This window comes from Pseudomonas azotoformans (assembly GCF_001579805.1).
Taxonomy (GTDB): Bacteria; Pseudomonadota; Gammaproteobacteria; order Pseudomonadales; family Pseudomonadaceae; genus Aquipseudomonas; species Aquipseudomonas azotoformans_A.
The window spans coordinates 5,597,969-5,709,033 of sequence record NZ_CP014546.1; the positions used below are offsets into that span (position 1 = coordinate 5,597,969).

The window sequence follows — 111,065 nt, forward strand, 5'->3', positions numbered from 1 at the left end:
CCGCACGTTTTCGTCCGGAAGACTGGGGCATGAAACGCTCCGGCACCAACGAGGACTACATGTTCCTCAACCTGGGCCCGAACCACCCTTCGGCTCACGGTGCCTTCCGCATCATCCTGCAACTGGACGGCGAAGAAATCGTCGACTGCGTGCCCGACATCGGCTACCACCACCGTGGTGCCGAGAAGATGGCCGAACGTCAGTCGTGGCACAGCTTCATCCCGTACACCGACCGTATCGATTACCTCGGCGGCGTGATGAACAACCTGCCGTACGTGCTCTCGGTCGAGAAGCTGGCCGGTATCAAGGTGCCGGACCGCGTCGACACCATCCGCATCATGATGGCCGAGTTCTTCCGCATCACCAGCCACCTGCTGTTCCTGGGTACCTATATCCAGGACGTCGGCGCCATGACCCCGGTGTTCTTCACCTTCACCGACCGTCAGCGCGCCTACAAGGTCATCGAAGCCATCACTGGTTTCCGCCTGCACCCGGCCTGGTACCGCATCGGCGGCGTGGCCCACGACCTGCCCAATGGCTGGGAGCGCCTGGTCAAGGAATTCATCGACTGGATGCCCAAGCGTCTCGACGAGTACCAAAAGGCTGCGCTGGATAACAGCATCCTCAAGGGTCGAACCATCGGCGTCGCCCAGTACAACACCAAAGAGGCCCTGGAATGGGGCGTCACCGGTGCTGGCCTGCGGTCCACCGGTTGCGATTTCGACCTGCGTAAGGCACGCCCGTACTCCGGCTACGAGAACTTCGAATTCGAAGTCCCGCTGGCCGCCAATGGCGATGCCTACGACCGTTGCATCGTGCGTGTCGAAGAAATGCGCCAGAGCCTGAAGATCATCGAGCAATGCATGCGCAACATGCCGGCAGGCCCGTACAAGGCGGATCACCCGCTGACCACGCCGCCGCCGAAAGAGCGCACGCTGCAGCACATCGAAACCCTGATCACGCACTTCCTGCAAGTTTCGTGGGGCCCGGTCATGCCGGCCAACGAATCCTTCCAGATGATTGAAGCGACCAAGGGTATCAACAGTTATTACCTGACGAGCGATGGCGGCACCATGAGCTACCGCACCCGGATCCGTACCCCAAGCTTTGCCCACTTGCAGCAGATCCCTTCGGTGATCAAAGGCGAGATGGTCGCGGACTTGATTGCGTACCTGGGTAGTATCGATTTCGTTATGGCCGACGTGGACCGCTAAGCATGAACAGCACGCTTATCCAGACAGACCGTTTCACCCTGAGTGAAACCGAGCGCTCGGCCATCGAGCACGAGCTGCATCACTACGAAGACCCGCGCGCGGCGTCGATCGAAGCCTTGAAGATCGTCCAGAAGGAACGTGGCTGGGTGCCGGACGGCGCCCTCTACGCCATCGGCGAGATCCTCGGCATCCCTGCCAGCGACGTTGAAGGCGTGGCCACGTTCTACAGCCAGATCTTCCGCCAGCCGGTGGGCCGCCACATCATTCGCGTGTGCGACAGCATGGTCTGCTACATCGGCGGCCACGAATCGGTGGTTGACGCGATCCAGACCAAACTGGGCATCGGCCTCGGCCAGACCACCCCTGACGGCCGCTTCACGCTGCTGCCGGTGTGCTGCCTGGGCAACTGCGACAAGGCGCCGGCGTTGATGATCGACGACGACACATTCGGTGACGTGCAGGCAACTGGCGTGACCCAATTGCTCGAGGGCTACCCATGACGCTTACATCTTTCGGCCCGGCCAACCTGATCAAGCGTTCGCCTGAGACCCACCCGCTGACCTGGCGCCTGCGTGACGATGCCGAGCCGGTGTGGCTCGACGAGTACCAGGCCAAGAACGGTTACGCGGCGGCGCGCAAAGCCTTTGCTGACATGGCCCAAGACGATATCGTCCAGACCGTGAAAGACGCAGGCCTTAAAGGTCGCGGCGGTGCAGGCTTCCCCACGGGCGTTAAGTGGGGCCTGATGCCCAAGGACGAATCCATCAACATCCGCTACCTGCTGTGCAACGCGGATGAAATGGAGCCGAACACCTGGAAAGACCGCATGCTGATGGAGCAACTGCCCCATCTGCTGATCGAAGGCATGCTGATCAGTGCCCGTGCGCTGAAAACCTACCGTGGCTACATCTTCCTGCGTGGCGAGTACACCACCGCTGCCAAGCACCTCAACCGTGCCGTGGAAGAAGCCAAGGCGGCTGGCCTGCTGGGTAAGAACATCCTGGGTTCCGGCTTTGACTTCGAACTGTTCGTGCACACCGGCGCCGGGCGTTACATCTGCGGTGAAGAAACCGCACTGATCAACTCCCTCGAAGGCCGCCGCGCCAACCCGCGTTCCAAACCGCCCTTCCCTGCCGCCGTCGGCGTGTGGGGCAAGCCGACTTGCGTGAACAACGTCGAGACCCTGTGCAACGTACCGGCGATCATCGCCGACGGCGTGGACTGGTACAAATCGTTGGCCCGTGAAGGCAGCGAAGACATGGGCACCAAGCTCATGGGCTTCTCCGGCAAGGTCAAGAACCCTGGCCTGTGGGAACTGCCGTTCGGCGTGACCGCCCGCGAGCTGTTCGAGGACTACGCCGGCGGCATGCGCGACGGCTACACCTTGAAGGCCTGGCAGCCAGGTGGTGCCGGTACTGGCTTCCTGCTCCCTGAGCACCTCGACGCACAGATGTATGCCGGCGGCATCGGCAAGGTCGGCACCCGGATGGGTACGGGCCTGGCGATGGCGGTGGACAACACGGTGAACATGGTCTCGCTGCTGCGCAACATGGAGCAGTTCTTTGCCCGTGAATCCTGCGGCTTCTGCACCCCATGCCGCGACGGTCTGCCGTGGAGCGTGAAGCTGCTGATGGCCCTGGAAAATGGCGAAGGCCGCGAGGGTGATATCGAAACCCTGCTCGGCCTGGTCGGTTTCCTCGGCCCTGGCAAGACCTTCTGTGCTCACGCACCGGGCGCCGTGGAGCCATTGGGCAGTGCCATCAAATACTTCCGCTCGGAGTTCGAAGCCGGCATCGCGCCTACCAGCGCCGCCGTCCCGCCTCTGGCAAGGCCGATCGTAGTCGGCGCGTAACGCTTTAAAAGGCGAAGGGTCCGTGCCCTTCGCATTCTCATGGGCTGACGCCGTAAAGGCTGTGTTGATGCCCATGAATAACAAGATTCCATTAGCCACGCCCGCTGACAACGGGCCAACGAAGAACTTTGAACCATGGCCACTATCCACGTAGACGGCAAAGCGCTCGAAGTCGATGGGGCAGACAACCTGTTACAGGCATGTCTCTCACTAGGCCTCGACATCCCGTATTTCTGCTGGCACCCCGCGCTTGGTAGCGTCGGTGCCTGTCGCCAGTGCGCGGTCAAGCAATACACCGACGAGAACGACACCCGTGGTCGTATCGTCATGTCCTGCATGACCCCAGCCACCGACAACACCTGGATCTCCATCGACGATGAAGAATCCAAGGCGTTCCGCGCCAGTGTCGTTGAATGGCTGATGACCAACCACCCCCACGACTGCCCGGTCTGTGAGGAAGGCGGTCACTGCCACCTGCAAGACATGACGGTGATGACCGGCCACAACGAGCGCCGTTATCGCTTCACCAAGCGTACCCACCAGAACCAGGACCTCGGCCCGTTCATTTCCCACGAAATGAACCGCTGCATCGCCTGCTACCGTTGCGTGCGCTTCTATAAAGACTACGCCGGCGGCACCGACCTCGGTGTGTTCGGCGCCCACGACAACGTGTACTTCGGTCGCGTTGAAGACGGCGTGCTCGAAAGCGAGTTCTCCGGCAACCTCACCGAGGTCTGCCCGACCGGTGTGTTCACCGACAAGACCCACTCCGAGCGCTACAACCGTAAGTGGGACATGCAGTTCGCCCCGAGCATCTGCCATGGCTGCTCCAGCGGTTGCAACATCTCCCCGGGTGAGCGCTACGGTGAACTGCGTCGCATCGAAAACCGCTTCAACGGTTCGGTCAACCAGTACTTCCTGTGCGACCGTGGCCGTTTCGGCTATGGCTACGTCAACCGCGAAGACCGCCCGCGCCAGCCGTTGCTGGCCAACGGCGGCAAGCTGAGCCTGGACGACGCGCTGGATAAAGCCGCCGACCTGCTACGCGGCCGCAACATCGTCGGTATCGGTTCGCCGCGCGCCAGCCTCGAAAGCAACTTCGCGTTGCGTGAACTGGTCGGTGCCGAGCACTTCTACAGCGGTATCGAAGCCGCTGAGCTGGAGCGCATCCGCCTGGTCCTGCAAGTGCTGAACGACAGCCCGCTGCCGGTTCCGAACATGCGCGACATCGAAGACCACGACGCCATCTTCGTCCTCGGTGAAGACCTGACCCAGACCGCCGCGCGCATCGCCCTGTCCCTGCGCCAGTCGGTCAAAGGCAAGGCCGAAGACATGGCCGACGCCATGCGCGTACAGCCGTGGCTCGACGCCGCCGTGAAAAACATCGGCCAGCACGCGCTGAACCCGCTGTTTATTGCAAGCATCGCTGAAACCAAGCTCGACGACATCGCCGAAGAATGTGTGCACGCAGCCCCAGACGACCTGGCCCGTATCGGTTTCGCCGTGGCCCACGCCCTCGACGCCAGCGCACCGGCCGTCGAAGGCCTGGACACTGAAGCCGTTGAACTGGCTCAGCGTATCGCCGACGCCCTGCTGGCCGCCAAGCGTCCACTGATCATCGCCGGCACCTCGTTGGGTTCCAAGGCGTTGATCGAAGCCGCTGCCAACATCGCCAAGGCCTTGAAACTGCGTGACAAGAACGGTTCCATCAGCCTGGTCGTGCCTGAAGCCAACAGCCTTGGCCTGGCCATGCTCGGTGGCGAGTCCCTGGACGCGGCCCTGCAAGCCGTGACCGACGGCAAAGCCGACGCCATCGTGGTGCTGGAAAACGACCTGTACACCCGCACCGATGCCGCCAAGGTCGACGCTGCGCTCAACGCCACCAAGGTGCTGATCGTTGCCGACCACCAGAAGACCGCCACCAGCGAGCGCGCCGACCTGGTCCTGCCAGCCGCCACCTTTGCCGAAGGCGACGGTACCCTGGTCAGCCAGGAAGGCCGCGCCCAGCGCTTCTTCCAGGTGTTCGATCCGAAGTACATGGACGCCAGCATCCTGGTTCACGAAGGCTGGCGCTGGCTGCATGCCCTGCGCGCCACCCTGCTGAACCAGCCGATCGACTGGACCCAACTCGACCACGTCACCGCCGCCACCGCCGCGAGCGCGCCGCAACTGGCACGGATCGTCGACGCTGCACCGTCCGCCGCGTTCCGCATCAAGGGCATGAAACTGGCCCGTGAACCGCTGCGTTATTCCGGTCGTACGGCCATGCGCGCCAACATCAGCGTGCACGAACCGCGCACTCCACAAGACCAGGACACCGCGTTTGCCTTCTCCATGGAAGGTTACTCGGGCTCCGCCGAACCGCGCCAACAGGTGCCGTTCGCCTGGTCGCCGGGCTGGAACTCGCCGCAGGCCTGGAACAAGTTCCAGGACGAAGTCGGTGGTCACATCCGTGCTGGCGACCCGGGCACCCGCCTGATCGAAAGCACCGGTGATTCGCTGAACTGGTTCTCTGCCGTACCGCGTCCGTTCAACCCGGCCCAGGGTACTTGGCAGGTCGTGCCGTTCTTCCACCTGTTCGGCAGCGAAGAGAACTCTTCCAAAGCCGCGCCGGTTCAAGAGCGCATCCCAGCCGCCTACGTTGCCCTGGCCAAGTCCGAAGCCGACCGCCTGGGCGTCAACGACGGTGCCTTGCTCAGCCTGAACGTGGCCGGCCAGACCCTGCGTCTGCCGCTGCGCATCAACGACGAGCTGGGCGCTGGCCTGGTTGCACTGCCGAAAGGTTTCGCCGGCATTCCAGCGGCGATCTTTGGCAAAACCGTTGACGGTCTGCAGGAGGCAGCGCAATGACTTGGTTCACGCCGGAAGTAATTGACGTGATCATTTCGGTGGTCAAGGCCATCGTGATCCTGTTGGCCGTGGTCGTCGCGGGCGCCCTACTCAGCTTCGTCGAACGTCGCCTGCTGGGCTGGTGGCAGGACCGTTACGGTCCGAACCGCGTTGGCCCGTTCGGTATGTTCCAGATCGCCGCCGACATGCTGAAAATGTTCTTCAAGGAAGACTGGACCCCGCCGTTTGCCGACAAGGTGATCTTCACCCTGGCACCGGTCGTGGCCATGAGCGCCTTGCTGATCGCCTTCGCGATCATCCCGATCACCCCGACCTGGGGCGTGGCGGACCTGAACATCGGCTTGCTGTTCTTCTTCGCCATGGCCGGTCTGTCGGTCTACGCGGTGCTGTTCGCCGGTTGGTCGAGCAACAACAAGTTCGCCCTCTTGGGCAGCTTGCGGGCTTCGGCCCAGACCGTGTCCTACGAAGTGTTCATGGGCCTCGCGCTGATGGGCATCGTGGTGCAGGTCGGCTCGTTCAACATGCGTGACATCGTCGAGTACCAGGCGCAGAACCTGTGGTTCATCATTCCGCAGTTCTTCGGCTTCTGTACTTTCTTCATTGCTGGCGTCGCCGTGACTCACCGTCACCCGTTCGACCAGCCGGAAGCGGAACAGGAACTGGCCGACGGTTACCACATTGAATACGCCGGCATGAAATGGGGCATGTTCTTCGTCGGTGAGTACATCGGCATCATCTTGATCTCGGCCCTGCTGGTCACGCTGTTCTTCGGCGGCTGGCACGGTCCGTTCGGCATCCTGCCGCAGTTGGCGTTCTTCTGGTTCTTCCTGAAGACCGCGTTCTTCATCATGTTGTTTATCCTGCTGCGCGCGTCCATTCCGCGTCCACGATACGACCAGGTGATGGATTTCAGCTGGCGCTTCTGCCTGCCACTGACCCTGATCAATTTGCTGGTGACGGCTGCCGTTGTGTTGTTGAACACGCCAGCCGGCGCGGTTCAGTGAGGATTTGACCCATGTTCAAATATATTGGCGACATCGTTAAGGGTACCGGTACCCAGTTGCGAAGCCTGGTGATGGTTTTCGGCCATGGCTTTCGCAAACGCGACACCCTGCAATACCCGGAAGAAGCGGTGTACCTGCCGCCGCGTTATCGCGGCCGTATCGTGCTGACCCGCGACCCCGATGGCGAAGAGCGTTGCGTAGCCTGCAACCTGTGCGCCGTGGCGTGCCCGGTGGGTTGCATCTCCCTGCAGAAAGCTGAAACCGAAGACGGTCGCTGGTACCCGGACTTCTTCCGAATCAACTTCTCGCGCTGCATTTTCTGCGGCCTCTGCGAGGAAGCTTGCCCGACCACCGCGATCCAGCTCACGCCGGATTTCGAGATGGCCGAGTTCAAACGTCAGGACCTGGTGTACGAGAAAGAAGATCTTTTGATCTCTGGTCCCGGTAAAAACCCTGATTACAACTTCTATCGTGTTGCAGGTATGGCCGTTGCCGGTAAGCCGAAAGGCGCCGCACAAAACGAAGCCGAGCCGATCAACGTGAAGAGCTTGCTGCCTTAAGGAAGAAAGATGGAATTCGCTTTCTATTTCGCGTCCGGTATTGCAGTGGTGTCCACGCTTCGCGTGATCACCAACACCAATCCTGTGCACGCCCTGCTCTACCTGATCATTTCGTTGATCGCCGTGGCCATGACCTTCTTCGCACTCGGCGCCCCGTTCGCCGGCGTGCTGGAAGTGATCGCCTATGCGGGCGCCATCATGGTGCTGTTCGTGTTTGTGGTGATGATGCTCAACCTGGGGCCGGCTTCGGTCGCCCAGGAGCGCGTCTGGCTCAAGCCCGGCATCTGGCTCGGCCCGGTCATCCTGGCAGCGCTGCTGCTGGGTGAACTGCTGTATGTGCTGTTCGCTCACCAGAGCGGTCAGGCCATCGGCCACACCACCGTAGACGCGAAGGCCGTGGGTATCAGCCTGTTCGGCCCGTACCTGCTGGTGGTCGAACTGGCTTCGATGCTGCTGCTCGCTGCAGCCATCACCGCCTTCCACTTGGGCCGCAACGAAGCCAAGGAGCAATGACGATGCCTGCTATCCCTTTGGAGCATGGTCTGGCGGTCGCCGGCATCCTGTTCTGCCTTGGCCTGGTCGGCCTGATGGTTCGCCGTAATATTCTGTTCGTGTTGATGAGCCTGGAAATCATGATGAACGCCGCTGCACTGGCGTTCATCGTTGCAGGTGCACGTTGGGGCCAGCCGGATGGACAAGTCATGTTCATCCTGGTGATCAGCCTGGCAGCCGCCGAGGCCAGTATCGGCCTGGCGATCCTGCTGCAACTGTATCGTCGCTTCCACACGCTTGATATCGACGCTGCCAGTGAGATGCGCGGATGAACATGATCTTTCTGACTTTCGTATTTCCCCTGATCGGTTTCCTGCTGCTGTCGTTCTCTCGCGGACGCTGGTCGGAAAACCTCTCGGCCCTGGTGGGTGTGGGCTCCATTGGCCTCTCGGCCATCGTGACCGCCTACGTCATCTGGCAATTCAACGTGGCCCCGCCGGAAGGCGGTCACTACACCCTCGTGCTGTGGCAGTGGATGTCGGTGGAGGGCTTCAAGCCCAACTTCGCCCTCTACGTCGACGGCCTGTCGATCACCATGCTTGGCGTGGTGGTGGGTGTGGGCTTCCTGATCCACCTGTTCGCGTCTTGGTACATGCGCGGTGAAGCCGGTTACTCGCGCTTCTTCTCGTACACCAACCTGTTTATCGCCAGCATGCTGTTCCTGGTGCTGGGCGATAACCTGTTGTTCCTGTACTTCGGCTGGGAAGGCGTGGGCCTGTGCTCGTACCTGTTGATCGGTTTCTACTACAGCAACCGCAACAACGGTAACGCAGCCCTTAAAGCCTTCATCGTGACCCGTATCGGTGACGTGTTCATGGCCATCGGCCTGTTCATCCTGTTCCAACAGGTGGGCACGCTGAACATCCAGGAACTGCTGGTGCTGGCACCACAGAAATTCCAGGTTGGCGACTTCTGGATCACCCTGGCGACCCTGATGCTGCTGGGTGGCGCCGTGGGTAAATCCGCACAACTGCCGCTGCAAACCTGGCTGGCGGACGCGATGGCCGGTCCTACCCCGGTTTCCGCACTGATCCACGCGGCCACCATGGTGACCGCCGGCGTCTACCTGATCGCCCGTACCCACGGCCTGTTCACCCTGGCGCCGGACATCCTGCACCTGGTGGGCATCGTGGGCGGCGTGACCCTGGTGCTGGCCGGTTTTGCTGCCCTGGTACAGACCGACATCAAGCGGATCCTCGCCTACTCGACCATGAGCCAGATCGGCTACATGTTCCTGGCCCTGGGCGTTGGCGCCTGGGACGCGGCGATCTTCCACCTGATGACCCACGCCTTCTTCAAGGCCCTGCTGTTCCTCGCTTCCGGTGCGGTAATCGTTGCCTGCCACCACGAGCAGAACATCTTCAAGATGGGCGGCCTGTGGAAGAAACTGCCACTGGCCTACGCCAGCTTCATCGTCGGTGGTGCCGCACTCGCAGCCCTGCCGCTGGTGACCGCCGGTTTCTACTCGAAAGACGAAATCCTCTGGGAAGCCTTTGCCAGCGGTAACCAGAACCTGCTGTACGCAGGCCTGGTGGGTGCGTTCATGACCTCGCTGTACACCTTCCGCCTGATCTTCATCACCTTCCACGGTGAAGCCAAGACCGAAGCACACGCAGGCCATGGCATCTCGCACTGGTTGCCGTTGTCGGTGCTGATCATCCTGTCGACCTTCATCGGCGCCCTGATCACCCCACCGCTGGCCGGTGTCCTGCCAGAAAGCGCCGGCCATGCCGGTGGCGCTGCCAAGCACAGCCTGGAAATCGCCTCGGGCGCCATTGCCATCGCCGGTATCCTGCTGGCGGCCCTGCTGTTCCTCGGCAAGCGTCGCTTCGTGACCGCCGTGGCCAACAGTGGCATTGGCCGTTTCCTGTCGGCCTGGTGGTTCGCTGCCTGGGGCTTCGACTGGATCTACGACAAACTGTTCGTCAAGCCTTACCTTGCCATCAGCCATGTACTGCGCAAAGACCCGCTCGACCAGACCATCGGTTTGATCCCGCGTGCCGCCAAGGCCGGTCACACCGCCCTGAGCCGCAGCGAGACCGGTCAACTGCGTTGGTATGCCGCTTCCATGGCTGCCGGTGCCGTGCTGGTGATCGGCGCCATCGTTGTGGTAGCGGTCTGACTATGAATATTGCGAACCTGCGAAAGGAAACGAGCCTGTCATGATTCTGCCCTGGCTAATCCTGATCCCCTTCATCGGCGGCCTGCTCTGCTGGATGGGTGAACGCTTCGGCGCCACCCTCCCCCGCTGGATTGCGTTGCTGACCATGTCCCTGGAACTCGCACTCGGCCTCTGGCTGTGGGCCCATGGCGACTATTCATTTGCTCCGGCACCGGGTGTCGATCCCACCTTCGCGCTTGAATTCAAGCACGTGTGGATCCAGCGCTTCGGCATCAACGTGCACCTGGCCCTCGACGGCCTGTCGCTGTTGATGATCCTGCTGACCGGCCTGCTGGGTATCCTCTCGGTACTCTGCTCCTGGAAAGAGATCCAGCGTCACGTGGGCTTCTTCCACCTGAACCTGATGTGGATCCTGGGCGGTGTGGTCGGCGTGTTCCTCGCCCTCGACCTGTTCATGTTCTTCTTCTTCTGGGAAATGATGCTGGTGCCGATGTACTTCCTCATCGCGCTCTGGGGTCACAGTTCTTCGGACGGCAAGAAAACCCGGATCTACGCGGCGACCAAGTTCTTCATCTTCACCCAGGCTTCCGGCCTGATCATGTTGGTGGCGATCCTGGGCCTGGTACTGGTCAACTTCAACAACACCGGCGTGATTACCTTCAACTACGCCGACCTGTTGAAAACCAAGATGTCCCTGACCACCGAGTACATCCTGATGCTGGGCTTCTTCATCGCGTTCGCGGTGAAGCTGCCGGTGGTGCCGTTCCACTCCTGGCTGCCTGACGCTCACGCACAGGCGCCGACCGCAGGTTCCGTGGACCTGGCCGGTATCCTGCTGAAAACCGCTGCCTACGGCCTGCTGCGTTTCGCCCTGCCGTTGTTCCCGAATGCCTCGGCCGAGTTCGCGCCGATCGCCATGACCCTGGGTCTGATCGGGATCTTCTACGGTGCGTTCCTGGCCTTCGCGCAAACCGACATCAAGCGTCTGATTGCCTTCTCGTCCGTTTCCCACATGGGCTTCGTACTGATCGGCATCTACTCCGGCAGCCAACTGGCGCTGCAAGGCGCCGTGATCCAGATGCTGGCCCACGGTGTCTCGGCCGCTGCCCTCTTTATCCTGAGTGGCCAGCTGTACGAGCGCCTGCATACCCGTGACATGCGTGAAATGGGTGGCGTGTGGTCGCGCATCGCGTACCTGCCGGCGATCAGCCTGTTCTTCGCCGCCGCGTCCCTGGGCTTGCCGGGCACCGGCAACTTCATCGGCGAGTTCCTGATCCTGATGGGTGCATTCGTGCAAACACCGTGGATCAGTGCGATTGCTACCTCCGGCCTGGTGTTTGGTTCGGTTTACTCGCTGATCATGATCCACCGCGCCTACTTCGGCCCGGCCAAGTCCGACACCGTCCTGCAAGGGATGGATGCTCGCGAACTGATCATGGTGCTCGGCCTTGCGGTGCTGCTGATCTACATCGGCGTGTACCCGCAACCGTTCCTGGACACTTCTGCCGCGACGATGCATGGCGTGCAGCAGTGGTTCGGCACCGCCTTCTCTCAACTCGCTTCGGCCCGGTAAGAGCGCTATGGAATTCACGATCCAACACTTTATCGCGCTTGCGCCGCTGCTGATTACCAGCCTCACCATCGTGGTGGTGATGCTGGCAATCGCCTGGCGTCGCAATCATTCGCAAACGTTCCTGCTGTCCTGTGCCGGTCTCAACCTGGCCCTGCTGTCGATCATCCCGGCCCTCAAGGTCGCGCCATTGGCGGTCACGCCTTTGATGATGGTGGATGACTTCGCGCTGCTGTATATCGCGTTGATCCTGGTCGCGACCCTGGCGTGCGTCACCCTCGCCCACGCCTACATGGGCGAAGGCGGCACCGGTTACCCAGGCAACAAGGAAGAGCTGTACCTGCTGATCCTGCTGGCTGCGGCCGGCGGTATCGTGCTGGTCAGCGCACAGCACCTGGCGGGCCTGTTCATCGGCCTGGAACTGCTGTCGATCCCGACCTACGGCCTGGTGGCCTACGCCTTCTTCAACAAGCGTTCCCTGGAAGCCGGCATCAAGTACATGGTGCTGTCGGCCGCCGGTTCCGCGTTCCTGTTGTTCGGTATGGCCCTGCTCTACGCCGAAGCCGGCAGCCTGAGCTTCACCGGTATCGGTCACGCCCTGGCCAGCACCAACATGCCTGCGCCAATCGCCCAACTGGGCCTGGCCATGATGTTGATCGGCCTGGCGTTCAAGCTGTCGCTGGTGCCGTTCCACCTGTGGACCCCCGACGTGTACGAAGGCGCCCCGGCGCCGGTGGCGGCGTTCCTGGCCACCGCGTCGAAGGTTGCCGTGTTTGCGGTGATGGTGCGTCTGTTCCAGATCTCCCCTGCTGCCAACACCGGTGTACTGAGCACCGTGCTGACCGTGATCGCCATTGCGTCGATCCTGTTCGGCAACCTGCTGGCCCTGACCCAGAACAACCTCAAGCGTCTGCTGGGTTACTCCTCCATCGCTCACTTCGGCTACCTGCTGATCGCCCTGGTGGCGAGCAAAGGCCTGGCTGTGGAAGCCATGGGCGTGTACCTGGTCACCTACGTGATCACCAGCCTGGGTGCATTCGGCGTTATCACGCTGATGTCGTCGCCATTCAAAGGCCGTGACGCCGACGCCCTGTACGAATACCGCGGCCTGTTCTGGCGCCGTCCGTACCTGACCGCCGTGCTGACCGTGATGATGCTGTCCCTGGCCGGTATCCCGCTGACGGCGGGCTTCATCGGCAAGTTCTACATCGTCGCCACCGGTGTTGAAGCCCACGAATGGTGGTTGGTTGCCTCCCTGGTACTGGGCTCCGCGATTGGCGTGTTCTACTACCTGCGCGTGATGGTCACCCTCTACCTGATCGAGCCAAACCTGCGCCGTGTGGATGCCGAGCTGCATTGGGAACAGAAGGCAGGCGGCGTGATGCTGCTGGCCATCGCCCTGCTCGCGTTCTTCCTGGGCGTGTACCCACAACCGCTGCTCACCCTGGTGCAGCACGCGGTGCTGGGCGTTTGATCGCTTAGCGGGATGCAGTCAACAAAACGGCGCCTTCGGGCGCCGTTTTGCGTTTCTGGGGGAGTGGCTTTTACCCTCCCCTATTCACGGAATTTTCCTCAGCCATCTGCCTCCTCATCCGGCATCTACTCGATGAAGGCCGCCGTATGGTGTCTGCGTTTTAGGAAAGTTCCCACAGCAGGGTCACTTGACCCATCGCGGGTGGGCCACCAAACTATACGCAGGCTACGTACAGAACATGGATGCTCTATTTATCGAACTGCCGGCCTTCGAGCGGCATCGCAAGGACTATCTGAGTGACGAGCTTTTCCAGGGTTTTCAACAAGAGTTGATGAAAAACCCGGAAGCAGGAGATGTGATCGAGGGAACAGGCGGACTGCGCAAGGTTCGCTTCGTCGATGAGCGGCGCAACAAAGGCAAGCGCGGTGGCCTGCGGGTCATTTACTACTGGTGGTCGGGCGGCACGCAATTCTGGCTGTTCACCCTGTACGGCAAGCACGAACAGGATGACCTGACACCACAGCACAAAAAAGCCCTAAAACACCTGCTGGACAGGGAAATCAAAGCGAGAACACATTATGAAACGTGAAATCTTTTCCGAACTGGTCGAAGGCTTCGACGCCCTGGCAGACGAACGCCAAGGCAAAGTCACCCTGCGAACCCACAAGGTTCACCTCAAAAACCTGGCGCCACTCACCGCCGAGGAAGTGGTCGCGGTGCGCCAACAACTCAACCTCTCCCGGTCGGTGTTCGCCATGTACCTGCGCACCAACACCCGCACCCTGGAAAACTGGGAGCAAGGCCGGGCCAAGCCGAACGCCCAGGCTGCTACGCTGATCCGCCTGGTGGCACGTTTCCCGGAAACCGTGGCGCAACTTGCTGCATTGGGTTGATCAGCAAAGCCCCGACAGGTTCGGGGCTTTTTCATTCAGGGCCATGGGCCGCCGAGCATGTCGGCATAGGTCTCAGCATCGGGCAATCCCTCCCCTTCCCAACGCGTCGGCGCAACGTGGGGGGAACCTTCGCTCCAGAACAACACCCGCATGGCGGGATCTGCTCGTTCGATAAGCATGGGCAATGGCAACGCCTGTACTGACTCATCAAATACTTCGAGGGAAAACGCCTCGCTCAAGGCTGACAACGCCAAGCGCTCCACCTCACCATGCCAGGTCGCATCCAACATCAGCCCGTCTCCAACTGCCGCAGCAACGGTCAGTGGAAAATAGCGCCCCACCCGATCCACACTGGGAATCATCACCCCGGCCCAGCCCTGTTCACCACACACACCCGCCGTCAACGCAAAGTGCCAGATCGGACTGCACAGATACACCTCCAGCCATTGCTCGCCCAGACGCTCATGACTGCACTGCAAACCGGCCTGCAACCAGGCGTCCCACGGGCCAAGGAATTCCGGTGCCAAGCGACGACTGACAAAGTCTCCCAGGGTGGGAACCTTGCCGAAAAATCCATTCATGGTGGTTTCCTAAAAGCTGCCCGGGCAATGGAACTGCTCGAAGCTGTCGCGGCGGAATGGGTTGATCACACTGCTAGCGCGCAGCAGATACGCCACCCGATGGCCTTCCAGGTTGAAGGTCAGTTGCAGCTGTTCGCCCTGGGTGTTCACCACAGCCTTGTCCATCATGCGCAGCCAACCCCAGGGGCCGTCGCTGCGCAGTGGGCTGGCCAGCCCTGGCGTGGCGTCCAGGCGCACCAGGCCGCCGGACTTGCCGCTGGGCAGCGAGATACTGGCGAAGTCGGCCACCGTCCCAGCGTCAAACACCACCGGCTGGCCATCGATATCCAGCGTGACCTTGCTCAGTGCCGGATCTGCCCCCAGGGGTTTCAAGTCAAAACGCATGGACGGCTGGCGCGCACCGGCCACGAAGAACATATCGCGCAACTTGGCGCCACGCTGGAATTGATTGAGTACATCCTGGGAGATATTCAGCGGCGTCACGCCAGTTGAACGCCAGCGCCACTGGCTGCCGCTCATGTCGACATACGCCGCAAGGTTTTTGCTGAAAAAATCGTCCATCAACCCACCTGGGCCGAAAAACTTGCCGAAGTCATCGGCGGTGGCATCGCGGGCCGAGCTGCGCACCAGCGGATAACGCCCATCGATGGCCGCCCGACAGAACGGTGCGCCGCTCGCCTCCCATAGTGCATTCAACCGGGCTTTTTCATTGCCAAGGGTCAGCGCCGTGCCCCCCGATTCCACATCCCGCAGCAGCGTCGACAACGGCGCAGGCTGCGTGTCACCCGAGCGTTTCAAGCGCCCCAACACCTCGTTGGAAGGTGCCGGCGCAGCACTGCGGCGCGCGGCGTCAGCGCTGTCGAAGAATTGCCCGGCGTCCTTCAGCGACGCCAACACCTCATCCACCGGCTGCGGGCCGGTGCCGTTGCCCACCAAGCGATGCAGCGCGGCGAAATGCGGGTCCACCGGGTTGGCCGACGCGTCCGCCACCGGTGCCGGGCTATCGCCACCCAGCGCCGATTGCAGCTTTTGCGTGGCCGCAGCGATCTTGTCGCGCACGCGCTGATCGGTGTCCTTGATTGTGGTCGAGGTCAACACCCCCTCCAGCGTGGTTTCCTTCGACACCGCCACCAGCAACGCGCGCAACGGTGAATCGCTGGCGGCGAGCACATTGGTCACCAACGAGGCCTGGCCAAGGCTGGTCAACGGTGCCAGGTGCACATCCGCAAGGAAACTGTCCCATTGGCGGATGTAGTCGGCGTAGTAAAGCTCCAGCACCGCCGCCTGCATGGCCGGGTTGGCGCCGGCAATCTGCGCCGACTCCTGGCGGTCCAGTACCCAACTGTCCTTGGCCATCTCGGCCACGGCCTGCGGGGTCTTGCGGGTCAGTTCCCGGTAGCCGGCGATGCTGTAGACGCCACTCACCCCACGGGACAACGGTTCGCCACTGGCGCGGGTAAACAACGACGAAACATCCCGCCCCACCGCACTGTTCACACTCAGCTCGGGCAGGTGTTGCTGGTCGACCTGGCGCTTCACCCGGTTATAGATGCGCTGGGATAACGGCATACTCGCCAACGCCAGGCGCACCTTGGCCACCAGCGCGCTGTCCAGTTGCACCGGCTCGGCCTCGTCGTCGGCCTCCAACAGCGCCGTGACGTGGTCCGACAGTTGCTGCAACTGTGCAGGCGTGGCCTGGGGCAGTTCGCGACGCCAGTCCACATCGACCCAGGCCTGCACCGACGGTGCGTCGAAGAACTGCCGCTCGCCGAGCATCAGGTAGGCACGCAGGGTTTCGTAGAGAAACTCCTGATTGCTCGCATCGCCACGTCGCAAGGCGTTTTCCAGGTTGGCGACGATATGCGGCAACAAGGTGCTGCGCAGCAAGCGCCGATACAACGTGACTGCGCCCGCACCGAGCTTGTTGCCCTGGTACAGGCCCATGCGGCTGAGCAACGGCACACTGCGGTCGCCGTCGCTGTAGCCGCTGGGCAACGCGCGCGCAGCATTCAGCAACGGCAGGGTCACCAGCACATCGCCTTCGGCCGGCAGTGCTTTGGCCAATTGCGCGACGTTGGTGGCGGCACTGGACGCATCGGCGATCAGTTGCAGGTTGCGGGTATAACTGATGGTCATGCCGACCAGCAGCAGGACGAACGCCACACCCGCCGCCATGCGCCCCGCGCGGCCGAGCAGGCGTCGGCGCCGTTGCTCTTGGTGATTGACCCCGGCGAGCCCGGCTTCCTTGAAGATCACTTCGCGCAGCAGGCGGGTGATGAAGTAACTGCGCCCACTGGCGACATTCGGCGCCAGCACCTTGCGGCCCAGACCGAAGGACGCCGCCAGCGAGGTCAGCACCCGATCAATAGGACTGCCCTCCTGGGTGCCACTGGTGAAATACACACCCCGCAGCAGTGCCGGTTCCTGGTAGCGATTGGCTTCGAAGACTGTATTGAGAAAACGCGTGAGGCCGTCGCCCAGGCTGGCGAACTGTTGCGGGAAGCTGTAGAGCAACGCGCGTCGTGACAAGTCACGCTCCTGTTGCAAACGCTCCAGCACACGCCGTTGCAACTGACGCTCCAGGGCATCGAACTCGCCCGGGAACGACGCCAGGCCCGTCTCCACCTGGGGTGGCTGGGCCAACGGAAAGGTCACGCCCCACACCTGCGCGCGTTCGTCGCGGCCGAAGGTTTCGAAGAACTCCGAAAAGCCCGCGAGCAAGTCGCACTTGGTGATGATCACATACACCGGGAAGCGCAAGCCCAGGCGCTCGTACAGCTCATTGATGCGCGCGCGGATCGCCACGGCTTGAGCCTGGCGTTGGGCCTCGGTCTGTTGCAACAAGTCGCTGACGCTCAAGGCTACGATCACACCGTTGACCGGGCGTTGGCGGCGGTACTTTTTCAGCAAATCGAGGAAGCCGCCCCACGCGGCCTTATCGACTTCGGTGTAGCTGTCCTGGGTGGTGTAGCGCCCGGCAGTGTCGAGCAGCACCGCTTCATCGGTGAACCACCAATCGCAATGCCGCGTGCCGCCGACACCGCCGATTGCACCGCTGCCCATGGCCTCGCGCAGGGGAAATTGCAACCCGGAATGGGTCAGTGCCGTGGTCTTGCCGCTGCCCGGCGCGCCGACAAACATGTACCACGGCAATTGATACAGGTACTGCCCGCTCATCTTCCAGCCAGGATTGGCCTTGCGCAGCACCGCCATGGCCGAACGCATGCGTTCGCCCAACTCGGCCACTTCAGCCTGGGACTCACGCACGCCGGGCGCCACCGATGGTGCGTCGGCCACGCCCGCCATCAAGCCACGGTTGGCACGCCAGGCCCGCCACAGGCGCCAGGCAAAATAGCTGACCCACACCAACACGAACAACCCGATCAAACCCCAGCGCCGCGACTCCGGCGCCAACGGCTCGCTGCCGTTGAACGCCAGCAACGGGCCTTCGTACCACACCAGCAGGGACAGCAAGGCCACACCGATCAGCGACAACAACCAGGGCTTGAGCAGCCACAGGATGAAGCGCTCCACCGGGGACCATAACAACGAAAACAGCGTCGAAAAATTCATGGCTATTGCGCCTGGGAAGGGATCAATACGGTGATATCGACGCGGCGGTTACGCGCGCGATTCGCCGCTGAATCGTTGGGCACCAAGGGTTCGGTTTCGCCACGGCCTTCGCTGCGGTAACGCTCCACCGGCCCGGCCCGTTGTGCCAGCAAGCGTGCGACGGTCTTGGCCCGCGCCTGGGACAGATCAAAGTTGGAGCCCAGCCGTGAGGTCGCCGAGGGCCGCACGTTGTCGGTATGCCCAACCACCACCACATCCCCCGGCACCGTAGCCAGGGCATCGCCGATGCGTGCGAGCAAGCCGTCGAAGTTGCTCGACACTTCGGCACTGCCGGAGGCGAACACCCCATCGCCGCGCAGTGTGATTACCGAGCGGTCGGCGCTGTCTTTCACCGCCACCAGCCCCTGGGCCACTTCCGGCGCGAGGAAACCGGCCAGGCGCACGGGCGCAGGCGTGGCCGGCACCGCCACCTTGAGCGGCGAAGCCACACGGATCGAACCCAGCTGGGCAAACACCGGGTCGGACGCACGGTTGAGCAACCAGCTGTAGGTCAGTTGCACACTCAACAGCAGCACCGCCGCCACCGACGCCAACACCCACAACGGCACCCGCCGCAACATCGAGGCCTGCGGCGCTTCGGCACCGCGCCAACGCGGTGACAAGTCTTGCTCCTGATTGCCACGTTGCTGGTTGATCAAGTGCAGCAGGCGTTCACGCAGCAACCCCAACTGATCGAGGCCGCGATCCAGCACGCGATAACGTCCCTCCAGGCCCAGCGCCATGCACAGGTACATCAACTCCAGCACGTCGATATGGGTACGCAGGTCCTGGCTCAGGCGCTGCAGGATCATGAAGAACTTCTCGCCGCCCCACGCCTCGTTGTGGAAGGTCACCAACAGGCTGCGGCTGCCCCACACTCCGGCGCCCCACGGGGTGCTGGCGATGGTTTCGTCGACCAGAGTGCACAACGCGTAGCGCGCGGCGGCCACGGTTTCCACGTCGACCTGGCTGGCGCGGGCCTGGGCTTCGAAGGCCTGCACCGCCTGGATCAGGCGTTGGCGCAGGCTTTCCATATCCGGCATGGCCGTGAGGCTGCGCAACGGCACCACCAGGTCCAGCAGCGGGTTGGCAGCACGCACCAGCGGGTTGAGCCCCTGGCCCTGCAACACCATGGATTCGCGCTGTACCGGTGTTACCGGCGGTGCTGCCCTGCGTCCGCCTGGAGTGGGAATCAGCAGGGTGCGATCCGGGTCGCCTTCAAAAGTGTCGTTCACGTCAGTCACCTTGCCTTAGTTGCGGATCGCCCAGAACTGCATGTCCAGCCCTGGGAACACCCCGGCGATATGCAGGGCAAAGCCGGCCGACTGGCTCAGCAATTGCCAATATTCGCTGCTGCGATCGAGTTCGAAATAGGTAAAACCGGCGTGAAACGGCAACTGCCGTGGCGCCACCGGCAAGGGGCGCAGACCGATGCCCGGCAGTTGCAGGTTGACCAGGTCGCGGATCTTCTCCACCGAGCCGATCTTCACCTGCGGCGGGAAGCCGTTGCGCACGCTCTCGGCGGACATCTGTGCCTGCACCGCCAGGATAAAGGTGGCCGAACGCAGCAGGTCCTGGTCGGGCAGCACCGCCACACGAATGCCGTACTGGCGCTCCTCCAGCGGGATCGCGATGGCGCGCGCATCCATCACCGTCGACAGTGCGCGGCGCAGGTCGAGCATCACCGGGGCGAAGGTTTCCGCCAGGGCTGCATGGCGGTACGCCGGGTAGGCAGAGGCGCGCTTGTCATCGCGGGTAAAGGTCGCCAATTCACCGGCCAAGCTCGCGAGGTCGCGGTACAACTGCTCGGGATGCAGGCCAGTCATCGCGGCCAAGTGGCGCACCAACGGCAGGCTGCGATTGAGTACCTGCAACAGCAGGAAGTCGGCGATTTCTGCGGCGCCGCTGCCATCGGGTTGAGTCAGGCGCGACGCCAGCGCCTCGACCCGCTGCTGCACCAGGCCCAGCAGCTCATCGACAAACGCCCCCAGGCGTTCGGCGGCGCGCATGTCCAGGCACGGCGGGCAGTAAGTGCGGTCGAGCACCACGCTTTTGTCGGCGCGCTTTTCCACCACATGGGCGATGCCCAGGGTGGTGTAGGCATCCGCTACATCGCCTTCAAACGCCAGGCGCAGGCGCAGTTTGCCGATGCTCATCAACGCGCTGCTGTCCAGGCCATTGCTGTCCCAAGATTCGTACTCGCTGCTGCGATGGCGGGCGAAGTTTTCAAAGCTGGGGTTGTCATCCACCTCCGACACGCCAGGACGCAGGCTGGGCAGCGCCAACACCACTTTCAGATCTCGGGCGTCGCCGGGGATCTCCAGGGGCAACGGCATTTCATCGCCGAAAGGCAGGCCAACCGGCGTACCGTCAGGCAACACGCCGCTGAACGACAACAAGGACAACTTGCCCATGGCCAACTGCTGCGGGTCGATTTCCAGCGTGGAAAAACCCCAGCTGTAAGCACGCAAAGCACTGACGCGGGCTTCCAGTTGGGCCTGCAGGAAACGGTCATGTTGTTGCAGGTGTTGAGGCTGCAACAGCATGCCTTCGGACCAGACGACTTTGTTATTCCAGGACATGACTATTACTCAAAAATGGGTGGATGGCTGTGGTGAGCGGGCTTGTCCCGCATTGGCCTGCGAAGCAGGCCCTGCCCCTCATTGCCGCATCCGCGCGACCTGTTCCTCATAAGCCTTGGAAAACAGCTCACCAAACAACCGCTGCAAATCCTCATCGGCATCCCGTGCCAGGTCTTCGTAGCGCTCCACCAAACGGTCCCACAACCGCGCCTTGCGCCGCGCCGGCATCCACTTGTCCAGCGCGCCATGGGTGGTGCGGCGTTGCTCGACCCGTGCCGGATCAAAGCGCTGCACCACCGCACCAAGGGCCGCGCGCATGCCGGCGATCACCGCCAGTTCATGGGCCTTGAGGTCTTCAAATGAGGCGTTCATCGCCTTGACCGGGCGCATATAGGCCGGCGAGTCGCCACCGAGCATCTGGGTCAGGGCGCTGTCGGCGTCGGGGAAGAATTTGAGTGGGTTGTTGGAATAGGCGCCGATCATGGTCATGTCGATATGGCTTTCGCGCTTGGTCAGCGCGCGGGCCATGAGCACATCCATGGTGCCGGTGGTGGCGGCGCGGAGCATTTCGCCGACCAACTGGGCCAGCTCCGTGGGGGTACGGGTGGTGTGAAGGTCGGGGAGGCCCAGGCCTTGGAGCAACGCATGCAACACAGCGTCATCACTGTTGGACGCGGTCAATGTGGGAGCGGGCTTGCTCGCGAAGGTCTCCAAGACGACCGGTTGCTCCTGAATGACCGCGTTATCGTTCTTCGCGAGCAAGCCCGCTCCCACATGGGGTTCCGGGGAAAACGTGGGTTGGGTGGACAGGCCAAACAACGGGTCGTAATCCTCCGGAATCACCTGCGGCTCCGCTTGCCACAACGGCGCGTTGAACGCCTGCAACTGCGGCGCCACGTGGTCACTTTCAGTGCCGCGAAACGCTGGCGTCAGCGATGGATTCAACCCCAACGGGTCCGACAACGGCATCGCCCCGTCAAACAACGAGCCGCCCTCCAGAATGCGCGCACCGGCCAAGTCATCATGCAGCAGCACCGGCACCACCACTTCCGGGTTGCGCACCAACGGCTGGGGCACTTCCAGGGGTGGCAGCGGCGCGGCCACGGGCGGCGGTGGAGGTACAAACAACGGCGGCAGGATCCGTGTCGCCAGGGCATCGTCTTCGGGTTCGACGGCGGCTGGCTGCTCCAGGCGCACTTCCAGGGCGTAATCACCGATCACCAGGCGATCCCCCTCCTCCAGCACGCGCTCGCGCCCGTTACCCAGCGGACGCTCATTGACCAGGCTGGGATTGCTGCCGGTGTCAGTCAGGTAAAACTCGGCGCCACGCAGCTCGATGCGCGCATGCACCCGCGAAATGTATTTGCCAGGGTCGTCCAGGGTCAGGTCATTGTCCGGACCTCGGCCGATGGAGCCACCCACCTCGGTAAACCGGCAGATCACGTCACCGGGCATCGGTTGGTCACGGTAGCTTTTGACCAGCAGGATCAGGTTCATAGCGGGCTCCTGTAAGGGTTATTTGCCATCGTCGGCCTCCTTGGGCGGCAACGGCACGCCGGCAGGTCCGGTGGCGGCCGACAGCGCCAGCGCGGTCGCGGCAGTGCCCGCCTGGGGCAATGGGATGGGAATGGTCGAGGCGAGAATCATCGCCGGGGAGAGGGTGAGAAAGGTCGTGCCGACCTTCAGGGTGATGGTCGCCCCGGCTTCGATCACCACGTTCATGCCTCCCTTGATGTGCACGTCGAGGCCGGCAGTAACACCGGTCTTCAACTTGCCATCGATGATCATGTTGGTGCCGGCGGTCATCGACACGGCGCCGGTGGCTTTTTCGTTGCGATTGCCGCCTACTGAGGAATGCCGGTCACCGCCGACTTTCTCGCGCAGGTCGTTGTCGACTTTTGAATGGCGGTCACCGCCGACCCAGTCCAGGGAGTCCTTGAGCACGCGCTGGTCGAGGTTCTTCTGGGCGTGCAGGAACACCTGTTCCGCGCCTTTCTTGTCTTCGAAACGCAGCTCGTTGTAACCACCGCCGCCCTTGGATGAGTTGCTTTTGATCGTCGAACGCGTGGCATTTTCCGGCAGCGCATAGGGCGGCAGGGTGTCGGCGTTGTAGACACTGCCGGTCACCAGCGGTTGGTCGGGGTCGCCTTCAAGAAAACTCACCACCACCTCCTGGCCGATACGCGGCGTGTACAGCGCGCCCCAGCGTTTGCCAGCCCAGCCCTGGGCCACACGAATCCAGCACGAACTGTTTTCATCGCGCTTGCCTTCGCGGTCCCAGTGGAACTGCACCTTGATGCGCCCGTATTTATCGGTCCAGATTTCCTCGCCTTGCTTGCCCACCACCATGGCCGTCTGCGGGCCGTGCATCAGCGGCTTGCGCGACACACACGGCGCACGGAATTGCTGCTGGCGCGACAGGGCAACGAACTCGCAGGTGAGCACCGGCTCGGGATGGTCCGGCGGCGTCGGCTCGTAGGTGTCCGAGGACAAGCGATAACGCGCCTCCAGCAACAGGAACTGCGCGTTCTGCTCGCTGCGCGGGTGTTCGGTCAGGGTCATCAGCGCGCCCGGAAACAACCCACGCGCGCGGGTGGCGCCAGTGACGCGCTGGGTGCCGGTGTGCAGCGACTCGATCAGCGTGCGCGCGTAGGTTTCGCCCTGTTTGCGCTCGGTGTACTTGCCGGGGTAGTCGTAACGTTCATGACGCGACTGCGGGTAGCTGCCGGCCAGGGTCGACTTGGCCAACAGGTTGGCACTGGGCTTTTCGAAGTCGAAGTCCTGCAGGGTGTAGCCGCCCGGTTCCACCTCGCCACTCATGCGCCAGTCGTAGATCACTTCGCTTTCGCGCATGGCGTGGTCTTCGGCGGGCATGAAACGCACCTGGGCGTACCCCGGTGCGGGCGAATGGGCACCGTAAGAATCAGCCAGTACCAAGGTGTGGCGCCCGGCCGCGCTCTTGAAGAAGTAGTAGATGCCCTGCTGTTCCATCAAGCGGCTGACAAAATTGAAGTCGCTCTCGCGGTACTGCACACAGTAGGTCAGTGCCTTGTAGCTGGCGCTCAAGCCCGAGGTATCGACATCCGCAATGCTGTAGGGCGCAAACACCTGCTTGAGGATGTCCGGCACGCTCAGTTCCTGGAAAATCCGGCAGTCGCTGGCCAACGTCAGGAACCACAGCCACGGTCGCAACACCGCCGTGTAGGTGGCGTAACGCCCCTGGCGACCGGTGAACGCGAAGTGGCTGACGTGCCCGTTGAAGTAGCGGCTGCCGCCCTTGGGCAGGTCCACCGCGACCGTCATCTGGGTGGCCAGCAGGTCATCGATATTCAGGTCGGCGCGCTCGCTGTACAGCTCCAGCCGGTATTCGCTGAGCTGGGACAGGCCCTCAAGGGCCTGCATGCGCCGGAACAGCAACACGTCGGCTCCCAACACACTGGTGACCTGGATTTCGCGATGAGCTTGGGTCGTGGCCATGGCGTCAAGGCACCGGGTAGAAGGTATGGATGTGCAGGGTGCCGTCAGGCATGCGGTCGACCAGCATGCAGGCCGACGAGATCTGTACCAGGCCTGGCGTATCGCCGCCTACCACATCGCGGCGCGACTGATAGAGCAGCACCGGATTGACGCCGATGACAGGGTTGACCGGTGTTTCGATCGTCGCGCGCGTCGCGCCGGCATCGAGTGTCTGTAGCTGCTGAAAGCCGATGGTGGAATTGAGCACATCGCGAGCGACAATCGCGGCTTGCTGGGAGTCGGCAAACACCCCGGAAAACTCGGTGCCCAGAAACTTGTTCACGTAGGTCCGGTTGATCCGATTGACAATGGCCCCGCCGACAGCGGTGGGCAGCGGTTGCGCGGCCAGGGCATTGGCATTGTCGATCAGCCGCTGCCGGCCGGACGCCAGGCCGGCGTTAATGCGCGCGGTAATCGCGCTTCGATTTTTTTGCAGCTCGAAATGCTCCCAAGTGTCCTTGACCTCTTGGCCATTGGCGGGTCCTGGGAGGGTCGAGGTACCCATGATGAACGCCCGCCCTGGCTCAGTGATGGGTGCTGTTCCCGGATTACCAATCGATCGGCCAGACGGGCTGGTCTTGCCCTCGTACCCGCCCGGCAAATCCTCACCGGTTGGCCGCACCCGGTCGGAAATCTGCAAGCCACGGGCATCCACATGCAAGGCCAACGCATGCCCCGGTTGCCCGTTGTGCGGACTGGCACGGCCGTCACTTTGCTGCAACGCGGTCATGACTTCGTAAAGGCCATAGTTTCTTGCGTAAGGCATAGGTATCACTCCTGTCATCAATGGGCTCAGGCAAACCGATAGCTGAATTCGCCGCCTTCGACGGTGACAGCCACGCAGGTGGCCGGTGTTCCAGCGAGCAAGCGCTTGAGAAATTCGGTACTGATCGCCGGCAACATCGAGTTGGTCAGGATCGCGTCGATCATCCGTCCGCCGCTTTCCAGCTCGGTGCAACGGCTGGCGATCAGTTCCACGACGTCCTCGCTGAAGGTGAACGGGATCTTGTGGCCCTCGGCGATGCGCTTCTCGATACGCCCCAGTTGCAGGCGGATGATGCTGCCGAGCATGGCGTCGCTCAGCGGGTAATAGGGGATGACCACCAGGCGCCCGAGCAGGGCCGGTGGGAAAACGTCGAGCAAGGGTTCGCGCAGCGCCTTGGCGATGGTGTCCGGCGCGGGCAGGCTGGTTTGCGGATGGCGGCAAAGACGACTGATCAACGCGGTGCCGGCGTTGGTGGTGAGCAGGATCAGGGTGTTCTTGAAGTCGATGATCCGGCCTTCGCCGTCCTCCATCCACCCCTTGTCGAACACCTGGAAAAACAGCTCGTGCACGTCCGGGTGGGCCTTCTCCACCTCGTCCAGCAGCACCACGCTGTACGGCTTGCGTCGCACCGCTTCGGTCAGCACGCCGCCTTCGCCGTAGCCCACGTAACCGGGCGGCGCGCCCTTGAGGGTGGAGACGGTGTGCGCCTCCTGGTACTCGCTCATGTTGATGGTGATGACGTTCTGCTCGCCGCCATACAACGACTCGGCCAGGGCCAGCGCGGTTTCGGTCTTGCCCACCCCGGAAGTGCCGGCGAGCATGAATACGCCCACGGGTTTGCCGGGGTTGTCGAGGCCGGCGCGGGAGGTCTGGATGCGCCGCGCGATCATCTCCAGCGCATGGTCCTGGCCGATGATGCGCTGGCCCAGGCGCTCGGCCAGGCGCAGTACGTTTTCGATCTCGTTCTTGACCATGCGGCCCACGGGAATGCCGGTCCAATCCTGCACCACCGAGGCCACGGCCTGTTCATCGACGCTGATGAGTACCAGCGGATGTTCGCCCTGCTGCGCGATCAGTTCGTCCTGCAGTTGGCGCAAGTCGGCCAGGCCGGCTTCGCGGTCATCGGACTCGGCCAATTGGCTGCGCAGGCGCTGGATCTGTTCCACCAGCGCCAGCTCGTTATCCCAGCGCCCTTCCACTTCGTCCAGGCGTTCGCGTTCACTGGCCAGCAAGGCTTCGACCGAGGCGCGACGGCTGACGGTGTCCACGCCGATGGCGGTCTCGCGCTCGATGATTGCCAGCTCGGTTTCCAGGGACTCGATACGGCGCCGACTGTCATCCACCTCGGCCGGGGTCGCATGCAGGCTGATAGCGACGCGAGCACAGGCCGTGTCGATCAGGCTGACGGCCTTGTCTGGCAGCTGCCGCGCCGGGATGTAGCGGTTGGACAAGCGCACCGCCGCTTCCAGCGCCGAATCGAGGATGTGCACCTGATGATGGTTCTGCATGGTTTCGGCAATGCCGCGCAGCATCAGGAGCGCGCGGGCTTCATCCGGTTCGTCCACCTGCACGGTCTGGAAGCGTCGGGTCAGCGCCGGGTCTTTCTCGATGTGCTTCTTGTACTCGGCAAAGGTCGTCGCGCCTACTGTGCGCAAGGTGCCTCGGGCCAACGCCGGCTTGAGCAGGTTGGCCGCATCGCCGGTCCCGGCAGCACCGCCCGCGCCGACCAGGGTATGGGTCTCGTCGATGAACAGCACCACCGGCTTGACGCTGGCCTGCACCTCGTCGATCACCGAACGCAGGCGCTGCTCAAACTCGCCTTTCATGCTCGCACCAGCCTGCAACAGGCCGACGTCGAGGGCCAGCAGTTGCACATCCTTGAGGCTGGGCGGCACGTCGCCACGGGCGATGCGTTGGGCAAACCCTTCGACCACGGCGGTCTTGCCGACGCCCGCCTCGCCCACCAGGATCGGGTTGTTCTGGCGGCGACGCATGAGGATGTCGATCACCTGGCGAATCTCTTCATCGCGACCGACGATGGGGTCCATCTTGCTCGTACGCGCTTGCTCAGTGAGGTCGACGGTAAAGCGCTTCAGGGCTTCCTGCGGTTTGGTCGGGGCCAGTGCGCCGAGGTCTTCGCCCGGTGCCTGGTAGCCGTCGCTGGCGCTCATCCGGGCTTCGGGGGAGTCCTTGAGCAACGCTGCGAATCGCTCACTCAAGTCATCGATACCGACCTTGTTGAACTCGCGGGAAACCCCATACAAGCCGTTGCGCAGGCTGGGGGTTTTCAACAGCGCCAACAGTAAATGGCCGGAGCGCACCTGGGACTCGCCGAGCATCAACGTGGCATACACCCACGCACGTTCGACGGCCTCTTCCACTTGCGACGACAAGTCGGTGACCGACGTCGAGCCACGGGGCAAGCGGTCGAGGGCCGCCGTCAGGTCACGGGCCAGTACGGCCGGGTCGATGCCGTAATGACGGATCAGCCGCAGCAGGTCCGAGTCGGTCAGTTGCAGGATCTGCTGCAACCAGTGCACCAGCTCCACATAGGGATTGCCGCGCAGCTTGCAGAACACGGTGCTGCTTTCAATCGCCCGGTAGCACAGGCTGTTGAGTTTGCCGAAAAGCGCGACGCGACTGATATCAGCCATGGGCAGGTCCTTGAGGGGTAATGGAGAGGCGCGGGTTGATCAGCAACTGCCGATCATCCTGCTCGGGGGCCTGGCTGCTCAGCCAACTGGTCCAGCCCAGGGGCGCGGAACCGAGGCGCAAGCCAGGCAGTTGTTCTTTCTTGACGATCAGGTTGACGTCCCAGTCCAGCGCCAGGCCGACGTATTGGCGCACCCAGTCCTGCACGCGCTGCAGGCTGTCGCCACCGGGCAGCAGGCGACGGGTTTGCGCCAGGTCAAGGGGGCCGATCAACAGGCGGAACTTGTGCTGGGTGTTCCAGACTTTCTTGCCCATCACGGTGGTCTGGCCGAGTACGGCGGCATCGGGGCCGCTGCGCAGCGCGCACAGGCCGTCGGCGGGCAATTTCATCCAGTGGCCGACAAACTGCTCGACCCGCACCGGCACGCCGAGGTAGTCGGTCAGTAGCGCGGCCAAGCCCTCGGCATTGCGCGTCTGCGGGCCCAGCCGTCCGGCGAAGTGCAGCTTGGCCACGTCGGGCACTGCGTTGCGGTCCAACAGTGAAGCCTGGCCGATGCCGATCAGGGAGCCCAGGTACTGCGCAAAACGGTCCGCTCCCGGGCGGTCCAGGCTCACCGCCGGCTGGGCACTGGCCCAGGCGCGGTAGAACAGGCTGATCATGCGGTGGTGGAACACGTCGCAGAACGCCGCGAGTGTGGGGTCGTTGCGGTTGCGTTGGCGGTCGCGGATGTATTCGGTGAGGTGAATCGGCAACGGACCGTTGGCGCCCATCAGGCCAAAGAAATTCAACAACAACTTGGGCACAGCGCCGGGCGTGAGCGCAGCGATCATCGCTGGCTCGAACGCCAGCGACGGCTGCTGCCCGAACCGCACGGCCTCATCCGCCGGGCGCGCGGCTTGGCCGATACGCGGCAAGTGCGCAAACGCGCACTCGAGCTGACGCAGCGCGCCGTAGAAATCGAAGCGCGCCGGGTGCGCCTCCAGGGCACCGAACAGGGTCAGAGGATCTCGCATCTGCCCACCCGCGCTGGCCATTGCATGATCACGCCACGCGTGGTGCTCTTGATCAGCGTTTCGGTGAATGCGTTGAGCGATACGTACTTGGCAAAAAACTGCTCCAGCACCGAGCCCAGCACAAATACACCAGCGCCTTCGAACGCCGCTTCATCCAGGGTCACGCAGACCTGCAAGCCACGGCCATAGGTGATCGGCCCTGGCAACGGCAGGCGCCGCACGATGCTTTCGGCCGTCACCGAACGCAGGCCTTCGATCTGCTTGTGGGCGGCTTCGTCTTCAATACGGCAATACAGGCGCAGTAACTCGCGCAATGCACTGGCACCCTGCTCCTTGTCCTGGTCCAGCAACGACAGGTAGTTGAGGGACAAATGGCTGACCAGCCGCCATGCGGTTTCGCCCTCGGCAAAGGATGGCGCCGGCACCGTGGGCCCGGTGAGGCATCGCACCGCCTGCACCGGCGCGCCGGACTCGACGCTGAAGTCGCTGCGGCCACTGCCTACCGGCATGTTCAACACCAGGTCACGGTTGCTGCACAGGGTGTCGATGCCCAACTGGCGAAGGTCGCTGCGGTGCGGGGCTTCCTGGGCGTCCACCAGGGACAGGAACAACTCGCTGCCGATGTAGCTGGAACGAGGGCCTTGGCGGTGCTGTTGCTCGGACAACACCCGCGCATCTCGGCGCACTTGGTAAAAGGCGTTAGGCGGCTTGCGGGCGTGCAGGTCATTGGCGCGGTAGAACGACTCGAAGGTCTGGCTGGCTTCCGCGCCACTGCCGTAGCCGGTCACACCTTCGATCTGGTAGATCTCGTAATCCATCGGCCGCGTGCGGTCCGCAATCACGTGGTATTCCGCCTGCTGGTCGGACAGGTGCACACGCTCGGCGCGCATCGGGAACAGGTTGATCGCCGGCGTGCAATACAGGCCGAAATTCGCTGCGCTGAGGCTTTGTTCCAACAGCGGATCGAGCTTCTTGAACAGCACGATCACGTCCAACTGTTCAGCGCTGCAGCGGCTGACGCTATTGCCCAGTCCCACCACGTCGGCAAACATGAAGCGCTGCGGCATGGCGAAGTATTCCTGCAACAGCCGATAGCCCTGGAACTGACGCGGGCCGGTGGGCAGCAACGCTTCGCTGTCGCTGTAGCCCAGGCTGCGAATCGCGCTCTTGGGCAGGAATTGGTGCCAGTCGACATGCTCCTGCACCGGCATCACCAGCACGCCGACGGCCTGGGCCAACAGGTGTTCGAGGATGCGCGACGGCATGGCGTCGCCGCCACGGATGTGCAGCGGCAGGTTATCGAGGGACAGGTCGCTGAAAGTCAGGCCGGCACCGACCCTGAGGCGCAGGCGCAGGGCCGCCTTGACCCCGCCCAGGCGCGACAGATCAACACCTGCCACGTGTGTGCCGCAGGCAAAGTAGCGCGCCTCGACCAGCTCGATCGGCCACAAGGTCACATCATGGGCCGTGCGGAATTCGCAGGCGGTCTGGTCGCCCTTGCCCAATTGGCTGTGCAGCGCGGTGTCGCGTGGCACCTTGAACCCAGAGGCCAGGCTGCCCTCGCCCATGTCCGGCTGCAATTGCACCACCGCCATCGACGGCGTGGGCGCCAGGTATTGCGGGTACACCAGTTCCAGCAAGTGGTTGGTAAAGCGTGGGAACTCGGCGTCGATCTTCAACTGCACCCGCGCCGCCAGAAAGCTGAACCCCTCCAGCAACCGCTCCACATAAGGGTCGGCACAGGCATAGGTTTCCAGCCCCAGGCGTCCGGCGACCTTGGGGTAGTCACGCGCGAATTCACCGCCGACTTCCCGCAGGTGAGCCAGTTCACGTTCGTAATAGCGCAGCAGTTTGGCGTTCACCGCACGTCCCTTGTCTCGATATCGAAGACCCTGGCCTCACCTGCTTCCAGGTCGAGTTCGGTCTTCAGGTACAGGCGCTCGGGCAACGGTTGGCCCCAGAGTTCGCCATGAATTTCAAAGGCCATCTGGTTAGGACTGGCCGTAGCCCCCGAGGGCACCACCGGCACCACCCGCACGCTGTTGCGTAAAATCCGCGGTTCAAAATCCCAGATCGCCTGGCGGATGCGCCGCCCAAGCTCGTCACGGTCCAAACCGGCGGCGGTCTTGCCGGCAAGATCCGGCAGACCAAAATTGACCACCGACTGCATCGCCAGTGGGTAGGCGCTCAAGTCACGAAAACTGCCCAGGCTGGTGCTGTTGAGCAGCCACCCCAGGTCACGCAACACCGCCTGGCGCAGGCCGCGCATGGACAGCACGCGCTTGTCCCGAGGCTCCACGGCATGCTCGGTGTCGTCATCGCTCAAGCGGTCGAGCAACGACGGTTGCAGGCGTTCGCGACTGGTGAGTTCAGCCATGGTTAAGGCCTTGAGTAAGGTTCACAATGTTCTCCACTGTGGCGAGGGAGCTTGCTCCCGCTGGGCTGCGCAGCAGCCCCAAAAACTTAGGGCCGCTTCGCGCCCCAGCGGGAGCAAGCTCCCTCGCCACATCCACCGGGGTGTCAACATCAGATTTTCTGGTTCTTTTCCAGGTCCCACTTCTTCGGCGTGCCGGTGATCACGGTGTCGCCGGTGAAGGAGTCGAACTCGTAGCTGATGGTGGTGAAGTTGATCGAGATGGTTTCGCTCGGGCGCTCGCCGTTGCTGCTGGCGGAGTAGGAGCTGATGATCGCGCTGCCGAGGATCAACTTGAGGAACACTTGTTGCTTCTTGTCCGGGCCGCCGGTCTGGATGAAGTGGATCTCGGCATCACCCAGGCTCTTGCCGCACACGGCCTGCATGAACAGGTCCGCGGAGGCCAGGTCGGTGACCTTGGTCATGGAGATTTCCGAGAACGACGGGTTACTGGTGTCGCGATCGGCGCCGCCACCGCTGGTGGAGATCGCCCGGCCGACACCCATCTGGATTGCATCGATGGTGATCCAGTCCTTGTGCCCGTCGACGGTGGAAGTGCCTTTGATCTGGGTGCCTTTGAAGTTCAGCAAAATCATGGTGGTTACCTTTCAGGGTTGATCAGTTGGATTTGGTGGACGGCAGCTTGGAGACCAGGCGCAGGGACACGGTCAGGCCTTCGAGCTGGTAGTGCGGGCGCAGGAAAAACTTGGCGCCGTAGTAGCCGGGGTTGCCTTCGATTTCTTCCACCACCACTTCAGCGCCGGCCAGTGGCTTGCGCGCTTTGTCGGCGTCGGTGGCGGTGGCCGGGTTGTGTTCCACGTAGCGGCCGATCCAGTTGTTGAGCCAGATCTGCATGTCGTCGCGCTCTTTGAATGAGCCGATCTTGTCGCGCACGATGCACTTCAAGTAATGGGCGAACCGGCAGGTGGCGAACAGGTACGGCAGGCGCGCGGCCAGGTTGGCGTTGGCGGTGGCGTCCGGGTCTTCGTACTCGGCGGGTTTGTGCATCGACTGCGCGCCGATGAAGGCCGCCAGGTCGCTGTTCTTCTTGTGCACCAGGGGCATGAAACCGTTCTTCGCCAGCTCCGCTTCACGGCGGTCGCTGATGGCGATTTCAGTCGGGCAGGTCATGTCGACGCCGCCGTCATCGGTCGGGAAGGTATGCACCGGCAGCCCTTCCACCACACCGCCGGATTCAATGCCGCGAATCTGCGAGCACCAGCCGTAGTGTTTGAACGAGCGGTTGATGTTCACAGCCATGGCATAGGCGGCGTTGGCCCAGGTGAAGTCCTTGGCGCCAGCGGCGTCGGTGGTTTCTTCGAAGTCGAACGCTTCCACCGGGTTGGTCTTGGCACCGTAAGGCGCGCGGGACAGGAAACGCGGCATCGCCAGGCCCACATAACGCGAATCTTCACTGGCACGGAAGCTGCGCCAAGCTGCGTGTTCCGGGGTCTGGAAGATCTTGGTCAGGTCACGCGGGTTGGCCAGTTCCTGCCACGACTCCATCAGCATCACGCTGGGGTCGGCGGCGGTGATCAACGGGCAGTGCGCCGCCGCACTGACGCGGGCCATCTGGGTCAACAGCTCCACGTCCGGGGCGCTGTTGTTGAAGTAGTAGTCGGCCACAAACGCGCCATAGGGCTCGCCACCGAACTGGCCGTATTCTTCTTCGTAGAGCTTCTTGAAGATCGGGCTCTGATCCCAGGCCACGCCCTTGAACTTGCGCAACGTCTTGTGCACTTCGTTCTTGGAAATGTTCATGACCCGGATCTTCAGCGACTCGTCGGTCTCGGTGTTGTTGACCAGGTAATGCAGGCCGCGCCAGGCGCTTTCCACGCCCTGGAATTCCTCGTGGTGCAGGATGTGGTTGACCTGTTCGGTAAGTTTCTGGTCGAGGGCAGCGATCAGGCCTTCGATGGTGCCCAGCACGTCGTGGGGCATCAGCTGAGTGCCTTGCAACGCTTGCTCGGCCAGGGTGCGCACGGCGGTTTCCACCGCTTCCTTGGCTTTGTCGGTCTTGGGCTTGAACTCTTTTTGCAACAGGCTGGCGAAGTCGCCGGCGTCGAACTCGGTGGTGACCAGCGGCTGTCCGGCCTGTTCCGATTGCGGAGTGGACATGACGGTTTCCTCGAATTTTGGGCAAAGCTTCCCCGTACCGGGGCAAACGAGGCTCCGGCAGAGTCAGCGGTTATTCAGTTATTCAGGCTGTTTGGGCGCAGTGCTCAAGGCCTGCATCACGCTCGGGTCGGCGAGCAGTTTGGCCAGCAGTTCCTCGGCACCCACCTTGCCGTCCATGTAGGTCAGCAGGTTGGACAATTGGCTGCGCGCGGTGAGCAGTTGGTTGAGGCTCGGGACCTTGCGGGCGATGGCGGCCGGGCTGAAATCGTCCATGGTTTCAAAGGTGATCTCCACCGGCAGGTTGCCCTCGCCGCTCAGAGTGTTGGGCACCTGGAACGCCACGCGCGGCTTCATCGATTTGAGGCGCTCGTCGAAGTTGTCGATGTCGACTTCCAAAAACTTGCGCTCGGCCACCGGCGGCAACGGCTCGGCGGGTTTGCCGGAGAGGTCGGAAAACACCCCCATCACGAAGGGCAACTGCACGGTTTTTTCCGAGCCGTAGATCTCCACGTCGTATTCGATCTGCACACGTGGCGCCCGGTTGCGAGCGATAAACTTCTGACTGCTTTCTTTGGCCACAGGACGAGCTCCGGTGAGTGGGTTTGATACAAAAGGGTCAGTTGTCGCTGTTGCGAATACCGCTGACCAGCGCCAGTTGCGCAAGACCATCGGGAGCGAGGTCTTGCAGCAATTCCATGAAATTCTTGTCGATCAGTTTCTTCGCCCGTTGCAGCAAAAACGGCACGGGACTGGCCGGTTCGTGAGTCTGGAAATAGGTGCACAGGCGGTCGAGCGTCTGACGCGCGTCTTCGCGGCTGTTGATCTCGCCACGGTTGGGTTGCGGCGTTAAGGCCGGGGCATCGGCCGTGATAACCGGTGCTGCCACATCCAGTTGCGGACGACGGATCACGTCACCGGCACGCCGCAACAGTGTGGCCAGGCTGCTCAGATCGATAGCGCGGCCGACGCCGACTTTCTCCGTGAGCAGCTGCTCGATCTGCACGCTCAGCGCCAGGGCCTGGGCCAATGCGGTTTCGGTGGCGTTAAGCTCAAGCGGGTCCGCCTCGGCCAAGGCGCCTTCGATCACGGCCGGGCTGAGGTCACCGCTGGGTTCGGTGGTGGCCAGGTCGATCTGGCGCAGGCTCAAGCTGCCCACACTGCGCGCCGTGATCAGCGGAGCGCCCAGCAGGTCGCGCAACAGCCCGGACGGCTCGCAGAGAAACGCCAGGATGTTGATGCGCAACAGAGGGTCGTGGTCATCATCGGGATCGAGCTGGGGATGCAGGCCACCCCAGCAGTGTTCCAGCAACCCATGGATCAACTGCAGGCCCGCAGCCAGGCCGGAGAGACCGTGCAGGTTGAGCTGGGCGCGGGTCAGCCAGATCGCCAGGCGCAGGTCGCGGCTGCGCTCCAGCAGCGGCAAGGCCAGCAGCATCACCCGCTTCCAATTCGGTTCGATGGCTTGAGTGATGGTGTCGCCGTATTGCACCTCGGGCTTGCCCAGGGCTTCTTCTTCCAGCTCAAGGAATTCAGGGTCGTATTCGACGTTCACGCCGCCGCCGTTTGCCTCGCCCAAGGGCAAGGCAAACGCGGTGAAATCCAGTGGTTGAGCGTCGGTGGGCAGACCCATCGCAGTTCCCTCGTTCAAGTTGTTCTGGGAATAGAACAAGCGAGGGAAATGATTTATTCCGAGGGCTTGGAAAAATTCTTAACGCAGGCGCTCTTCGCTGATGCGCCGGCGATGGGATTCGGCATAGGCCGCCTTGCGCGCCAGCAGCAGCGGGTCATCCGAAGGCGCAATCCCCGGTGGTAGCTCCAGCGGGTTGAAGTCGATATCGCGGCATGCACCGTCGACCTGGGCTTGCTGGTCATCGATCACCAGCACACCGGCATCGATCTGCCGACGACCCTCGGGCCAGCGCACGGTGGCATCGGTGGTGACATCGCCAGGATCGGCCAGCGTGATAATCAGGTGCCAACGTACCGGCCCCTGTTCCAGTTGCGTGGCAAAGCCGAAGGCAAGGAAGTCGGGGTCGCTGCGCTGCGCGGCGGTGATTGCTTTGTACGGTGTCTCGGGCACCATGCTCCAACGCACGAACCGTTCCTGGCCCTGGGCGTTGATCATGCGAAAGGCGTTGACACTGTAGTACGTGGTGTTATCAAAACCGGAAGAGCCTGGATGGTCAGCGAGCCATTGTTCGAACGGGCGCATCTCCGGATGGGTGCGCTTGAAGGCCTGCATCTTTTGCGGGTCCGGAGCGTTATCGCCATAGGTCGGCATCGAGGCGCGCAACTGCTGGTACAGACCTTCGGGGGTGTTGACCGGGAACACCGGCACGGAATTCATCGCCATGTACCAGGCGTCGCCCTCCGAGCCCGCCAGGCGCAACGCCATGCTGCGGATCATGCCGTGCACGTCGACCTGGGCCGGATCCCCCCCGGCAGCGGACAAGCGACCGATCAACGGCACTGTGCCGCGCTGCAACATCGCGGCGTGGGAAACCTCTGTCGCATTGCCGTTGCTTTCAAAGTGGCCGCTGATGCACTGGCCCTTGGCATGGTTACGCCGAAACCCGGGGTGGGCACCGCCCGCGACGGCCTCCATTTCATCGACGATCTGTACAGCGGAGGGTGACGGCGAATACAGCAGCCACACACCGATGCCGGCGAACACTGCGACAGCCAGGGCGAAGGACAAACGGAGGTGTTTTTGCAGCGGAAAAGTTCTTTTCATCACACTATCTGGGATCACAGCATCGGGTACCAATGCCCGACCCCAGCATGGTTATTTCTGGAGCGCGGCGATCCACATCGGTGACGGCGCCCCGGCAAACAACTGGGCGGCACTTCGGTCGGCGACAAGTCGGGCAACGGCGTTGAGGTCCACACCTTCAGGCTCGCCGATCAGGGCGTAGCCCAGTTCAGACTGGCGCCAAGTTACTACGTTCATTTGCGCAACGCTTTGCTGGGTGATGGACTGATCGGGCTTGGGCTCTTTCATCACGCACAAGGCCACCGGCGCGCCATTGGCCGGCAGGTACACCAACTGGATCAGCGCCTTGTTGTTGAAGCGCAGGCGCTGCACGCGCTTGAACGTCAGGCCGGCGGAACTGAGGTCGGGAACGCGCAGGGCCAGGCCGTCGATATCACGGATATCCGCGAGGGTCTTGGTGATGGCATCCGTCGGTTGCGCGCCGTAGGCCACGGTTTCACGGGTGTACAGATGCTGGTAGGCAGCCGCCTGTTGAACCCATGGCGAGGCCTGGGCAACGGCGGGCGCGGTGGTCTCGATACCCGGCTTCAGCGCACCGCTGAATGCACCAACTTGAAGCACCAAGGCATAGCAGGCTGCACCGGCAACGAACGTCAGCGCGGGCCATGCAAATTTAGGTTGGAAGAATGCGAACAGGCGGGAGAAAACGCTGTCTGTCTTTTCGTCGGAAACTTCAGCGCTACGGGAAGGAGCCGGTTCAGCCGTGTGCTGAGCCGCCAACGCAGCAATGTTGAGCTTGAGACTTTCAGGCACCGGCGGCAGGTTCTGCCGGGCAAAGGCTTCCTCATAAGGCAGGCACGAAGCCATCAACCGGGAGACTCGTTCAGCCAGGTCCGGTGAAGCGTCTATGAGCCGCTCTAGCTCCTGGTTCTGTTGCGACGAAAGCTCGCCGTCAACATAGGCCATTAGCAAGGCATCATCCGCTACCATGGGTTTTTCTCTCCGTTTGTATTCATCAGTTTCTGCAGGGTGATTCTCAGCCTTGTGGGCCGAAGCGGCGAGCCGGCGGGTAGCGACAAGCCATCATATTGATATCAGCTTCACGGTTGCAACAAGTCAAAAAACTTTAAAGCAAGCGGCGAATACTCGGTGACACGCACAAATACTTTAAGAGAACACCCTGGAATCTAAAATATTCCCAGGGCCTGATAAATCTTATATGTTTCACTCCGTGTCAGGGTATTTTTCCTGAAACGGCTGCCAGAATCATTGGCCTGTAACCTGCATAAGCTGTCATTAACCTTTCAATGACGATCCAAATCGGTACACTTTGTCAGCATCTTGATACAATTCTTCGACACCCAGGACCCTCAGCACCGCAAAAAGGACGCCGCGACACAGGCATCCGCTACGGTATCGACCTCGTAGCCTGACCGCTCCATTTTAGGCATCAAGAAATAATAAGAGGAAATATGTCGATCACCGGTGCTGATTTACCCGCACTGCTTCCCGAACTGTTGCCACGCCTGTGGGCCTTTGCGTTGCGCATCTGCGGCGACAAGCATGATGCCGAGGACCTGGTGCAGCTCGCCTGTGTCCGCGCGCTGGAACGGGCCCATCAGTTGCAGCCCGACACCTCGGTACTGAGCTGGATGTTTTCCATCGTGCACTCCACCTGGATCAACGAACTGCGCTCACGCAAAGTGCGCAGCCGTTCGCGCATGGACTGGAACGACGAATTCCTCGAAACCGTCAGCGACCCCGAGGCGCCCAACCCGGAGTCCGACCTGATGCACCGCCAGATCATCGAAGCCGTGCAGAAACTCCCCGATGGCCAACGCGAAGTGATGCTGCTGGTGGGCGTGGAGCGCTTCAGCTACAAGGAAGCCGCCGAAATGCTCGACCTGCCGATCGGCACCATCATGAGCCGGCTGTCCCGTGCGCGTCAGGCGATCGGCGCGCTTTTTGATTCGCCGAAAAGCAAACCTTTGCGCGCTCGACCGGAGAGTTCTTCCGCGAGCTGAAACCGCTCTAAACTGGCGTCCTGAACGGGACCACCCTAAGGACGAAGCCCCCTCTCCTTCCTCATCGTGAAAGGCGCAGGCACTCACCTTCAACGCCCCCACAATATGCTTAGAACGCGATCCCGACCTTGAAGCCGTACTCGTTGCGCTTGAGCTTGGTGTTGTCGGCCACTTCGGAATCGCCGTCGAGCTTGTACTCGGTGCGGGTGTAGTACAGGCCCGCGACCACCGGCAGGTCGCCCTTCTGGTTCATCAGCAAGCTGACTTCAGCGTAGGGGTTGGTGCGGTCCTTGAGATCCACGGTGTCGCTGCCGAAATCTTCCACCTTGAGCTTGGTGCGGCCATCAATAGTACGGCGGGCGCCGGCTTCGACACGCAGGGTCATGTCATCGAACTGGTGGTTGTAGCCCAGGGCTGCCTTGGCGAACGGCGATTTGTTGGTGAGCTTGACGTCGAGGTCGTTGATCTCTGGCTCGTAGCGCGTCCAGCTGTAGCCACCGCCGACGATCACGTCGACAAAGTTGCGCGCATCCAGCGCGGCACGCCAGCCGAGGTCCAGGTCGGCCTGGCCTTCCTTGAGTTTGTTGTCGCTCTTTTCGCCGTACTTGGCTTCGATACCGGCCTGGTAGATAAAGCCGGATTCAGCGGTGAGCTTGTTGCCGAAGTTATAGAACAGCCCCGCTTCGGGCATGCGGCTCTTGTCGCTCTCGCTGCCGCCTTCGAATTTGAAATCGTTGTAGCTGCCCAGGATCCCGAAGGTGGAAATCGGGTCGGTGGACGGTGCGGCGAACACCGCGGCAGGCGCAGCGACCAGCGCCAGCAGCGAGGAACCCTTGAGGAATTTTCCGAATAGCTTGGACATCGTTTTACATCTCCTTGTCTGGTGAGCAAATTATTCAGGAACCGCTTCGAACCCCGGCAAGCGCCAAAGGTTCGAATTAATTTGCGTTGATTTGGAGGTAAAACGGTTCAGCGAAGGCTCTAGCTCAACACTTCTATCAATTAGCCATTACCAAGCCATCAAGGACAGTGCGCAGCGCCGGCGTGACCGGCACGCGAAGCCCAAAGGTTTCAGTCAATAACTGCAACACCTCGTCGGCACTGGCGAGGGCGCGCTTTTCACTCGGCCGGTCCAGATAGTGAATCGCATAATGGGCGTTGTTGAGGGTATGGCGCTTACCCGCAGCCAAGCGCGCGACCTTCAATTGGCCAACAAATACCGAGTCCGGATGGGTGGAGACATACCAGTTGCCGATTTCATAATCGATGGCCGCCTGCACCTGCAGGTCGAACACATACAGCCCGCGCCACTCCTCGGCCACTTTCGCCCACAGGGTGTAGCTGCCCTGCCCGTCGAAGGTCACCCGATATGGCTCATGGGCAGTGGCTTGCACCACCTCAGTGTCCAACCGCAACGGACTGCTGGGCACCATGCCGCCAAAGCCGACATCGGTGATATAGCGCACGCCATCCAACGTCACCAGGCTCAAACGATGAGTACGCGCCGTCCGCGCATCCGGCGGCCCGCCCATCACCACCCTCCCCGTGATACCACGCGCGTCAAAGCCGAGTTCCTGCAACAACGCCAGGAACATCTGGTTCAACTCGTAGCAATACCCACCCCGCCCCTCCAGCAGCACTTTCTGCTCGACGCTAGCCAAATCGATTGGCACCGGCAAGCGCATCAGGCTCGACAGGTTCTCGAACGCAAAGGTGCACACATGGCGCAGTTGCAGCTCCCGCAGGGTGTGCAAGGTCGGCGCTGGCGGCGAGTCATAACCCAGGCGTTGCAGATAGAGGCGGCTATGGGTCAACAGTGACATGGCGCAATCCTTGGGCGCGGGAGGAAGGCGACACTATGCCGCGCCGACAGGCAGATTGTCATTTTGAATGAACCTTTTTGAACGCTGCCCTATCCATCTATAACAACACAGGGAGGCAACATGAGTACCGCAAAAATCTACACCATCAATTATCAGCTGCACGGCAAACCGAAATCCTTTGTGGTGCGCGCCGAAGTGATGAACAACGCCGAAGCCTGGCACTGGGCGGCGGTGGATGCCGATATCGCCCACGTGAGCCGCGTGGGGCGGGTTGGGCATGAACAAGTGAAGAAGACGACCCGACCGTGGGCGGAGAAGTTTGGGATTACGGAGGTGACGTGGGTGGCGCCGAAGTGAGGAGGGAAAGCCCCGCTGGGTGAGGCGGGGTTTTCTGGGCAGCAGCGGCTATTCGCGAATGACACCGTTCGGCCATCCGTACAGGCGATGCATAAATCCGCAGGCTAATTGCCCCGCCCGCCTCCAAACGACCACTCGTCACCGGCTGTAGTCGAAATCACCACCATCACATCCTCGGCGTTCAGCCCCGTCGCCCGCCCCAATTTTTCAACCAGATCACGGTAAAAACGCTGCTTGGTCTCAACACTTCGAGGCCGGCCGGCGGTGATCGCGATCAGCACAAAATCATGGCTACGCGGCCCGCCCAAGTAATGGGGGTCGAATATCAGCTCGCCAACCTCATGTTGGTGAATAGCCTGGAAGCGATCAGTCTTCGGCACCTCGAAGCTCTCGACCAAGGCGTCGTGCAACCCGTCAGACAGCGCGTGTAGATACTCGACCGACTTCCCACGGTGCAGTGAAATTCGTGCAAACGGCATCAACGGTTACTCCTGAGGTGTTGGAAGGCTGACCTGTAGTTCACTGAGCACATTCAGCGCCGAGGCGGCTGTTGGCCAACCTGAATAAAACGCCAGATGGGTGATGACCTCGGCCAGCTCGTCAATACTCAAGCCGTTATCCAGTGCACGTTTCAAATGAAAAGGCAGCTGTTCCAGACGGTACATCGCCACCAGCGCGGCCACTGTCGCCAGGCTGCGCTCACGGGGACTCAATTGCGTACGCGTCCACATGTCACCAAACAATACGTCGTCAGTCAGCTCGGCAAATTTTTGCGGGTAGCTGCTCTGGTGTTCTCGCCCCGTGATCATCGTTTTTCCCCCTGAAGTCCCAATTGACGAGGAAAAACTATCAACTCGCGATAGTCCCGAATATCAGATTTAATAGCACCCATCATCCCGAATTAGTGGACTGTCGAATGCGCCGCCCAACCTTCGATCTTGACGTATTGCGTACCTTCGTCACCGGCGTGGAGCTAAACAGTTTTGCCAGAGCGGCGGATCGTCTCGGTCGTTCGACGTCTGCCGTCAGCGCTCAATTGAAGAAACTCGAAGAGCATGTCGGTACGCCGATCCTGGCCAAGTCCGGCCGCGGGCTGGCCTTGACCCCCATGGGAGAAACACTGCTCAGTCATGCCCGCCGGTTACTGGAGCTGAACGACGGCATCTTTCAGACCCTACGTGAAAGCCAAACCGCCGGGACCCTACGCCTCGGGCTTCAAGAGGACTTTGGCGAGCATTTCCTGAGCGATATCCTGCGACGTTTCGTCCAGACTTACCCGAGGGTCAATCTCGAAGTCAGGATCGCCCGTAACGCCGAACTGCTGGCGCTGGTCGAACGCTCCAATCTGGACCTCGCCCTGACCTGGGATACCGGGCACACGTCGCCCTATGCCACACATCTGGGCGCAACACAGATGCACTGGATCGGCGCCCGCGATACACCACTGCTGACGGCCCTTGACGACTCACCGTTGCCATTGATCCTGTTCGACGCGCCTTGCCTATTGCGCAGCGCCGCCACCCAAGCGCTGGATGCCGCACACATTCCATGGCGAATTGCCCTGACCAGCCCCAGCGTCGGCGGCATCTGGGCGGCCGTCGCCGCCGGACTGGGTCTGACGCTGCGAACCCGCATTGGGCTGCCGAGCCACTTGACCGTTGTGTCGGGCTTGCCCCCCGTGCCAAGCCTTGGCTATGTGCTTCACTGCGATAACAACGACCCGAGTCCCGCCACCCAACAATTGATCGCGTTAATCAAAACGAGCCTGCAAGAGCAGGCGTTTCGATTCACGCTTACGAAATGATCGAAAGCACCCGAGGGTTCAACTCGGACGACGGCAATGGATTAGAGTGGGCGACATAAATCCAAACCCCAGCAGTTTTCCACACATCTGTTTATAGCCAGGAGCGACGTTCCCATGAGCGGGCTGTATGAGAAAGCCGAGTTCGCCTTGCGAGCCAACGACAGTGCGGCCTTCTGGGCTGCACTCGCCGGCGTCGACGCACACATGACCGCGCCACTTTTGGCGAGGCTCCTGCTGGAAGACTGGCATGAAGAGCATGAAGATATCGTTTTTGAGTTGGGATTAATCGGGGAAAACTGCGCGACGTCCGCGATTGCGCAGGCCGCGCAGAAAAATTTCGAATACCTGGTCAGGTGGGGCAACCTGGAAGAGTTTCAGCGCAAGTGCGCTTATGCGTTAGCGCGTATTGGCTCTGGCGATTCGAAGGTAGCGTTGGAGCTTATGGCGCAGCAGTTCGACACAGGCGTTAGCAAGTATGCAGAGGAAGGGCTGAGGCATTGGGCTGTGCCGGTCAAAAAGCGGGGTTAGTGGGTGGAGTTTTTCTGCCTAAATGACGGCTTCTGGCAGAGAGCTGCCACTCACGAACGACTGCTTTCGGCCAGAAGCAGTCCGTCGACGGGCTTGATAAAGATGATTACACCGGTGGTATTTGGTAAACAACCGAGTCGTATTTGGCTGATGTGCGCGTCTCGAAGATGATCCCACCCAGAGCCTCGGCAATACGTCGACTCGCATGGTTGTCCGTCGCAACGGGGTAGATGAAAGTTTTTGCTACCATTCGCTGGCTGGCCCACTGAACAATCGCTTGGACCGCTTCACATCCAAAGCCCAACCCGTGTTTATCTTCACGAATCCAGATACCCAGTTCCGGTGTTTCACTGTGGGTATCATGTAACCCAGCCAGGCCAGTAAAACGAGCATCGTCTAGTTGTCTAATCGCGAACACAAAGTCGCTGCCATCTGCGATTGAAGGCAGCCACTGCCGCCAGACTTTTGCATACTCATCAAGAGAGGCAGATGGTTCCCACGACATGTAGCGCGTCAACGACGCAGTTATACAAGCGAAGGATTCAACAGCGTCCTGCGCGCAGAATGGCTCGATACTCAGACGTGGCGACTGAATGCAGATTTCGCGGGTATCGATGGGCATTGTAGTTTCCTTATCAGAGGTGCAGCACTCCGTTCGTGTCCAAGAAAAGTATCATGCTGATCGTTTCTTCCGGGAAAGGGGGCAGATTTATTTCTGGAAAAATAAGTCTGTCCCCTTTTCGAAGAGTAATACCCTCATTGCGTGCTCCAGCGCTGAGGCGTCAACCATGACCTACAAAAAAATACCGAATGGTCGTTAACATTCCCTGTCGCTCTCACTGACCAAACCCCGTTTATTTCAGTTATGCCAAATATATGGCTGAAGTGTCCAATATGGAAGTGAGGCCCTAATCACTTGACGGGCTTTCGAAGGGGCATCGTTGACGTTAATGAATCTTCACCCATTTATCGCCTGTCCGCTTCTGGCCGAAACCTACCCACATCAATCGTTACTCAACTCCACCCTATGCGTCGCATCCCCATCCTCTACCCGCACAAAGCCACAGCGCAGGTAAAACGCGCTTCCCTCGACAGTATCGGTATTAAGCCTCACGCTTCTAAAGTGCAAAGCAGCATGAACAAGCAGCGCATTCACCAGTCTCTGACCAACATACTGCCCCCTAGAACCAGGCACCACGTACACACGTCGCAACCTCCCGACACTGGCCTCAGCGTAGGGATCAACTGAAAGCCCCCCGATCCCCACCAATCGCTCGTTCAAATAAGCTGCCATCAGGCACTCTCCAGGCGCATCGAAGCGATTGGCGCCTGACTGCCACTCCGAGATCAATCGGGTAAGAAACCTGAAACCCTCAGCCACCGCCGCGTTCTCAAGGTCAGCGATCTGTGGCGGTAGGTGTGTGATCGGTTGAATCTCCGTCTGGTTCATCCGTACTCCCTGGCTTGGCAAAAAACACTGGCGGCGCGGCAGGAAAACCCTTGAGCAACGCCTCTATTTGCCGGCGATTTTGCAACTGGACAGTAGGCACCTCTGGCCCCACCGCCGGGCGCGTTTTCTCGATGCCAGGGCGCGAGTCACGGTCGAAATTCCACACATAGCGCAGGAAGGTCAGGAACTCCCGGTCGGGCTCTCCGCTACAGCCGTCTGGCATGTGGGCGACCAATGGTCAGTGACTGACTGGTGCAGGTCAACTCCTTACCTTCTGCAGGATGCAGGTGTCGGAAGCTCGCACAGACTCAAGGCTTCAAGTCGCCCAACGGGTCATATGGCGGCTTCCTCCCCTCCTTGTCCTTCTTTTCCTTATCCAACGGCGCAATCGCCGGCCCTATCGGATCTACCTGCGGATCCGCCACATCCGGCGAATCCGGGTCAAACCCCAGTTCATCCTTGCCACTGGAATGCTCGCCCGAAGCCGGGCCTTTGGGTGGGTTACTCACGGCGTTCTCCTCGTTCAGAGTGGGCGGGCCTTGTCATGCAGGTTTTCCAGGTCTTCCTCGACGCGTTCCACGTCGTCGTCCTGACGCTCCGCCGGGTCGTTGGGGCGCAACGCATCGTTGTCGCGCTCTTCTTCTCCGGGTGTGCGGTCAGGGTTTGGGGTGCCGGGCGGTGGCTGGTTGTAGTCGGACATGATGGTTCACCTCAAAGGGGTCTACACAGGTTTAGAGAAACCGCCGTGCGCCATCGTTCAACTTGTTTGCCCAGGCGTGAGATGATGCGCGCCCCTTCTGGAGGCATGAACCGGATGTTCGAGCTCAAACCCTGCGACCCTGTCACCTTCCGCCAACAGACCCGGCGCAGCACGTTGATGGTGGCGGTGCTGTTCCTGGCCTTGGCGATGTTGCTGTCGAGCCTGGCGGTGATGCTGTTTGGCGAGCCTGGCGGGGATAATTTCCGCTTTAATGTCGGCGGTGTGTTCGCCGGGGTGCTGATTACGGTGGCGCTGGTGCGCGGGCCGTTCTGGAGCCAGCCGTGGCTGGCGGCGGCGGTGTATGGCTGGCAGCTCAAGCGCAACCTGATGAGCGTGACCAATGTGATGCACAAGGTCACTGAGCGGGTGCAGGCGAATGACCCGACGGCGATCAAGGTGCTGCGTTTTTATCATTTGGGCCTGACGCAGATGCATGAGCTGGACGCCAACTCCAGCGCCCAGGTGCAACTGGTCGCTGAGGTCGAGGCGCATAAGGCCAAGATGCAGGCGCTGGGGATCGATCCCGAGCAGACCCGGTTCGACCCCGCCTGGCTGCAGGCCTTTAAAAGCGCTTAGTCCAGCACGTCGATGCGTTGCGCGTCGGGCCAAAACAGCGCGGCCTGGCCGCAGGGTTGCCCGGCGTCGTCGAGCAGGGTCCACACTACCCCGGCGTGGATCATGAAGGGCTGATCAAAGGCATCTACGCGCCAGCCGCTGTAACCGGCGGCGATGCCGTTGGCGGTGACTTGCTCCAGTAGCACCTGGCGCGCGGCGCGGTCGAGTTCCGAGGCGCTGAAGCGTGAAGGCATGCCGATGAAGCGCTCGCGCGGGTATTTGAAGCACTGCAACGCGCAGTCATTCACGTAGGTAAAACGCGGGTCTGCGGCGCCGTCATGGGCGAGCAGGCTGTAGGGCGCGTCGCGGTGCAGCCAGGCCAGGCGCTGTTGCGGGTCGAGGTGGTCGGGGGCCGGCAGTCCCTGGCCGGTCCAGTGTCGATACGCCTTGTCCAGCACGCCTACGAAGTCTTCTTGATGGGACACGCACACCCTCACATCGTCAGTTGGAAATCTTTGCCCGCCAGCAGAACACCGCGCTGACGGCAATGGCCGCACCGGCCAGGCCAAACACCCAGGGCGCGGAGGCGATCGGCAGCAGCAAGCCGGCGAGCAAGGGCCCGAGGCCTGCGCCGATATCGCGCCACACAGCATTTGAAGCCAGCGCCGACACGCGCATGGAACCGGGGTTGCGCTCGGCTACCAATGTCGTCACCAGCGGCAGTTGCAGCGCACGCAACACCAGCACCGCCGCCGCGCCGACAATCACCCAATAGCTGCCGAACGCAGTCAGGGCCAGGGCACTCAGGAACGAAAACAGCAACAGCATCGAGGTCGCGCCAAACCGCTGGGCCGCGCGACCGCCCAGGGGGCTCAGGAGCATTTCCGAGACGTACCGCAGCGCCATCAGGCCACCGGCGATCAGCACCGCGTCCCCGCCCAGCAGCTTCTGCGCCTGGATCGACAGGCCGAAGATAAACAGACCGTCCAGCGCCACCCCCTCGATAAACGACCACATTGCCACGCTGTCCGGCCACTTGAAGCGCCGCCCCGGCGTGCTGTGCAAATCATGCCCGACCGTAGGCAAGCCGCGCGCCATCCACAAGCCCACCAGGCAGCAGCCGGCCAGAATCAGAAAGATCGGACGCGGCCCGGCCATCAATGTCAGCCAGCCGCCCAAGGGCAACGCCAGCATCGGCCCCAGGGCGATCAGCGCGCGGGAACGCCCGGCCCGGCGTGCGGCACCGGCGGGTTCCGAGGTGGCCAATACTTGGGTCGACAGGTTCAACGCAGCAAAACACAGGCCCCACACCAGGCGCAGGCAGAGCAACGCGGCGAAGCCGGACAGCAGCGAGTTGCCCACGGCGCACAGGGTGGCGGCGCCGGCGGCGATCATGCAGGTCAGACGGTCGCCGTTACGCGCGTAAAAATTGAGCACATGGCGGTAGCCGAAAATCCGCACCAGGCGATTGGCCGCCAGCAGCACACCGGCCTGGGCCAGGGTGATGCCGAAGGCCTGGGATTCCATCGGCAGCAGCAGGTAGAGCAACACGTCGCTGGGCAGGCATAACGCCAGGGTCAGCGCGGCGCGGCGGGAGTGGGTATCAGCGGTGCGGAGGGCCAGGCTGGACATAAATCTGGAAACATCCCGAAATATTCAGGTCGCCACGGTAGCGTTAATCAGCCCTTTTTCCCATAGGGAAACAACCGCAGACCACTGGCCACCGCACCGACCAAGGCAAACCCGCAGCCCAGCCACAGTGCATATTGCGGTCCGCTGCCCAGGGACAGGTGGAAACACAAGGCCACCAACGACGCGCCCAACGTCTGGCCCAACAACCGCGAAATCGCCACGATGCCACTCGCGCCGCCGCTGCGGGCCAACGGCGCACTGGTCATCAAGGCCTTGAGGTTGGGCGATTGGAAAAAGCCGAAACCGGCCCCACACAGCGCCATGCGCCAGCCGATATCAAACGCCGAGGCGCCACTGTTCAGTGCTGCCAGCGCGGCCATCCCCACACTGAGCATCAACAAGCCGATGCCGCACAGCACGCCCAGGTTCACGCGGTCGGCCAGGCGCCCCGCCACCAGCGCCATTACTGCCACGACCGCGGGCCACGGCGTCATGAGGAAACCGGTTTCCACCTGGCTATGCCCCAGCACCGCCTGCAACAGGAACGGCAGCGACACAAACGCCAGGCCCTGGGCACTGAACGCGCAAATAGCGGTAAGGGAAGACAAGGCAAACACCGGGCGCTTGAACAGGTCCAGCGCAAGCATCGGCGCCGGGTGCCCGGCCTGGCGCCGCAGCAGCAATGCACCGCACACCAGCGCCACGGCGATCAGGCCCAAGGTCAACGCGCCCTGGGCGCCGTGCACCGCCGTGCCCAAACCCAACACCAACAAGGCAAACAGCCCCGCGCACAACACAGCGGCAAGGCGATCGAACGCATGCCCGGTCATCGGCAGGGTTGGCAACGAGCGCAGGCCCAACGCCAGCGCCAGCAAACCCAAGGGCACGTTGATCAGGTACAGCCAGTGCCAGGTCGCCACCGACAGAATCGCCGATGCCGCGGTCGGCCCCAGGGTAAACGCCAACCCCACCACCAGCGAGTTGTAACCCAGTCCCCGACCGAGCATTTTTGACGGATAGATATGCCGCAGCAGCGCCGTGTTCACGCTCATGATCGCCGCCGCGCCCAGCCCCTGCACCACCCGCGCCGCCGTCAGGGTGACCAGCGAGCCGGCCAGCCCGCAAAACAGCGACGAGACAATAAACAGCAGCAACCCGCCGAGATACACCCGGCGATGCCCCAACACATCACTGAGGGACGCAAACGGCAGCACCGTGGCGATGATCGCCAACTGGTAGGCGTTCACCACCCAGATCACCGAGGCGGAATCGGTGCCAATCCCCTCGGCCAGGGTCGGCAACGCCGTGTTGACGATGGCTGTGTCCAGGGTCGCCATGCCGATCCCCAGGGAGATCGCCATCACGGCCGGCAGGCGTTTATTAAGGGGCAACCCATCGGCAACAGAAGACATGGACAATCCGCGCAGGTGACAAAGGCGTTTAGATTAAGGGCTGCGGCGAATTTTTTCAGTGCTGGATTGGCTGGCTGTCAGTATTTTCATGTTCGCCAGTGCCCGGTCTTGGCCATTACCTCTACCGCTTCGGCGAAACCGGCCTGAGGTGCGCTGTTCAAGGTGACCAAGCCCACACAGCGACTCGGTTTCAACCCAGCGGCACGCACGGCCACGCGCCCACCCACCTCCACACCCGCCAACACCGCCTCGGGGATATGCAGCGCGTTCATCAGCTCCAGCACATCCTGGCCTTGCGCTGCCTCGTCCTGCCCGCGCAGGTTGGGGACGATCACCCGGAAACCTTGGGCCGCCAACGGTCCGCTGACCGTGGCAAAAGCGTTCACATCCGCCGCCAGCAAGATGATCGCCCGGCCCTCCTCCGGCCCGAACGCTTCATAACGGATCTCACCGTCATCGGTGCTCACCTGCTGCACGGCCAATGCCGGAGCGGCCATCACCACTGCTGCCAACAGCAAAAAACCACGACGATCAAACATGACGGACTCCCACTATTAATTCACTGCCCAGCCAACCGGCCAGGTATTCCCCTGCCTGCATCACACCCGCTTCTTCCCCCAGGCGCTGCACCAGGAACTCACACAGCCCGGCGAAACTGCCGTCGGCCTGTAGCTGTTGCACGGCCAGTAGTTCCAGCGCATCCACCTGGCGCAAACGCGACGTGAATTGGCGTCGCCACACCAGCAAGCCACCCGCCTGTTCCAGCATCACCGCTTCCGGCGCGGTCGCTTCCTGCCACAGCGCCGACCAGATGGCCTCGGCATTGGTGGTCAGGGCATGGCAGCGCAACGACGGCGTCAGTTGCAACACGGCCGTGTCCCAATCCAGCTCGGCCAGGACCTCCAGGGCCAACGGCTGTGCGTCGGCGGCGACAAAGGCTTCGTTCAGGGCCGACTCGATCCAGGCCAGTTCATGCACATCCGGGTTGCGCGGGAACACCGCCTTCAAGGTGGCGTAGAAGCCCTCCGGATACGCGTCCAGCGTCCAGGCGTGGGGCGGATGGTTGTCGATATGGGTGATGCTCGCCGCCAGGAAGGCCTCCTCCCCGACCCAACGGCGCAGGTTGGGAAACGCCTGTTCCAAGCAACCCACCAACTGCGCGCGGTAGTTGTTCTGGTAAACCGCCAGGCCGGCGTGATGATTGCCCATCGCCTGCGCGGATTCATCCGACGCACTCACCAACCAGCTGCGAAAGGTCTGTTGTAGCTGTGCCAGGTTCATCGTTGCGCTCCCAACGTGCGCGCCATGGCCAATTCCTGGAGCAGCTCGGCCAGTGGCGGGATCTCATCGTCGCGCTCGATCATGGTCGCCACCGGGCCCAGCCGGGTCATGGCCTGGGCGTACAGCTCCCAGACGCCGGTGCACACCGGACTGTCATGGCTGTCGATCAAGATGTCACGGCCTTGACTGTGGCCAGCCAGGTGCACCTGGCGCACACGTTCGGCGGGAATACCCTTGAGAAACGCCTGGGCGTCGAAACCGTGGTTGCTGGCACTGACGAACACATTGTTGACGTCCAGCAGCAGCTCGCAGCCGGTGCGCTGGGCCATGGCCGCGATAAATTCCCACTCGGTCATGGAGGCGCCTTCGAACGCAAGGTAACTCGACGGGTTCTCGAACAACATCGTGCGGCCCAGCACGTCCTGGGCTTGCTGGATGTTGGCGCAGACCCGGTCCAGTGCCTCCTCGGTGTATGGCACTGGCAGCAAGTCATGGGAATTGAAGCCACCGCTGCGCGACCAGCTCAGGTGGTCGGACACGAACAGCGGTTCAACCTCGTCTACCAGCGACTTGAGGCGCTTCAAGTAATCCCCGTCCAGCCCTTCGGCGGTGCCGATGGACATGGACACACCGTGCAGCGCCACCGGGTAGCGCTCGCGCACCTGACGTAAAATGTGCCGGGGCTGACCGCCCGCGACCATGAAGTTTTCGGAGATCACCTCGACGAAATCCACGGGCACCGAGGTCTCCAGGAAGTCGCAGTAATGCTCCTTGCGCAGCCCAAGGCCGTAGCCTGAAAAGTGCGGGTTGGATGTCGACATGGCGGATCTCCGCAAAGAATAAGTGGCGAGCCCACACAGGGCCCGCCGGGTGGATTACTTCGGTTCGGTCAGGGTGCCGCCGGCCTTGAGACACTCGGACGGGGTCTTGACGATCACGCCTTCGCCCTTGCAGCTATTGAGGCCTTTGCAGTCGTTCTTGGCGGTGGCGCACAGGCTTGTGCCTTTGCAGGTGTTGACGCCGTAGCAGCGGCCGGGTTTTTCCTGCTGATCAGCAGCGCTGGCAGCGGTGGCGAACGAAGCCGAAGCCATGGCGATCAGGGCAGCAGCGGCAGCGAGGCTCAGACGGGATTTGAGTGCAGTGTTCATGGGTGTTTCTCCGGGGTTGGGGTGAATTACTTGATAACGGACGCAGCGTCTTCGATGACCTTCGCCACAGCCTCAGGCTGGGAGATGTACACCGAGTGGCTGGCCTTGATTTCGGTGACCTTGGAACCGGCGCGCTTGTACATCCAGCGTTGCAGGTCCGGGCTCAGGGCACGGTCTTCGGTGGAGACCACGGCGTAGGTCGGTTTTTTGTGCCAGGCCGCGGCCCACACGGTTCCGCCGAACAAGGCAGTGGTCGCCGGCACTTGGGAGGCGGCCATGAAGTCGGTGCGGTTGGTGGTCAGGTCGGCCGCAAAGTCGGCGTTGAATTTGGTGCGGTCGAAGAACAGATGACCGTCGCGGCTGGCCTTGATGTCATCGCTGGGCGCCGGCATCGAGCCGATCAACTGGGCCATGTTCTCGCCCACTTCCGGCTGCAACGCCGAGACGTAGACCAGCGACTTGACCTTGTCGCGGTCGCCGGCAATCGAGATCACCCCGCCACCGGAGCTGTGACCCACCAGCACCACCGGGCCGACTTGCTGCTCCAGTACTTCGCGGGCCTCGGCCACATCGGTGGCCAGGCTCTCGTGGCCCTGGTGCACCACGGTGACCTTGTAGCCCTTGTGAATCAGGATGTCGTGCACCACACGCCAGCCGGAACCGTCGACAAACGAACCGGGCACGATCACCACGCTTTTACCGGTGCCAGGCTGCGGAGCATCGGCCGCCTGGGCCAGCATCGGGACAGTCAGGGCCATAGCAATGGCCAGGGAAGAAAGCATACGCATTGGAAATCTCCATCAAAGTTAAGAACGTTTGCCCAAGATCAGGCGGTCCAACGACCAGGCCCCACCGCCGTACGCCAGCAGCGGCAACAACAAGCCCGCCCAGGTCAGGTGCACCGGCCAGGCGGCGGGGTACACAAACACCTCGATCACCAGGGTCATGCCCAGCAGCGCGGCGGCGGCCGGACGGGTCAGCAGGCCCAGCACCAGCAACAGCGGGAACAGGTGCTCGGCATAAGTCGCCAGGTGCGCAGCCCAGTCCGGCGGGATCAACGGCAAGGCGTACTCCGAACGGAACAGGGTGTAGGTCGACGGCTTGAGCTCAAGAAAGCCCGTGACCTTGGTGCGCCCCGACAGGAAGAACACCGCCGCAATCGCCACCCGCGCCACCAGCAACAGCAGGGCTTCGGGGAGCAGGCGCTGGATCACGGCTGCTCCGTCAGGCTGCCGAAGCCTTTAGGGGTCTTGATCTGGGTGCAGGTGCCTTTGTCCACCAGCACCCAGGCGTTGCCCTGGTAGTCGGTGGTGGAGGTGGCGGCGCACGAGGTGCCAGCGCCTGCGGCGCAATCGTTGGCACCGGGCCAGGGCCACGCCGAAGCATTTTTCCTGGGGCTTGGGTTCATCGGCATGAGCCACGGCCGCGAAGGCACTGAGGGACAGGGCGAGGGTTGCCGCGAGGGCTGCGTAAGGACGCTTCATGGGGTGAGTCTCCTGGCTTGACTGAGTGTGGCCAGGGCGCCTTGGGGTCGGTGACCGCCTGCGCCAGCTGGTGTGCAGAGTTAAAGCCAGGCGTGTATCCGGTCTGTGTCGCGAACGCGATAGAACGTCATGCGGGTGTATCAGGATGGGGCGGGGATACAGTTCGATACACAGTCAATAAAACATTGCCAAAACCCCGGCGGTTTATTCGGCATCCCGAACGACACAATTAGAAATATTCGCCTTTCCGAACGAAGGCTCTTAAGGGCCGCCGACGACCGCAAAAATCACCATAAATTTCATACGGTTGTTGTCATGTTTGTTACATGCCAACTGGCATACATTCTGCTTTATCCGTGTTTCTGGTAATAAAATGTTTCAGCTCTGAGACAGTCTCATCCCCTGAAGCATGGCCGGCGATCCACCTATAAAAACCACCACGCCCCAAAGGAGGGCGGCCTTCCGACCTTTTGATCGACATCAACTTTCCAAGACTGCTGCTGCACATCTGCACCCCAAAAAGGGCGAACGGCCTGATCGCCGAAAACAAGCCCGACTATAAAAAGGACGATTTGATGAGCTCGAGCAAGAACCACGCAGTGTCCTTCCTGGACGCAGACCACCCCACGCCGGCCACCCCGGACAGCACCATTGGCTTCGGCCCTTTCCTACTCCTGGCAAGGCAGCACGTATTGCTGCGCAACGGCGAGCCGGTGACCCTCGGCAGCCGTGCGCTCTACCTGCTGATTGCCCTGGTGACCCGCGCCGGCGAACTGCTGGAGAAATCCGAACTGATCTCCTTCGCCTGGCCCAAGGTGGTGGTGGAGGAATGCAACCTGCGCGCGCAGATCGTCGCATTGCGCCGGGCCCTGGGTGACGATGGCAACTTCAGCTATATCGTCACGGTGCCGGGTCGGGGTTATCGGTTTGTGGCGCCCGTCACGGTACTGGCTCCCGGTGAAGAGCACCTGCCGGTGCCTTATGTGCGGGTGGATGAGCCCAACCTGCCGACGTCGACAGCTGAAGTGATCGGCCGCGACGCCTTGATCGCCAGCCTGGCCGACCAGGTCATGAGCCAGCGCTTCGTCACCCTCACCGGCCCCGGCGGCATCGGCAAGACCACCGTGGCCATGGCCGTGGCGCAGCGCTTGGCCAGTGAACTCAACCTGGGCAGTTGTTTTGTCGACCTGGCCCCCGCCACCAGCGGGCAATGGGTGGCCGGCATGCTCGCCAGCGCCCTGGGCATCCAGACCGTCAGCGAAGACCCACTGCACGGCGTGGCCGCCAGCCTGGCCAACCGGCGTCTGTTGCTGGTGCTGGACAACTGCGAACACGTGCTGCCGGCCACCGCCGACGCCGTGGAAACCCTGCTGCGCAGCGCACCTCAATGCCATGTGCTGACCACCAGCCGCGAACCCCTGCGCGCCGACGGTGAACGGGTGCACGACCTGGCACCGCTGCAAGTGCCCGACGCACACGCCAGCCTCAGCGCCCACGAAGCCCTCGCCTGGTCCGGCGTGCGCCTGTTTGTGGAGCGAGTGCGCGCCCTCGACCCCGACTTTGTGTTCGGTGATGCGGATGTCGCGGCGGTCTGTGCGATCTGCCGCAAGCTCGACAGCAACGCCTTGGCCATCGAGATCGCCGCCGCCCGCGTGCGCACCTTTGGCATCCAGGACCTGGTGGGCCTGCTCGACGGTAGCTTCCGCCTGCAAATGACTGGCCGACGCACCGCCCTCGCCCGCCATCGCTCCTTGAGCGCCACCCTGGATTGGACCTACGCCATGCTCAGTGGCGATGAACAGGCGATGCTGCGTCAGCTCGCGGTGTTCACCGGTTCCTTCACCCTGGAAGCGGTCAAGTCGATGACCGCCAGCAGCAGCCTCGACCCGCGCAACGCCCTGCCCCTGCTCGAAAGCCTGATGGACAAGTCACTGCTGATCGCCGGTGAGTCCAAGGCGCTCAAACGCTATCGCCTACTGGAAACCACCCGCGCCTACGCCCTGGAAAAACTCAGCGAACAAGGCGAAACCCGCTCAACCTGCCAACGCCATGCACGCTATGCCCTCGGCATGCTGCAGGAAGCCGGGCAGACCCTGGACGGCCTGTCGCCGGAAACCTGGCTGGCGCTCTACGGCCCGGAAATCAACACCATCCGTGCGGCGCTCGACTGGGCCTACTCGCCCAGCGGCGACTTGGCATTGGGCATCGAACTGACCTTGGGTGGCGTGCCGCTGTGGTTGCGTTTGTCCCTGGTCAGCGAGTGCCGCACCTGGGTCGATAAAGGCCTGGCCAGCGACGGCCTCGTCCCACTGCCGTTGCGCCAGCGCATGTTGTTGCAGACCGCCCTGGCCAGTGTGCTGATGCTCACCTACGGCACCGGCAGCGAAATGCGCGAAGCCTGGCGCCAGGTGCGCGAAGACGCCCGCGACCTCGGTGATGCCGAGCACAAATTGCGCGCGTTGTGGGGTTTGTGGACCGACCGCTGCGGCTGCAACCAGTACACCGAAGCGCTGGAACTGGCCGAGCGCTACATCGCCCTGAACAGCAGCGGCAGCCACCAACTGCTCGGCAAGCGCATGCGCGCCGTGGCGCTGTTCCACATGGGTGACCTGCTGGGCGCTAGGCAGAATATCGACGAAGCGCTCGGCTCACCGTCGGCGCCGCGCTCGCACATCATCGACGTGCACTTCGACCAACGCATCGCCGCGCGCTGCCTCAAGGCCAAGGTGCAGCTGCTCGAAGGCGATGTCGACCCGGCACTGCGCCTGATCGGCCAGTGCGTCGACGAAGCCATCTCCCTCGATCACCCCGCGACCCTCTGGTACACGCTGTGCCTGGGCGCGATCCCCTTGGCGTTGCTGGCGTCCAACCTGCCGAAAGTGCGCTACTACCTGGGGTTGCTGCAAGGCAGCACCACCGGTCAGGACCTGCATATCTGGCGGCAATTTCGCCTGTGCTTCGAAAGCATCCTGCTGATCCGCGAAGGCTCGCCCGAAGCCGGCGTGCCGCAACTGGGCGAAGCCCTGCATCACCTGCAAGGCCAGGGTGACAGCCAGCTCTACAGCCTACTTCGCTGCGAATACGCCCTGGGCCTGGCGCGCCTGGGCCTGGAAAAACTCGCCCTGGAAGTGCTGGAAGACACCCTGCAACTGGCCCTCGGCCGCCACGAACGCTGGTTCGCACCGCAGATGTTGCGCATCAAGGCACAACTGACCCTGCGCCAGGCGCACTTCGGCTCGGTGGACAAGGCCAAAGTGTTGCTGCGCCAGGCGTGGGTGGATGCGCAATTGTCCGGCGCGCATTTTTGGCGGGCGCAGATTGCGACGGATTTGGCGCGGCTTCAGGAGCCCAAATTGCGCATCGCCTCCCTGCCGCGCTTCCAGCACCGCTAGAAACGTCAATCTGGAATGATTTTCTGTAGTGAGCGGGCTTGTTGTGGTGAGCGGGCTTGCCCAGTTCACCACAACAACCCCGCTCACTACAGAGATGACAGGGGTATTTCACAGCTGTGAAAGCTTGTGCGATCTTGCCAAAAGCCGTCTTTTTACCCCCCGCCAACGCCTACTATCGAGTCCTCGTGCGCCCCCACTCACATGGACTGAAGAATGATCAACCGACCCGAGAAAGCCGCTTCGCCCCGCGTCAGTGAAACCCGTGCGCCGGAGCGCGTTTTTGATGCGGCGCTGAACAAGGCCAAGACCCTGGCGGCCACCGGGGCCAGCAATCAACAGCTCAAGCCGGACGACTACAAGGAAGTCACCGCCCTGCCCGCCAAGCTGGATATCGACACACTCAAGGTGGTGTCCGAAGACAAGGACGCCGGGGTGATCTATTTCGAGCAGGACGGCAACAAATTCAAGATCACCCGCGAAGGCGCAGACAAGGTCCAGGAAGGCTTCGACCTGCTCAAGGGCCTGCATTTCGGCCATGCCGTGGCGCCGGTCAACCAAGGTGGGCCGGATGAGGGCACGCCGCTCTACGACCTGCTGCACACCCTGGCCGAAACCCAGGGCACACCGGCCGGCAAGGCAATCCGTGAAGCCCTGGGCAACCCTGACCAGCAGCTGTTGCGCGAAGACGAGCCCACCGTGCGCCTGGCCAACATCAAGTCGGTGGGCGAAGCCAAGGACGGGGTCGTCAAGGTCGAGATGGAAAACGGCCAGACCCTGGTGATCGCCGAATCGCTCACGCCCGAGGCGTTTGCCAGCTACAATAACGCCGGCGTGACCAAAGAGGCCCTCAACGACGGCAAGGCCAAGGGCTTTGAGGAGGTCACCCGCCTGCCCGGCGACCTGGATTTCAGCCAGCTCAAAGTGGTGTCCGAAGACCCCAAGTCCGGGGTGATCCTGTTCGAACACCAGGGCAAGAAATACATGATCAGCCAGTCCGAGGCCGCCCTGCCGCAGCCCGGCGCGGACCTGAGCAACCCCAACCCCAACGCCGGCAGCAGCCTCTACACCTTCCTGCAGGCGGTGCACAAAAGCGAAGGCACCCCTGCGTTCGACTACATCAAGAATGCGCAGTCGTTGCCTGGCCAGGAACTGCTGCGCAAAGACGAAGCCAGCCTCAAGCTGGGTGACATCAGCAAGGTCGACGCGCCCATGGACGGCATCCTGGTGGTCAACCAGGCCGACGGCAAATTGCTGGTGGTGTCCAAGGACATTACCCCGGAAGCCTTCGCTGCCTACACCACCAAGGGCCAGACCCTGGCCGGTATCGAAAAAGCCAAGGGCGACGGCTACAGCCTGGCCGGGCCGGACGCCTACCTGGCGTCCACCGAAGACATCATGAGCGTCGGCGGCGCGGGCGATTACGGCCCAGGGTTGATCGCCTTCACCCAACACAAACCGGGTGGCGCCGAAGAGAAAATCATCGTCAGCGAAGACACCAACCCGCAGATGTTCGAACAGATTTCCGGCTATCGCACCGACATCGCCCAGCAAACCACCGACGTCGACAAACTGCGCGCCGACAACGGCTTGCCGCCGCTCAAGGACGTGTCCGTCGACAACCTCGCCACCACTGAAAAAGACGAAAGCGGCAACCCGTTGAGCGTGCAGGACCTGTCGATGAAAACCCTGGTGGACAGCTACCGCGCCGGGGTCAAAGACGGCAGCATCGGCAAGGATGACCCGCGCGCCAAGTTCCTGCGCGCGGTGGAAGCCAAGAGCATGGCCGACAACGGCATGTCGATCATTCCCGAGCATGGTTTCGGCAACCAGGGCATCGCCACCACGCCCATCGACGTGACCTCGCGAGATGTGCGCGACAACATCTTCGACACCCAATCCATCGACAAGACCATCAGCGAACTGCTGGGCGACTCCACTATCCAGGCCGACATCAAGGCCAACCACGATGCGGCCCTGGGCAAAGTCGACGGCGGCCAGGCCAAGGTCGACGAGGTGCATCAGAAGCTGATCGACAGCACCTCCTCGGAGAATTTCACCCAATACATCAAGGCCCTGCAGGACGACGGCAAGACCGAGCTGGCCACCCAGGAAATCCAGACCGCCTACACCGCCCTGGCCGACATCGACCCGGCCAAGGCTGACAACTTCCTGCAAAACCTGCAGATTGACGGCTACACCGACGCCGTCGAAAAACTGATGGACGACCCAAGCAAGATCAGCGACGACAACACCGCCCTGGCCACCACCGACAACACCATGGCCATCCTTTCCATGCTCAAGGGCGGTGCCGATGGCCTGCCGCGCCAGGCGCTGGGGGTGTATTCCAAGTTCGTCGACCAGTTGCTCAAGGACAAAGGCGCCGCCGCCGACTTCGGCAAGGCGATGATTTCACTGGGTGACACCTGGCAGAAAAACGGCGTGATCAGCTTCAGCGACATCGAACACGCGGTGAGCAAGGAGATTATGCCGAGCCTCAGCGAAGAGAACCGCAGTTCATTCGTGAAGAACCTGACCTTCCTCAAGGACAACGGCGTGCTCGGCTCGGTGGGCGGCGCCATCGGCATGGGCCGGATCGTCTACCAACTGGCGGGGCAAGGCGGCAAATTGGCCGACACGCCGATGAAACGCCTGGGGATCGCCAACGACTTCCTCGGTTTCCTCGGCACCGGCTCCCACTTCGCCACCCTGGGCCTGAAGGTCTACGACAAGCTGCGCGGCACCAACGCCTACAAACTGATGGGCTTCGACCGCTCGCTGCCCGACCTGTGGGCCAAGCCCGGCGAGGGTTACCACGCCCTGCCAAAGGACGCCGAAGCGGTGCAGAAGAAGTACTTCGACATCGTCGACCAGGCCATGGACGACGGCAAGGACGTGGGCAAAGTGCTCAACAGCGGCGGCTGGAGCGATGAGGGCGCGAAGAAGGTCCAGGAAGGCATCGAAAAAGGCATCGCCAGCCGTGGCGGCGTGGCCGGTGCGGGCTTTGGCGCCAAGTTCGCCAGCAGTGCGATCAAGGTGATTGGCATGGCCACCGACGTCGCCGGCGGCGTGATCAGTGTGGTGCAGGCGGCCTTCACCCTGCGGGATGGCGTGCGCGAAAAAGATCCGGTGAAAATCGCCTCGGGTTCATTGTCGATGGCCGGTGGCGTGAGCAGCCTGGTCGCGGCAGGCGGCGGTGTGCTTACCACCCTCGGCGTTACCGGGCGCATCATTCCGTTCCTCGGGCCGGTGGGCTTCCTGATTTCCGGCGCGTTGTCGTTTGTCGGCGCCATCCTCAGCACCGTGCAGTCGCACAAGCTGCACAAGATTTCGATGCAGAACTGGGACCAGATCCAGGACTTCAAGCAGGACGGGCTGCTCAAGCCGAACGGCGATGAGGCTTATGTGTGGCTGCAGACTTACCTGTCCGACTGGGGCCAGCGCGATGCACCACAGGACCAGAGCATCTTTGACTTTCGCAAGGAAGAATGGGATGCGCGCTCGAGTATCCGTGGCGGCGATCATCGGCGCGATCACCCGGATTACATTGGCGACGGCAACAACCGCAATTCGGAAGACTACAAGTACTCGCTGAAACCGTCGGAGTGGACCAACGACAACCACGACATCATCTGGCGAGTCGGCGACGGGTATGGCGGCGAATACCACGATGTAGACAAGCCCTGACCGGCACCCTCACGCTGGCTGCACACTTTAGGGCGCGCAGCCAATGGCGTAAGGTCAGTAATAAATCTGAGCGGAGACCTGCGCATTCCCGTACTGAATGCAATTGCACGGTTTGGACGACAATGCGCCAGCAGCCATCCCGGGATTCCAGGGCCCGATGATGCCGTCCCTCTTGCCATTGTCATCCACCGAGTCGAGGGAATTAAGCACCCGATCACGCTTGAGGACTTCCTGGGCCAGCTGGGTCTCTTTGTCCTTTTGTGCATCCCCGGTCAGCGGGCGTCCAGCCACCTCACGGATCTTGTCGGCGGTTGCATTCCCGGTTTTCGGGTCCTTGAAGGCTGGAAAGTTATTCCCAAACTCTTTTGCCAGTTGTGAATCCGACATCTGGGAGAAGCCATTGTCGTTGGGCCGAGTGTACGCGCCGGATGTTTGCTGCACAGATATGCTGACGATTGCCATGATTGAGGTGTCCTGGACTGTTCTGCAAAACTCTGTGGCGGGCGTGTTCCTTCCAGTTCCAGCGCCTGAACACACTAAATCAACCGAGCCGCGACCAACCAATCCGCCACCGCCTGGAACGACGCATCCGGCACCGGATCACCCGGCACGGTCTTGCGCGCAATCTCCGCCGCCAGCCCTTTGTCCGGCGCATGGGGAATGCCCAGGTCATACGCTTCCTGCAACATCAGCAGCGCCTCCTCCGGCGAGGCCCGGCACACAATCACCGGCACCGGCGTTTCCCCGCGCACATAACGCACACCAATCACCCAGCCGTCGGTGGTGCCGATCATCATCGACGCGCGGTTCAAACCCAGCTTGGTGGCCAAGGCCTGCATCTCGTTGCGCTGGCGCCGGCGTTCGCTCTTGATCAACGGGTCGCCGTCGATGTCCTTGCGTTCACGCTTGGTCTCGCTACGGGTCATCTTCATGTCGCGGCCGAACAGCCAGCGCTGCATCATCACGTCCACCCCGCCCACCAGGATGAACGCGCAAAGCACGGTGAATACCAGCGGCTTGAGCACCAGGAAGAAGGTCGATTCCATGCACTCGGCGCCACAACGCGACGACTCCATCAAGGCCTGCAACGCATGCTTGCCGACCACATAGAACGCGATCGCCAATACATGCACCTTGATCAGGCCCTTGATGAACTCCACCAGGTTGCGCAGGGCAAAGATCTTTTTCATGCCCTCCGCCGGGTTGATGCGCTTGAACTCGGGCTTGATCGGGTCCACTGAGAACACAAAGCCGCGCATGGTGATGATGTTGGTCAGGATCACCACGCCAGTGGTCACCGCCATCACCGGCAAGGTGATGCCGATCACCAGTTGCTCGGCATGGTCGAGTACCCGTGGCCACACCGTGGCGAACGGCTCGATGTAGATCTGTGCGGTGAGGTCGATCAGCGCCGTGACCTGGGCCTTGGCCCGGGGCGCGAGGATCGAGATGCACAGCGTGCAGAACAGGATGACCATGCCCGACACCAGGTCCTGGCTCTTGGCGACCTGGCCTTTCTTGCGCGCGTCCTGGAGCTTCTTGTCCGTGGCCGGCTGGGATTTCTCTTCGCTGGTATCGGCCATGGGCTACTCCATGCCGGCCAGGGTCTTGAGCAGTTCGACGGTGCCGCGAAACTCCGCCAACTGATCAAGCATCATCGGAATCAGGAAGCCAATGTAGATCACCATCAGGATCGTGAAAAACAGGTTCTTCACCGGCAACGACAAGTCGAAAATGTGCAGGTTTGGCGCCATGCGTGACAGGTAGGCGAGCATCAGGTCTGTCACCAACAGCGCGATCAATAACGGCGAGACCATCAGCACGCCGACGCGCATGATCTGATCAAGGATCGACAACACCGCCAGCAATGCCGAGCTGGCGAATACCGGAGTAAACGAGGTGACCGGCCAGAGTTGGTAGCTGTGGTAATACCCGTCGACCATCAGGATGAACCCGCCGGACATGAAGAACAGCGTGATCAGCATCACCGTCAGCAACGTCGCCATCACGCTGGATTCCCCGGACGACAACGGGTCCACCAGTTGCGCCATGGTCGAGCCGCGCTGCAGGTCGATCAATTCCCCCGCCACTTCAGCGGCCCAGAACGGAATACCAAACAGCAGGCCGATCAAAATGCCAATGAGGAACTCCTTGATCAGCAACCCGGCGATAAACACGCTGCCGTGTTCAGGCATCGAGGTCAGCGCTTCGAACACCGGGAAAAACATCGGGATGGAAATGGCCACGGCCACGCAGCCGCGAATCATGCCGGTGAGGCCGAGGCGGTTGAACGCCGGGGTGATCACCACCACGCCCATGGCGCGGCAGGCGGCGAGCGAGGCGGAGCTGATCACCGGGTAGGCGACCTCCAGGAACTGCGCGGTCAGGCTGGCATCCATGGGCGGTCAGCGCGTCCACATCGGGAAGTTGTCCAGCACCTGGCCACCGAGTTCCGCCACTTGTCCTGCGAGGACCGGGCCCAGGAACACGATGGTCAGCAACACCGCCACCAGCTTCACCACCTGCGGCAGGGTCTGGTCCTGGATCTGCGTCAACGCCTGGAACAGGCCCACGCTCAACCCCACGATAATTGCCACGCCCAGCGCTGGCGCGGAGAGCATCAGCACGGTCATCAGTGCCTGTTTCATCAATGACAGGAATACGTCCTGGCCCATGGGTCGTGCCTCAGCCGTAACTCAGAATCAAACCGTGCATCAAGCGCGACCAGCCGCTCAGGGACACGAATAAAAAGATCTTCAGCGGAATGGAGATCAGGTTCGGCGAGACCATCGACATGCCCATGGCCATCAGCACGTTGGACACCAGCAAGTCCACCACCAGGAACGGGATGTACAACAGGAAGCCGATCTCGAAAGCGCGGGTCAGTTCCGAGCTGACGAACGCCGGAATCAACACCACCAGGTCATCATCGCGCAGGTCGGCACGGGCCTCCGGCGACCAGATAGTCTCGGTGGCCTGCACGAAAAAGCCGCGCTCGGATTCATTCGCGAAACGCTTGAGGTGCGCCTGCAGCGGCGGGCGCAAGGCGTCGCCTAAATCCTTGAGTTGCTCGACATGCTCGATGTTGAGGTCGCGCCCCTCCACTTGCCGGTACATGTCGCCAATCAACGGCGTGGTCACGTACACCGACAGGATCAATGCGATGCCGTACAGCACCAGGTTCGGCGGCGTCTGCTGCACGCCCAGGGCGTTGCGGATCAGGAACAGCACCACCGAGATCTTCATGAACCCGGTGAGCGTCACCACCGCCAACGGGATCAGCCCGATCGTCGCAACGACCAGGATGATCTCGATCAGGTTCGGCTGATAACCGGTCATGGGGTGGCGAAACTCAGCAGGCGCACGCCCAGGCCGTCACCGATTTTCACCAGTTGGCCCTGGCCGACGCGACGGCCGTTGACCATCAGGTCGACGCTGTCCACGCCCGGCGTGTTGAGCTGCAACAGGCTGCCCGCGCCCAGTTCGCGCAATTGCGCCAGGGTCAGCTCCAGCGTGCCGACTTGGCACACCAGTTTCAACGGCAACTCATCCAGCGCCGCGGCGGCATCAACATCAGTCATGGGGTTCTCCGGTTCCACAAAAGGGTCTTTCAAGGCTTCCTGCAGGCGCAGGACTTCACCTTGGTATTGGCAGCGCGCCTGCAGGCGGCCGGCGAGGTCGAGCAGCAGGCCGGGGCCTTGGTCCAGCATCAGCACATCGCCGGGGCGCAGGCTGCGCAGTTCGCCGAGGCTCAGCCACTGCCGCCCCGCCACCACCGTGAGAGTCTGGTGCAGGGCCAGCAATGGCTCGGGTTCGGGCTGGGCGTAGTGCGCGAGCAACTGCGCCACCAGCATGGCGGCGCTTTCGCTCAGGTCCAATTGGGCGCTCATAGGCGGCTGGTTGGTGAAAGTCAGTTCCAGCGCCACGTGCACGGCAAACGGGTCTTGGCCTTCGTTCACATCAAGCAACTGCACGGAGTGGCCGAGCAGCGGCTCCAGGGTCTCGATGAGGTCGAGCAGTGCCAGTTCCAGCAACAGCGAACGCGCCAGCGCGGGCAACGGCTGCACGTCGAATGACAGCGCCAGCGGCAGCAACAACTGCTCCATCGCTGCGGCGGACAAACGCAGGCGCGCAGGTGCGCGGCCGAGTAACAGCAGCACGTCACGCGGCGCGGCGAGGGCTTGCGGTTCGGTGGCCCAGCGCACACGCAGGTCCTGCCCGGCGAGGCGGCCTTGCCAAGGGCGACAGCGGCGATGCAATAGGTTATGCAGGGCCAGCAACGCTGGATCGTAGTGGGTCAGCCACGGCGACAACGGGTCGGCAAGGGCTGCGATCATGTGCCGACGCCTTCGTCACGCAGCTCGCCCACGCGGCGCTCATCGCTCTCGCGTCCTTCCAGCAGGCTTTGCCAGGCGTCGGATTGACGCTGGCGGCTCAGGCGCTCCTGGCGGAACAGGTCGCGCTCGCGCTCCTGGCTTTCAAGCGTGGTGGACACGTGGGTCACGTCGTTTTCCAGTTGCTGCTGGTCATCCGACAGCCCGCGCAACCGATCCTGGGCCGCCTGCCAGCTGGCCACCGACAGGCCTTCGGTGAGCGAGGCATACACCTGCCGCGCTTCCTCGGCGATGGCTTCACGGTGCAGGCGCAGTTGCTCCTTGGCGTCGGTGAGCACGCCGTGAGTCTGTTCGCAGCGTTGTTGCTGGGCGGCCAGTTGGCTGGCGGCACGTTGTTCACGCAAGACCCGCAGGGTTTGCAGGGTACGCAGTTGCTCGGTTTTCATTGGGTTTGCTCCTTGTTCATGCCAACACCCGGCGCATATGGGCCAGGGTCTGTTCCAGGTTGCTCGGCTCGCCTGCGTTCTGGCGCAGGAAGGCTTCGATGGCGGCGTGGCGGTTGATTGCTTCGTCGGCCAGGGGGTCGCTGCCGGCGGAGTATTCGCCGACGCGGATCAGCATTTCGATCTCGCCATACCGCGCCATCAATTCGCGGATGCGCATCGCCAGGCGCTTGTGTTCTTCACCGGCGACCTGCTCCATCAAACGGCTGCGGCTGCGCAACACATCCACCGCCGGAAAGTAGTTGCGCTGGGCCAGCTCGGCGCTGAGGGCGATGTGCCCGTCGAGGATCGAACGGGCTTCCTCGGCCACCGGATCGCTGGCGGCATCACCCTCGGTAAGCACGGTGTACAACGCGGTGATGCTGCCGGTGGGACCGGGGCCGGCGCGTTCCAGCAGGCGCGGCAAGGCCGAGAAAAACGACGGCGGATAACCACGCCGTGTCGGCGGTTCGCCCACGGCCAGGCCGATTTCGCGCTGGGCACGGGCGAAGCGGGTCAGGCTGTCCATCAACAGCAACACGTTGCGGCCCTGGTCGCGGTGGTATTCGGCCAGGGTGGTGGCAACAAACGCCGCGCGCACCCGCTCGGCCGCCGGGCGGTCCGAGGTGGCGACCACCGCCACGGTGCGCGCACGGGCCTGGGCGTCGAGCTGCACGTCGAGCAGTTCGCGCACTTCCCTGCCCCGCTCGCCGATCAGGCCGATCACGATCACATCGGCTTCGCTGTTGCGAATGATGCTGGCCAACAGCGAAGACTTACCCACGCCGGGCTCACCAAAGATACCCATGCGTTGGCCCTGGGCAAGGGTCAGCAGGCCGTCTATGGAACGAATGCCCAGGGCCATGGAACGCACGATCAACTGCCGCGAAAACGGTGCCGGGGGTTCGGCGTGCAGCGGGTAATGCTGCAGGGCCACGGTCGGCGGGAGGCCGTCGCCGTCGAGAAAATCGCCCATGGGGCTGATCACCCTCCCCAGTTGCGCATCACCCACGGCGACACCCAGGGTCTCGCCAGTGGCGGTGATTTGAGTGCGGGTGGACAGCCCTTCCATGGAGCCAATGGGTGACAGGATCGCCTCGTCACCGTCAAAGCCAATCACCTCGGCGCTAAGGCTGCGGGCGCTGCCGGGATCACGCAGTTGGCACAGTTCACCGATGCTCGCGCCGGCCACACTGGCCCGCAGCAATACACCACGAATGCTCAACACCGTACCGTGCATGGGGCGCAAGCGTGCTTGCGCCAAGCGCCCGGACAGGCGTGGCAGCAGCTGTTCCAGGTTCATACCACGCCCTCTTCGGCGAACGGCAACAGGCTGCGCCGCAGGTTTTGCAATTGGGCTTCGAGGCCCAGTTCAACTGATCCGGCCGGGCTGTTCAGGCGCGCCTGGCCGGCGTGCAACTGTTCGTCTGCATCCACGGCAATCGCCAGCCCTTCCAGCTTGAGGCGTTGCCGCAACGCATCGACCTCCGCAGGCGGCACCCACAAGGTCAACGCCTGGTCCTGGCGAAACGCGCTCAAGGCCTGGCGGGTACTGCGCACTACACGGTCGGCGTTGTCCAACTCGCCCAGCACTTCACGCACGATGCCCAGGGCCAGGTCGGCCAAAGACGCTTCCAGGCTGCTCAAGTAGTGCTGCACCTGGGACTGGGTGTGCAGCAGCAATTGCGCGACCTGTTCAGCCCCCGCTTGCCGGGCGCTTTCGAAGCCTTCGGCGCGGGCGCTGCTCAGCCATTGTTCGCTGTCGGCCTTGATCTGTTCAGCCTGTTGTTTGGCCGCTTGCAGGAAGGCAAAGCCGTCGCTCCATAACGCGGCGTCTTCGGCGCGCAGGATGCGGGCGGTGGGACGGCTCGGCAATTCGCTCATGGCGTCATCTCCTCGGCCAGCAGGCACGCGGCGGCGGCCTGGACAATTTCCAGGTCACGGGGCACTCGGGCGCTGAGGCCCTGGGGGAAGGCGAAGCGCAAACGCAACCAGCCCTGCCAATCGGCATGCTGGGCGTGCAGCCAGGCGGCGACACAGCCTTGGCCGTCGCGGTCGATGGCCTCGATCAATTCGCCGGGATCGCGCAGTAAATCCGCTGCGCCGCCGAGTTGGCGCAAGGCCAGGGCTGAAACGAAGACTTCAGCACCCAGGCCTTCGCGCAGCTCATTGACCACCTCGCGGCGGATCTCCCGGCTCAGGGTCGCGGCATGCCAGATCGCCCCGCACAGCCTCGGCAAGCGGGCGAACTGCGCGGGTGACAGCAGCAAGACCGACAAGTCTGCCGCCAACGGCGTGACCAACTGGTCCATGGGCGCCAGTTGATAATGGCTGACCAGCAACTGCTCCAGGCGCTGGCGAAAACGCGGCTGGCCGTGCATCGCCTGCAGCACGGCGTCGGGAAATTCATCGGCAAAACACGCGCCCAGGCTCGGCCCGCGTACAAACTGCAGCGGCTCGGCGATCAGCCCCTGCCAGCGTTCGAACAGACTCATTCACCCTCCTTGAGCACATACAGCGCCTGGGACTGGCGACGCGTCCATTGCTGACGGGCCAGCACTCCCACGGCGCCGAGGGCGATCAACAGAAGCGCACCAAACATCAGCCGCGCCTGGGTCAGGTTGTCTTCCAGCAGCCACAGGCCCATGAAGCGGGCCAGGCGCGGCTGTGCCGGGTTGTTGCTGATGGCCACAGCGGCTTTGATTGCCGTCACCGAAACGCCGTCGTAACTCAGGCCGGAAATACCGTTGGCGACCAGGGTCTTGATCTGCGGGATCAGCGTATTGATGTCGGTGCCTGGGTCGTAACGCACCAATACCGAGGCCGACGACGGCGAAATCACGCGTTTGAGCAAGTCGTTGTCCGGCAGCACCACGTGCACGCGGGCGGCGACGATGCCGTCGATCTGCGACACCGAGTGGGACAGCTCTTCGCTCAGCGCATAGATCATCTGCGCTCGCTCCTGCACCGGCGACGACACCAGGCCATTGCCCTTGAACACCTCGCCCATATTGGAAAAGCTCTGTTGCGGCAGGCCGGCGTTGTCGAGCAGGGTCATGGCTTCGGCAAAGCGTGACTCATCGACCACTACCTTGAGCTGGCCATTGTCCTGGGCCTTGCGTTCCGCCGGGATGCCACCGCGCAGCAGTACCGCGACCATGGCGTTGGCATCGCGCTCGCTGAGGTTGGTGTAGAGGTCGGTGTTGCAGGCTTGCAACAGGCTGGCGAGCAGGCCGATCAGCAGCAGGCGCAAGGCGCGGTTGGGGCTTGGCATGGCGTTATTGGCCCTTGAGCAGTGTGTTGGCGGAACCGGAAATCTGCGTCGCACCGCGCACCACCATCTGGGTTTCGATGGAGTAGTCGAACATCTTGCCCAGGGAGTGGACGATCTGGTCGACCTGTTGCTCACCGACCTTTTTCCCCGGCTCGCCTTGAGGTGAAGCGCTGGCGGTGCGGATCTCTGCCGAAGCCGGTGGCGGCGCCGACGGGTTGTTGGTGAGCAGGTCGGCGCGCTCGGAAAACGCCCGCGTGCGGTCGATGAAACTGTTCATGCGCTCCATCAGGCCCGAGCCGATCTGGTGCGGGCTGGCGCCTTCGGGCATGCCCTTGGCGGTGTTGGCCATGTGCTCGAACAGGTTCTGCGAGGCCCCGGCGGGCCCCGCGCCAGCAGACGGCGGCAGCGCCGAAGCGCCGGCGGCGAGACTGATAGTCATAGGGGCTTCCTACTCTTCGTCGTCATCGGACATGGCGTCGTTCAGCAGTTCCTGCATCTTCGGCATGATGATGAACTGACCGCCGATGGTGACCGCCTGGGTGATCAACGCATCAGTGAACTCGGGGTCATCGGCTTCGTTGGGTTTGTCGGCGGCCTTGGCGTTGTCCACCGCGGCATTGAACTTGGCTTCAGGGCTGGCGCCACCAGGGGCGAGATTGCTGTCTACGGCCGTTACGGACATGGTGCTGCTCCTTTACTGGGTTGGGGTTTCGGTACTGACTTGCGCGCCACGGAACACCCGCACCCCGCGCTCGCGCGCCACCGGGGCGGCCACGACCTTGGGTTGCAGGTGATCCACATGCTGCTGCACCAGCGCCAGGTACGGCGGTGGTCCGGACACGAACACTTCATCGCCCTCGGGGCCGTTGCGCATGGACAACTGCTGGCCGAACACATCGAGGTTGCTGAGGTAGGCCTGCAACTGGTCGAGGTCCAGGGCGTTGGCCTTGAAAAGCTTGGTGCTGATTTCATCGCTGGCATTGAGGTACAGCAGGTTGCCGTCGAAGTACCAGGTGAGGCCGTTGGTGCTGCACAGGGTCTGCAGGAACTCACCGGCAGTGGCGCCGCGAATCGTGCTGCGGGCCTTGCCGCGCACCTTGTCGGAAAGCACCAGGGGCACGTCGAGGTTGTGGCCGAATTCTTCCAGGGCGCTGCGTACATCCTGGTCTACCAGCACGTAGGCATAGGGCTGGGAGAACCACGCCGGTTCTTCGGCGGCATTGGCAAAACGGCTGCCGAACAGGCATAGGACGGCCAGCAAAAATATGCTTACATGGCGTCCGCCTTCGCCAGACGAGTTGTGACGATGTCCAAGAATTTTCTGCTCGCCAGTACCCTGTTGCTGGCGGCCTGCTCCAGCAAGCCCGCGACCGATTCCGACAAGTCGTTGCAACTGGCCAATGACCTGAGCAAGCGCGGCGACTACGCCAGTGCGGCCGCGCTGTACGAGCGTGCGGCGCAGCAACCCGGTGCCGGCATCGAGTTGTGGCTCAAGCTCGGCCAGGCCAAGCTCGACGCCAAGGATGCGCTGGGCGCCGAGCGGGCTTTCCAGCAAGCCCTGGGGTTCGATGCGCACAATGCCGACGCCCTGCTCGGCCTGGGCACCGCGCAATTGCAGTTGGGCAAAACCCAGCGTGCCGTCACTGCCCTGGGCCAGGCGGCGGAGATTGGCGGGTTGCCAGTGGCCTACACCCGCCTGGGTGTGGCGCAGATCCTCAATGGCCAGGCCGCTGCGGCGCAAACCGCGTTCGCCAAGAGCCTGAGCCTCAAGCCCGACGACCTCGACAACCGCTGCAACCTGGCCCTGGCGTATGCGTTGGGTGGGCAGTCGCAGCTGGCGGTGGAGACCATCGCACCGGTCGCGCAGTCGCCCCGCGCCTTGCCCCGGCATCAGCGTAATGAGTTGTTGGTGATGGTGTTGGCGGGGTATGAGCAGCGGGTGACGGGGTTGCCGCTGGATGACATTCCAGCTGCCGAACGTGCACGGTTGGTGACGGAAGCCAAGCGCATCAAAGCCATCAGTGACCCGGTGGCGCAGGCTCGGGAGTTGGGGTTGGTAGACCCGCGATAAGCGGTTCATTGCTGGCCTCCCGCGGCGCCGGCCTTGGCTTCCTGCTGGTCCTTGCGCCGCTGCAATTGCTCGCGGTCGAAACCTTCGATGTACACCTGGGCCGCGCGGCCCACGGGCGCGGCCATCACCGGGCCGGTTGGGCGGCCTTGGGTCAGGTCTTGCTTGCGCTCGACCATTTGCATCAGGTTCAGGTTGTTCGCGCAGCCCAACGCCAGGGTCGGCTTGAAGTCTTCGCCCAGGCCGATGGTGTCGGTGGCCGGAGGCTGCTGACACTGGGTCGGCAAGCCATCCGCGCGGTACTCGGACGAGTAATACGTCGGCGCCAGGTGGGTCTGGCAACCCATTAGCGCCAGGGGCAACAGCATCAATACGCGTAAAGCAGTCATGGCAGTCCCCCTGATCAATTCATGTAGAAACCGAACGCCCCGCCGCTGCGCGGTCCGGTGGCCGCTGCGGTAGCCGGTTGTGCGTCGAGGGGCGTGGCGAGGGTGCGACCACGCACCGGCTCCACCAGGTACGGGGTGATGAGGATCACCAGTTCGGTTTCATTGCGCTGGAAGCGCTTGGAGCGGAACAGGTTGCCGAGGATCGGCAGGTCGCCCAGCAGTGGCAGTTTCTCGATGTCCTGGCTGCTTTCACGCTGGAACAGCCCGGCGATGGCGAAGGTCTGCCCACTGCCGACCTCCACCCGCGTATCGGCGCGACGCACGCTGAAGGACGGCACGTGGAAGTTGCCGAAATCCACAGTGCCGCCGCTGACCACGCTGCTGACTTCGGGGCGCACTTGCAGGGCGATGCGGCCGTTGGGCAGCAGGGTCGGGTTGAACAACAACGACACGCCGAACGACTTGTATTCGATGCCCACCAGGTCACGATTGACTGGCACCGGGATCGCCACTTCGCCACCCGCAAGGAAACTCGCGGTCTGGCCGGTCATGGCGGTGATATTCGGTTCGGCTAGGATCTGCAACACGCCGTTGGCCTGCAACGCATCGAGCATGCCGTCGATATTCACGTTGCCTGAACCGGCACCTGCTGCTGCCAAGCCGCCTGCCGTGGCGGCGGCCAGTGGTCCGCCGGTGATCAGGCCGAAGGAGAAGGTGCCGTTGTTGAACATGGCGTTCCAGTTCACACCGTAGTGCAGCAGCTCGGAGCGCGACACCTCGGCAAAACGCACACGCAGGTTCACTTGGGCGGAGCCTGCGTATTCGGTGGTGTTGATCGCGCTCTGGAAACCTTGCCCCTGAGGGTTGAGCAAGGCATTCAGGTCGGTCGCTTCCGCCACCGAACCCAGGGTGCCCTTGGCGACCAGGCGGTTACCGGCGCCGCTGATCTGTGCGCCGTTGCCGGGGTGCAGTGCCTGCATCGGCGTGCTCACCGCCTGGCTGCCACTGCTCACGGCCAGGGTCAGGCTCGCCAGTTGTTTGCCGTCGCTGCCCAGGGCAATCAGGCTGGTGTTGCCCGGCGCCTTGCCGAAAATATAGATCGTGCCCGGCGACACCACTTGCAGGTCGGCCACATTCGGCTCGGCCACCAGTACTGAATCCACCGGCGCGACAAAATGCAGGATGCGCCCTTCACCGGAGGCCAGGGCAATCGAGCCCCCGGCGCCGGCCGCGATTTCCTGAGCCTGGCTCACACATGCAAAAACACTCAGCAACAGCACACAAAAACGCATCATGAGGCGGACGCCAGGGGGGTGACGGAAGCCGCGACAGGCGCGCGGCGGTTGGAGATTTCGGTGAGGCTGATGGTCACCAGCGCTTGCAGGTTGTACTCGGTGGCCAGCTCGCGGAACGACAGCACCGCCAGCTCCAGCTCACCGCGCAGTACCAGGCGGCGCAGGCTGCGACGCAGTTCCGGGTGCACCAGCAACACCGCACTGTTGACCTCGCGGGTGTTGTCACAGGCCTGGCGCAGTTGGGCGAGCAAGGCGCGGCTGACTTCTTCGGGAATCAGTTCGCGCTGCGGCTCCTGGCGGCGCAAGGAGGCACGTAGTTGATCTTCCAGGCCCGGCGCCAGTACCAGCGCACCGATCACGCGGTTGCGGTCGGCGTATTGATGGCTGATCTGCCGCGCCAGCGCGGCGCGCAAGTGTTCGGCCAGGCGCCCGGCGTCGGTTTCGCGGGCGCCCCACTCCACCATGGCTTCCAGCAAAGCGCGCTGGTTGCGGATCGACACGCCCTCGCCAACCAACAGGCGCAAGGTTTCGGCCACCCGTTGCAGCGGCACCAGGCGCAAGGCCTCCTTGACCAGTTCACCGTAGGTCGCCTCGGTGCGCTCCAGCAGCAGGCGGGTTTCCTGGATGCCGAGGAAGTCGGCGGCATAGCGACGCAGGCTGCGTTCCAGCACGCCGCGCAATACTTCGTCGGGCAGCAGGAAGCCGATGCCGGCGTTGCGCAGGGTGTCTTCGTGCTGGCGTTCGACCCAGTGGGCGCTGCGACCATTGAGGGGGGAATCGGCCTGCACAGTGGCGATGTCCAGCAGCTGCACATGCACCGGATCGTCCTGCACCAGCAGGCAGTTGATCGGCAATTCGCCTTCGCTCACCGGCACGCCTTCCAGGGACACGCGGAAACTGCCCGGCGTGGCCTTGGCCTCCATGTAGATGCCCGGCACCGGCATGTCCACGCCGAGTTCGGTACGCAGGTCGTGGCACAGCGCTTCTACGCGCTGGCGCAGCAGTTGGCGCGGCGCGCTCTGGGACATGCCGCTGCCGAGGGTCAGCAGCACACGGGTATCGGGCAGCAGGTTGTCATCCAGCTCGGCCTGCACTTCGACCACCGGTTCCGGCGTCTCGACCAGCACTTCCAGCTCAGGCTGCCGGTGATGGCGGCGGTACATCATGAACGCCGCACCACCAAACACCAGGGACAGACCGAGGAACACCCAGGTAGGGAACCCCGGCAACAGGCTCACACCAATCATGATCAAGGCGGTCAAGCCCAGCGCACGGTAACTGGCGCCCAGTTGCTTGATGATCTCGCTGCCCAGGTCCCCCGCTTCGCCGTCGCTGTTGACGCGAGTGACCACAGTGCCCGCCGCCACCGAAATCAGCAGCGCCGGAATCTGCGCGATCAGGCCGTCACCCACAGTCAGCAACGAGTAGGTGTGCACCGCGACGCCGAAGGGCATGTCGCGCTCGATCATGCCGATCAACATGCCGCCGAGCAGGTTGACCGCAAGGATCACCAGACCGGCGATGGCATCGCCTTTGACGAACTTCATGGCGCCATCCATCGCGCCGAACATCTGGCTTTCACGTTCCAGGCGCGAGCGACGGCGACGGGCTTCGGCCTGATCGATGTCGCCGTTGCGCAGGTCGTTGTCGATGCTCATCTGTTTGCCGGGCATCGCGTCCAGGGTGAAGCGCGCAGCCACTTCCGCCACACGCTCGGCCCCCTTGGTGATCACCACGAACTGCGCCACGGTAATGATCAGGAACACCACCATGCCCACCACCACTTGCCCGGCAATCACAAAGTCGCCGAAGGCCTTGACGATATGGCCGGCGTCGCCGTGCAGCAGAATCAAACGCGTGGTGGTGATCGACAGCGACAACCGAAACAATGTGCTCAACAGGATCAGCGGCGGCAGCGCGGAAAACTCCACCGAATGGCCGATGTAGAACGCCACGATCAGGATCAGGATGCTCAGGGCGATGTTAAGGCCGATCAGCGCATCCACCAGGTAGGTGGGCAGCGGGATGATCATCATCACGATCGCCATCAGCATAAACGCGACGATGATCACGTCGGTACGCTGCGCAGCGAGGCGCGCCAGGTTGTTCAGGCGGTTGAGTGCACTCATGCGCCAGCCCTGCGTGCGGCCAGGTAGCGTTTGAAGCATTGGCGCGCTTCGTCCTTGCGCTCGCCGTACCACAAGGCACGGGCGCGCAGCAGCAACAGGCTGGCAGATTCGCCTTCCATTGCCACCAGGCGGTCCAGGGCACTCAGGGCGCGGGCGGCGTCGCCGCTGTCGGTGAACGACAGCACCAGCGAGCGCAGCAACACACCGTCGTGGGGTGCGACGCTGACGGCAATCAGCAACATCACCAGGGCGCGCTGGGACTGGCCATTGCGCCGATACAGTTCTCCAATGCCCTTGAGCAGTTGCACGGCGTCGTCGTTTTCGCGGGCCATCAGGTATGCACCTCCGAGCGTTGCTGTTCGAGGTTGCGGCGCATCTCGATCTCTTCGCCGATCAGCTCGACAGCCAGTGCCTTGATGTGTGGCTCGGCGTCCAGGCCGGGCAGGATGTGTTCCATCACATGCTCCAGCAGCTCCAGCGAACGCGCGCCGCCGAACAGCAACGAGTCGACGCCGGCAGCGGCGGTGAGTGCTTCGAGGTCACTGCGCAGGGAGCGGCGGGTCTGGGTCTTGCGGGTCTTGAGCACCGCTTCGAAGGCGGTGGCCTGGCGCGAATTGACCGGGCGAACCGCTTCGACCGGCGCACTGCGCACATCACTGGGAATCAACGGGCGGGGTTCGACTTTCATCCCAGGGCCTTAGCTTAAAAGCATGGTCACAGCGTGAAGGTGAAGCGCTCCTCGCCACGGGCGAGGATCACTTGGTTGTTTTCGATGCGTTCCAGCACCCAGTTGTCCGCCAGGGCTGCGCCGGGGTACAGGCGCTTGCCGCTGTCGTTGATCACGTAGGGCTGGGCGCCAAACCATACGGCCTGGAAGCGCACGCGCGGCGCGGCGGCATCGGCGCGGGCCGTCACACGCGGGTTGAGCACGACCTGCTGGCCGTAGCGCTGGTCAAACGCCTGCTGCAAGGCCAGCCACTGTGGCTTTTGCGACTGTTCAAAGGTGCCGGTGGCGCTGAGCTGGCCGTTGCTGTCACTGATTTTCACGGTGTCCAAGCGGGCGGTTTGTAGCTGCTGCTCCAACCAGGCTTTGGCTTGCTCGCGGGACGGTTTTTTCAGTGGTGCAACCTCATCGACAGCGACCGGTGCGGGCAACAGTGGCGCTTCGCTACGAACCGCCAGCGCCCCTGCACAGATAAACAGCAGGACGGTCGCGACAATCCAGGGGGTGATTTTGCGTGGGGCGTCCGACGGTTTTTCAACGCCACCAGGCACAGCCAGGCTCACACCCGCCGTGCCGATCCGCAGTTGCAACGGCAATCGCGCGCGATGGCCGTTGCCGTGGGGAATACGCACATTGCCGGCGAGCAACACGTCACCGCCCAGCGCTTCGACCGCCACGTGGTCGCCTTCAAACCGCAGGCGCAGGTGCAGGCCGGCAATGCCGGGATCGGTGAGTACCAAGTCGGCCGCCAGGTCGGCGCCGAGGGTATAGACCGGCTGGTCGAGCACCAGGGAACTGCCCTGGTGCAAACCACCGGTCACGGTCAAGGTCGGTGCGCCAGTAGCGGCGACCGGCCCCAAGGAAATCAAGGCTGTCATGGTTGGGTTTGCCCCCTTGAGCATGTGCAACGGGGTCAAGCATCAGAGGGTAAACGGGCAGCGCCGGCGCCGCCCGTTTGGCGAATCAGTTCTGCGGACGCTGTTTGGTGGCGTCGAGCTCCGCTTTTTTCGCGGTGCTGATTTCGGTGATCTTGGCCGACTTCTCGATAGCCATGTTGAAGGTCGCTTCCATCTTCGCGATAGCGTCGTCGGCGCCGCCTGCTTTTACTGGTGGGACATCAGCCATGTTCATCTCCTTGCATCGATAGGGAAGTTATTCAGTTGCGCAACAGCAAGCTGAAAGTATGCAAACCGGTGAATGCCCAAAACGTCAGACAGTGAGCCTTCGAACTGCCGTCGGTTTGCATGGGTTCCATACTACTCACGATCAAAACGCCTTCGCTGTGAAAGCTTGTGAAACGTTCCACACAGGCACTGTGAAAGATTTGGCTCAACCTGGCGTTGAGAAAAATTCATCCATTTTCAGGCACGGAACTTTCAGAAAAAACCCAAGACACGCTGCAGCCCCCGATTTACGGGGGCCTTCCAACTGTGAACACAACGAACGTGAGCAATAAAGCTCGATACAAACGAGCTATGAAGCAAGGCTTGGCAATTATTTTCGCGACGACTTCACATTTCTCGCTAATAGCCTTTTGCCCAACTTCCCAGATATTTCCATTTGTAACAACAGCGACTTAATCATCGCGTTTGATAGCCCCTCCCAAGCAGCCTTATTGCTGGGAGAACAACTTTGCGCCGCGCCCGTTAGTGCAACTGCACTAATAACCAAAGGACTCGTTCACGGGCCGGCTATATATAAAACTTCCAGGTGATCTATGACCGACATGAATGATTCACCCACAACGCTCCTCGACAACGACGGTTGCGCTGAGATTCACTTCGGCCCTTATCGACTGCTCCCCAAGCGCCATCAATTGCTCAAGCACGGGCAACCCGTGAACCTCGGCAGCCGCGCGCTGACACTGCTGATCGCCCTCGCCTCGCGCCCCGGCGAACTGCTGAAAAAAACCGAACTGCTCGACATTGCCTGGCCGAAACTGGTGGTGGAGGAATGCAACCTGCGCACGCAGATCAAGACCCTGCGCCGTACCCTCGGTGACGAGGAAGCGTTGTACATCGCCACGGCACCCGGCCTGGGTTACCGCTTTGTGGCGCCGACCTGGTTCGAGCGGGCACCAAAACCGGCGGTGAGAGAACCGGTGGTGCTGGGTGTGTATGGCTGCCGCCATTGTCGCGGCGCGGGGATGGTGCCGCTGTTTGCACAGATGGGTATGCAAAACAGTTGATGACCCAAGGTTATTCCGTTGGAAAAATATGTTTTTTCCAACGGAATGTTTGGCGCAGCCCAATCGTTGTTATTCCTGAAACTGCCCAACACCCATCACCTTCAGGAACGCTTTTATGAATCGCTCTCTTCTGCTCGGCCTGCTCAGTGTCTTCGCGGTCGGCTCCGCCCAGGCGGCGTCGTTGCAAGTCCCGGTCAACCTGGTCAGTGCCGATGGTGCGCCACAGCCCGTCGGTAGCATCACCATCAGTGAATCGGCCTACGGCTTGATTTTCACCCCTGATCTCAAATCCTTGCCAATGGGCGTGCACGGCTTTCATATCCATGAAAACGGCAGCTGTGAAGCGGGTGTGAAAGACGGCGTGAAAGTCGCGGCACTGGCCGCCGGCGGACACTTCGACCCGGAAAAAACCGGCAAGCACCTGGGCCCTTACGCCGACGGCCACTTGGGTGACCTGCCGGCGCTGTACGTGAACATGGACGGCACCTCGAACAACCCGGTGCTCGCGCCCCGCTTGAAAAGCCTGGCGCAGATCAAGGGCCACGCGCTGATGATCCATGCCGGCGGCGACAACCATTCCGACATGCCCAAGCCATTGGGCGGTGGCGGTGAGCGACTGGTGTGCGGCGTGATTTAAGCCAGCGCGCTCAGGTCCAGGTGCCCATCCTTGATCGGCGGGCACCAGTAGTAACCGCCGGTCAACGGTGTGCTGATGCGGTACAGGCCATCGACAATCCCATCTTCCAGCCCGCTCATGCGGCGCAGTTGCGCTTCGAACGCGTCGAAGGAATGGCCGAACGCGAGAAACATCAACCCGGCTTGGCCGTTCTCGGCCCATGGCATGGAACGACGCACTACGAAGGCTTCCGGGGTGAAGCTTTCCTGGGCGGTGCGTTTGGTGTGGGCGGACTCGGGGGCGTCGTCGAGTTCTTCGTTGTCGCCATGGCGGCGACCGATGATGTGGTCGCGCTCTTGCGCAGGCAAGGCGGCGAAGCCGTCGAGGTCGTGCTGCCACTGCTGGATCGCGGCAAAGCTGGCGCCGCTGTCGGTCAGGGCCGCTTCAACCGCCGCGTCATCGTGGGGGTTCTCGGTGCCGTCTTCGTAGTCGGTGAGGTCGAAGCCGGTCTTGTAGCGGAAGCCTTCGGTCATCTGCACCAGGCGGAACGCCGGGGCCAGGGCCTTTTCGAAGGCGCGGCTGCGCAACAGCAATTCACCGCGATCCACGCCGTGCAGCCATACCCACAACGCCTGTTGGGTTGACGGGTTATGCGCGCCCGGCCCGCTGACCGTGGGGAATGTGCGCAAGCCTTCAATCCGGGCGCCCAAGGCATTCACCAGTGGTTCGCCAAAACCCACCACCGCCGCCGAATCGGTCAACTGCACCAGCGCGTCCAACGCAGCGGGCACCGCGGCCAGTGAATCCACGGCAAAAAACAGATGGCGTGCCTGCAACGGCACCGGTGCGGCAAGAATGCCCGGCTGGTACTGACTCATGTGAACTCCTTCTGAAAAGCCGCGCAGTTTAACCGTCAGGCGCATGGCTGCGTACAAGAAAGCGCGCAAGCCTTGCCATAGAGCCTGTTGTTGGGTGACTCTCTAGTCATGTTTTGCAACTATTCCAGGGGTAGCGACATGACCACCAGCAACCTGCTCGCCCAGCTGTTTCCCGCTTCCGCCGCCGAGATTCCCGAGACATTCCAGCTAGGGGCGCCCATTGAACAGCGTGATTACCTGGTCGATGGCCAGTTGCAGGTGTGGAACGGCCCCTTGGCCAAAGTGCAGAGCCCGGTGCAGTTTGGCGACGAACGTGTGCATATCGGCAGCACGCCGCTGCTGGACGCCGAGACCGCCCTCACCGCCCTGGATGCCGCCGTGCGTGCCTATGATCGGGGCCAGGGTGAATGGCCGACGATGCGCGTGGCCGAACGTATCCAGCACGTCGAAGCCTTCCTGCGACGCATGCGTGAACAGCGCGATGCCGTGGTCAAGCTGTTGATGTGGGAGATCGGCAAGAACCTCAAGGACTCGCAGAAAGAGTTCGACCGCACCTGCGACTACATCAACGACACCATCAATGCCCTCAAGGAACTCGACCGTCGCTCCAGCCGCTTCGAGTTGGAACAGGACACCCTCGGCCAGATCCGCCGCGTGCCGCTGGGCGTGGCGCTGTGCATGGGGCCCTATAACTATCCGCTGAACGAGACCTTCACCACGCTGATTCCGGCGTTGATCATGGGTAACACCGTGGTGTTCAAGCCGGCCAAGCTGGGCGTGCTGCTGATCCGCCCTTTGCTGGAAGCGTTCCGTGACAGCTTCCCGGCCGGGGTGATCAACGTGATCTACGGCAGTGGCCGCGAAACCGTCAGCGCGCTGATGGCCAGCGGCAAGATCGATATCTTTGCGTTTATCGGCACCAACAAGGCCGCCAGTGACTTGAAGAAACTGCACCCCAAGCCGCATCGCCTGCGCGCAGCACTGGGCCTGGACGCGAAAAACCCAGGCATCGTGCTGCCCGAAGTGGACCTGGACAATGCCGTCAGCGAAGCCGTCACCGGTTCCCTGTCGTTCAATGGCCAGCGCTGCACCGCGTTGAAAATCCTCTTTGTGCATGAAGACGTGGTCGACCGTTTCATCGAGAAATTCAACCAGAAGCTGGCCACGCTCAAACCCGGCATGCCGTGGGAAGACGGCGTGGCGCTGACGCCATTGCCCGAAGTGGGCAAGGTGGATTACCTCAACGGCCTGGTGGCTGACGCCGCGCAACACGGTGCCAAGGTGGTGAATGCGCACGGTGCCGAGAGCCGCGGATCGTTCTTCTACCCGGCGGTGCTATACCCGGTGAACCCGCAGATGCGCGTGTACCACGAAGAGCAGTTCGGCCCGGTGGTGCCCATCGTGCCCTACCGCGACCTGGAGACCGTGATCGACTACGTGCTGGACTCGGATTTCGGCCAGCAGTTGAGCATTTTCGGCACCAACGCCGTGCAAGTCGGGCGCCTGGTGGACACTTTTGCCAACCAGGTCGGCCGCATCAACATCAACGCCCAGTGCCAACGTGGCCCAGACACGTTCCCGTTCAACGGGCGCAAGAACTCGGCCGAGGGCACGCTGTCGGTGCATGACGCCTTGCGCGTGTTCTCGATCCGCACCTTGGTGGCGACCAAGTTCCAGGAGAGCAACAAGGCACTGGTCAGCGACATCCTGCGTAACCGCGATTCGAGTTTCCTGACCACCGATTACATTTTCTAGAGGACGATTCGTCGTTGATTAACCTGCATCTGCCTGTGTTTGCCCGGCGCCTGTTGCGCCCCCTGCTCGACCCGTACCGCCGCTATCGCCATGCCAAGCTGATCCACGCCGTGCGCGTGTCCATCGGCTTGCTGGCGACGATCCTGCTGACCACCGGCATCAACCTGCCCCACGGTGAGTGGGCGTCGGTGACCATGCTGGTGGTGATCGGCGGGTTGCAGCACCACGGCAATATCGGCAAGAAAGCCGTGGAGCGCGCCTACGGCACATTGATCGGCGCCAGTGTCGGCTTGCTGCTGGTGGTTCAGGAAGCCTATGTCGGCCAGCCATTGCTGACTTACCTGCTGATGTCGGTGGTGTGCGGGTTCTTTTCCTATCACGCCATCGGCAAGGGTGGGTACACCGCGCTGTTGTCGGCGATTACCGTGTTTATCGTCGCCGGCCACGGTGACAACCCGCTGTCGGATGGGTTGTGGCGCACGGTCGACATCCTGATCGGTATCGCCCTGGCCCTGGCCTTTTCATTTGCCCTGCCGCTGTACGCCGTGTACTCCTGGCGCTACAACCTGGCCAGCGCGTTGCGCGATTGTGCCGAGATCTATAGCCGGATCATCAACGGCGAGTCCGTCACCAGTGACGAACACCTCAAGCTGCTCAACCGCCTGAATGCGGCGATGCTGCAGTTGCGCTCGCTGATGCCGTCGGTGTCCAAGGAAGTGCGCATCTCCATGACCGAACTGGACGCGATCCAGCGGCATTTGCGGATGTGCATCAGCACCTTGGAAATTCTCGGCAACACCCGGCCCGACCCTCGCGATGAACAGGCGATGGCGCGCATGCAGGTAATGTTGAAGGCCGAGCATAGGCAGATCCGCGTGCAACTGGTGGGGATGGCGCGGGCGTTGAAGTCGGGGGTGACGGAGCGCTTGGAGCGGCAGAGCCATCCGGGTGTCGAGCCGGCACTGGATGCGCCGGTGTACAGCGCGCTGGATGGTTATCGGCTGCTGACGCTGCAACTGGCGCAGAACGTGGATGCGATGCGCCAGCGGTTGGCCAAGAGTGCGGGGCGCTGGAAAATCTGAATCCGCTGGGCAAAAAGGGAGATTCCCACGCGTTTACAGTTTTCAAACATTTCACACTTTGCCTTACAAAGTTTTCACGTTTTATTCACATCCCGGAACGTAGTGTGAAGCCTCATCCGTTACAAATGTTGCATATCAAGCCCGCCGCCCCAGCGGGCTTTTTTTTGCCTGGGATTTGAGTCAACGCGCTGCTTTACTGGCGGGCGTCGTGGCCTGTTCACGAATGGCACGCTGGGTATCCAGCACCTTGGCCAAGGCATGTTCCGCCTCCGGGCTTTGCTGTGGCACACGAATCGCTGCCGACACCAACGTGATCAACTTGGCCATCACCTCGGCATCCGTGGCCGGACGGCCCAGGCTCATGGAGTTCATCAGCAGGCGCAGTTCGGTACCGGCCATCACCCCGGAAATCGCCTTGAGGGCAAATTGCAGACGCACGCCCAGCTCATTGCGCGGCAGGTCCGGCAGGGCCAGGGCAAAGGCTTCGAAGAACCGCTGGAACACTGGCTGGTAATGCACCTTGAGGTATTCCTGGATAAACGGCGACGTGTCGCTGTACACCCGCCCCAGGAAACGGATAAACGAACGCCCTTCCCCACTGGCGCTGGCCGGATCGCTGCGCTCCAGGCCCATGGCCGGGGCGAACAGCACGCCGAGCAGGGTGTCGCAGTCCAGCGGGCCGTCGGCCTGCGCCTCGCAGCGCGCGAGCAATTCCAGGCGCTGTTCGTTGAGCGGCTCCAAACGCTGCTTGAGCAGGGTTTGCATCAGGGAATCCTTGTCCCCGAAGTGGTAGTTCACCGCCGCCAGGTTCACCTGGGCACGCTCGGTAATCTGCCGAAGCAGAACGGCGTCGTAGCCATACTTGATGAAGAGAGCCTCTGTCGCATCCAGCAATCGAGTCTTGGTGATGTTTGGAGCGCTGACTTTCTTCGCGACCATAGAAGTTCCACGTAGGAAATATTGTTTAAAAAAATAATTTGATTTTTTATACCGGGGCCCTCGTTCGAAAGCAAGTAGTGACACACCGCCATATGATCGAAAGCCTTGGCCGACGGGCCCGTCGGCGACAGGCAAGCTGGTTTTCCCCAACCTCCCGACCCCTTTGAGTAGGCCTTTTCCCAAGCTGAAACCGCTCTACATCGACGGCTGGCGAAGCGGCTGGAAGGCGGTTAGTATTCAAACAATATTTTAAAAACAAGAAACAAAAACCGGTCCATGGCGCACCCTGAGGCGACCCCTAACTTGTTACAAGGCTTTACCGGGGACGATGACGACGGCGTCGAGACTGAAGGCGTATTCATGACAGATACTCCCGCGCACCCAGGCTTGATCTCCCTGCAAGGCATCGGCAAACGCTATCAGCTGGCCGGGCAGCACCTGTCCATTCTCAATGATGTCTGCCTGTCCATCGCCCGTGGTGACAGCTGCGGCATCCTCGGGGCCTCCGGCTCCGGCAAAAGTACCCTGCTCAATATCCTCGGCCTGCTGGACCTGCCCAACTGCGGCCAGTACCACTTTGCCGGCCACGATATCTTCAACGCCACGCCCGACGAACTGGCGGCGATCCGCAACCAGCAGATCGGTTTTGTGTTCCAGAGCTTCAACCTGTTGCCACGCCTCAGCGCCCTGGACAATGTCGCCCTGCCCCTGAGTTATCGCGGCGTGTCACGCCATGAATCGGTGGAACAAGCCCTGCGCATGCTCGAACAGGTCGGCCTGGCCGACCGCGCTCACCATCGCCCCGCCGATCTGTCCGGTGGCCAGCGCCAACGCGTGGCCATTGCCCGGGCGCTGGTGGGCAAGCCCTCGGTGATCCTGGCCGACGAGCCCACCGGCAACCTCGATAGCACCACCGCCCAGGACATCATGGACCTGCTGCTGGCGCTGAACCGCGAGCAACAGGTCACCCTGATCATCGTCACCCACGACCCCCACATCGCCGAGCGCCTGGACCGCAAGATCCTGGTGCGCAATGGCGTGGTGCAAGAGGCCGGGCGCCCATGAAGGAGCGGGTAAGGAGCAGCCTGCGGGTCGAACAAAGCCTCAGCCAACTGCTGCATGAAGCCTTCGTCAGCCTGCGCACCTTGGGCAAGCGCTCGATCCTGGCCCTGCTGGGTATCGTGATCGGCAGCTCGTCGGTGGTGGCATTGATCAATATCGGCAATAACGCGGCGGTAGATGCCGCGATGATTTTCAAGGACATGGGCACCGACACCCTGATCGCGCAGTTCCCCCCCAAGGGCGCCAGCACGGTGCCGATGCCCGCGCGCCTTGACCTCGACGCCGTACGCCAGACAGTGCCAGGCATCGACCATATCGGCGCCCTCACGTTGTTCAGCGGGCCCGTGGTGTTTCATGGTCGTACCGTCAACGCCAACTTCGTCGGCAGCACGCCGGACATCAAGGGCGCGATGCGCCTGGCGGTGCAGCAGGGGCGCTTCCTCTCGGGCTTCGATGCCAATGAAACCTACGGCGTGATCGGTGACCAAGTGGCCCAGTCACTGAGTGCGCCGGGCGATCCCCTGCAATTGGGCGATCGCGTGCGCATCAACGATTACCTGTTCCTGATCGTCGGCATCCTGCGCAACCAGCCACGGGCGATGCTGATGCCGGTGCAAGCCAACGATTCGCTGTTCATTCCCGCCGAAGGCATGCGCCGCATCTATGCAACCCCGCAGATTGGCAACGTGATCATCCGCGCCGCGCCCGGCCAGGACATGGAACGTATCGCCAAGGACGCGGCCGCCGCGTTGAGACCGCAACTTCCCGACCACGATGTGGACATCCAGGTGCCCCAGCAAATGATCGACGGCATGACCCGGCAAAGCCGCACCTTCGCCTACCTGTTGCTGGCCCTGGGTGCGATCTCGCTGGTGGGCGGTGGCGTGGGGGTGATGAACGTGATGCTGATGAACGTCTCGGAGCGCCGCCGCGAGATCGGCATCCGTATGGCGCTCGGTGCGCGGCAGCGGGATATCCGCAACCTGTTCCTGCTCGAAGCCGTGACCCTCACCGCCGTCGGCGCGCTTTGCGGCGCGGTACTGGGCATGACCGCCGCGTGGCTGTATGCCTGGCTGTCTGGCTGGGAGTTTGCCTTGGCGGTCGCCGCCTTGCCGCTGGGGGTGGGCAGTACTTTGCTGGTGGGGTTGTTCTTCGGCATTTACCCGGCGGTCTCGGCCTCACGCTTGCAGCCGGTGGAGGCCCTGCGCGATGAATAAATGGCTCTGGCTGCTCGCATTCGCCAGCCTGCCCGGCATGGCCGCCGACGTGGTGATCAAGCCATCGGCACCCAGTACCACCCGCAGCGGCTATGACCGCAGCGTCTCGTTGAATGCCCAGGTCACCACCCTGACCCTGGGCGATGCGGTGTACCTGGGCCTGCGCAACAACCCGGCGATCCGCAGCGCCTACCTGCAACGGGTGGCGCAGAAGTTCGACCTGCGCGTGGCCGAAGATGTGTTCAACCCCAAGCTCACCCTCAACAGTTATTACCGCACCAACCGTGGCTCCGCCGACAACACACGCAATGCCAACCTCGCGCCGGCCACCAGCCTGCTCAGCGAATACGGCACGCGCCTGAGCATGGCCTGGACTCAACAACTGAACACCGCCGACCGCGCCGGCCGTTACCGCAGCGACGGCCTGGACCTGGCAATTATCCAGCCGCTGATGCGCGGCGCCGGCTGGGACGCCACCACTGCGCCGCTGCGCCTGTCGCGCCTGTCGGAACAGGCCAACCGCCTGAACCTCAAGGCCACCGTGGCGCAGACCATCAGCCAGATCATCGCCACCTACCGCGAACTGCTGCGCGCCCAGGAGCAATTGAGCATCGTGCAGGACGCCCTCAAGCGCTCCGGCACCTTGCTGGAAGTGAACAAGGCGCTGATCAATGCCGGGCGTATGGCGGAGTTCGAAATCGTGCAGACCGAAGCCGATATCGCCACCCAACAACTGGGCGTGGAAGAAGCGCAGAACCAGCTCGATTCCAGCCGCCTGGCCCTGCTGCGCCTGCTGGCGCTGGACCTGTCCACGCCGATTCGCGCCACCGAAGCCCTGGAGGCCAAGCCCATGCAGATCGACAAGCGCCAGGCCTTCAACCTGGCGCAGACCCAGCAGCCGGAATACCTCGCCGCCCTGCTCGGCAGCCAGCAAGCCGACCTCAACCTGGTGATCGCCAAGGATTCCGGGCGCTGGCAGGTCGACCTGGTCGCCGGCGCCAACCAGGTACGCGATGCCTACGACAACAACGCCGGACACACCAACAATCGCACCTGGGACAGCTACGCCGGGGTGCAGGTGAAAATCCCTATTGGCGATATCAGCACGCGCCAGGCCGAAGTGCGCGCGCGGGTGAACGTGGAGGATCAGGAGATCCGCATCACCGACGCGCGCCAGGAACTGGAACGCAGCGTCAACGATGTAGTGCGCGACCTTGGCACGCGCTGGCGCCAATATGAAATCTCCCTGCGCGCCGTAGAGTTGTCACGGCGCAAGATCGAGATCGAACGGGAAAAACTCAGCGCCGGACGCTCCACCAACTTCCAGGTGCTGAGTTTCGAGACCGACCTGCGCAACGCCGAAAACGCGCAGCTCAATGCGCTGATCGCTTATTTGAACGCCCAGACCCAGCTCGACTTGACCCTGGGCATGACGCTGGAAAGTTGGGAAATCGCCCTCAATGACTACTAATCAGAAACGCCTGCTGGGCGCTGTACTTATCCTGTTGCTGGGCGGCGCAGGCCTGGCCTTGCGCAGCCCGGCCTCCGATCCGGCCAGCACTCCCGAGCAGTGGCAGGCCGTCCAGCCCGACGCGCTGGTGCACCAGATCGGTCTGGTGGGCAAGATCGAGCCCGACGCCACCATCACCCTCACCGCACCGTTCGACGGCAACGTGCAAGCCAACCTGGTGGAGCAAGGCCAGCGGGTCGAGGCTGGCCAGGTGCTGCTGCGCATGGACCCGGCCACCCTGGAAGTGCAACTGCGCGACGCCCTCTCCGCCCAACTCAAGGCCCGGCGTACCGTGCAGGAAATGCAGGACTGGGACAACGGCCCCACCGTCAGCCGCGCACGCCGCAGCTTGCGCACCGTCGAAATGACCGCCGGCAATACCCAGCGCAAACTCACCGAAAGTGAAAACCTGTTCCAGCGCGGCATCATCCCGCGTAACGAACTGGACGACCTCAAGCAACAGACCCAGCAGCAACAGCTGGACCTCGCCTCCGCGCGCAGCGAACTGCAGCAGGCCCTCGACCAGGGCAAGGGCGAATACCGCCAGATCGCCGACATGGAACTGACCAACGCCACGGTGAGATACAACGCCTTGCACAAACTGCTTGAAGGCAAAGAAGTCAAGGCACCGTTCTCCGGCATCGTGGTGCCGCCGCCCGGTAATAATTCAACTCAGGGCGGCGGCAACAATACGGCCCCGGTGCAGGCCGGCAGCAAGGTCAGCCAGGGTCAGGTGCTGTTTGGCCTGGCGAACATCGAGCGGCTTAAAATCGTCGCCAAGGTCTCTGAGCTGGACATCAACCAGTTGCACCAAGGCCAGGCGGTGGAAGTGCTGGGGGACGGGTTTGACGGCGAGCGACTGAGCGGCTCGGTGAGCGTGGTGAGCGGCTTGGCGATTGCCAGTGACGGCCAGGGCAGTGCGCAGTTTCCGGTGACCTTGTCGATTCCCAAGCTCACGCCGCAGCAGTTGCAACGGGTGCGCCTGGGGATGAGTGCGCGGTTGACCATCGTGACCTACAACAACGCGCAGGCGATGGTGATTCCGAGCCAGGCGATAGGGCCGGATATGACGGTTGAATACCGCGAGGCGATGGATAAGCCGGTGGAGCGGGTGAAGGTGACGACCGGGCAATCGACGCCCCAAGGCGTTGAGGTGTTCGGTTTAAAGCCCGGCTTTGTGAAGACCTCGAAATAGATGGCGATCCCACAGTTAGATTTGTGTCAGCTTGGCTGCCAAGGCCTTCGCTTGAATCGCGACATCCGTCACCGCCGTGCTTTCCCACCACATCCCCCGCAACGGCGGGCCCATGGCGAACAAGCGCTGGCTGACCTGCCCCTGGGCATCCACCACGGCCCCCGAAACATCCGCCGCAATCCCCAACGCCAACGGCCCAGGCTGGATCAGCCCACGCTTGAGCAATTGCCGGGGCAAAGGCCGGGCCACGCGCCGCCAGTCGTATTCGATACCGCTGGAGTTGATCAGCGCCGCGCCGCTAACCCGCTGCACCGCCTGCTCGCCCCGGTAGCGCACACCAATGGTCACGCCCTCGACCGAAGGTTCCAGGCCTTTGAACGACGCCGCCCGAATCCGCAACCGTCCCTCATCCTGCAAGCGTGCCACCAACTGCGCACTCAACGGCGGAGAACGGTGGTGATGGCTTTCCCACCACGGCCGCACATGGCGTACGAACTGGCGTTTTTCACGCTCACTGGCCCGGCTCCACAGCCGGCCGATATGCGCACGGACCGTGTCCAGCGGTGCCTGCCAATCGATGCCCTGTGCTTGCGCCAGAGCGCATTGCCGACGCACCTCGCGCAGCAATTGCCGAGGGCTGCGCAGGCGGTGATCTTCGCCAAGGAAATCCGCCCAGCTCGGCGGCTGTCGGCGCACATGGGGCAACAGGCCATGGCGCGAGAAAATCTCGATGGGCCCGCGATGCCCGGCCTGTTCCAGGGACACCACCGCATCAACCATGGTCAGCCCGGAACCGATGATCAGCACCGGCGCTTGCGGGTCAATCGCGGTCATGGCTTGCACATCCCAGGGATCCACCGCCGCTGCGTTCAACCCGCTGGACTCGGTCTGCGGTGTGCGCGCCGCCGGGAACATGCCGGTGGCCAGCACCGCAACACCGCCGCGCAATTGCTGGCCGTCATCCAGGGTGAGCAGCGCTGAACCTTGGTCCACCTGCAGGTCGACCCCTTCGGCACGCACATGCTCGACGCTGGAGGCAGACTGCGCCTTCGCCTCGGCCAAGCGTTGCTGGGCATACAAACCGAAAATCCCGCGCGGCGGGAACAGTTCGCTGATCGGCACAGGCTGCTGACGCGACTCCGGCCAGCCGCCGGCGCCAATGTACTCGGTGAGCCATTGAGTCAGATCGTCGGCATTGTCCGGGTCGACACTCATGCGCGCCGCATTGCCGTTCAGGGTGTGGCCCAGTTCGACAGCGCTGTAGGCCTCGCCCCGGCCGAGCTCGGCACGCGGCTCGATGACCAGGATCCGGCGCCGAGCCGGCAGGCGCAGCAGTTGCACGGCCAGCATCGTGCCGCTCAGGCCGCCGCCGATGATCAGTACATCAGCGTTGCGGATGGATTCAGTCATGCAGAGTCGCCCTTACTGTTTGCCCAGGTAAATGTCATGCAAGTCGCCCCGCGCCAACAGCTCAGCGGCGCTGCCACTCAAGGCCACGCGACCAGTATCCAATACGTAGCCGTGGGACGCATAGTTCAGTGCGACATTGATGTTCTGCTCGGCGATCAGGAAGCTCACCTGCTGCTCACGGTTGAGCTGCGCGATGATCTCGAAAATCTCCTGCACGATCATAGGCGCCAAACCCATGGACGGCTCGTCGAGCAGTACCAAAGTAGGACGGGTCATCAACGCCCGGCCGATGGCGACCATCTGCTGCTCGCCGCCCGAGGTGAGCCCGGCGCGGGTGTGGCGCTTGGTCTTGAGCCTTGGGAACCAGGCGTAGAGGCGCTCCAGGTCCTGCTCCATGTCCTTGCGGCTCAAACGCCGCACGAAGCCGCCGCTGCGCAGGTTGTCTTCGACCGTGAGTTGGCCGAACACATGACGACCTTCCAGCACGTGGACCATACCCTGGCGCACGCGCTGGCTGGGATCGACACCGGCCAGGTCCAGGCCCGCGTATTCGATCACGCCCCGGCTGACCTCGGCCCGCTCGGCACGTACCAACCCCGAAATCGCCTTGAGGGTGGTGCTCTTGCCGGCGCCATTGGCACCGAGCAAGGCGACGATGGCGCCCTTGGGCACGCTCAGCGACACCCCGGCCACCGCGAGGATCGCGCCGTCGTAGATCACTTCGATATCGTTGACCGTGAGCAGAGACGGTCTGGCGGATTCAGCGGCGGGCTGGCTCATGGTTTATTCATCTCCGGTGCAGGTGCGCGGTGTCAGGCCTTTTTCCTTGGCGAAGGCGGCGGATTTTTCATCGATCAAGGGACGCAGCAGCGCGCGGTCGGCGGCGATCCACTCGCTGATCAGCGTCCAGTTGGCGCCGTCCCACTGCTGCACCCGCGCCGAGCCGCCACCTTCGTGGTCGCGGCACGACAGCTTGAGGTTCTGCATCAGGCCCAGGTAGCCCATGTCCTTCAAGCGGGCGTCGTCAATGTTCAGGTGTTCCAGGCCCCAGCGGCCCTCTTCGCCATTCAGCGGGCGCTTGCCGAACTTGGCCTGGCCGGTGCGGATCGCTTCCACCGCCACGGCGGCGTTCACCAGGCCGGAGTTGTAGTAGACGCTGCCGAAGTTCTTCAGGTCCTTGAGGTCGCTGTGGCCCTTGTCGAGGATGGATTGCTTGAGGCGCTTGTGGATCTCGAAGTCGGCACCTGCCGGGTACGGCGTGAGCGCCAGGTAGCCCTTGGCGGCGGCACCTGCGGGTAACACGTCTTCGCTGGAACTGGCCCAGATATCGCCGATGATGTGGTCGACCGGGAAGCCGAAGCGCGCGGCGGTCTTCACCGCGACCGGGGTCGATACGCCCCAGGTGCGCAGGAACACCCAGTCCGGGTTGGCCTGGCGGACCTGGCGCCATTGTGCGGACTGTTCGTTGCCGGGATCGGCCACTGGGATCTGGATGTTTTCAAAGCCATACTTCTCCGCCAGCAATTTCAGCGGACCGAGGGTTTCGCGACCATAGGCCGAATCGTGATAGACCGTGGCGATCTTCTTGCCCTTGAGTTTGTCGAAACCGCCCTCGCGCTGGGCGATGTAGTTCACCAGGGTCGAGGCCTCGCTGTAGAACGTCAGCATCACCGGGAAATTGTAGGGGAACACGGTGCCGTCGGTGGCTTCGGTGCGGCCGTAGCCGAGGGTAATCAGCGGGATCTTGTCCACCTCGGCGCGTTCGCTCAGGGCATAGGCCGCCGGTGCGCCGTTGGGCTGGTACACCGCGACCGGCGCGCCATCCAGGCCATTCTTGAAGCGCTCGTAGCACTCGATGCCCTTCTCCGCCGTCCATTCGGTCTCGCATTCCTGCCACACCAGCTTGACGCCGTTAATGCCGCCTTCGACCTCGTTGATGTAGCGCAGGTAGTCGATCATCCCGGCCCACACCTGCACGCCGCTGGAGGCATAGGCGCCGACACGGTAGGTGGCCAGGGGAATGAATTGCTGGTCCGGCGAGGCCATCGCCTGGGGAACAGCACCGGCCAGGGCGGCCAGCGCAAACGCAGCGCCGGCCAGGGAACGTTTCAAGGATGCACGCATGGGAATTCTCTTGAGGGAATGTTAGAAACGCAGCGGCCACTGCCGCACACGGTCACGCAGGTTGTGCAACAGGCGAATCAAGCCCTCGGGTTCCTTGATCAGGAACACGATGATCAACACGCCAAAGATGATTTTCTGCAGGTTCTGCAACTGCCCCGCATCCACCGAACCGCCAAACAGCGCCTGCCCGGCGTGGCTGAGGAAAATCGGCAACAAACTGATGAAAGCCGCGCCGACAAAGTTGCCGGCGATGCTGCCCATGCCACCGATAATGATGATGAACAGGATCTGGAATGAACGATTGATATCGAAGCTGCTGGCGCTGGCCGTGCCCAGGTAGGCAAAGGCCCACAGCGCGCCGGCGATGCCGAGGTAAAACGAGCTGACTGCAAACGCCAGGCGCTTGTAGCGCACCACCGGAATACCGACCACGGCGGCGGCGGTGTCCATATCGCGGATCGCCATCCAGTTGCGCCCGACCTGGCTGCGCACCAGGTTGATCGCAGTCCAGGTCAGCAGCAGCACCGTGACCAACGTCAGCAGGTAGCGGCCCAGCGGCGTGTTGAGTTCGTGGCCGAACAGCGCAAGCTTCGGCGCGGAGATGGTCCCGGACGAGCCGTAGTTGTAGAACCAGGGGAATTTGACGAACAGCCACTCCAGGAAAAACTGCGCGGCCAAGGTGGTGACCATCAGGTAGAAGCCCTTGATCCGCGAGCTGGGCAGGCCGAACAACAGGCCAACCAACGCGCTGATAATCCCGCCGCCCAGCAGCGCCACCGGCAAGCCCAGCTCCGGCAGGCGCAGCAAAAACCCGTAGGTCGCAAACGCGCCGACGGCCATGAAACCGGCGGCCCCCACCGAGGTTTGCCCGGTGTAGCCGGTGAGCAGGTTCAAGCCCAACCCGGCCAACGACAGCACTAAAAAAGGAATCAGGATCGCATTGAGCCAATAGTCATTGCCCCACAGCGGCACCACGACAAAGGCCAGCGCCAACAGGCCAATCAGCCCCCAGGGAATGCGCCGCTGGATCAGCAGCAATGGCGCGGTGTCTTGAGCAACAGGGATCGACATGGTTTCAGACTCGCTCGATGGCGCGCTCGCCGAACAGGCCGGCGGGACGGATATACAGGAAGGCCAGGGCCAGTACGTAGGCGAACCACGGCGTGATGCCGCCGCCGATCAAGGGGCCGATATACACCTCGGCCAGATTCTCCGCCGCGCCGACAATCAGCCCGCCGACAATCGCCCCGCCAATCGAGGTGAAGCCGCCAATAATCAACACCGGCAAGGCCTTGAGCACCACCAGCGACAACGAAAACTGCACCCCTTGGCGCGCGCCCCACAGCAGCCCCGCCACCAGCCCGACAATCCCGGCCACCGCCCAGACGATCTGCCAGATACGGTTGAGGTTGATGCCGATGGACAGCGCCGCCGTGGTGTCATCCGCCACCGCACGCAGCGACACGCCGATGCGGGTCTTGTTGAACAGCAACGCCAGCACGGTCACCAGCACCACCGCAGCGGCCGCAGCGATCAGGTCGAATTGGCTGAGCATCAGCGGGCCGATGAACAGCGGCACGTCGTCGATGCCCAGGTCGAGTGCGCGCACTTGCGAGCCCATCAGACCCTGGGCCAGGCCTTCGATAATGAACGACAGGCCCAAGGTGGCCATGAACAAGGTGATCTGTGAACGGTTTACCAGCGGCCGTAACACCAAGCGCTCGATGAGTAAGGCGCCAATGATCATCACGATCACGGTCAAGAGCAGCGCCAAGGCAAACGGCACGCCCTGATCATGCAGGCTGACGAAGGTCAGCGCGGCAAACAGCAGCATCGAGCCTTGGGCAAAATTGAACACGCCGCTGGCTTTGTAGATCAGCACGAAACCGATGGCGACCAGCGAATACATGGTGCCGGCGAGCAGACCGCCGAGCAGGGTTTCAAAGAAAAACGTCATCAGTGCACCACTCCCAGGTAGGCCGCGATCACCTCGGGATTGGCCTGCACTTCAGCGGGCGTGCCGTCGCCGACCTTGCGCCCGTAATCGAGCACCACCACGTGGTCGGACAGCCCCATGACCACGCCCATGTCGTGTTCGATCAACACCACGGTGGTACCAAGGTCGCGGTTCACATCGGCGACGAAGCGCGCCATTTCCTGTTTTTCCTCGGCATTCATGCCCGCCATGGGTTCGTCGAGCAGTAACAGGCTGGGGCCAGCGATCAATGCCCTACCCAGCTCGACGCGCTTTTGCAGGCCGTAAGAGAGGTTGCCCACCAGCACATCACGTTGAGCTTGCAACTCAAGAAATTCGAGAATGCCCTGGGCACGCAGGCGGAACGCTTCGGCTTCCCGGCGTGCGCGGGGTAAGCCCAGGGCCTGTTCGATAAAGCTGCTGCGCAGATGCCGCGACAGGCCGGTGAGGATGTTGTCGAGCACGCTCATCTTCTTGAACAGCGCGTTGTTCTGGAAGGTGCGACCAATGCCCCGGCGCGCGGCGCCCAACGGGTCAATGCGGTGGAAGTGCTGGTCTTCGAACACGATCTCGCCGGCATCGAAGCGATACACGCCATTGAGTACGTTGAGCAACGAGCTTTTGCCGGCACCGTTAGGACCGATCAGCGCGCAGATCTCGCCGCGCGCCACCTCGAAGGACAAGGCATTGATCGCCTTGACGCCCTTGAACGACAGCGAAATATCCCGCACCTGGAGAATGGCTTGGCTCATGCGATGTCCCGTTTGAATTCCGCCAACCACGACGGCGAAGGGGTGGATTTGAGGGGTTGCCAGATATAAGCCAGGCGCTGGAAGCCGAGCAGCTTGCGCACACGGTTTTTCAACAGGCGGCGCAGGCCACTTTGTGGGTGGGCGACGGCCCAGTCGCACAGGCGCCGGCGCCAGGTGCCATGGGGTGCCAGGCGGCTTTCAATCTCGTCGGCCAGGTGCTGCAAACGTGCAGGTGATAACAGCAGGCCGGTGGGCGCTACTTCACTGCGATCACGCCGCGCCGAGGCTGGGCTTTCCGGGAAGGCCAGGCCATGGCCGCTGTTCAGCCATTGCTCCAGCACTACCGCCAGGCCGCCTTGCCAGTGAGTGCCCTCTTCGCTCCACAATGCGGTTTCGCCGCTGGGTTGCCACCAGCGGGCGAGGTGCTGTGCCGGGTCAACCGGACCCAGCAATTGGGCGAAATCCAGCAGGTTGGCCGATTGCCAATGCCGCACTTGCTGGCGGTCCTGGGTGTAGGAGTGGGTGGGACGTATGCGCCACAGGTGTTGTTGCAGCGCGTCGACCTCAAGGTCGTCAGCCAGGGTCAGGACCTGCCCACCGATGGAATGAGCCGCCAGCACCAACAGCAACAGGTTCGGCTCGAACGCCCCGCTGAGGGCCAAGCGCGATTGCTCGTCAAAGCCCTGCTGGCGCAAGCCATCGGCCAGGCGTTCCACATCCCGCAAGGTGTCGATCCAGCGCCACGCATGCCACTGACCCTGGCGTTTGTGGCGCAAGGCGGTGTGCAGCGGCGTGATCTGTGCCCAGTGGTGCAGTTGTTCCAATGCCTTGGGCAGGTTGCCGAGCAGTTCGGCGGGCCATTCCGGGGCCAGCGGACGTTTGAGTTCGTGCACGCTCATAGGGAGGTTCTCCTATTGGGGTTTTGTGCGTGCGGTGGTCCGCTGGCGGGGTGTTCAGTTAGAGGGTGTTGGCCTTGAGGTCGCGGTAGCCGGCGCCGGGGTGATTGGCGCCCAACCGCGCACCGTCACCAAACAACTTCTCGCGCAGCGTGCCCTGGGCATATTCGGTCTTGTACACCCCGCGCTTCTGCAACTCCGGCACCAGCAGGTCCACGGCGTCGATGAAGGTTTCGTGGGTCAGCGCATAGGCCAGGTTGAAGCCGTCTACATCGGTTTCCTCGACCCACTCCTGCAACAGGTCCGCCACGGTTTCCGGGCCGCCGACAAACAGCGGGCCAAAGCCGCCGATGCCGACCCAATCGGCCAGCTCGTTGGGCGTCCAGACCTTGTTCGGGTCGGCCGTGGAGAAGGCTTCCACCGCCGATTGGATAGCGTTGGTGTGCACATGCTTGAGGGGTTCGTCGGGTTTGAACTGGCTGAAGTCGATGCCGGTCCAGCCAGAGATCAACGCCATCGCGCCTTCATAGCTGACGTAGGATTTGTACTCGTCGAACTTGGCCTTGGCCTTGGCATCGGTCTCACCGACGATCACGGTCTGCAGGTTGAAGATCAGGATTTTCTTCGGATCACGCCCCGCCTCGGCGGCACGCCGGCGGATGTCGGCGACGGTCTTTTTCAGCAGCACCTTGGACGGTGCGGCGACGAACACACACTCGGCCTGCTCGGCGGCGAACTGTTTACCTCGGCTGGACGCGCCGGCCTGGTACAGCACCGGCGTACGTTGCGGCGAGGGTTCACACAGGTGAATACCGGGCACCTGGAAGTGTTTGCCGACATGGCGGATCTCGTGGATCTTGCTCGGGTCACTGAAAATCCGGCGCTCGCGGTCACGCAACACGGCGCCCTCCTCCCAGCTGCCTTCCCAGAGTTTGTAGCAAACCTCCAGGTATTCCTCGGCGTAGTCGTAGCGCGCATCGTGTTCGGTCTGGGCTTTCTGGCCGAGGTTTTTCGCGCCGCTTTCCAGGTAGGAGGTGACGATGTTCCAGCCAATGCGGCCCTTGGTCAGGTGGTCCAGAGTGGAGAGGCGACGGGCGAACGGATACGGATGTTCAAACGACAACGAAGCGGTCAGACCGAAACCAAGGTGTTCGGTGACCAAGGCCATCGGCGCGATCAGCGACAGCGGATCGTTAACTGGCACCTGCGCCGCCTGGCGAATCGCCGCGTCGCCGTTGCCGTTGTACACGTCGTAGATGCCCAGCACGTCGGCGATGAACAGGCCGTCGAACTTGCCGCGTTCAAGGATCTTGGCGAGGTCCGTCCAATACTCCAGGTCCTTGTACTGCCACGAACGGTCACGCGGGTGCGCCCACAGGCCGGGCGATTGGTGGCCGACACAGTTCATGTCGAAGGCATTCAAGCGGATTTCACGGGACATCAAAGCACTCCGTTGAGGTGGTAGTTGCCGACAACTTGGTATTTCCAGCGCAGCGGGTCATCGAGGCTTGACGGCAGTGCGGTGCGTTGGCCGGTCAGTTCGAATTCGGCGTTGCTCGCGGCAATCAAGGCTTCGGCGGCGGCGATCTGCGCTTCGGTGGCGGCCACCGGGCTTGGGTGGGTTTCAGCGCGTTCCAGCAAGGCGGCGGCCACGTCAACGCGGATCTGCAGATCGCCGAAGCGGCTGATCACATAGGGGTCATCGCTTTTCTGGACATGGCGGCGGGTGCTGTCCAATAGTTGGCGCGCAAGGCTCAGTGCGGTCATGGTCAATCCTCAGTTCCAGGCGTGGCGCGCGGGCTTCACGCCGTTGAGCACGAAATTGCCGATCAGGTGGTACTTCCAGCGCGCCGGGTCGTGCAGGGTGTGAGTGCGCGCGTTGCGCCAGAAGCGGTCAAGGTTGTGTTTGCCGGTGACCGAGCGGGTGCCAGCCAGTTCGAAGAGCTTGCTGCTGGCGAGCAAGGCGGTTTCGGCCGACAGCACTTTGGCCTGGGCAACCACCAAGGAGGCCTGGGCCACGCTGTCTTCACTTGGCTCGGCGAGGGCACGGTCCACCGCCAGGCCGGCCTTGGCGAGGATGGCTTCGGTGCCGTGCACGCGCCATTCCAGGTCGCCGATGGCGGCGATGGTGAACGGGTCCTGCCAGCCGTGATCCTGTTGGCTGTCGATCCACGGCCGCGCCTGGCGTGCGTAGATCTTGGCCTGTTCAAGGGCGCCCAGGGCGATGCCGGTGTCGACGGCTGCCTGGATGATCTGTGAAATCGGGCCGTTGGCGGTGGGTTGATCGAAGGCCTGGTGGGCGGGGATCACCGCGCTGACGGGGACGGTCACACCGTCGAGAGTCACGCCGCCGCTGGCGGTGGTGCGCTGGCCGAAGCCGTCCCAGCTGTCGATCACACTCAGGCCTTGGGCATCGCGTTCGATGAAGGCGATGAACGCCTGGTCTTTTTCGTTATTACCGACGGTGGGCACGATGTGGGCGAACAACGCGCCGGTGCAGTAGAACTTCTCGCCGTTGATTTGCGCGGTGTCGCCGTGGAAACGGATCTGCGTGTCGAAGGTGCCGGCGTTCTTGCTCTTGGCTTCGGAGAAGGCATTGCCGAAACGATAGCCTTGGAGGACTTTGCCGAAGTAGTACTGCTTTTGTGCCTCCGTGGCCGTCTGCAGCAGAATGTCGACGACACCGAGGTGGTTCTGCGGAATCTGCCCCAGGGAGGGGTCGGCGGCGGAGATCAGTTTGATCACCTCGGCCACTGTCACATACGACACCTCAGCACCGCCATAAGCCTTGGGAATGGTGATGCCCCACAAGCCGCTGGCCGAGAATTCGTCGAGTTCGGCCACCGGCAGGCGACGCTCACGGTCGCGCGCGCTGGCGTCGACCGCGAACCGTGCAGCCAGGCGCGTGGCGACCTCGATGGCTTCCGCGTCCGAGCGGATGATATGGGCAGGGTGTTGAGGGTGGGCTGACATGGGCCGACTCCAGGCTCCGAGGGGATACTGGAGTGATTGCAGGAGTCGTGCCTGAATGTAATCGCCAATAAAATCAGCGATTTGCTGGTCATTCAGCGCAACAGGGCGCGTTTCAAAGCAGCAAAGTGTCCATCCACTGTTGCCGGGCGAACAGTTAGATCACCACGTTGCGCACAAACCGCACAGGCACATCGCCATCATTGCGATAGCCATGCACGTGACGGCTGGCGAACATATAAAACTCACCGGCGGCGACGTGTTTTTCTTCCTCGCCCACCAGCAGGGTGAGGCAGCCTTCGAACACGAACAGTTGCACGCTCCAGCCTTCCGGGTCGGGATCGGGGCTGTAGCGATCGCCCGGTTCCAGTTGCATCTCCCACAATTCGACCTCACGCCGCGCCGTGGCTTTGGCCAGCAGCACCGCCTTGCTGCCGGGAATTTCGCCGGCCCAGGCCAGTTCGTTGATGCGGCTGTGGTCGGGGGCATCCGGCGCCTGGATCAGGTCACTGAACGCCACGTCCAACGCTTCAGCCACGCGGTCGAGGGTGGACAGGCTGACGTTCTTCTCCCCTGCCTCAATGGCCACCAGCATGCGCCGGCTGACCCCGGATTTTTCCGAAAGCGCGGTCTGGCTCAGGTCGGCGGCATGGCGCAGGCGACGAACGTTCTGGCTGACGTGCTGCAGGACCGAGGCCCGTTGCGGATTTTCTTTGTGCACTATATTGCTCAATGGGTGGGTGTGCGCAGTATACTGCCCAGCGTGCGGCGCATTGTGCGGTCCGTGCCTTTCCCTTGCAAGACCGAGCCGCCATGACCACCCCGAACTCCCCTTCGCGTTTCAACCGTTTCAGCAAAGCCGAATGCATCCTGGTGGTGATCACCATGATCTGGGGCGGCACCTTTTTGCTGGTGCAACACGCGATGGCCGTCAGCGGGCCGATGTTTTTCGTCGGTTTGCGATTTGCCGCCGCCGCCATCGTGGTGGGGTTCTTTTCCTTGCGCACGTTGCGTGACCTGACGCTGTTCGAGTTGAAGGCCGGCGTATTCATCGGCGTAGCGATCATGTTTGGCTACGGGCTGCAAACCATTGGCTTGCAGACGATCCTGAGCAGCCAATCGGCGTTTATCACGGCGTTGTATGTACCGTTCGTGCCGTTGCTGCAGTGGATGGTGCTGGGACGCCGTCCAGGCCTGATGCCGAGCATTGGGATCATGCTGGCGTTTACCGGCTTGATGCTGCTGACCGGGCCAGCGGGCGCTTCACTGAATTTCAGCCCTGGCGAAATCGCCACCTTGATCGGCGCCGTCGCGATTGCCGCTGAAATCATCCTGATCAGCGCCTTTGCCGGGCAGGTGGATGTGCGCCGGGTGACCGTGGTGCAACTGGCCACGGCCTCGTTGCTGTCGTTCCTGATGGTGGTGCCGATGGGCGAGGCCTTGCCGGGGTTCTCGTGGCTGCTGCTGTTCAGTGCGGTGGGCCTGGGTTTGACCAGTGCAGTGATCCAGGTCGCGATGAATTGGGCCCAGCAAAGCGTTTCGCCCACCCGAGCCACGTTGATTTATGCCGGTGAGCCGGTGTGGGCAGGCGTGGTGGGACGGATCGCCGGGGAGCGCTTCCCGCCGATTGCGATGCTGGGCGCGGTGTTGATTGTGGCGGCGGTGATTGTCAGTGAAATGAAGACCAAGGCACAAAAGGCGCTTGCAGTGGACAATGAGCTGGAGCAGGAACATCAGGGCTAAGCGGGGCATTGAAACAATGCCAAATGGGAGTTTTCGGCCTACCTTGTAGGATCCTGCCACATCTTGCCGTTTGGTGATCGAGAAAGCGGCACGTATGATGCATCCCAAACTCCCGCAGATTAGAAGCCTATGTCCCTGATAGTTCTACTGCTTCTGCCGTTCGCTGGCAGCTGTCTGGCGGCCTTGCTGCCGCACAATGCACGTAACACCGAATCCCTGCTGGCCGGCCTTGTGGCCCTGGTCGGCACCATTCAAGTCGCCCTGCTCTACCCCCAGATCGCCCATGGTGGCGTGATCCGCGAAGAATTCATGTGGTTGCCCAGCCTCGGGCTGAACTTCGTGCTGCGCATGGATGGGTTTGCCTGGCTGTTCTCGATGCTGGTGCTGGGCATCGGCACGCTGGTGTCGTTGTATGCGCGCTATTACATGTCACCGGACGACCCGGTGCCGCGCTTCTTCGCGTTTTTCCTGGCGTTCATGGGCGCCATGCTCGGGCTGGTGATTTCCGGCAACCTGGTCCAGATCGTGTTCTTCTGGGAACTGACCAGCCTGTTCTCGTTCCTGCTGATCGGCTATTGGCACCACCGCGCCGACGCGCGACGCGGCGCGTACATGGCGTTGATGGTCACCGGCGCGGGCGGCTTGTGCCTGCTGGCGGGCGTGATGTTGCTGGGGCATATAGTCGGCAGCTACGACTTGGACCAGGTGCTGGCAGCGGGCGATCAGATTCGCGCGCACTCGCTGTACCCGGTCATGCTGGCTCTGGTGCTGATCGGTGCCTTGAGCAAAAGCGCGCAGTTCCCGTTCCACTTCTGGCTGCCTCACGCAATGGCGGCGCCCACGCCGGTGTCGGCGTACCTGCATTCGGCAACGATGGTGAAGGCCGGCGTGTTCCTGTTGGCCCGCCTGTGGCCGTCGCTGTCTGGCAGCGAAGAATGGTTCTATATCGTCGGCGGTGCCGGCGCGATTACCCTGCTTCTCGGCGCTTACTGCGCGATCTTTCAAAACGACCTCAAGGGCCTGCTGGCCTATTCCACCATCAGCCACCTTGGCTTGATCACCTTATTGCTGGGCCTCAACAGCCCACTGGCCGCCGTTGCAGCCGTGTTCCACATCCTCAATCACGCCACGTTCAAGGCCTCGTTGTTCATGGCCGCAGGCATCATCGACCACGAAAGCGGCACCCGCGACATTCGCAAGCTCAGTGGCCTGGTCCGCTTGATTCCCTTTACCGCGACCCTGGCGATGGTTGCCAGTGCGTCCATGGCCGGGGTGCCGTTGCTCAACGGCTTCCTGTCCAAAGAGATGTTCTTCGCCGAAACCGTGTTCATCTCCTCCACCGCCTGGGTGGAATTTGCCCTGCCGGTGATCGCGACGGTCGCCGGTACATTCAGCGTGGTCTACGCGCTGCGCTTTACCATTGATGTGTTCTTTGGCCCCACCGCCACCAACCTGCCGCACACGCCCCACGAGCCCCCCCGCTGGATGCGTGCGCCGGTGGAGCTGCTGGTGTTCACCTGCCTGCTGGTGGGGATTTTCCCGGCCCAGGTGGTCGGTTCGATCCTCGCCGCTGCCGCCTTGCCTGTCGTCGGCGGCGTGCTGCCGGAGTACAGCCTGGCGATCTGGCACGGCTGGAACGCGCCGATGATCATGAGCCTGGTGGCCATGTCCGCTGGCGTCGTTCTGTATCTGCTGCTGCGCAAGCAACTCAAGCGAGGCCGCTTCAAATACCCGCCTATCATCAGTTACTTCAACGGCAAGCGCGGCTTCGAGCGCAGCCTGGTGGTGATGATGCGCGGGGTGCGCAAGATCGAGAAACGTATCAGCACCAAGCGCCTGCAGACCCAGTTGTTCCTGCTGGTGTTGGTGGCGGTGATCGGCGGCATGATCCCGATGCTCAACAGTGGCCTCAGTTGGGGCGACCGGCCGAAGATCCCCGGTTCCATCGTATTCGTGACCCTTTGGCTGCTGGCGATTGCCTGTGCCCTCGGTGCCGCCTGGCAAGCCAAGTACCACCGGCTGGCGGCCCTGACCATGGTCAGCGTGTGCGGCCTGATGACCTGCGTGACCTTTGTGTGGTTCTCGGCGCCGGACCTGGCGCTGACCCAGTTGGTCGTCGAGGTAGTGACCACGGTGCTGATCCTGCTCGGCCTGCGCTGGCTGCCACGGCGGATCGAAGAAGTGTCGCCACTGCCAAGCTCCTTGCGCAAGGCGCGCATCCGGCGCCTGCGCGACTTCCTGTTGTCGACCGTGGTCGGCGGCGGCATGGCGCTGCTGTCCTACGCGATGCTGACGCGCCAGACGCCCAACGACATTTCCTCGTTCTACTTAAGCCGTGCCCTGCCCGAAGGCGGCGGCAGCAATGTGGTGAACGTGATGCTGGTGGACTTCCGGGGCTTCGATACCTTGGGTGAAATCACCGTGCTCGGCGCCGTGGCGCTGACGGTGTACGCCCTGTTGCGCCGCTTCCGCCCCTCCAAGGAAAGCATGCAACTGCCCGCCCAACAGCGCCAGTTGGCGCCGGACGTGGCCACCGACCTGGTCAACCCACGCCAGGCCAGCGACACCGCCCTGGGCTTCATGATGGTGCCGGCGGTGCTGGTGCGCCTGCTGCTGCCGATTGCGCTGGTGGTGTCGTTCTATCTGTTCATGCGCGGCCACAACCAACCGGGTGGCGGGTTTGTCGCCGGCCTGGTGATGTCGGTGGCGTTTATCCTGCAATACATGGTCGCCGGCACGCAGTGGGTCGAAGCGCAGATGAGCCTGCGGCCGATGCGCTGGATGGGCTTCGGGCTGTTCTCGGCGACGCTGACCGGCCTCGGTGCACTGTTTGCCGGGTATCCGTTCCTCACCACCCACACCTGGCATTTCAGCCTGCCGCTGCTCGGTGACATTCACATCGCCAGCGCGCTGTTCTTCGACGTCGGCGTGTACGCCATGGTCGTCGGCTCGACGCTGCTGATGCTCACCGCCCTCGGTCACCAGTCCGTGCGGGCCCATAAACCGAGCAACCAGGCCAAAGTGGTTGCCGCTACGGAAGGAGCCGCCTGATGGAAGAAGTCATCGCAATTGCCATTGGGGTCCTGGCGGCCTCCGGCGTCTGGCTGATCCTGCGGCCAAGGACCTTCCAGGTGGTGATGGGCCTGTGCCTGTTGTCGTATGGGGTCAACCTGTTCATTTTCAGCATGGGCAGCCTGTTTATCGGCAAGGAGCCGATCATCAAGGACGGCGTGCCGCAAGACTTGCTCAACTACACAGATCCCCTGCCCCAGGCGTTGGTGCTGACGGCCATCGTGATCAGCTTCGCCATGACCGCCTTGTTCCTGGTGGTGCTGCTCGCCTCCCGTGGCTTGACCGGCACGGACCATGTGGACGGCCGGGAGCCCAAGGAATGACGTGGATGAATCAAATGATCGTCGCGCCGATCCTGCTGCCGTTGCTCACCGCCGCATTGATGCTGATGCTCGGCGAGAAGCACCGTCCGCTCAAGGCGCGCATCAACCTGTTCTCCAGCATGATCGGCCTGGGCATCGCCGTTTTGCTGCTGTACTGGACGCAAAAAGGCGGCCCCGGCTCGATTGGCGTGTACCTGCCCGGCAACTGGCAAGTGCCGTTTGGCATCGTGTTGGTGGTGGATCAGTTGTCGGCGCTGATGCTGGTACTCACCGGCATCATCGGCGTGAGTGCGCTGCTGTTCGCCATGGCCCGCTGGGACCGCGCGGGCACCAGTTTCCATGCGTTGTTCCAGGTGCAGATGATGGGTCTATATGGCGCCTTCCTGACCGCCGACCTGTTCAACCTGTTCGTATTCTTCGAGGTGCTGCTGGCGGCGTCCTATGGCTTGATGCTGCACGGCTCGGGCCGGGCGCGAGTGTCGGCGGGGCTGCATTACATTGCGATCAACCTGCTCGCATCGTCGCTGTTTTTGATTGGCGCGGCGATGATCTACGGGGTGACTGGCACGCTGAACTTCGCTGACCTGGCGTTGAAGATCCCGCTGGTGCCGGAGGCGGATCGTGGCCTGTTGCACGCTGGTGCGGCGATCCTGGCGACGGCGTTCCTGGCCAAGGCCGGCATGTGGCCGCTGAACTTCTGGCTGGCGCCCGCCTATTCTTCGGCGAGTGCGCCGGTGGCGGCGATGTTCGCGATCATGACCAAGGTCGGCGTGTACACCGTGCTGCGCCTGTGGACCCTGCTGTTCTCCGGCCAGGCCGGAGCCTCGGCGCTGTTTGGCGGCGACTGGCTGGTGTATGGCGGCATGGCGACCATCATCTGCGCCGGGCTGGCGATGGTGGCGGCGCAGCGGTTGGAACGTATGGCCAGCTTGAGCATTCTGGTGTCGGCGGGGATTTTGCTGTCGGCCGTGGGCTTTGCTCAGCCAAGCCTGACGGCGGGGGCGCTGTTTTATCTGGTTAGCTCGACACTGGCGTTGAGCGCGCTGTTCTTGCTGGCCGAACTGATCGAGCGTTCGCGCTCGGCCAACGACCTGCCGCTGGATGAAGAGATCGATGCGCTGCCCAAAGCCATGGAATCGCTGCACCCGCGCCCCGGCGTGAACCTGGATGATGAACAGCAAGCCGTGGTCGGCCAGGTGATTCCCTGGACCATGGCCTTCCTGGGCTTGAGTTTTATCGCCTGCGCCCTGCTGATCATCGGCATGCCGCCGCTGTCCGGTTTTATCGGCAAGCTCAGCCTGTTGAGTGCACTGGTCAATCCGCTGGGCCTGGGCGTCAGCGTTGATACGCCGATCCGCCCGGCAGCCTGGGGCTTGGTCGCGTTGTTGATCCTCTCGGGCCTGGCCTCGTTGATCGCCTTCGCCCGCCTCGGCATCCAGCGTTTCTGGACCCCGGAAGAGCGCCCTTCGCCGCTGCTGCGTCGCTACGAGTGCCTGCCGATCTTCTTCCTGCTGGGCCTGAGCATCCTGCTGACTTTCAAGGCCGAGCCGCTGATGCGCTACACCCAGGACACGGCCGTCAGCCTGAACAACCCGGAACACTACGTGATGGCGGTGATGGCCACGCGCCCGGTGCCGAGCCCTGAAGCCAAGGCCGCCGCGCTGGAGGTGCAGCCATGAAGCGTCTGTTCCCTGCTCCGTGGTTGTCGCTGGCGTTGTGGCTGTTGTGGCTGGTGCTCAACCTGTCCGTGAGCCCCGGCAACCTGCTGCTGGGCGCGCTGCTGGGTTTTCTGGCGCCGCTGATGATGGCGCCGCTGCGGCCGTTGCCGATCCGCATTCGCCGCCCTGGGGTGATCATTCGCCTGTTCTTCCTGGTGGGCCGCGATGTGATCATCTCCAACCTGCAAGTGGCCTGGGGCGTGCTGATCTGCAGCTCCCGTCCACCGCGTTCGCGCTTCATCAAGATCCCCCTGGACCTGCGCGACGCCAACGGCCTGGCGGCGTTGTCGATGATCACCACCGTGGTGCCCGGCACCATCTGGTCGGAACTGGCGCTGGACCGTAGCATCCTGCTCTTGCACGTGTTTGACCTGGAGGATGAAGCATCCTTCATCGAGCACTTCAAGACCACCTACGAACGGCCCCTGATGGAGATCTTCGAATGAGCGCCCTGCTCTCCAATGCGATCCTGCTCAGCCTGTTCCTGTTCTCACTGGCCATGGTGCTGACGCTGATCCGTCTGTTCAAAGGCCCATCGGCCCAGGACCGGGTATTGGCGCTGGACTACCTGTACATCCTGGCGATGCTGATGATGCTGGTGTTGGGCATTCGCTACGCCAGTGACACCTACTTTGAAGCGGCGCTGCTGATTGCGCTGTTCGGCTTCGTGGGCTCGTTTGCCCTGGCGAAATTCCTGCTGCGTGGGGAGGTGATTGAATGATGCCGTTATGGATGGAAGTCATCGTGGCCGTGCTGCTGGTGTTGAGCAGTGTGTTTGCATTGATTGGCGCGATCGGCTTGCTAAGGATGAAGGACTTCTTCCAGCGCATGCACCCGCCGGCATTGGCTTCGACGTTGGGGGCGTGGTGTGTGGCGCTAGCGTCGATCATCTACTTTTCGGTGCTCAAGTCCGGCCCGGTGTTGCACGGGTGGTTGATTCCGATCTTGTTGTCGATCACGGTGCCGGTGACCACGTTGTTGCTGGCGCGTACGGCGTTGTTCCGTAAGCGCATGGCGGGGGATGATGTGCCGGCGGAGGTCAGCAGCCGTCGTAGCGAAAATCTGCAATAGGCGCGGGCTGGCCCGCGCCCACTCAGGGTCAGCTCATCAACAAGCGACCGTCGAACAGCATTTTCAGGGTCTTGGCGAACAAGATGGCCAAGGCAATCGTCAAGAAAACCACCAGCCCGTAAGCAATCACCATCAGGAACACGCTCTGCTTCGCATCGGCATATTTCAAGGCAGCATTACTCAATGCAGCGATGGGAAAACTGATCGCCCACCACGCAGGTGAGAAAGGCGCTGCGTTTCGAAACACCTTGAACGCCAGGACAACAAACAAAAACAAGCCGAAATAGAAGAGCAGGCTGGCGAAGTGATCGATCACACCGAACACGTTCACGTAGGCCAGGAACCCTACCGCAAACGGCGCCACCATCACCATCAGTGAAGGGGTCATGCCCTTGGCCATGGCGGGCTCATGAATCAGACGGGCAAAAATCTGGTTGAACAACACCACCGCCATCACACTGCCCAACGCGATCGCGAAGAGGTTGAGTTCGTTGGCCCAGGCCATGGGCATATGGGCGCCCGTCACCGCAATGTCCAATGCCGCCACACCAGGAATCAACCAGGCTGGCACGGCAAGCGAGGCATCCCGGTCACCCGCGAGCAACCGAAATACGACGATGAATGCGAGCAACACCGTCAGTACGCTGCCGAGCGTCCACATCACTTCGCTCAACAACACGCTGTAGGGTGCGGCCACTGCGCTAAGCAACAGCAGTGCAATGGTCACGGTGCCAAAGAAGTTGCCGGCGACCGGGTGGGCAAACTCAGCGCTCACCGCGTCGGGGAATTTGACCCACTTGGTGATATAGCCCAGGGCCAGTACGACAAACACCAACGCCGACAGCAAGCCAATGAACTCAGCAATGATTTCACCCGCGAAACTGGCCTGGCCCAATCCTGGGCTGGCAAGTCTCCAGGCCAGGCTCAGGCCTGCCAGGCCCATGACGCTGCCGAACAGGTTGATGGGAAGATTTTTGATGGAGCCGGCGCCTTGACTCGCCTCGACAGGCTTGGCCATGGACAGTTTGCTATAACTCATGATGCACTCAATTGACTGGAAAGACGTGGACGCTATTTTCAACCAGTCAAAAAATGGCAACAATCATCAACTGCCGACGTTTTCAGCCAAATTTACAGCCTTGACAGGCAATACAATGAAGATAGGTCTCCTGGCGCCTCCGCGCATACAAATGCTTGACCTTGTGGGCCCCACGGATGTATTCGCCGAAGCGGCAAGACAGCTGGGCAAACCTCGCGCCTATCGGATATCCGTTGTGGGTGTCCAGCCAGGCCCAATCAAGGGCACAAGCGGCCTACGCGTAGAGACGGATGGTTGCATCGACACCTACGACACCCCGGTCGATACCTTGCTTATCGCCGGCAGCCCGGCAATTGCCGACATCACCGGTGACCTGCGCGTACTGCGCTGGGTGCGTGATCAAGCAGGTAAAGCACGCCGTGTCGGCTCGGTGTGCAGCGGTGCGTTTGTGTTGGCGGCTGCAGGCTTGCTGGCCCGTCGCAGGGCCACCACCCACTGGAATTCGTGCGCGGCCCTGGCCCGCCAATACCCGGACATTGAGGTCGACGCCGACAGCATCTTCATTCGCGATGGCAACCTGTATACATCCGCAGGCATCACCGCTGGCATGGATCTGGCGCTGGCCCTGGTGGAAGAGGATCACGGCCGTGACCTGGCGTTGTGCGTGGCCAGAGAATTGGTGATGTACCTCAAGCGCCCCGGCGGGCAATCGCAGTTCAGCGCCCAATTAGCAGCCCAGTCCGCCGAGCGCAGCACAATTCGTGATATCCAGCATTACATCATCGACCATCTCGCGACTGACCTCAGCGTGCCGCTGCTGGCCCGCCAGGCAGGCATGAGCGAACGCAATTTCGCCAGGGTATTCAAGGCTGACGCGGGGCAAACCCCAGCCGAGTTCGTCGAGCGGGCCCGCATCGATGGTGCCAGGCATTTGATTGAAGGGGCCGAGGTTTCCCTGAAGCGCCTAGCCGACCAGGTCGGTTACGCCAACGTAGACGGTTTCCGGCGTGCATTCGTGAGGCGCCTGGGCGTCAGCCCGAATGAATACCGGAAGATCCACGCACCACAAAAACGCCCGACGCCTACGCCCTGAGCACTGGGTCGAAGGACCTGATATGCGCGGCTAATTCCGCCAGCTGCGCATCATCCGCCCGCCCATGATCATGGGACGAGATATAGCCTTCATACGCTTCGAAAAACTTGTCCACTTTCGAACTCAACGGTTTGAACCCGCTGTCCGAACCGGTGCCATGCATGGGAAACAACTTCGCATGCAGATGGTCCACGCCATACCCCTCCATGATCAGCCCCGTGCGCGCCACATCGGGAAACGCCCTGTCGATCTGCAACGCGGTCTTCTTCGCCGCTATCGCGAGCCCGGCCAACACATCATCCGACTGCGCAAACGCATAGCTGCCGTAATGCTGCTTGGGGATCACCACGCTGAAACCCGGCGTGTTGGGGAAGATCGACAAAAATGCCATATGCTGGTCGTCTTCCCACAGGATGTGCGCCGGGGAAGTTTTTCGAACAATGCTGCAGAAAATACATTCCATTTGAATCTCCGCCAGTTGGGTCGTGGCGACCATCTAAAGCCAGGATGGGGCGGGCGTCAAAACAAATGGAAACTTTCAGACATGTCCTAAGGACGTATGCGATGAGCAAAACCTACACCCCCGCCACCGCCGCAGCCGACGTCGAGACCACCCTCGCCTGGCTCGGCGGGCGTTGGAAATTGATCATCCTGTTTCATCTGTTCGGCGGCCAGGTGCAGCGTTATTCCGACCTTGAGCGGCTGATCCCGGAGATCTCGCAGAAGATGCTCGCCCAACAACTGCGCCAGCTTGAAGCCGATGGCCTGGTGCAGCGCACCGTCTACCCGGTGGTGCCGCCTAAAGTGGAATACCGCATGACCGAATGGGGCCAGAGCCTGTGCCCGGTGCTGGATGGCCTGCTCAAATGGCAGGCCGCCAAGCCTGCGATCTAGACCGTGGGCACGGTGCCGCCGTCGATCACGTACTCGGTGCCACTGATCGACCCGGCGCGGGGCGAGACCAGGAACGCGATCAAGTCCGCCACTTCCTGAGGCTTGGCCGGCCGGCCCAGCGGAATGCCGCCCAGCGCTTGCATGATGATCTGCTTGCCGCCTTCGTAATCCGTGCCCGCCTCATCTGCCAGACGCTCTGCCAACGCGACCGCAGCGTCTGTCTCCACCCAGCCCGGCGAAACCCGCACCACCCGCACGCCCTTGGGTGTCACTTCTTTCGACAGGCTCTTGCTGTACGTCGCCAGCGCCGCCTTGGCAGCGGCATAGGCCGTGGTCGATTCCGGCAACGGCAGCTCCCGCTGGATCGACGTGACATGAATGATCACCCCGGCCCCGCGCTCGACCATCCCCGGTAACAACGCCCGATCCACCCGCACCGCCGCCATCAGGTTCTGGCCTAGCGCATTCATCCACTGCTCATCATCGAGCACTGCAAAACCACCACCTGGCGCACTGGAACCGCCGAGGACATTGACGATGATATCCACACCGCCAAACTGCGCCTTCACCGCCTCGGTGGCGCTGGCACAACCGGCCGCAGTGCCCAGGTCGGCGGCAATGAAATGCACGCCCTCGGGTGGCGTACCCGCCGCCGAACGCGCGACTGAAATCACCTGGGCGCCCTGTTCCTGCAACACGGCAACCACCGCCGCACCGATGCCCTTGGTGCCGCCGGTGACCAGCGCGCGAAGGCCTGTCAGTCCGAGATCAAAGCTCATGAAAACTCCTCCTGGGTAAACGAAGATCCCAGGATAGGAACGTGGTGGACAGGCCACAAGAACGCACGAAAAGGTAATGGGCTCACTCAAAAGTAAGTATCTGGCTTCAGGAGGGCACAGGCGATGAGCAAGGGACAACCCAGTTAAAGATTAATTAATCCAAAAATAGCTTGGCGCGCTCTAAGAGGCTTGATAGGGTTTAGTGGATTAATTAATCCACTAATACAGGCATCACCATGACTGCTCAACTCTCTCGATTCCACAGCAAAGTCGCCTTGGTCACCGGCGGTTCCCGCGGTATCGGCGAAGCCATCGTTCGCCGTCTCGCCGCCGAAGGCGCTGCGGTGGCTTTCACTTATTCTTCTTCCAGCGCAAAGGCAGATACGCTTGTCAGCCAGATCGAAAGCCAAGGCGGCAACGCCCTGGCCATCCAGGCTGACAGCGCTGATGTGGCAGCAATCGAGCGCGCGGTGGCGCATACCATGAAGCGTTTTGGCGCCTTGAATATCCTGGTCAACAACGCCGGTATCCTGCTGCGCGGTACCGTCGATGAGTTCAGCCTGGAAGACTTCGACCGCATGTTTGCGGTGAACGTCCGTGCGGCATTTGCGGCGGCCAAAGCCAGTTCTGCGGTCATGCACAGCGGTGATCGCATCATCACCATTGGCAGTGTAGTGGCGCAACGTTCAGGCTTTCCGGGTGCCAGTGTCTATAGCATGACGAAGGCTGCGATCGCCGGTATGATTCGCGGCCTGGCCATTGATTTTGCCCCACGTGGGATCACCGTCAATAACGTCCAGCCCGGCCCGACCAGCACCGACATGAACCCCGCCGACGGACCGCATTCCGACCTGGTCAAAAGCCTGGTCCCGCTGGGTCGCCTGGGCACCGCCGACGACATCGCTGGTATGGTTGCCTACCTCGCGTCCGAGGAAGCCGCCTTTGTCACCGGTGCCAGCCTGACCATCGACGGTGGTTACCTGGCCTGATCCTTCATTTGCAGAGGTACCCCATGGCAAGACCCAGAGCATTCGACCGCGACCAGGTGCTGCAACAGGCCATACGTGTGTTCTGCGACAAGGGCTTCGCTGCAGCGTCCACCGAGGAACTGATGCAGGCCATGGGGCTCAGTCGCCAAAGCATGTACAACACGTTCGGCGACAAACGTCAGTTGTACTTGCAGGCCATGGCCGAGTATCAGCGCAATGGTGTTGACGATCTGATCGGGCGCCTCAACCAGGGCCAGACGCCGCTGCAGGCCATTCACGACACCTTGCAATCCTTCGCCACCCGCGCCTTGCGCGAAGGCACCGCGGGCTGCATGGGCGTCAATGCCATCTGCGAATTCGGCCAGGAAGACGAAGAAATCAACCGACTCACCACCCACAGCGCCGAACGCTTGCGCGATGCGCTGGAGCGCGCCTTAGGGCGTGCACGGGAGCAGGGAGAGTTGGCCCCCGGCACCGATTTATCGGGTGCCTGCGATTTTCTGATGGCCTCCCTCAGCGGCATGAAAATCGCCGGCAAGGGCGGTGCCACCGTGGAGCAGTTGGGCAATATCGCAGTGTTTGCAATCCGAGCGCTGGCCGCGAACCCGTAGTCAGAGAATCGGCGCGCCAAATCTGTTCAGGCGTGGCATCCAGTGATCCAGGATCTGCGCTGATGCCAAAATGTGATGCGCGCGCCCGATCAACAACCGGCGCGGCACAAAACCGATATACCGGGAGTCATCGCTGTTATCGCGGTTGTCCCCCAGCATGAAGTAACTGTCAGCCGGCACAGTGACCGGGCCAAAATTGCGCAACGCCCGCACTGTCGGCATGAACTGCACCGTGCGCTGACGGTTGGCCGCCAGCTCGTTCAGCTTGATCCCTGGCACCGTATGGCCGGGCACGATGGGCTCGCTGATGTCCTGGGCATCACTGTAGGTGGCCGGCACGTCGTTGACCCACAGCACCTCGTCTTTCATTTCCAGGGTGTCACCGGGAATACCGACGATACGCTTGATCAGGCGTATGCCATCCTTGGGCGATGAAAACGTCACCACATCGCCGCGCTGGGGGTTGTCGAGCTTGGCCAGGGAAATATCGGTGAGCGGCACCTTGAGGTCATAGGCCACGCGGTTGACCAGCACCACATCGCCCTCCAGCAAGGTCGGGCGCATGGAGCCGGAGGGGATCGGATTCCAATCGGCCAGGGAGGTACGGAAAACGCCGAAGCACACCCAGAACATGATTGCGTAACGGTAACGGATCAACCAACTTCGCATACATCCTCGCACGACAGACAGGGGCATCAGGGCAATTTCTTAGAAGCACGGTTGTTGCAGGTCAGGATTAAATTATCATTAGCGTCCAAGCGCACAAAAAGGAGTTTTCGCCATGGATATCAAATGCTCAGTCTTCATCGCAGCCAGCGTCGACGGTTTTATTGCCCGTCCGGACGGTGATATCGACTGGTTGCACCGGCCGGAGTATGAAACCGCTGAGCTGAATGGCGTGACCTATGAAAGCTTCATCGCCACGGTGGATGCGCTGGTGATGGGCCGAAAAACCCTGGAGAAAGTGCTGTCCTTTCCGGAATGGCCCTATGAGGGTACGCCGGTCATTGTCCTGTCTCACCAGCAACTGGAAATCCCGGCGCATCTGGAAGGCAAGGTTGAGGTCATGGCGGGAGA

General features: G+C 62.3%; 113 protein-coding genes and 1 pseudogene (2 of these 114 running past the window's edge). 41 read left to right on the plus strand and 73 right to left on the minus strand.

Annotated elements, in window-relative coordinates:
- From nuoC to AYR47_RS25690, 13 genes are all read left to right on the plus strand, one after another.
- Positions 1 to 1,214 carry the 3' portion of an NADH-quinone oxidoreductase subunit C/D gene (nuoC, locus tag AYR47_RS25630; RefSeq protein ID WP_061449483.1) on the plus strand. It extends 571 nt beyond the left edge of the window, so 1,214 of the gene's 1,785 nt are visible here — the last part of the coding sequence; its start codon lies beyond the left edge, outside the window; it ends in the stop codon at positions 1,212 to 1,214.
- Between the two features lie 2 nt (positions 1,215 to 1,216).
- Positions 1,217 to 1,714 (plus strand): NADH-quinone oxidoreductase subunit NuoE, encoded by a 498-nt coding sequence (gene nuoE / locus AYR47_RS25635; protein ID WP_016975546.1) that lies wholly within the window; start codon positions 1,217 to 1,219, stop codon positions 1,712 to 1,714.
- Positions 1,711 to 3,066 carry an NADH-quinone oxidoreductase subunit NuoF gene (gene nuoF, locus AYR47_RS25640; RefSeq protein WP_003174722.1) on the plus strand — a complete coding sequence of 452 codons (1,356 nt, stop codon included), beginning with the start codon at positions 1,711 to 1,713 and terminating at the stop codon, positions 3,064 to 3,066. The genes nuoE and nuoF overlap by 4 nt, the downstream gene beginning before the upstream one ends.
- Positions 3,067 to 3,201: 135 nt before the next feature.
- Positions 3,202 to 5,916 (plus strand): NADH-quinone oxidoreductase subunit NuoG, encoded by a 2,715-nt coding sequence (nuoG, locus tag AYR47_RS25645; RefSeq protein ID WP_033896838.1) that lies wholly within the window; start codon positions 3,202 to 3,204, stop codon positions 5,914 to 5,916.
- Positions 5,913 to 6,920: an NADH-quinone oxidoreductase subunit NuoH gene (nuoH, locus tag AYR47_RS25650; RefSeq protein WP_017137518.1), complete on the plus strand. Its 1,008-nt coding sequence runs from the start codon at positions 5,913 to 5,915 to the stop codon at positions 6,918 to 6,920. The genes nuoG and nuoH overlap by 4 nt, the downstream gene beginning before the upstream one ends.
- An 11-nt stretch (positions 6,921 to 6,931) precedes the next feature.
- On the plus strand, positions 6,932 to 7,480 hold the full coding sequence (nuoI, locus tag AYR47_RS25655; protein WP_003174725.1) for an NADH-quinone oxidoreductase subunit NuoI: 549 nt from the start codon (positions 6,932 to 6,934) through the stop codon (positions 7,478 to 7,480).
- Between the two features lie 9 nt (positions 7,481 to 7,489).
- Positions 7,490 to 7,993, plus strand: a complete 504-nt coding sequence (gene nuoJ / locus AYR47_RS25660; protein WP_016974946.1) for an NADH-quinone oxidoreductase subunit J — start codon at positions 7,490 to 7,492, stop codon at positions 7,991 to 7,993.
- A 2-nt stretch (positions 7,994 to 7,995) separates the two neighbouring features.
- A complete protein-coding gene (gene nuoK, locus AYR47_RS25665; RefSeq protein ID WP_003174727.1) occupies positions 7,996 to 8,304 on the plus strand; it encodes an NADH-quinone oxidoreductase subunit NuoK in 309 nt (102 codons plus the stop codon).
- Positions 8,301 to 10,154, plus strand: coding sequence for an NADH-quinone oxidoreductase subunit L (gene nuoL, locus AYR47_RS25670; RefSeq protein ID WP_033896839.1), 1,854 nt, complete (start codon positions 8,301 to 8,303; stop codon positions 10,152 to 10,154). The genes nuoK and nuoL overlap by 4 nt, the downstream gene beginning before the upstream one ends.
- A gap of 40 nt (positions 10,155 to 10,194) precedes the next feature.
- Positions 10,195 to 11,727, plus strand: coding sequence for an NADH-quinone oxidoreductase subunit M (nuoM, locus tag AYR47_RS25675; RefSeq protein WP_010209575.1), 1,533 nt, complete (start codon positions 10,195 to 10,197; stop codon positions 11,725 to 11,727).
- Between the two features lie 7 nt (positions 11,728 to 11,734).
- Complete coding sequence (gene nuoN, locus AYR47_RS25680) at positions 11,735 to 13,198, plus strand: NADH-quinone oxidoreductase subunit NuoN (protein WP_033896841.1); 1,464 nt, start codon at positions 11,735 to 11,737, stop codon at positions 13,196 to 13,198.
- A gap of 238 nt (positions 13,199 to 13,436) precedes the next feature.
- Positions 13,437 to 13,787 carry a toxin gene (locus AYR47_RS25685; protein WP_033896842.1) on the plus strand — a complete coding sequence of 117 codons (351 nt, stop codon included), beginning with the start codon at positions 13,437 to 13,439 and terminating at the stop codon, positions 13,785 to 13,787.
- On the plus strand, positions 13,777 to 14,091 hold the full coding sequence (locus tag AYR47_RS25690) for a helix-turn-helix domain-containing protein (RefSeq protein WP_033896843.1): 315 nt from the start codon (positions 13,777 to 13,779) through the stop codon (positions 14,089 to 14,091). Before AYR47_RS25685 ends, AYR47_RS25690 begins: the two co-directional genes overlap by 11 nt.
- A gap of 35 nt (positions 14,092 to 14,126) precedes the next feature.
- On the opposite strand, the gene tagF is transcribed toward AYR47_RS25690, so the two are convergent.
- From tagF to AYR47_RS25775, 17 genes are all read right to left on the minus strand, one after another.
- On the minus strand, positions 14,127 to 14,672 hold the full coding sequence (gene tagF / locus AYR47_RS25695; RefSeq protein ID WP_033896845.1) for a type VI secretion system-associated protein TagF: 546 nt from the start codon (positions 14,670 to 14,672) through the stop codon (positions 14,127 to 14,129).
- A gap of 9 nt (positions 14,673 to 14,681) precedes the next feature.
- The gene (gene tssM / locus AYR47_RS25700) at positions 14,682 to 18,245 is read right to left on the minus strand and encodes a type VI secretion system membrane subunit TssM (protein WP_061448905.1); all 3,564 of its coding nucleotides are present in this window, start codon (positions 18,243 to 18,245) and stop codon (positions 14,682 to 14,684) included.
- A gap of 2 nt (positions 18,246 to 18,247) precedes the next feature.
- The gene (gene icmH, locus AYR47_RS25705; RefSeq protein WP_061448906.1) at positions 18,248 to 19,519 is read right to left on the minus strand and encodes a type IVB secretion system protein IcmH/DotU; all 1,272 of its coding nucleotides are present in this window, start codon (positions 19,517 to 19,519) and stop codon (positions 18,248 to 18,250) included.
- Positions 19,520 to 19,534: 15 nt separating this feature from the next.
- Entirely contained in the window at positions 19,535 to 20,866 is a 1,332-nt protein-coding gene (tssK, locus tag AYR47_RS25710; RefSeq protein ID WP_061448907.1) for a type VI secretion system baseplate subunit TssK, read from the minus strand.
- 78 nt (positions 20,867 to 20,944) lie between these two features.
- Positions 20,945 to 22,363 carry a type VI secretion system-associated FHA domain protein TagH gene (gene tagH, locus AYR47_RS25715; protein ID WP_061448908.1) on the minus strand — a complete coding sequence of 473 codons (1,419 nt, stop codon included), beginning with the start codon at positions 22,361 to 22,363 and terminating at the stop codon, positions 20,945 to 20,947.
- 18 nt (positions 22,364 to 22,381) lie between these two features.
- Complete coding sequence (locus tag AYR47_RS25720) at positions 22,382 to 24,343, minus strand: type VI secretion system Vgr family protein (protein ID WP_061448909.1); 1,962 nt, start codon at positions 24,341 to 24,343, stop codon at positions 22,382 to 22,384.
- 4 nt (positions 24,344 to 24,347) lie between these two features.
- Complete coding sequence (locus tag AYR47_RS25725; RefSeq protein WP_033896851.1) at positions 24,348 to 25,148, minus strand: hypothetical protein; 801 nt, start codon at positions 25,146 to 25,148, stop codon at positions 24,348 to 24,350.
- A gap of 26 nt (positions 25,149 to 25,174) precedes the next feature.
- Positions 25,175 to 27,802: a type VI secretion system ATPase TssH gene (gene tssH / locus AYR47_RS25730; protein WP_061448910.1), complete on the minus strand. Its 2,628-nt coding sequence runs from the start codon at positions 27,800 to 27,802 to the stop codon at positions 25,175 to 25,177.
- Positions 27,795 to 28,814, minus strand: coding sequence for a type VI secretion system baseplate subunit TssG (gene tssG / locus AYR47_RS25735; protein ID WP_061449484.1), 1,020 nt, complete (start codon positions 28,812 to 28,814; stop codon positions 27,795 to 27,797). Before tssG ends, tssH begins: the two co-directional genes overlap by 8 nt.
- A complete protein-coding gene (tssF, locus tag AYR47_RS25740) occupies positions 28,799 to 30,676 on the minus strand; it encodes a type VI secretion system baseplate subunit TssF (RefSeq protein ID WP_061448911.1) in 1,878 nt (625 codons plus the stop codon). Before tssF ends, tssG begins: the two co-directional genes overlap by 16 nt.
- Positions 30,673 to 31,191, minus strand: coding sequence for a type VI secretion system baseplate subunit TssE (tssE, locus tag AYR47_RS25745; protein WP_061448912.1), 519 nt, complete (start codon positions 31,189 to 31,191; stop codon positions 30,673 to 30,675). Before tssE ends, tssF begins: the two co-directional genes overlap by 4 nt.
- 149 nt (positions 31,192 to 31,340) lie before the next feature.
- Positions 31,341 to 31,823 (minus strand): type VI secretion system tube protein Hcp, encoded by a 483-nt coding sequence (locus tag AYR47_RS25750; RefSeq protein WP_016978511.1) that lies wholly within the window; start codon positions 31,821 to 31,823, stop codon positions 31,341 to 31,343.
- A 22-nt stretch (positions 31,824 to 31,845) separates the two neighbouring features.
- A complete protein-coding gene (gene tssC, locus AYR47_RS25755; protein ID WP_033896856.1) occupies positions 31,846 to 33,345 on the minus strand; it encodes a type VI secretion system contractile sheath large subunit in 1,500 nt (499 codons plus the stop codon).
- A gap of 78 nt (positions 33,346 to 33,423) precedes the next feature.
- Positions 33,424 to 33,924: a type VI secretion system contractile sheath small subunit gene (gene tssB / locus AYR47_RS25760; RefSeq protein WP_033896857.1), complete on the minus strand. Its 501-nt coding sequence runs from the start codon at positions 33,922 to 33,924 to the stop codon at positions 33,424 to 33,426.
- A gap of 37 nt (positions 33,925 to 33,961) precedes the next feature.
- Positions 33,962 to 34,975, minus strand: a complete 1,014-nt coding sequence (tssA, locus tag AYR47_RS25765) for a type VI secretion system protein TssA (protein WP_033896858.1) — start codon at positions 34,973 to 34,975, stop codon at positions 33,962 to 33,964.
- Positions 34,976 to 35,053: 78 nt separating this feature from the next.
- Entirely contained in the window at positions 35,054 to 36,079 is a 1,026-nt protein-coding gene (locus AYR47_RS25770; protein ID WP_061448913.1) for a catalase family peroxidase, read from the minus strand.
- Positions 36,080 to 36,130: 51 nt separating this feature from the next.
- On the minus strand, positions 36,131 to 37,048 hold the full coding sequence (locus AYR47_RS25775; protein WP_038850286.1) for an anti-sigma factor family protein: 918 nt from the start codon (positions 37,046 to 37,048) through the stop codon (positions 36,131 to 36,133).
- 482 nt (positions 37,049 to 37,530) lie between these two features.
- On the opposite strand from AYR47_RS25775, the gene AYR47_RS25780 reads away from it, so the two are divergent.
- Positions 37,531 to 38,082, plus strand: a complete 552-nt coding sequence (locus AYR47_RS25780) for an RNA polymerase sigma factor (RefSeq protein ID WP_082461389.1) — start codon at positions 37,531 to 37,533, stop codon at positions 38,080 to 38,082.
- Positions 38,083 to 38,191: 109 nt separating this feature from the next.
- Here AYR47_RS25780 and AYR47_RS25785 read toward each other — a convergent pair whose 3' ends face one another.
- Positions 38,192 to 38,944, minus strand: a complete 753-nt coding sequence (locus AYR47_RS25785; RefSeq protein WP_033896861.1) for an outer membrane beta-barrel protein — start codon at positions 38,942 to 38,944, stop codon at positions 38,192 to 38,194.
- Positions 38,945 to 39,080: 136 nt separating this feature from the next.
- Positions 39,081 to 39,905 (minus strand): arylamine N-acetyltransferase family protein, encoded by an 825-nt coding sequence (locus tag AYR47_RS25790; RefSeq protein ID WP_061448914.1) that lies wholly within the window; start codon positions 39,903 to 39,905, stop codon positions 39,081 to 39,083.
- 120 nt (positions 39,906 to 40,025) lie between these two features.
- On the opposite strand from AYR47_RS25790, the gene AYR47_RS25795 reads away from it, so the two are divergent.
- Entirely contained in the window at positions 40,026 to 40,262 is a 237-nt protein-coding gene (locus AYR47_RS25795; protein ID WP_016979650.1) for a DUF6555 family protein, read from the plus strand.
- Between the two features lie 104 nt (positions 40,263 to 40,366).
- On the opposite strand, the gene AYR47_RS25800 is transcribed toward AYR47_RS25795, so the two are convergent.
- Both AYR47_RS25800 and AYR47_RS25805 read right to left on the minus strand, forming a co-directional pair.
- On the minus strand, positions 40,367 to 40,741 hold the full coding sequence (locus AYR47_RS25800; RefSeq protein ID WP_061448915.1) for a tautomerase family protein: 375 nt from the start codon (positions 40,739 to 40,741) through the stop codon (positions 40,367 to 40,369).
- 6 nt (positions 40,742 to 40,747) lie between these two features.
- Complete coding sequence (locus AYR47_RS25805; protein WP_061448916.1) at positions 40,748 to 41,071, minus strand: carboxymuconolactone decarboxylase family protein; 324 nt, start codon at positions 41,069 to 41,071, stop codon at positions 40,748 to 40,750.
- A gap of 107 nt (positions 41,072 to 41,178) precedes the next feature.
- On the opposite strand from AYR47_RS25805, the gene AYR47_RS25810 reads away from it, so the two are divergent.
- Together AYR47_RS25810 and AYR47_RS25815 are read left to right on the plus strand one after the other, a co-directional pair.
- A complete protein-coding gene (locus tag AYR47_RS25810; protein WP_061448917.1) occupies positions 41,179 to 42,066 on the plus strand; it encodes a LysR substrate-binding domain-containing protein in 888 nt (295 codons plus the stop codon).
- 114 nt (positions 42,067 to 42,180) lie between these two features.
- Positions 42,181 to 42,594 carry a hypothetical protein gene (locus AYR47_RS25815; RefSeq protein ID WP_061448918.1) on the plus strand — a complete coding sequence of 138 codons (414 nt, stop codon included), beginning with the start codon at positions 42,181 to 42,183 and terminating at the stop codon, positions 42,592 to 42,594.
- 106 nt (positions 42,595 to 42,700) lie between these two features.
- Here the strand turns inward: AYR47_RS25815 and AYR47_RS25820 are convergent, their stop codons facing one another.
- From AYR47_RS25820 to AYR47_RS32750, 4 genes are all read right to left on the minus strand, one after another.
- Positions 42,701 to 43,216: a GNAT family N-acetyltransferase gene (locus AYR47_RS25820; RefSeq protein WP_061448919.1), complete on the minus strand. Its 516-nt coding sequence runs from the start codon at positions 43,214 to 43,216 to the stop codon at positions 42,701 to 42,703.
- A 381-nt stretch (positions 43,217 to 43,597) separates the two neighbouring features.
- Positions 43,598 to 44,044, minus strand: coding sequence for a GNAT family N-acetyltransferase (locus AYR47_RS25825; RefSeq protein ID WP_061448920.1), 447 nt, complete (start codon positions 44,042 to 44,044; stop codon positions 43,598 to 43,600).
- A gap of 308 nt (positions 44,045 to 44,352) precedes the next feature.
- Entirely contained in the window at positions 44,353 to 44,553 is a 201-nt protein-coding gene (locus AYR47_RS25830) for a DUF6021 family protein (protein ID WP_061448921.1), read from the minus strand.
- Positions 44,554 to 44,567: 14 nt separating this feature from the next.
- Positions 44,568 to 44,744, minus strand: coding sequence for a hypothetical protein (locus AYR47_RS32750; RefSeq protein ID WP_016979666.1), 177 nt, complete (start codon positions 44,742 to 44,744; stop codon positions 44,568 to 44,570).
- 114 nt (positions 44,745 to 44,858) lie between these two features.
- Between AYR47_RS32750 and AYR47_RS25835 the strand changes: the two genes are divergently transcribed.
- A complete protein-coding gene (locus tag AYR47_RS25835) occupies positions 44,859 to 45,380 on the plus strand; it encodes a DUF3087 family protein (RefSeq protein ID WP_033901363.1) in 522 nt (173 codons plus the stop codon).
- Here AYR47_RS25835 and AYR47_RS25840 read toward each other — a convergent pair.
- From AYR47_RS25840 to AYR47_RS25885, 10 genes and pseudogenes are all read right to left on the minus strand, one after another.
- Positions 45,377 to 45,844: an MEKHLA domain-containing protein gene (locus AYR47_RS25840; RefSeq protein ID WP_237142508.1), complete on the minus strand. Its 468-nt coding sequence runs from the start codon at positions 45,842 to 45,844 to the stop codon at positions 45,377 to 45,379. The two genes, AYR47_RS25835 and AYR47_RS25840, sit on opposite strands and share 4 nt — an antisense overlap.
- Before the next feature lie 16 nt (positions 45,845 to 45,860).
- Positions 45,861 to 46,991, minus strand: coding sequence for an MFS transporter (locus tag AYR47_RS25845; RefSeq protein WP_016979669.1), 1,131 nt, complete (start codon positions 46,989 to 46,991; stop codon positions 45,861 to 45,863).
- 47 nt (positions 46,992 to 47,038) lie between these two features.
- Positions 47,039 to 48,403, minus strand: a complete 1,365-nt coding sequence (locus AYR47_RS25850; protein ID WP_033901360.1) for an MFS transporter — start codon at positions 48,401 to 48,403, stop codon at positions 47,039 to 47,041.
- Positions 48,404 to 48,489: 86 nt separating this feature from the next.
- The gene (locus tag AYR47_RS25855; RefSeq protein ID WP_061448923.1) at positions 48,490 to 48,942 is read right to left on the minus strand and encodes an alpha/beta fold hydrolase; all 453 of its coding nucleotides are present in this window, start codon (positions 48,940 to 48,942) and stop codon (positions 48,490 to 48,492) included.
- Positions 48,935 to 49,684, minus strand: coding sequence for an HvfC/BufC N-terminal domain-containing protein (locus AYR47_RS25860; RefSeq protein ID WP_061448924.1), 750 nt, complete (start codon positions 49,682 to 49,684; stop codon positions 48,935 to 48,937). The genes AYR47_RS25855 and AYR47_RS25860 overlap by 8 nt, the downstream gene beginning before the upstream one ends.
- Complete coding sequence (gene bufB / locus AYR47_RS25865; RefSeq protein ID WP_061448925.1) at positions 49,681 to 50,505, minus strand: MNIO family bufferin maturase; 825 nt, start codon at positions 50,503 to 50,505, stop codon at positions 49,681 to 49,683. Before bufB ends, AYR47_RS25860 begins: the two co-directional genes overlap by 4 nt.
- A 54-nt stretch (positions 50,506 to 50,559) precedes the next feature.
- The gene (gene bufA2, locus AYR47_RS25870; RefSeq protein ID WP_016979675.1) at positions 50,560 to 50,832 is read right to left on the minus strand and encodes a BufA2 family periplasmic bufferin-type metallophore; all 273 of its coding nucleotides are present in this window, start codon (positions 50,830 to 50,832) and stop codon (positions 50,560 to 50,562) included.
- Between the two features lie 26 nt (positions 50,833 to 50,858).
- Positions 50,859 to 51,620, minus strand: coding sequence for an alpha/beta fold hydrolase (locus AYR47_RS25875; RefSeq protein ID WP_061448926.1), 762 nt, complete (start codon positions 51,618 to 51,620; stop codon positions 50,859 to 50,861).
- An 18-nt stretch (positions 51,621 to 51,638) separates the two neighbouring features.
- A complete protein-coding gene (locus AYR47_RS25880) occupies positions 51,639 to 52,046 on the minus strand; it encodes a DoxX family protein (protein WP_033901356.1) in 408 nt (135 codons plus the stop codon).
- Positions 52,043 to 52,316 (minus strand): annotated as a pseudogene (locus tag AYR47_RS25885) (BufA1 family periplasmic bufferin-type metallophore). Before AYR47_RS25885 ends, AYR47_RS25880 begins: the two are co-directional and overlap by 4 nt.
- Before the next feature lie 575 nt (positions 52,317 to 52,891).
- Between AYR47_RS25885 and AYR47_RS25890 the strand changes: the two are divergent.
- Together AYR47_RS25890 and AYR47_RS25895 are read left to right on the plus strand one after the other, a co-directional pair.
- Entirely contained in the window at positions 52,892 to 55,708 is a 2,817-nt protein-coding gene (locus tag AYR47_RS25890) for an ATP-binding protein (protein ID WP_061449485.1), read from the plus strand.
- A gap of 213 nt (positions 55,709 to 55,921) precedes the next feature.
- Positions 55,922 to 59,392: a hypothetical protein gene (locus AYR47_RS25895; protein ID WP_061448927.1), complete on the plus strand. Its 3,471-nt coding sequence runs from the start codon at positions 55,922 to 55,924 to the stop codon at positions 59,390 to 59,392.
- 54 nt (positions 59,393 to 59,446) lie between these two features.
- Here AYR47_RS25895 and AYR47_RS25900 read toward each other — a convergent pair whose 3' ends face one another.
- The 14 genes from AYR47_RS25900 to AYR47_RS25965 form a co-directional block, all read right to left on the minus strand.
- Complete coding sequence (locus AYR47_RS25900) at positions 59,447 to 59,854, minus strand: hypothetical protein (protein ID WP_061448928.1); 408 nt, start codon at positions 59,852 to 59,854, stop codon at positions 59,447 to 59,449.
- A gap of 74 nt (positions 59,855 to 59,928) precedes the next feature.
- Positions 59,929 to 60,975, minus strand: coding sequence for an EscU/YscU/HrcU family type III secretion system export apparatus switch protein (locus AYR47_RS25905; RefSeq protein WP_033901353.1), 1,047 nt, complete (start codon positions 60,973 to 60,975; stop codon positions 59,929 to 59,931).
- Between the two features lie 3 nt (positions 60,976 to 60,978).
- Entirely contained in the window at positions 60,979 to 61,791 is an 813-nt protein-coding gene (sctT, locus tag AYR47_RS25910; RefSeq protein ID WP_016978389.1) for a type III secretion system export apparatus subunit SctT, read from the minus strand.
- A gap of 6 nt (positions 61,792 to 61,797) precedes the next feature.
- The gene (locus AYR47_RS25915) at positions 61,798 to 62,067 is read right to left on the minus strand and encodes an EscS/YscS/HrcS family type III secretion system export apparatus protein (protein ID WP_016969171.1); all 270 of its coding nucleotides are present in this window, start codon (positions 62,065 to 62,067) and stop codon (positions 61,798 to 61,800) included.
- A 10-nt stretch (positions 62,068 to 62,077) separates the two neighbouring features.
- Positions 62,078 to 62,731 (minus strand): type III secretion system export apparatus subunit SctR, encoded by a 654-nt coding sequence (gene sctR / locus AYR47_RS25920; RefSeq protein WP_017137580.1) that lies wholly within the window; start codon positions 62,729 to 62,731, stop codon positions 62,078 to 62,080.
- Complete coding sequence (sctQ, locus tag AYR47_RS25925; RefSeq protein ID WP_061448929.1) at positions 62,728 to 63,729, minus strand: type III secretion system cytoplasmic ring protein SctQ; 1,002 nt, start codon at positions 63,727 to 63,729, stop codon at positions 62,728 to 62,730. The genes sctR and sctQ overlap by 4 nt, the downstream gene beginning before the upstream one ends.
- Positions 63,726 to 64,172: a hypothetical protein gene (locus AYR47_RS25930; protein WP_016978393.1), complete on the minus strand. Its 447-nt coding sequence runs from the start codon at positions 64,170 to 64,172 to the stop codon at positions 63,726 to 63,728. The genes sctQ and AYR47_RS25930 overlap by 4 nt, the downstream gene beginning before the upstream one ends.
- Positions 64,173 to 64,188: 16 nt before the next feature.
- The gene (locus AYR47_RS25935) at positions 64,189 to 65,511 is read right to left on the minus strand and encodes a FliI/YscN family ATPase (protein ID WP_033901351.1); all 1,323 of its coding nucleotides are present in this window, start codon (positions 65,509 to 65,511) and stop codon (positions 64,189 to 64,191) included.
- The gene (locus AYR47_RS25940; RefSeq protein WP_061448930.1) at positions 65,508 to 66,092 is read right to left on the minus strand and encodes a FliH/SctL family protein; all 585 of its coding nucleotides are present in this window, start codon (positions 66,090 to 66,092) and stop codon (positions 65,508 to 65,510) included. The genes AYR47_RS25935 and AYR47_RS25940 overlap by 4 nt, the downstream gene beginning before the upstream one ends.
- Positions 66,089 to 66,703, minus strand: coding sequence for a hypothetical protein (locus AYR47_RS25945; protein WP_061448931.1), 615 nt, complete (start codon positions 66,701 to 66,703; stop codon positions 66,089 to 66,091). Before AYR47_RS25945 ends, AYR47_RS25940 begins: the two co-directional genes overlap by 4 nt.
- Entirely contained in the window at positions 66,700 to 67,482 is a 783-nt protein-coding gene (gene sctJ, locus AYR47_RS25950; protein ID WP_061448932.1) for a type III secretion system inner membrane ring lipoprotein SctJ, read from the minus strand. Before sctJ ends, AYR47_RS25945 begins: the two co-directional genes overlap by 4 nt.
- A 4-nt stretch (positions 67,483 to 67,486) precedes the next feature.
- Positions 67,487 to 67,921, minus strand: coding sequence for a hypothetical protein (locus tag AYR47_RS25955; protein ID WP_016978397.1), 435 nt, complete (start codon positions 67,919 to 67,921; stop codon positions 67,487 to 67,489).
- A 9-nt stretch (positions 67,922 to 67,930) separates the two neighbouring features.
- Positions 67,931 to 68,164 carry a hypothetical protein gene (locus tag AYR47_RS25960; protein ID WP_028616832.1) on the minus strand — a complete coding sequence of 78 codons (234 nt, stop codon included), beginning with the start codon at positions 68,162 to 68,164 and terminating at the stop codon, positions 67,931 to 67,933.
- A 12-nt stretch (positions 68,165 to 68,176) separates the two neighbouring features.
- A complete protein-coding gene (locus AYR47_RS25965) occupies positions 68,177 to 68,740 on the minus strand; it encodes a hypothetical protein (protein WP_025999889.1) in 564 nt (187 codons plus the stop codon).
- Between the two features lie 48 nt (positions 68,741 to 68,788).
- Between AYR47_RS25965 and AYR47_RS25970 the strand changes: the two genes are divergently transcribed.
- Positions 68,789 to 69,553 (plus strand): tetratricopeptide repeat protein, encoded by a 765-nt coding sequence (locus AYR47_RS25970; protein ID WP_033901348.1) that lies wholly within the window; start codon positions 68,789 to 68,791, stop codon positions 69,551 to 69,553.
- Positions 69,554 to 69,558: 5 nt separating this feature from the next.
- Here the strand turns inward: AYR47_RS25970 and AYR47_RS25975 are convergent, their stop codons facing one another.
- From AYR47_RS25975 to AYR47_RS32755, 7 genes are all read right to left on the minus strand, one after another.
- On the minus strand, positions 69,559 to 69,939 hold the full coding sequence (locus tag AYR47_RS25975) for a hypothetical protein (protein ID WP_033901347.1): 381 nt from the start codon (positions 69,937 to 69,939) through the stop codon (positions 69,559 to 69,561).
- Positions 69,940 to 69,953: 14 nt separating this feature from the next.
- Positions 69,954 to 71,234 carry a type II and III secretion system protein family protein gene (locus AYR47_RS25980; protein ID WP_033901346.1) on the minus strand — a complete coding sequence of 427 codons (1,281 nt, stop codon included), beginning with the start codon at positions 71,232 to 71,234 and terminating at the stop codon, positions 69,954 to 69,956.
- Entirely contained in the window at positions 71,231 to 73,363 is a 2,133-nt protein-coding gene (gene sctV / locus AYR47_RS25985; RefSeq protein ID WP_061448933.1) for a type III secretion system export apparatus subunit SctV, read from the minus strand. Before sctV ends, AYR47_RS25980 begins: the two co-directional genes overlap by 4 nt.
- Complete coding sequence (locus AYR47_RS25990) at positions 73,360 to 73,695, minus strand: tetratricopeptide repeat protein (RefSeq protein WP_061448934.1); 336 nt, start codon at positions 73,693 to 73,695, stop codon at positions 73,360 to 73,362. The genes sctV and AYR47_RS25990 overlap by 4 nt, the downstream gene beginning before the upstream one ends.
- Positions 73,695 to 74,051 (minus strand): hypothetical protein, encoded by a 357-nt coding sequence (locus AYR47_RS25995; protein WP_033901343.1) that lies wholly within the window; start codon positions 74,049 to 74,051, stop codon positions 73,695 to 73,697. The genes AYR47_RS25990 and AYR47_RS25995 overlap by 1 nt, the downstream gene beginning before the upstream one ends.
- Positions 74,052 to 74,077: 26 nt before the next feature.
- Complete coding sequence (locus AYR47_RS26000) at positions 74,078 to 74,965, minus strand: SctD/MshK family protein (RefSeq protein WP_033901342.1); 888 nt, start codon at positions 74,963 to 74,965, stop codon at positions 74,078 to 74,080.
- 85 nt (positions 74,966 to 75,050) lie between these two features.
- On the minus strand, positions 75,051 to 75,212 hold the full coding sequence (locus AYR47_RS32755; protein ID WP_016969018.1) for a hypothetical protein: 162 nt from the start codon (positions 75,210 to 75,212) through the stop codon (positions 75,051 to 75,053).
- Positions 75,213 to 75,813: 601 nt separating this feature from the next.
- Between AYR47_RS32755 and AYR47_RS26005 the strand changes: the two genes are divergently transcribed.
- Entirely contained in the window at positions 75,814 to 76,275 is a 462-nt protein-coding gene (locus AYR47_RS26005; RefSeq protein WP_061449486.1) for a winged helix-turn-helix domain-containing protein, read from the plus strand.
- Positions 76,276 to 76,390: 115 nt separating this feature from the next.
- A complete protein-coding gene (gene sodC, locus AYR47_RS26010; RefSeq protein ID WP_016977469.1) occupies positions 76,391 to 76,912 on the plus strand; it encodes a superoxide dismutase family protein in 522 nt (173 codons plus the stop codon).
- Here the strand turns inward: sodC and AYR47_RS26015 are convergent.
- Positions 76,909 to 77,769, minus strand: a complete 861-nt coding sequence (locus tag AYR47_RS26015; protein WP_033901341.1) for a Dyp-type peroxidase — start codon at positions 77,767 to 77,769, stop codon at positions 76,909 to 76,911. The two genes, sodC and AYR47_RS26015, sit on opposite strands and share 4 nt — an antisense overlap.
- Before the next feature lie 138 nt (positions 77,770 to 77,907).
- On the opposite strand from AYR47_RS26015, the gene AYR47_RS26020 reads away from it, so the two are divergent.
- A complete protein-coding gene (locus AYR47_RS26020) occupies positions 77,908 to 79,524 on the plus strand; it encodes an NADP-dependent glyceraldehyde-3-phosphate dehydrogenase (protein ID WP_061448935.1) in 1,617 nt (538 codons plus the stop codon).
- 23 nt (positions 79,525 to 79,547) lie between these two features.
- Positions 79,548 to 80,606 carry an FUSC family protein gene (locus AYR47_RS26025; protein ID WP_061449487.1) on the plus strand — a complete coding sequence of 353 codons (1,059 nt, stop codon included), beginning with the start codon at positions 79,548 to 79,550 and terminating at the stop codon, positions 80,604 to 80,606.
- 180 nt (positions 80,607 to 80,786) lie between these two features.
- On the opposite strand, the gene AYR47_RS26030 is transcribed toward AYR47_RS26025, so the two are convergent.
- Entirely contained in the window at positions 80,787 to 81,545 is a 759-nt protein-coding gene (locus tag AYR47_RS26030; protein ID WP_033901339.1) for a TetR/AcrR family transcriptional regulator, read from the minus strand.
- Positions 81,546 to 81,905: 360 nt separating this feature from the next.
- Between AYR47_RS26030 and AYR47_RS26035 the strand changes: the two genes are divergently transcribed.
- The 4 genes from AYR47_RS26035 to AYR47_RS26050 are packed head-to-tail and all read left to right on the plus strand — an operon-like array spanning position 81,906 to position 86,529.
- Positions 81,906 to 82,610, plus strand: coding sequence for an ABC transporter ATP-binding protein (locus tag AYR47_RS26035; RefSeq protein ID WP_033901366.1), 705 nt, complete (start codon positions 81,906 to 81,908; stop codon positions 82,608 to 82,610).
- Complete coding sequence (locus tag AYR47_RS26040; RefSeq protein ID WP_061448936.1) at positions 82,607 to 83,824, plus strand: ABC transporter permease; 1,218 nt, start codon at positions 82,607 to 82,609, stop codon at positions 83,822 to 83,824. The genes AYR47_RS26035 and AYR47_RS26040 overlap by 4 nt, the downstream gene beginning before the upstream one ends.
- Positions 83,817 to 85,295: a TolC family protein gene (locus tag AYR47_RS26045; protein ID WP_061448937.1), complete on the plus strand. Its 1,479-nt coding sequence runs from the start codon at positions 83,817 to 83,819 to the stop codon at positions 85,293 to 85,295. Before AYR47_RS26040 ends, AYR47_RS26045 begins: the two co-directional genes overlap by 8 nt.
- Complete coding sequence (locus AYR47_RS26050) at positions 85,285 to 86,529, plus strand: efflux RND transporter periplasmic adaptor subunit (RefSeq protein ID WP_033901336.1); 1,245 nt, start codon at positions 85,285 to 85,287, stop codon at positions 86,527 to 86,529. Before AYR47_RS26045 ends, AYR47_RS26050 begins: the two co-directional genes overlap by 11 nt.
- A 15-nt stretch (positions 86,530 to 86,544) precedes the next feature.
- On the opposite strand, the gene AYR47_RS26055 is transcribed toward AYR47_RS26050, so the two are convergent.
- The 11 genes from AYR47_RS26055 to AYR47_RS26105 all read right to left on the minus strand — a co-directional run bounded on the left by AYR47_RS26055 (position 86,545) and on the right by AYR47_RS26105 (position 97,377).
- Positions 86,545 to 87,939 carry an FAD/NAD(P)-binding protein gene (locus AYR47_RS26055; RefSeq protein WP_061448938.1) on the minus strand — a complete coding sequence of 465 codons (1,395 nt, stop codon included), beginning with the start codon at positions 87,937 to 87,939 and terminating at the stop codon, positions 86,545 to 86,547.
- Positions 87,940 to 87,951: 12 nt separating this feature from the next.
- Positions 87,952 to 88,719: an ABC transporter ATP-binding protein gene (locus AYR47_RS26060; protein ID WP_061448939.1), complete on the minus strand. Its 768-nt coding sequence runs from the start codon at positions 88,717 to 88,719 to the stop codon at positions 87,952 to 87,954.
- A 3-nt stretch (positions 88,720 to 88,722) separates the two neighbouring features.
- On the minus strand, positions 88,723 to 90,063 hold the full coding sequence (locus tag AYR47_RS26065) for an ABC transporter substrate-binding protein (protein WP_038846048.1): 1,341 nt from the start codon (positions 90,061 to 90,063) through the stop codon (positions 88,723 to 88,725).
- Positions 90,064 to 90,084: 21 nt separating this feature from the next.
- Positions 90,085 to 91,134, minus strand: coding sequence for a branched-chain amino acid ABC transporter permease (locus AYR47_RS26070; protein WP_061448940.1), 1,050 nt, complete (start codon positions 91,132 to 91,134; stop codon positions 90,085 to 90,087).
- 4 nt (positions 91,135 to 91,138) lie between these two features.
- Entirely contained in the window at positions 91,139 to 92,020 is an 882-nt protein-coding gene (locus AYR47_RS26075) for a branched-chain amino acid ABC transporter permease (RefSeq protein ID WP_061448941.1), read from the minus strand.
- The gene (locus AYR47_RS26080; RefSeq protein WP_033901330.1) at positions 92,020 to 92,790 is read right to left on the minus strand and encodes an ABC transporter ATP-binding protein; all 771 of its coding nucleotides are present in this window, start codon (positions 92,788 to 92,790) and stop codon (positions 92,020 to 92,022) included. Before AYR47_RS26080 ends, AYR47_RS26075 begins: the two co-directional genes overlap by 1 nt.
- Positions 92,787 to 93,689: an AMP-binding protein gene (locus tag AYR47_RS26085; RefSeq protein WP_061448942.1), complete on the minus strand. Its 903-nt coding sequence runs from the start codon at positions 93,687 to 93,689 to the stop codon at positions 92,787 to 92,789. Before AYR47_RS26085 ends, AYR47_RS26080 begins: the two co-directional genes overlap by 4 nt.
- Positions 93,690 to 93,747: 58 nt before the next feature.
- Complete coding sequence (locus AYR47_RS26090) at positions 93,748 to 95,127, minus strand: LLM class flavin-dependent oxidoreductase (RefSeq protein WP_061448943.1); 1,380 nt, start codon at positions 95,125 to 95,127, stop codon at positions 93,748 to 93,750.
- Positions 95,127 to 95,453 (minus strand): hypothetical protein, encoded by a 327-nt coding sequence (locus AYR47_RS26095; protein WP_061448944.1) that lies wholly within the window; start codon positions 95,451 to 95,453, stop codon positions 95,127 to 95,129. The genes AYR47_RS26090 and AYR47_RS26095 overlap by 1 nt, the downstream gene beginning before the upstream one ends.
- Before the next feature lie 9 nt (positions 95,454 to 95,462).
- On the minus strand, positions 95,463 to 96,659 hold the full coding sequence (locus AYR47_RS26100) for an SfnB family sulfur acquisition oxidoreductase (RefSeq protein ID WP_033903201.1): 1,197 nt from the start codon (positions 96,657 to 96,659) through the stop codon (positions 95,463 to 95,465).
- Between the two features lie 154 nt (positions 96,660 to 96,813).
- Complete coding sequence (locus AYR47_RS26105; RefSeq protein ID WP_061448945.1) at positions 96,814 to 97,377, minus strand: helix-turn-helix domain-containing protein; 564 nt, start codon at positions 97,375 to 97,377, stop codon at positions 96,814 to 96,816.
- Positions 97,378 to 97,469: 92 nt separating this feature from the next.
- Here AYR47_RS26105 and AYR47_RS26110 point away from each other — a divergent pair, with 92 nt between their 5' ends.
- The 7 genes from AYR47_RS26110 (at position 97,470) to AYR47_RS26140 (ending at position 104,583) form a co-directional block, all read left to right on the plus strand.
- Positions 97,470 to 98,399 carry a DMT family transporter gene (locus AYR47_RS26110; RefSeq protein ID WP_061448946.1) on the plus strand — a complete coding sequence of 310 codons (930 nt, stop codon included), beginning with the start codon at positions 97,470 to 97,472 and terminating at the stop codon, positions 98,397 to 98,399.
- A gap of 129 nt (positions 98,400 to 98,528) precedes the next feature.
- The gene (locus AYR47_RS26115) at positions 98,529 to 101,450 is read left to right on the plus strand and encodes a monovalent cation/H+ antiporter subunit A (protein ID WP_038846033.1); all 2,922 of its coding nucleotides are present in this window, start codon (positions 98,529 to 98,531) and stop codon (positions 101,448 to 101,450) included.
- A complete protein-coding gene (locus AYR47_RS26120) occupies positions 101,450 to 101,794 on the plus strand; it encodes a Na+/H+ antiporter subunit C (protein ID WP_003192163.1) in 345 nt (114 codons plus the stop codon). Before AYR47_RS26115 ends, AYR47_RS26120 begins: the two co-directional genes overlap by 1 nt.
- Positions 101,791 to 103,473, plus strand: coding sequence for a monovalent cation/H+ antiporter subunit D (locus AYR47_RS26125; protein WP_061448947.1), 1,683 nt, complete (start codon positions 101,791 to 101,793; stop codon positions 103,471 to 103,473). Before AYR47_RS26120 ends, AYR47_RS26125 begins: the two co-directional genes overlap by 4 nt.
- Positions 103,470 to 103,958, plus strand: a complete 489-nt coding sequence (locus AYR47_RS26130; protein ID WP_038846028.1) for a Na+/H+ antiporter subunit E — start codon at positions 103,470 to 103,472, stop codon at positions 103,956 to 103,958. The genes AYR47_RS26125 and AYR47_RS26130 overlap by 4 nt, the downstream gene beginning before the upstream one ends.
- Positions 103,955 to 104,233 carry a K+/H+ antiporter subunit F gene (locus AYR47_RS26135; RefSeq protein WP_010209507.1) on the plus strand — a complete coding sequence of 93 codons (279 nt, stop codon included), beginning with the start codon at positions 103,955 to 103,957 and terminating at the stop codon, positions 104,231 to 104,233. Before AYR47_RS26130 ends, AYR47_RS26135 begins: the two co-directional genes overlap by 4 nt.
- Positions 104,230 to 104,583: a Na+/H+ antiporter subunit G gene (locus AYR47_RS26140; RefSeq protein ID WP_033903208.1), complete on the plus strand. Its 354-nt coding sequence runs from the start codon at positions 104,230 to 104,232 to the stop codon at positions 104,581 to 104,583. The genes AYR47_RS26135 and AYR47_RS26140 overlap by 4 nt, the downstream gene beginning before the upstream one ends.
- Positions 104,584 to 104,611: 28 nt before the next feature.
- Here the strand turns inward: AYR47_RS26140 and AYR47_RS26145 are convergent, their stop codons facing one another.
- The gene (locus tag AYR47_RS26145; protein ID WP_033903209.1) at positions 104,612 to 105,622 is read right to left on the minus strand and encodes an SLAC1 anion channel family protein; all 1,011 of its coding nucleotides are present in this window, start codon (positions 105,620 to 105,622) and stop codon (positions 104,612 to 104,614) included.
- 151 nt (positions 105,623 to 105,773) lie between these two features.
- On the opposite strand from AYR47_RS26145, the gene AYR47_RS26150 reads away from it, so the two are divergent.
- Positions 105,774 to 106,715, plus strand: coding sequence for a GlxA family transcriptional regulator (locus AYR47_RS26150; RefSeq protein WP_237142509.1), 942 nt, complete (start codon positions 105,774 to 105,776; stop codon positions 106,713 to 106,715).
- Here the strand turns inward: AYR47_RS26150 and AYR47_RS26155 are convergent.
- On the minus strand, positions 106,705 to 107,178 hold the full coding sequence (locus AYR47_RS26155; RefSeq protein ID WP_033903319.1) for an HIT family protein: 474 nt from the start codon (positions 107,176 to 107,178) through the stop codon (positions 106,705 to 106,707). The two genes, AYR47_RS26150 and AYR47_RS26155, sit on opposite strands and share 11 nt — an antisense overlap.
- A gap of 101 nt (positions 107,179 to 107,279) precedes the next feature.
- On the opposite strand from AYR47_RS26155, the gene AYR47_RS26160 reads away from it, so the two are divergent.
- Positions 107,280 to 107,609, plus strand: a complete 330-nt coding sequence (locus AYR47_RS26160) for a winged helix-turn-helix transcriptional regulator (RefSeq protein WP_033903210.1) — start codon at positions 107,280 to 107,282, stop codon at positions 107,607 to 107,609.
- Here AYR47_RS26160 and AYR47_RS26165 read toward each other — a convergent pair.
- Entirely contained in the window at positions 107,606 to 108,388 is a 783-nt protein-coding gene (locus AYR47_RS26165) for an SDR family oxidoreductase (RefSeq protein ID WP_038849475.1), read from the minus strand. The two genes, AYR47_RS26160 and AYR47_RS26165, sit on opposite strands and share 4 nt — an antisense overlap.
- Before the next feature lie 236 nt (positions 108,389 to 108,624).
- Between AYR47_RS26165 and AYR47_RS26170 the strand changes: the two genes are divergently transcribed.
- The gene (locus AYR47_RS26170; RefSeq protein ID WP_061448948.1) at positions 108,625 to 109,377 is read left to right on the plus strand and encodes a 3-oxoacyl-ACP reductase family protein; all 753 of its coding nucleotides are present in this window, start codon (positions 108,625 to 108,627) and stop codon (positions 109,375 to 109,377) included.
- Between the two features lie 23 nt (positions 109,378 to 109,400).
- Positions 109,401 to 109,988: a TetR/AcrR family transcriptional regulator gene (locus AYR47_RS26175; RefSeq protein WP_061448949.1), complete on the plus strand. Its 588-nt coding sequence runs from the start codon at positions 109,401 to 109,403 to the stop codon at positions 109,986 to 109,988.
- Here AYR47_RS26175 and lepB read toward each other — a convergent pair whose 3' ends face one another.
- Positions 109,989 to 110,657, minus strand: coding sequence for a signal peptidase I (gene lepB / locus AYR47_RS26180; protein ID WP_033903214.1), 669 nt, complete (start codon positions 110,655 to 110,657; stop codon positions 109,989 to 109,991).
- Positions 110,658 to 110,769: 112 nt separating this feature from the next.
- Here lepB and AYR47_RS26185 point away from each other — a divergent pair, with 112 nt between their 5' ends.
- Positions 110,770 to 111,065, plus strand: the 5' portion of a protein-coding gene (locus AYR47_RS26185) for a dihydrofolate reductase family protein (protein ID WP_061448950.1). Its footprint extends 256 nt past the window's final position; the window shows 296 of its 552 coding nt (coding positions 1–296); it begins with the start codon at positions 110,770 to 110,772; the stop codon falls past the right edge of the window.

Excerpts from the sequence above, each read along its gene's own strand:
- nuoE (WP_016975546.1), top strand. The coding sequence starts at position 1,217 with ATGAACAGCACGCTTATCCAGACAGACCGTTTCACCCTGAGTGAAACC.
- nuoF (WP_003174722.1), top strand. The coding sequence starts at position 1,711 with ATGACGCTTACATCTTTCGGCCCGGCCAACCTGATCAAGCGTTCGCCT.
- nuoG (WP_033896838.1), top strand. The coding sequence starts at position 3,202 with ATGGCCACTATCCACGTAGACGGCAAAGCGCTCGAAGTCGATGGGGCA.
- nuoH (WP_017137518.1), top strand. The coding sequence starts at position 5,913 with ATGACTTGGTTCACGCCGGAAGTAATTGACGTGATCATTTCGGTGGTC.
- nuoI (WP_003174725.1), top strand. The coding sequence starts at position 6,932 with ATGTTCAAATATATTGGCGACATCGTTAAGGGTACCGGTACCCAGTTG.
- nuoJ (WP_016974946.1), top strand. The coding sequence starts at position 7,490 with ATGGAATTCGCTTTCTATTTCGCGTCCGGTATTGCAGTGGTGTCCACG.
- nuoK (WP_003174727.1), top strand. The coding sequence starts at position 7,996 with ATGCCTGCTATCCCTTTGGAGCATGGTCTGGCGGTCGCCGGCATCCTG.
- nuoL (WP_033896839.1), top strand. The coding sequence starts at position 8,301 with ATGAACATGATCTTTCTGACTTTCGTATTTCCCCTGATCGGTTTCCTG.
- nuoM (WP_010209575.1), top strand. The coding sequence starts at position 10,195 with ATGATTCTGCCCTGGCTAATCCTGATCCCCTTCATCGGCGGCCTGCTC.
- nuoN (WP_033896841.1), top strand. The coding sequence starts at position 11,735 with ATGGAATTCACGATCCAACACTTTATCGCGCTTGCGCCGCTGCTGATT.
- AYR47_RS25685 (WP_033896842.1), top strand. The coding sequence starts at position 13,437 with ATGGATGCTCTATTTATCGAACTGCCGGCCTTCGAGCGGCATCGCAAG.
- AYR47_RS25690 (WP_033896843.1), top strand. The coding sequence starts at position 13,777 with ATGAAACGTGAAATCTTTTCCGAACTGGTCGAAGGCTTCGACGCCCTG.
- tagF (WP_033896845.1), bottom strand. The coding sequence starts at position 14,672 with ATGAATGGATTTTTCGGCAAGGTTCCCACCCTGGGAGACTTTGTCAGT.
- tssM (WP_061448905.1), bottom strand. The coding sequence starts at position 18,245 with ATGAATTTTTCGACGCTGTTTTCGTTGTTATGGTCCCCGGTGGAGCGC.
- tssK (WP_061448907.1), bottom strand. The coding sequence starts at position 20,866 with ATGTCCTGGAATAACAAAGTCGTCTGGTCCGAAGGCATGCTGTTGCAG.
- tagH (WP_061448908.1), bottom strand. The coding sequence starts at position 22,363 with ATGAACCTGATCCTGCTGGTCAAAAGCTACCGTGACCAACCGATGCCC.
- AYR47_RS25720 (WP_061448909.1), bottom strand. The coding sequence starts at position 24,343 with ATGGCCACGACCCAAGCTCATCGCGAAATCCAGGTCACCAGTGTGTTG.
- AYR47_RS25725 (WP_033896851.1), bottom strand. The coding sequence starts at position 25,148 with ATGCCTTACGCAAGAAACTATGGCCTTTACGAAGTCATGACCGCGTTG.
- tssH (WP_061448910.1), bottom strand. The coding sequence starts at position 27,802 with ATGGCTGATATCAGTCGCGTCGCGCTTTTCGGCAAACTCAACAGCCTG.
- tssG (WP_061449484.1), bottom strand. The coding sequence starts at position 28,814 with ATGCGAGATCCTCTGACCCTGTTCGGTGCCCTGGAGGCGCACCCGGCG.
- tssE (WP_061448912.1), bottom strand. The coding sequence starts at position 31,191 with ATGGCTGAACTCACCAGTCGCGAACGCCTGCAACCGTCGTTGCTCGAC.
- AYR47_RS25750 (WP_016978511.1), bottom strand. The coding sequence starts at position 31,823 with ATGATTTTGCTGAACTTCAAAGGCACCCAGATCAAAGGCACTTCCACC.
- tssC (WP_033896856.1), bottom strand. The coding sequence starts at position 33,345 with ATGTCCACTCCGCAATCGGAACAGGCCGGACAGCCGCTGGTCACCACC.
- tssA (WP_033896858.1), bottom strand. The coding sequence starts at position 34,975 with ATGGGTCTGCCCACCGACGCTCAACCACTGGATTTCACCGCGTTTGCC.
- AYR47_RS25770 (WP_061448913.1), bottom strand. The coding sequence starts at position 36,079 with ATGAAAAGAACTTTTCCGCTGCAAAAACACCTCCGTTTGTCCTTCGCC.
- AYR47_RS25775 (WP_038850286.1), bottom strand. The coding sequence starts at position 37,048 with ATGGTAGCGGATGATGCCTTGCTAATGGCCTATGTTGACGGCGAGCTT.
- AYR47_RS25780 (WP_082461389.1), top strand. The coding sequence starts at position 37,531 with ATGTCGATCACCGGTGCTGATTTACCCGCACTGCTTCCCGAACTGTTG.
- AYR47_RS25785 (WP_033896861.1), bottom strand. The coding sequence starts at position 38,944 with ATGTCCAAGCTATTCGGAAAATTCCTCAAGGGTTCCTCGCTGCTGGCG.
- AYR47_RS25790 (WP_061448914.1), bottom strand. The coding sequence starts at position 39,905 with ATGTCACTGTTGACCCATAGCCGCCTCTATCTGCAACGCCTGGGTTAT.
- AYR47_RS25795 (WP_016979650.1), top strand. The coding sequence starts at position 40,026 with ATGAGTACCGCAAAAATCTACACCATCAATTATCAGCTGCACGGCAAA.
- AYR47_RS25800 (WP_061448915.1), bottom strand. The coding sequence starts at position 40,741 with ATGCCGTTTGCACGAATTTCACTGCACCGTGGGAAGTCGGTCGAGTAT.
- AYR47_RS25805 (WP_061448916.1), bottom strand. The coding sequence starts at position 41,071 with ATGATCACGGGGCGAGAACACCAGAGCAGCTACCCGCAAAAATTTGCC.
- AYR47_RS25810 (WP_061448917.1), top strand. The coding sequence starts at position 41,179 with ATGCGCCGCCCAACCTTCGATCTTGACGTATTGCGTACCTTCGTCACC.
- AYR47_RS25815 (WP_061448918.1), top strand. The coding sequence starts at position 42,181 with ATGAGCGGGCTGTATGAGAAAGCCGAGTTCGCCTTGCGAGCCAACGAC.
- AYR47_RS25820 (WP_061448919.1), bottom strand. The coding sequence starts at position 43,216 with ATGCCCATCGATACCCGCGAAATCTGCATTCAGTCGCCACGTCTGAGT.
- AYR47_RS25825 (WP_061448920.1), bottom strand. The coding sequence starts at position 44,044 with ATGAACCAGACGGAGATTCAACCGATCACACACCTACCGCCACAGATC.
- AYR47_RS32750 (WP_016979666.1), bottom strand. The coding sequence starts at position 44,744 with ATGTCCGACTACAACCAGCCACCGCCCGGCACCCCAAACCCTGACCGC.
- AYR47_RS25835 (WP_033901363.1), top strand. The coding sequence starts at position 44,859 with ATGTTCGAGCTCAAACCCTGCGACCCTGTCACCTTCCGCCAACAGACC.
- AYR47_RS25845 (WP_016979669.1), bottom strand. The coding sequence starts at position 46,991 with ATGTCCAGCCTGGCCCTCCGCACCGCTGATACCCACTCCCGCCGCGCC.
- AYR47_RS25850 (WP_033901360.1), bottom strand. The coding sequence starts at position 48,403 with ATGTCTTCTGTTGCCGATGGGTTGCCCCTTAATAAACGCCTGCCGGCC.
- AYR47_RS25855 (WP_061448923.1), bottom strand. The coding sequence starts at position 48,942 with ATGTTTGATCGTCGTGGTTTTTTGCTGTTGGCAGCAGTGGTGATGGCC.
- AYR47_RS25860 (WP_061448924.1), bottom strand. The coding sequence starts at position 49,684 with ATGAACCTGGCACAGCTACAACAGACCTTTCGCAGCTGGTTGGTGAGT.
- bufB (WP_061448925.1), bottom strand. The coding sequence starts at position 50,505 with ATGTCGACATCCAACCCGCACTTTTCAGGCTACGGCCTTGGGCTGCGC.
- bufA2 (WP_016979675.1), bottom strand. The coding sequence starts at position 50,832 with ATGAACACTGCACTCAAATCCCGTCTGAGCCTCGCTGCCGCTGCTGCC.
- AYR47_RS25875 (WP_061448926.1), bottom strand. The coding sequence starts at position 51,620 with ATGCGTATGCTTTCTTCCCTGGCCATTGCTATGGCCCTGACTGTCCCG.
- AYR47_RS25890 (WP_061449485.1), top strand. The coding sequence starts at position 52,892 with ATGAGCTCGAGCAAGAACCACGCAGTGTCCTTCCTGGACGCAGACCAC.
- AYR47_RS25895 (WP_061448927.1), top strand. The coding sequence starts at position 55,922 with ATGATCAACCGACCCGAGAAAGCCGCTTCGCCCCGCGTCAGTGAAACC.
- AYR47_RS25900 (WP_061448928.1), bottom strand. The coding sequence starts at position 59,854 with ATGGCAATCGTCAGCATATCTGTGCAGCAAACATCCGGCGCGTACACT.
- AYR47_RS25905 (WP_033901353.1), bottom strand. The coding sequence starts at position 60,975 with ATGGCCGATACCAGCGAAGAGAAATCCCAGCCGGCCACGGACAAGAAG.
- sctT (WP_016978389.1), bottom strand. The coding sequence starts at position 61,791 with ATGGATGCCAGCCTGACCGCGCAGTTCCTGGAGGTCGCCTACCCGGTG.
- AYR47_RS25915 (WP_016969171.1), bottom strand. The coding sequence starts at position 62,067 with ATGGGCCAGGACGTATTCCTGTCATTGATGAAACAGGCACTGATGACC.
- sctR (WP_017137580.1), bottom strand. The coding sequence starts at position 62,731 with ATGACCGGTTATCAGCCGAACCTGATCGAGATCATCCTGGTCGTTGCG.
- sctQ (WP_061448929.1), bottom strand. The coding sequence starts at position 63,729 with ATGATCGCAGCCCTTGCCGACCCGTTGTCGCCGTGGCTGACCCACTAC.
- AYR47_RS25930 (WP_016978393.1), bottom strand. The coding sequence starts at position 64,172 with ATGAAAACCGAGCAACTGCGTACCCTGCAAACCCTGCGGGTCTTGCGT.
- AYR47_RS25935 (WP_033901351.1), bottom strand. The coding sequence starts at position 65,511 with ATGAACCTGGAACAGCTGCTGCCACGCCTGTCCGGGCGCTTGGCGCAA.
- AYR47_RS25940 (WP_061448930.1), bottom strand. The coding sequence starts at position 66,092 with ATGAGCGAATTGCCGAGCCGTCCCACCGCCCGCATCCTGCGCGCCGAA.
- AYR47_RS25945 (WP_061448931.1), bottom strand. The coding sequence starts at position 66,703 with ATGAGTCTGTTCGAACGCTGGCAGGGGCTGATCGCCGAGCCGCTGCAG.
- sctJ (WP_061448932.1), bottom strand. The coding sequence starts at position 67,482 with ATGCCAAGCCCCAACCGCGCCTTGCGCCTGCTGCTGATCGGCCTGCTC.
- AYR47_RS25955 (WP_016978397.1), bottom strand. The coding sequence starts at position 67,921 with ATGACTATCAGTCTCGCCGCCGGCGCTTCGGCGCTGCCGCCGTCTGCT.
- AYR47_RS25960 (WP_028616832.1), bottom strand. The coding sequence starts at position 68,164 with ATGTCCGTAACGGCCGTAGACAGCAATCTCGCCCCTGGTGGCGCCAGC.
- AYR47_RS25970 (WP_033901348.1), top strand. The coding sequence starts at position 68,789 with ATGTCCAAGAATTTTCTGCTCGCCAGTACCCTGTTGCTGGCGGCCTGC.
- AYR47_RS25975 (WP_033901347.1), bottom strand. The coding sequence starts at position 69,939 with ATGACTGCTTTACGCGTATTGATGCTGTTGCCCCTGGCGCTAATGGGT.
- AYR47_RS25980 (WP_033901346.1), bottom strand. The coding sequence starts at position 71,234 with ATGATGCGTTTTTGTGTGCTGTTGCTGAGTGTTTTTGCATGTGTGAGC.
- sctV (WP_061448933.1), bottom strand. The coding sequence starts at position 73,363 with ATGAGTGCACTCAACCGCCTGAACAACCTGGCGCGCCTCGCTGCGCAG.
- AYR47_RS25990 (WP_061448934.1), bottom strand. The coding sequence starts at position 73,695 with ATGGCCCGCGAAAACGACGACGCCGTGCAACTGCTCAAGGGCATTGGA.
- AYR47_RS25995 (WP_033901343.1), bottom strand. The coding sequence starts at position 74,051 with ATGAAAGTCGAACCCCGCCCGTTGATTCCCAGTGATGTGCGCAGTGCG.
- AYR47_RS26000 (WP_033901342.1), bottom strand. The coding sequence starts at position 74,965 with ATGACAGCCTTGATTTCCTTGGGGCCGGTCGCCGCTACTGGCGCACCG.
- AYR47_RS32755 (WP_016969018.1), bottom strand. The coding sequence starts at position 75,212 with ATGGCTGATGTCCCACCAGTAAAAGCAGGCGGCGCCGACGACGCTATC.
- AYR47_RS26005 (WP_061449486.1), top strand. The coding sequence starts at position 75,814 with ATGAATGATTCACCCACAACGCTCCTCGACAACGACGGTTGCGCTGAG.
- sodC (WP_016977469.1), top strand. The coding sequence starts at position 76,391 with ATGAATCGCTCTCTTCTGCTCGGCCTGCTCAGTGTCTTCGCGGTCGGC.
- AYR47_RS26015 (WP_033901341.1), bottom strand. The coding sequence starts at position 77,769 with ATGAGTCAGTACCAGCCGGGCATTCTTGCCGCACCGGTGCCGTTGCAG.
- AYR47_RS26020 (WP_061448935.1), top strand. The coding sequence starts at position 77,908 with ATGACCACCAGCAACCTGCTCGCCCAGCTGTTTCCCGCTTCCGCCGCC.
- AYR47_RS26030 (WP_033901339.1), bottom strand. The coding sequence starts at position 81,545 with ATGGTCGCGAAGAAAGTCAGCGCTCCAAACATCACCAAGACTCGATTG.
- AYR47_RS26035 (WP_033901366.1), top strand. The coding sequence starts at position 81,906 with ATGACAGATACTCCCGCGCACCCAGGCTTGATCTCCCTGCAAGGCATC.
- AYR47_RS26040 (WP_061448936.1), top strand. The coding sequence starts at position 82,607 with ATGAAGGAGCGGGTAAGGAGCAGCCTGCGGGTCGAACAAAGCCTCAGC.
- AYR47_RS26045 (WP_061448937.1), top strand. The coding sequence starts at position 83,817 with ATGAATAAATGGCTCTGGCTGCTCGCATTCGCCAGCCTGCCCGGCATG.
- AYR47_RS26050 (WP_033901336.1), top strand. The coding sequence starts at position 85,285 with ATGACTACTAATCAGAAACGCCTGCTGGGCGCTGTACTTATCCTGTTG.
- AYR47_RS26055 (WP_061448938.1), bottom strand. The coding sequence starts at position 87,939 with ATGACTGAATCCATCCGCAACGCTGATGTACTGATCATCGGCGGCGGC.
- AYR47_RS26060 (WP_061448939.1), bottom strand. The coding sequence starts at position 88,719 with ATGAGCCAGCCCGCCGCTGAATCCGCCAGACCGTCTCTGCTCACGGTC.
- AYR47_RS26065 (WP_038846048.1), bottom strand. The coding sequence starts at position 90,063 with ATGCGTGCATCCTTGAAACGTTCCCTGGCCGGCGCTGCGTTTGCGCTG.
- AYR47_RS26070 (WP_061448940.1), bottom strand. The coding sequence starts at position 91,134 with ATGTCGATCCCTGTTGCTCAAGACACCGCGCCATTGCTGCTGATCCAG.
- AYR47_RS26075 (WP_061448941.1), bottom strand. The coding sequence starts at position 92,020 with ATGACGTTTTTCTTTGAAACCCTGCTCGGCGGTCTGCTCGCCGGCACC.
- AYR47_RS26080 (WP_033901330.1), bottom strand. The coding sequence starts at position 92,790 with ATGAGCCAAGCCATTCTCCAGGTGCGGGATATTTCGCTGTCGTTCAAG.
- AYR47_RS26085 (WP_061448942.1), bottom strand. The coding sequence starts at position 93,689 with ATGAGCGTGCACGAACTCAAACGTCCGCTGGCCCCGGAATGGCCCGCC.
- AYR47_RS26090 (WP_061448943.1), bottom strand. The coding sequence starts at position 95,127 with ATGTCCCGTGAAATCCGCTTGAATGCCTTCGACATGAACTGTGTCGGC.
- AYR47_RS26095 (WP_061448944.1), bottom strand. The coding sequence starts at position 95,453 with ATGACCGCACTGAGCCTTGCGCGCCAACTATTGGACAGCACCCGCCGC.
- AYR47_RS26100 (WP_033903201.1), bottom strand. The coding sequence starts at position 96,659 with ATGTCAGCCCACCCTCAACACCCTGCCCATATCATCCGCTCGGACGCG.
- AYR47_RS26110 (WP_061448946.1), top strand. The coding sequence starts at position 97,470 with ATGACCACCCCGAACTCCCCTTCGCGTTTCAACCGTTTCAGCAAAGCC.
- AYR47_RS26115 (WP_038846033.1), top strand. The coding sequence starts at position 98,529 with ATGTCCCTGATAGTTCTACTGCTTCTGCCGTTCGCTGGCAGCTGTCTG.
- AYR47_RS26120 (WP_003192163.1), top strand. The coding sequence starts at position 101,450 with ATGGAAGAAGTCATCGCAATTGCCATTGGGGTCCTGGCGGCCTCCGGC.
- AYR47_RS26125 (WP_061448947.1), top strand. The coding sequence starts at position 101,791 with ATGACGTGGATGAATCAAATGATCGTCGCGCCGATCCTGCTGCCGTTG.
- AYR47_RS26130 (WP_038846028.1), top strand. The coding sequence starts at position 103,470 with ATGAAGCGTCTGTTCCCTGCTCCGTGGTTGTCGCTGGCGTTGTGGCTG.
- AYR47_RS26135 (WP_010209507.1), top strand. The coding sequence starts at position 103,955 with ATGAGCGCCCTGCTCTCCAATGCGATCCTGCTCAGCCTGTTCCTGTTC.
- AYR47_RS26140 (WP_033903208.1), top strand. The coding sequence starts at position 104,230 with ATGATGCCGTTATGGATGGAAGTCATCGTGGCCGTGCTGCTGGTGTTG.
- AYR47_RS26145 (WP_033903209.1), bottom strand. The coding sequence starts at position 105,622 with ATGAGTTATAGCAAACTGTCCATGGCCAAGCCTGTCGAGGCGAGTCAA.
- AYR47_RS26150 (WP_237142509.1), top strand. The coding sequence starts at position 105,774 with ATGCTTGACCTTGTGGGCCCCACGGATGTATTCGCCGAAGCGGCAAGA.
- AYR47_RS26155 (WP_033903319.1), bottom strand. The coding sequence starts at position 107,178 with ATGGAATGTATTTTCTGCAGCATTGTTCGAAAAACTTCCCCGGCGCAC.
- AYR47_RS26160 (WP_033903210.1), top strand. The coding sequence starts at position 107,280 with ATGAGCAAAACCTACACCCCCGCCACCGCCGCAGCCGACGTCGAGACC.
- AYR47_RS26165 (WP_038849475.1), bottom strand. The coding sequence starts at position 108,388 with ATGAGCTTTGATCTCGGACTGACAGGCCTTCGCGCGCTGGTCACCGGC.
- AYR47_RS26170 (WP_061448948.1), top strand. The coding sequence starts at position 108,625 with ATGACTGCTCAACTCTCTCGATTCCACAGCAAAGTCGCCTTGGTCACC.
- AYR47_RS26175 (WP_061448949.1), top strand. The coding sequence starts at position 109,401 with ATGGCAAGACCCAGAGCATTCGACCGCGACCAGGTGCTGCAACAGGCC.
- lepB (WP_033903214.1), bottom strand. The coding sequence starts at position 110,657 with ATGCGAAGTTGGTTGATCCGTTACCGTTACGCAATCATGTTCTGGGTG.